At 47.2% G+C, this 115,343-nt stretch carries 103 protein-coding genes and 2 pseudogenes (2 of these 105 only partly in view); 49 read left to right on the top strand and 56 right to left on the bottom strand.

Translation table 11 applies throughout. From position 1 onward, the window contains the following. From tssH to MKA69_RS14370, 12 genes are all read right to left on the bottom strand, one after another. Positions 1 to 2,430 carry the 5' portion of a type VI secretion system ATPase TssH gene (gene tssH, locus MKA69_RS14425; protein WP_305848356.1) on the bottom strand. The gene continues 180 nt to the left of window position 1, outside the view, so only the first 2,430 of its 2,610 coding nucleotides appear in the window; it begins with the start codon at positions 2,428 to 2,430; its stop codon lies off the left edge, out of view. A 25-nt stretch (positions 2,431 to 2,455) separates the two neighbouring features. Beyond that, a complete protein-coding gene (icmH, locus tag MKA69_RS14420) occupies positions 2,456 to 3,229 on the bottom strand; it encodes a type IVB secretion system protein IcmH/DotU (protein WP_000083403.1) in 774 nt (257 codons plus the stop codon). 2 nt (positions 3,230 to 3,231) lie between these two features. After that, positions 3,232 to 4,566, bottom strand: coding sequence for a type VI secretion system baseplate subunit TssK (gene tssK, locus MKA69_RS14415; protein WP_055027905.1), 1,335 nt, complete (start codon positions 4,564 to 4,566; stop codon positions 3,232 to 3,234). A 6-nt stretch (positions 4,567 to 4,572) separates the two neighbouring features. After that, complete coding sequence (gene tssJ, locus MKA69_RS14410) at positions 4,573 to 5,049, bottom strand: type VI secretion system lipoprotein TssJ (protein WP_055029344.1); 477 nt, start codon at positions 5,047 to 5,049, stop codon at positions 4,573 to 4,575. Positions 5,050 to 5,051: 2 nt separating this feature from the next. Next, positions 5,052 to 6,539: a type VI secretion system-associated FHA domain protein TagH gene (gene tagH / locus MKA69_RS14405; protein WP_305848355.1), complete on the bottom strand. Its 1,488-nt coding sequence runs from the start codon at positions 6,537 to 6,539 to the stop codon at positions 5,052 to 5,054. Between the two features lie 2 nt (positions 6,540 to 6,541). Then, a complete protein-coding gene (gene tssG / locus MKA69_RS14400) occupies positions 6,542 to 7,558 on the bottom strand; it encodes a type VI secretion system baseplate subunit TssG (protein ID WP_055033770.1) in 1,017 nt (338 codons plus the stop codon). Beyond that, positions 7,522 to 9,291, bottom strand: a complete 1,770-nt coding sequence (tssF, locus tag MKA69_RS14395; protein ID WP_305848354.1) for a type VI secretion system baseplate subunit TssF — start codon at positions 9,289 to 9,291, stop codon at positions 7,522 to 7,524. The genes tssG and tssF overlap by 37 nt, the downstream gene beginning before the upstream one ends. 5 nt (positions 9,292 to 9,296) lie before the next feature. After that, positions 9,297 to 9,734 (bottom strand): type VI secretion system baseplate subunit TssE, encoded by a 438-nt coding sequence (gene tssE / locus MKA69_RS14390; protein WP_000220997.1) that lies wholly within the window; start codon positions 9,732 to 9,734, stop codon positions 9,297 to 9,299. Positions 9,735 to 9,736: 2 nt separating this feature from the next. Beyond that, a complete protein-coding gene (tssC, locus tag MKA69_RS14385) occupies positions 9,737 to 11,212 on the bottom strand; it encodes a type VI secretion system contractile sheath large subunit (RefSeq protein ID WP_055044706.1) in 1,476 nt (491 codons plus the stop codon). Positions 11,213 to 11,249: 37 nt separating this feature from the next. Continuing rightward, complete coding sequence (gene tssB, locus MKA69_RS14380) at positions 11,250 to 11,756, bottom strand: type VI secretion system contractile sheath small subunit (RefSeq protein WP_000031393.1); 507 nt, start codon at positions 11,754 to 11,756, stop codon at positions 11,250 to 11,252. Between the two features lie 427 nt (positions 11,757 to 12,183). Continuing rightward, complete coding sequence (locus MKA69_RS14375) at positions 12,184 to 13,104, bottom strand: sel1 repeat family protein (protein ID WP_305848634.1); 921 nt, start codon at positions 13,102 to 13,104, stop codon at positions 12,184 to 12,186. Positions 13,105 to 13,171: 67 nt separating this feature from the next. Then, positions 13,172 to 13,456, bottom strand: coding sequence for a type VI secretion system PAAR protein (locus MKA69_RS14370; RefSeq protein WP_000526399.1), 285 nt, complete (start codon positions 13,454 to 13,456; stop codon positions 13,172 to 13,174). Positions 13,457 to 14,049: 593 nt separating this feature from the next. Between MKA69_RS14370 and MKA69_RS14365 the strand changes: the two genes are divergently transcribed. Then, positions 14,050 to 15,729 carry an RluA family pseudouridine synthase gene (locus MKA69_RS14365; protein WP_305848353.1) on the top strand — a complete coding sequence of 560 codons (1,680 nt, stop codon included), beginning with the start codon at positions 14,050 to 14,052 and terminating at the stop codon, positions 15,727 to 15,729. Positions 15,730 to 15,815: 86 nt separating this feature from the next. On the opposite strand, the gene MKA69_RS14360 is transcribed toward MKA69_RS14365, so the two are convergent. Continuing rightward, positions 15,816 to 17,585: a SulP family inorganic anion transporter gene (locus tag MKA69_RS14360; RefSeq protein WP_371131865.1), complete on the bottom strand. Its 1,770-nt coding sequence runs from the start codon at positions 17,583 to 17,585 to the stop codon at positions 15,816 to 15,818. 174 nt (positions 17,586 to 17,759) lie between these two features. Between MKA69_RS14360 and MKA69_RS14355 the strand changes: the two genes are divergently transcribed. The 5 genes and pseudogenes from MKA69_RS14355 (at position 17,760) to MKA69_RS18230 (ending at position 21,873) form a co-directional block, all read left to right on the top strand. Then, positions 17,760 to 18,398: an HAD family phosphatase gene (locus tag MKA69_RS14355; protein ID WP_000395664.1), complete on the top strand. Its 639-nt coding sequence runs from the start codon at positions 17,760 to 17,762 to the stop codon at positions 18,396 to 18,398. A 156-nt stretch (positions 18,399 to 18,554) separates the two neighbouring features. Further along, on the top strand, positions 18,555 to 20,111 hold the full coding sequence (locus tag MKA69_RS14350) for an EAL domain-containing protein (protein ID WP_305848351.1): 1,557 nt from the start codon (positions 18,555 to 18,557) through the stop codon (positions 20,109 to 20,111). A gap of 95 nt (positions 20,112 to 20,206) precedes the next feature. Next, positions 20,207 to 20,584, top strand: coding sequence for a rhodanese-like domain-containing protein (locus tag MKA69_RS14345; RefSeq protein WP_095468679.1), 378 nt, complete (start codon positions 20,207 to 20,209; stop codon positions 20,582 to 20,584). A 188-nt stretch (positions 20,585 to 20,772) separates the two neighbouring features. Beyond that, positions 20,773 to 21,432, top strand: a pseudogene (locus MKA69_RS18235) (methyl-accepting chemotaxis protein); the annotation flags it as partial. Then, entirely contained in the window at positions 21,424 to 21,873 is a 450-nt protein-coding gene (locus tag MKA69_RS18230) for a CZB domain-containing protein (RefSeq protein WP_371131882.1), read from the top strand. The pseudogene MKA69_RS18235 and the gene MKA69_RS18230, both read left to right, overlap by 9 nt. Here MKA69_RS18230 and MKA69_RS14335 read toward each other — a convergent pair. Together MKA69_RS14335 and pncB are read right to left on the bottom strand one after the other, a co-directional pair. Then, a complete protein-coding gene (locus tag MKA69_RS14335) occupies positions 21,851 to 22,900 on the bottom strand; it encodes an oxidoreductase (RefSeq protein WP_305848349.1) in 1,050 nt (349 codons plus the stop codon). The two genes, MKA69_RS18230 and MKA69_RS14335, sit on opposite strands and share 23 nt — an antisense overlap. A 39-nt stretch (positions 22,901 to 22,939) precedes the next feature. After that, entirely contained in the window at positions 22,940 to 24,247 is a 1,308-nt protein-coding gene (gene pncB / locus MKA69_RS14330) for a nicotinate phosphoribosyltransferase (RefSeq protein ID WP_001097411.1), read from the bottom strand. A 283-nt stretch (positions 24,248 to 24,530) separates the two neighbouring features. Between pncB and MKA69_RS14325 the strand changes: the two genes are divergently transcribed. Further along, a complete protein-coding gene (locus tag MKA69_RS14325) occupies positions 24,531 to 25,247 on the top strand; it encodes an NUDIX hydrolase (RefSeq protein ID WP_000637377.1) in 717 nt (238 codons plus the stop codon). 145 nt (positions 25,248 to 25,392) lie between these two features. Continuing rightward, positions 25,393 to 26,022: a triacylglycerol lipase gene (locus MKA69_RS14320; RefSeq protein WP_001028274.1), complete on the top strand. Its 630-nt coding sequence runs from the start codon at positions 25,393 to 25,395 to the stop codon at positions 26,020 to 26,022. Between the two features lie 166 nt (positions 26,023 to 26,188). On the opposite strand, the gene MKA69_RS14315 is transcribed toward MKA69_RS14320, so the two are convergent. Both MKA69_RS14315 and MKA69_RS14310 read right to left on the bottom strand, forming a co-directional pair. Then, positions 26,189 to 26,485 carry a DUF134 domain-containing protein gene (locus MKA69_RS14315; RefSeq protein WP_305848348.1) on the bottom strand — a complete coding sequence of 99 codons (297 nt, stop codon included), beginning with the start codon at positions 26,483 to 26,485 and terminating at the stop codon, positions 26,189 to 26,191. Positions 26,486 to 26,604: 119 nt separating this feature from the next. Beyond that, positions 26,605 to 27,696, bottom strand: coding sequence for a YdcF family protein (locus tag MKA69_RS14310; protein WP_305848347.1), 1,092 nt, complete (start codon positions 27,694 to 27,696; stop codon positions 26,605 to 26,607). Between the two features lie 319 nt (positions 27,697 to 28,015). Between MKA69_RS14310 and MKA69_RS14305 the strand changes: the two genes are divergently transcribed. Further along, entirely contained in the window at positions 28,016 to 28,894 is an 879-nt protein-coding gene (locus MKA69_RS14305; RefSeq protein WP_305848346.1) for a DMT family transporter, read from the top strand. A gap of 279 nt (positions 28,895 to 29,173) precedes the next feature. Then, positions 29,174 to 30,472, top strand: coding sequence for a dicarboxylate/amino acid:cation symporter (locus MKA69_RS14300; protein WP_001093090.1), 1,299 nt, complete (start codon positions 29,174 to 29,176; stop codon positions 30,470 to 30,472). 88 nt (positions 30,473 to 30,560) lie between these two features. Here MKA69_RS14300 and MKA69_RS14295 read toward each other — a convergent pair whose 3' ends face one another. Next, positions 30,561 to 31,028 carry a YjiG family protein gene (locus MKA69_RS14295; protein ID WP_000005593.1) on the bottom strand — a complete coding sequence of 156 codons (468 nt, stop codon included), beginning with the start codon at positions 31,026 to 31,028 and terminating at the stop codon, positions 30,561 to 30,563. Continuing rightward, positions 31,025 to 31,753: a nucleoside recognition domain-containing protein gene (locus MKA69_RS14290; RefSeq protein ID WP_000083668.1), complete on the bottom strand. Its 729-nt coding sequence runs from the start codon at positions 31,751 to 31,753 to the stop codon at positions 31,025 to 31,027. The genes MKA69_RS14295 and MKA69_RS14290 overlap by 4 nt, the downstream gene beginning before the upstream one ends. A gap of 471 nt (positions 31,754 to 32,224) precedes the next feature. Here MKA69_RS14290 and nhaD point away from each other — a divergent pair, with 471 nt between their 5' ends. Then, positions 32,225 to 33,658: a sodium:proton antiporter NhaD gene (gene nhaD / locus MKA69_RS14285; RefSeq protein WP_055044715.1), complete on the top strand. Its 1,434-nt coding sequence runs from the start codon at positions 32,225 to 32,227 to the stop codon at positions 33,656 to 33,658. Here nhaD and MKA69_RS14280 read toward each other — a convergent pair. Beyond that, a complete protein-coding gene (locus tag MKA69_RS14280) occupies positions 33,655 to 34,332 on the bottom strand; it encodes a response regulator (RefSeq protein WP_055027910.1) in 678 nt (225 codons plus the stop codon). The genes nhaD and MKA69_RS14280 overlap by 4 nt on opposite strands. Before the next feature lie 2 nt (positions 34,333 to 34,334). After that, positions 34,335 to 35,897 carry a sensor histidine kinase gene (locus tag MKA69_RS14275; RefSeq protein WP_305848345.1) on the bottom strand — a complete coding sequence of 521 codons (1,563 nt, stop codon included), beginning with the start codon at positions 35,895 to 35,897 and terminating at the stop codon, positions 34,335 to 34,337. 267 nt (positions 35,898 to 36,164) lie between these two features. Here MKA69_RS14275 and MKA69_RS14270 point away from each other — a divergent pair, with 267 nt between their 5' ends. Continuing rightward, entirely contained in the window at positions 36,165 to 37,571 is a 1,407-nt protein-coding gene (locus tag MKA69_RS14270; protein ID WP_305848344.1) for a DASS family sodium-coupled anion symporter, read from the top strand. A 62-nt stretch (positions 37,572 to 37,633) separates the two neighbouring features. Here the strand turns inward: MKA69_RS14270 and MKA69_RS14265 are convergent, their stop codons facing one another. Genes MKA69_RS14265 through MKA69_RS14255 form a run of 3 tightly spaced genes read right to left on the bottom strand, consistent with a single transcriptional unit; the run spans position 37,634 to position 39,878 of the window. After that, complete coding sequence (locus tag MKA69_RS14265; protein ID WP_055064134.1) at positions 37,634 to 38,035, bottom strand: hypothetical protein; 402 nt, start codon at positions 38,033 to 38,035, stop codon at positions 37,634 to 37,636. 10 nt (positions 38,036 to 38,045) lie between these two features. Then, positions 38,046 to 38,519 carry a methylated-DNA--[protein]-cysteine S-methyltransferase gene (locus MKA69_RS14260; protein ID WP_305848343.1) on the bottom strand — a complete coding sequence of 158 codons (474 nt, stop codon included), beginning with the start codon at positions 38,517 to 38,519 and terminating at the stop codon, positions 38,046 to 38,048. Then, positions 38,520 to 39,878 (bottom strand): DNA-3-methyladenine glycosylase 2 family protein, encoded by a 1,359-nt coding sequence (locus tag MKA69_RS14255; RefSeq protein ID WP_305848342.1) that lies wholly within the window; start codon positions 39,876 to 39,878, stop codon positions 38,520 to 38,522. Positions 39,879 to 40,147: 269 nt separating this feature from the next. Here MKA69_RS14255 and MKA69_RS14250 point away from each other — a divergent pair, with 269 nt between their 5' ends. Next, a complete protein-coding gene (locus tag MKA69_RS14250) occupies positions 40,148 to 40,585 on the top strand; it encodes a DoxX family protein (protein WP_258463225.1) in 438 nt (145 codons plus the stop codon). A gap of 93 nt (positions 40,586 to 40,678) precedes the next feature. Here the strand turns inward: MKA69_RS14250 and MKA69_RS14245 are convergent, their stop codons facing one another. Next, positions 40,679 to 41,557 carry a LysR family transcriptional regulator gene (locus MKA69_RS14245; RefSeq protein WP_000382704.1) on the bottom strand — a complete coding sequence of 293 codons (879 nt, stop codon included), beginning with the start codon at positions 41,555 to 41,557 and terminating at the stop codon, positions 40,679 to 40,681. A 150-nt stretch (positions 41,558 to 41,707) separates the two neighbouring features. Here MKA69_RS14245 and MKA69_RS14240 point away from each other — a divergent pair, with 150 nt between their 5' ends. Both MKA69_RS14240 and MKA69_RS14235 read left to right on the top strand, forming a co-directional pair. Next, positions 41,708 to 42,067, top strand: a complete 360-nt coding sequence (locus tag MKA69_RS14240) for a DUF413 domain-containing protein (protein ID WP_009355603.1) — start codon at positions 41,708 to 41,710, stop codon at positions 42,065 to 42,067. Between the two features lie 83 nt (positions 42,068 to 42,150). Continuing rightward, positions 42,151 to 44,142, top strand: coding sequence for a flavohemoglobin expression-modulating QEGLA motif protein (locus MKA69_RS14235; RefSeq protein WP_305848341.1), 1,992 nt, complete (start codon positions 42,151 to 42,153; stop codon positions 44,140 to 44,142). A 67-nt stretch (positions 44,143 to 44,209) separates the two neighbouring features. Here the strand turns inward: MKA69_RS14235 and MKA69_RS14230 are convergent, their stop codons facing one another. Beyond that, positions 44,210 to 44,461: a DUF3081 domain-containing protein gene (locus tag MKA69_RS14230; protein ID WP_000787142.1), complete on the bottom strand. Its 252-nt coding sequence runs from the start codon at positions 44,459 to 44,461 to the stop codon at positions 44,210 to 44,212. Positions 44,462 to 44,826: 365 nt separating this feature from the next. Here MKA69_RS14230 and nagB point away from each other — a divergent pair, with 365 nt between their 5' ends. Then, a complete protein-coding gene (gene nagB, locus MKA69_RS14225) occupies positions 44,827 to 45,627 on the top strand; it encodes a glucosamine-6-phosphate deaminase (protein WP_001237047.1) in 801 nt (266 codons plus the stop codon). An 85-nt stretch (positions 45,628 to 45,712) separates the two neighbouring features. Here nagB and MKA69_RS14220 read toward each other — a convergent pair whose 3' ends face one another. Both MKA69_RS14220 and MKA69_RS14215 read right to left on the bottom strand, forming a co-directional pair. Beyond that, the gene (locus tag MKA69_RS14220; RefSeq protein ID WP_001021270.1) at positions 45,713 to 46,861 is read right to left on the bottom strand and encodes a tetratricopeptide repeat protein; all 1,149 of its coding nucleotides are present in this window, start codon (positions 46,859 to 46,861) and stop codon (positions 45,713 to 45,715) included. A gap of 176 nt (positions 46,862 to 47,037) precedes the next feature. Then, positions 47,038 to 47,964: a LysR family transcriptional regulator gene (locus tag MKA69_RS14215; RefSeq protein ID WP_305848340.1), complete on the bottom strand. Its 927-nt coding sequence runs from the start codon at positions 47,962 to 47,964 to the stop codon at positions 47,038 to 47,040. Positions 47,965 to 48,283: 319 nt separating this feature from the next. Here MKA69_RS14215 and MKA69_RS14210 point away from each other — a divergent pair, with 319 nt between their 5' ends. From MKA69_RS14210 to MKA69_RS14200, 3 genes are all read left to right on the top strand, one after another. Continuing rightward, on the top strand, positions 48,284 to 49,921 hold the full coding sequence (locus MKA69_RS14210; protein ID WP_305848339.1) for an alpha,alpha-phosphotrehalase: 1,638 nt from the start codon (positions 48,284 to 48,286) through the stop codon (positions 49,919 to 49,921). Positions 49,922 to 49,970: 49 nt separating this feature from the next. Then, positions 49,971 to 51,749, top strand: a complete 1,779-nt coding sequence (locus tag MKA69_RS14205) for an alpha-amylase family protein (RefSeq protein WP_305848338.1) — start codon at positions 49,971 to 49,973, stop codon at positions 51,747 to 51,749. Between the two features lie 136 nt (positions 51,750 to 51,885). Then, on the top strand, positions 51,886 to 54,204 hold the full coding sequence (locus MKA69_RS14200) for an amylo-alpha-1,6-glucosidase (protein WP_305848337.1): 2,319 nt from the start codon (positions 51,886 to 51,888) through the stop codon (positions 54,202 to 54,204). 215 nt (positions 54,205 to 54,419) lie between these two features. Here the strand turns inward: MKA69_RS14200 and MKA69_RS14195 are convergent, their stop codons facing one another. From MKA69_RS14195 to MKA69_RS14185, 3 genes are all read right to left on the bottom strand, one after another. Beyond that, positions 54,420 to 55,256 carry an alpha/beta hydrolase gene (locus MKA69_RS14195; protein WP_305848336.1) on the bottom strand — a complete coding sequence of 279 codons (837 nt, stop codon included), beginning with the start codon at positions 55,254 to 55,256 and terminating at the stop codon, positions 54,420 to 54,422. Between the two features lie 81 nt (positions 55,257 to 55,337). Then, entirely contained in the window at positions 55,338 to 56,183 is an 846-nt protein-coding gene (locus tag MKA69_RS14190; RefSeq protein WP_305848335.1) for a MalM family protein, read from the bottom strand. 62 nt (positions 56,184 to 56,245) lie between these two features. Beyond that, positions 56,246 to 57,532 carry a carbohydrate porin gene (locus tag MKA69_RS14185; RefSeq protein WP_055044726.1) on the bottom strand — a complete coding sequence of 429 codons (1,287 nt, stop codon included), beginning with the start codon at positions 57,530 to 57,532 and terminating at the stop codon, positions 56,246 to 56,248. A gap of 430 nt (positions 57,533 to 57,962) precedes the next feature. Here MKA69_RS14185 and glgX point away from each other — a divergent pair, with 430 nt between their 5' ends. From glgX to MKA69_RS14165, 4 genes are all read left to right on the top strand, one after another. After that, positions 57,963 to 59,933, top strand: a complete 1,971-nt coding sequence (gene glgX, locus MKA69_RS14180; protein ID WP_305848334.1) for a glycogen debranching protein GlgX — start codon at positions 57,963 to 57,965, stop codon at positions 59,931 to 59,933. Between the two features lie 358 nt (positions 59,934 to 60,291). Further along, positions 60,292 to 61,506, top strand: a complete 1,215-nt coding sequence (locus MKA69_RS14175) for an NRAMP family divalent metal transporter (protein ID WP_055033788.1) — start codon at positions 60,292 to 60,294, stop codon at positions 61,504 to 61,506. Positions 61,507 to 61,585: 79 nt separating this feature from the next. Further along, positions 61,586 to 61,837: a DUF2999 family protein gene (locus MKA69_RS14170; protein ID WP_001068182.1), complete on the top strand. Its 252-nt coding sequence runs from the start codon at positions 61,586 to 61,588 to the stop codon at positions 61,835 to 61,837. Between the two features lie 336 nt (positions 61,838 to 62,173). Then, complete coding sequence (locus MKA69_RS14165; RefSeq protein WP_000007668.1) at positions 62,174 to 63,805, top strand: methyl-accepting chemotaxis protein; 1,632 nt, start codon at positions 62,174 to 62,176, stop codon at positions 63,803 to 63,805. Between the two features lie 128 nt (positions 63,806 to 63,933). Here MKA69_RS14165 and MKA69_RS14160 read toward each other — a convergent pair whose 3' ends face one another. The 3 genes and pseudogenes from MKA69_RS14160 to MKA69_RS14150 all read right to left on the bottom strand — a co-directional run bounded on the left by MKA69_RS14160 (position 63,934) and on the right by MKA69_RS14150 (position 67,920). Next, the gene (locus MKA69_RS14160; protein WP_055029318.1) at positions 63,934 to 64,341 is read right to left on the bottom strand and encodes a hypothetical protein; all 408 of its coding nucleotides are present in this window, start codon (positions 64,339 to 64,341) and stop codon (positions 63,934 to 63,936) included. A gap of 322 nt (positions 64,342 to 64,663) precedes the next feature. Then, a pseudogene (locus tag MKA69_RS14155) lies at positions 64,664 to 65,932 on the bottom strand (ABC transporter substrate-binding protein); the annotation flags it as partial. A gap of 8 nt (positions 65,933 to 65,940) precedes the next feature. Then, positions 65,941 to 67,920: a methyl-accepting chemotaxis protein gene (locus MKA69_RS14150; protein ID WP_055064123.1), complete on the bottom strand. Its 1,980-nt coding sequence runs from the start codon at positions 67,918 to 67,920 to the stop codon at positions 65,941 to 65,943. Between the two features lie 262 nt (positions 67,921 to 68,182). On the opposite strand from MKA69_RS14150, the gene MKA69_RS14145 reads away from it, so the two are divergent. Continuing rightward, entirely contained in the window at positions 68,183 to 68,431 is a 249-nt protein-coding gene (locus MKA69_RS14145) for a DUF3297 family protein (protein ID WP_001000415.1), read from the top strand. Positions 68,432 to 68,547: 116 nt separating this feature from the next. Here MKA69_RS14145 and MKA69_RS14140 read toward each other — a convergent pair whose 3' ends face one another. Both MKA69_RS14140 and grxC read right to left on the bottom strand, forming a co-directional pair. Next, a complete protein-coding gene (locus MKA69_RS14140; protein ID WP_000700842.1) occupies positions 68,548 to 69,018 on the bottom strand; it encodes a YkgB family protein in 471 nt (156 codons plus the stop codon). Between the two features lie 40 nt (positions 69,019 to 69,058). Continuing rightward, positions 69,059 to 69,328 carry a glutaredoxin 3 gene (gene grxC, locus MKA69_RS14135; RefSeq protein WP_000912306.1) on the bottom strand — a complete coding sequence of 90 codons (270 nt, stop codon included), beginning with the start codon at positions 69,326 to 69,328 and terminating at the stop codon, positions 69,059 to 69,061. A gap of 114 nt (positions 69,329 to 69,442) precedes the next feature. On the opposite strand from grxC, the gene MKA69_RS14130 reads away from it, so the two are divergent. Beyond that, the gene (locus MKA69_RS14130) at positions 69,443 to 70,294 is read left to right on the top strand and encodes an AraC family transcriptional regulator (protein WP_134818122.1); all 852 of its coding nucleotides are present in this window, start codon (positions 69,443 to 69,445) and stop codon (positions 70,292 to 70,294) included. Between the two features lie 47 nt (positions 70,295 to 70,341). Here MKA69_RS14130 and MKA69_RS14125 read toward each other — a convergent pair whose 3' ends face one another. From MKA69_RS14125 to MKA69_RS14110, 4 genes are all read right to left on the bottom strand, one after another. Continuing rightward, positions 70,342 to 71,634 carry a DEAD/DEAH box helicase gene (locus MKA69_RS14125; protein WP_305848333.1) on the bottom strand — a complete coding sequence of 431 codons (1,293 nt, stop codon included), beginning with the start codon at positions 71,632 to 71,634 and terminating at the stop codon, positions 70,342 to 70,344. A 119-nt stretch (positions 71,635 to 71,753) separates the two neighbouring features. Then, on the bottom strand, positions 71,754 to 72,944 hold the full coding sequence (uxuA, locus tag MKA69_RS14120; protein WP_000438600.1) for a mannonate dehydratase: 1,191 nt from the start codon (positions 72,942 to 72,944) through the stop codon (positions 71,754 to 71,756). Positions 72,945 to 73,071: 127 nt separating this feature from the next. Further along, positions 73,072 to 73,863: an FCD domain-containing protein gene (locus MKA69_RS14115; RefSeq protein ID WP_001914843.1), complete on the bottom strand. Its 792-nt coding sequence runs from the start codon at positions 73,861 to 73,863 to the stop codon at positions 73,072 to 73,074. A 107-nt stretch (positions 73,864 to 73,970) separates the two neighbouring features. Continuing rightward, complete coding sequence (locus MKA69_RS14110) at positions 73,971 to 74,954, bottom strand: TRAP transporter substrate-binding protein (RefSeq protein WP_095456411.1); 984 nt, start codon at positions 74,952 to 74,954, stop codon at positions 73,971 to 73,973. 323 nt (positions 74,955 to 75,277) lie between these two features. On the opposite strand from MKA69_RS14110, the gene MKA69_RS14105 reads away from it, so the two are divergent. The 7 genes from MKA69_RS14105 to MKA69_RS14075 all read left to right on the top strand — a co-directional run bounded on the left by MKA69_RS14105 (position 75,278) and on the right by MKA69_RS14075 (position 82,230). Then, positions 75,278 to 75,793, top strand: a complete 516-nt coding sequence (locus MKA69_RS14105; RefSeq protein WP_170937932.1) for a TRAP transporter small permease — start codon at positions 75,278 to 75,280, stop codon at positions 75,791 to 75,793. Positions 75,794 to 75,804: 11 nt separating this feature from the next. Further along, complete coding sequence (locus tag MKA69_RS14100; protein WP_000455168.1) at positions 75,805 to 77,106, top strand: TRAP transporter large permease; 1,302 nt, start codon at positions 75,805 to 75,807, stop codon at positions 77,104 to 77,106. Positions 77,107 to 77,156: 50 nt separating this feature from the next. Beyond that, positions 77,157 to 78,620 carry a fructuronate reductase gene (locus MKA69_RS14095; protein WP_305848332.1) on the top strand — a complete coding sequence of 488 codons (1,464 nt, stop codon included), beginning with the start codon at positions 77,157 to 77,159 and terminating at the stop codon, positions 78,618 to 78,620. 12 nt (positions 78,621 to 78,632) lie between these two features. Beyond that, a complete protein-coding gene (uxaC, locus tag MKA69_RS14090; RefSeq protein ID WP_305848331.1) occupies positions 78,633 to 80,045 on the top strand; it encodes a glucuronate isomerase in 1,413 nt (470 codons plus the stop codon). Between the two features lie 3 nt (positions 80,046 to 80,048). Next, positions 80,049 to 81,014 carry a sugar kinase gene (locus tag MKA69_RS14085; protein WP_305848330.1) on the top strand — a complete coding sequence of 322 codons (966 nt, stop codon included), beginning with the start codon at positions 80,049 to 80,051 and terminating at the stop codon, positions 81,012 to 81,014. A gap of 9 nt (positions 81,015 to 81,023) precedes the next feature. Beyond that, a complete protein-coding gene (locus MKA69_RS14080; protein ID WP_305848329.1) occupies positions 81,024 to 81,650 on the top strand; it encodes a bifunctional 4-hydroxy-2-oxoglutarate aldolase/2-dehydro-3-deoxy-phosphogluconate aldolase in 627 nt (208 codons plus the stop codon). Positions 81,651 to 81,720: 70 nt separating this feature from the next. After that, complete coding sequence (locus MKA69_RS14075; protein ID WP_305848328.1) at positions 81,721 to 82,230, top strand: YgjV family protein; 510 nt, start codon at positions 81,721 to 81,723, stop codon at positions 82,228 to 82,230. Between the two features lie 31 nt (positions 82,231 to 82,261). On the opposite strand, the gene ctlX is transcribed toward MKA69_RS14075, so the two are convergent. Continuing rightward, on the bottom strand, positions 82,262 to 83,230 hold the full coding sequence (gene ctlX, locus MKA69_RS14070) for a citrulline utilization hydrolase CtlX (RefSeq protein WP_305848327.1): 969 nt from the start codon (positions 83,228 to 83,230) through the stop codon (positions 82,262 to 82,264). Positions 83,231 to 83,601: 371 nt separating this feature from the next. Between ctlX and vcaM the strand changes: the two genes are divergently transcribed. Together vcaM and MKA69_RS14060 are read left to right on the top strand one after the other, a co-directional pair. Continuing rightward, positions 83,602 to 85,461, top strand: a complete 1,860-nt coding sequence (vcaM, locus tag MKA69_RS14065; protein ID WP_305848326.1) for a multidrug efflux ABC transporter VcaM — start codon at positions 83,602 to 83,604, stop codon at positions 85,459 to 85,461. Between the two features lie 151 nt (positions 85,462 to 85,612). Continuing rightward, positions 85,613 to 86,317 (top strand): DUF445 domain-containing protein, encoded by a 705-nt coding sequence (locus MKA69_RS14060; RefSeq protein ID WP_305848325.1) that lies wholly within the window; start codon positions 85,613 to 85,615, stop codon positions 86,315 to 86,317. A 74-nt stretch (positions 86,318 to 86,391) separates the two neighbouring features. Here MKA69_RS14060 and MKA69_RS14055 read toward each other — a convergent pair whose 3' ends face one another. Then, positions 86,392 to 87,435, bottom strand: a complete 1,044-nt coding sequence (locus tag MKA69_RS14055; protein WP_000129732.1) for an alkene reductase — start codon at positions 87,433 to 87,435, stop codon at positions 86,392 to 86,394. A gap of 149 nt (positions 87,436 to 87,584) precedes the next feature. Here MKA69_RS14055 and MKA69_RS14050 point away from each other — a divergent pair, with 149 nt between their 5' ends. Next, complete coding sequence (locus MKA69_RS14050; protein ID WP_114793778.1) at positions 87,585 to 88,160, top strand: TetR/AcrR family transcriptional regulator; 576 nt, start codon at positions 87,585 to 87,587, stop codon at positions 88,158 to 88,160. Positions 88,161 to 88,231: 71 nt separating this feature from the next. Here the strand turns inward: MKA69_RS14050 and MKA69_RS14045 are convergent, their stop codons facing one another. Beyond that, entirely contained in the window at positions 88,232 to 88,861 is a 630-nt protein-coding gene (locus MKA69_RS14045) for a LysE family translocator (RefSeq protein ID WP_000568039.1), read from the bottom strand. Between the two features lie 203 nt (positions 88,862 to 89,064). Here MKA69_RS14045 and MKA69_RS14040 point away from each other — a divergent pair, with 203 nt between their 5' ends. From MKA69_RS14040 to MKA69_RS14030, 3 genes are all read left to right on the top strand, one after another. Next, entirely contained in the window at positions 89,065 to 89,895 is an 831-nt protein-coding gene (locus MKA69_RS14040; protein ID WP_305848324.1) for an AraC family transcriptional regulator, read from the top strand. Positions 89,896 to 90,024: 129 nt separating this feature from the next. Next, on the top strand, positions 90,025 to 90,744 hold the full coding sequence (locus MKA69_RS14035; protein ID WP_055033805.1) for an AzlC family ABC transporter permease: 720 nt from the start codon (positions 90,025 to 90,027) through the stop codon (positions 90,742 to 90,744). Next, entirely contained in the window at positions 90,741 to 91,058 is a 318-nt protein-coding gene (locus MKA69_RS14030) for an AzlD domain-containing protein (protein WP_000605627.1), read from the top strand. Before MKA69_RS14035 ends, MKA69_RS14030 begins: the two co-directional genes overlap by 4 nt. Before the next feature lie 43 nt (positions 91,059 to 91,101). Here the strand turns inward: MKA69_RS14030 and MKA69_RS14025 are convergent, their stop codons facing one another. Both MKA69_RS14025 and MKA69_RS14020 read right to left on the bottom strand, forming a co-directional pair. Then, positions 91,102 to 91,716, bottom strand: coding sequence for a fumarylacetoacetate hydrolase family protein (locus MKA69_RS14025; RefSeq protein ID WP_055032172.1), 615 nt, complete (start codon positions 91,714 to 91,716; stop codon positions 91,102 to 91,104). 113 nt (positions 91,717 to 91,829) lie between these two features. Next, positions 91,830 to 92,288: a MarR family winged helix-turn-helix transcriptional regulator gene (locus MKA69_RS14020; protein ID WP_055032171.1), complete on the bottom strand. Its 459-nt coding sequence runs from the start codon at positions 92,286 to 92,288 to the stop codon at positions 91,830 to 91,832. Positions 92,289 to 92,398: 110 nt separating this feature from the next. Between MKA69_RS14020 and MKA69_RS14015 the strand changes: the two genes are divergently transcribed. The 4 genes from MKA69_RS14015 to MKA69_RS14000 all read left to right on the top strand — a co-directional run bounded on the left by MKA69_RS14015 (position 92,399) and on the right by MKA69_RS14000 (position 95,790). Further along, positions 92,399 to 92,821 carry an organic hydroperoxide resistance protein gene (locus MKA69_RS14015; protein WP_000104639.1) on the top strand — a complete coding sequence of 141 codons (423 nt, stop codon included), beginning with the start codon at positions 92,399 to 92,401 and terminating at the stop codon, positions 92,819 to 92,821. Positions 92,822 to 93,077: 256 nt separating this feature from the next. Continuing rightward, the gene (locus MKA69_RS14010) at positions 93,078 to 94,073 is read left to right on the top strand and encodes a porin (protein ID WP_305848323.1); all 996 of its coding nucleotides are present in this window, start codon (positions 93,078 to 93,080) and stop codon (positions 94,071 to 94,073) included. Between the two features lie 195 nt (positions 94,074 to 94,268). Continuing rightward, positions 94,269 to 95,126 carry a DMT family transporter gene (locus MKA69_RS14005; RefSeq protein WP_305848322.1) on the top strand — a complete coding sequence of 286 codons (858 nt, stop codon included), beginning with the start codon at positions 94,269 to 94,271 and terminating at the stop codon, positions 95,124 to 95,126. Between the two features lie 46 nt (positions 95,127 to 95,172). Continuing rightward, positions 95,173 to 95,790 (top strand): glutaredoxin domain-containing protein, encoded by a 618-nt coding sequence (locus MKA69_RS14000; protein ID WP_055027936.1) that lies wholly within the window; start codon positions 95,173 to 95,175, stop codon positions 95,788 to 95,790. A gap of 116 nt (positions 95,791 to 95,906) precedes the next feature. Here MKA69_RS14000 and MKA69_RS13995 read toward each other — a convergent pair whose 3' ends face one another. From MKA69_RS13995 to MKA69_RS13985, 3 genes are all read right to left on the bottom strand, one after another. Then, positions 95,907 to 96,041, bottom strand: a complete 135-nt coding sequence (locus tag MKA69_RS13995; RefSeq protein ID WP_001058398.1) for a hypothetical protein — start codon at positions 96,039 to 96,041, stop codon at positions 95,907 to 95,909. 104 nt (positions 96,042 to 96,145) lie between these two features. Continuing rightward, entirely contained in the window at positions 96,146 to 96,496 is a 351-nt protein-coding gene (locus MKA69_RS13990; protein WP_001187741.1) for a hypothetical protein, read from the bottom strand. A gap of 129 nt (positions 96,497 to 96,625) precedes the next feature. Then, complete coding sequence (locus tag MKA69_RS13985; RefSeq protein WP_000993848.1) at positions 96,626 to 97,837, bottom strand: multidrug effflux MFS transporter; 1,212 nt, start codon at positions 97,835 to 97,837, stop codon at positions 96,626 to 96,628. A gap of 89 nt (positions 97,838 to 97,926) precedes the next feature. Here MKA69_RS13985 and MKA69_RS13980 point away from each other — a divergent pair, with 89 nt between their 5' ends. Further along, the gene (locus MKA69_RS13980; RefSeq protein WP_000383978.1) at positions 97,927 to 98,814 is read left to right on the top strand and encodes a LysR family transcriptional regulator; all 888 of its coding nucleotides are present in this window, start codon (positions 97,927 to 97,929) and stop codon (positions 98,812 to 98,814) included. 232 nt (positions 98,815 to 99,046) lie between these two features. Then, positions 99,047 to 100,888, top strand: coding sequence for a bifunctional diguanylate cyclase/phosphodiesterase (locus MKA69_RS13975; RefSeq protein WP_305848321.1), 1,842 nt, complete (start codon positions 99,047 to 99,049; stop codon positions 100,886 to 100,888). 52 nt (positions 100,889 to 100,940) lie between these two features. Here MKA69_RS13975 and shyA read toward each other — a convergent pair whose 3' ends face one another. Then, positions 100,941 to 102,188 carry a peptidoglycan DD-metalloendopeptidase ShyA gene (gene shyA, locus MKA69_RS13970; protein WP_055029295.1) on the bottom strand — a complete coding sequence of 416 codons (1,248 nt, stop codon included), beginning with the start codon at positions 102,186 to 102,188 and terminating at the stop codon, positions 100,941 to 100,943. Between the two features lie 232 nt (positions 102,189 to 102,420). After that, complete coding sequence (locus MKA69_RS13965) at positions 102,421 to 102,720, bottom strand: isoamylase early set domain-containing protein (protein ID WP_305848320.1); 300 nt, start codon at positions 102,718 to 102,720, stop codon at positions 102,421 to 102,423. 340 nt (positions 102,721 to 103,060) lie between these two features. Here MKA69_RS13965 and MKA69_RS13960 point away from each other — a divergent pair, with 340 nt between their 5' ends. The 4 genes from MKA69_RS13960 (at position 103,061) to MKA69_RS13945 (ending at position 108,345) form a co-directional block, all read left to right on the top strand. Beyond that, positions 103,061 to 104,737, top strand: a complete 1,677-nt coding sequence (locus MKA69_RS13960) for a SulP family inorganic anion transporter (RefSeq protein WP_000457410.1) — start codon at positions 103,061 to 103,063, stop codon at positions 104,735 to 104,737. Positions 104,738 to 105,104: 367 nt separating this feature from the next. Further along, complete coding sequence (locus MKA69_RS13955) at positions 105,105 to 106,481, top strand: YjiH family protein (RefSeq protein ID WP_001153662.1); 1,377 nt, start codon at positions 105,105 to 105,107, stop codon at positions 106,479 to 106,481. Positions 106,482 to 106,780: 299 nt separating this feature from the next. Further along, positions 106,781 to 107,248 (top strand): oxidoreductase, encoded by a 468-nt coding sequence (locus MKA69_RS13950; RefSeq protein WP_032470212.1) that lies wholly within the window; start codon positions 106,781 to 106,783, stop codon positions 107,246 to 107,248. Then, positions 107,245 to 108,345, top strand: a complete 1,101-nt coding sequence (locus tag MKA69_RS13945; protein WP_158119136.1) for a GGDEF domain-containing protein — start codon at positions 107,245 to 107,247, stop codon at positions 108,343 to 108,345. Before MKA69_RS13950 ends, MKA69_RS13945 begins: the two co-directional genes overlap by 4 nt. Positions 108,346 to 108,393: 48 nt before the next feature. Here the strand turns inward: MKA69_RS13945 and pstB are convergent, their stop codons facing one another. The 4 genes from pstB to MKA69_RS13925 all read right to left on the bottom strand — a co-directional run bounded on the left by pstB (position 108,394) and on the right by MKA69_RS13925 (position 111,867). Next, positions 108,394 to 109,149 carry a phosphate ABC transporter ATP-binding protein PstB gene (gene pstB / locus MKA69_RS13940; RefSeq protein ID WP_000858875.1) on the bottom strand — a complete coding sequence of 252 codons (756 nt, stop codon included), beginning with the start codon at positions 109,147 to 109,149 and terminating at the stop codon, positions 108,394 to 108,396. A gap of 28 nt (positions 109,150 to 109,177) precedes the next feature. Beyond that, positions 109,178 to 110,041: a phosphate ABC transporter permease PstA gene (pstA, locus tag MKA69_RS13935; RefSeq protein WP_055031288.1), complete on the bottom strand. Its 864-nt coding sequence runs from the start codon at positions 110,039 to 110,041 to the stop codon at positions 109,178 to 109,180. Positions 110,042 to 110,046: 5 nt separating this feature from the next. Continuing rightward, complete coding sequence (pstC, locus tag MKA69_RS13930; protein ID WP_305848319.1) at positions 110,047 to 110,967, bottom strand: phosphate ABC transporter permease subunit PstC; 921 nt, start codon at positions 110,965 to 110,967, stop codon at positions 110,047 to 110,049. Positions 110,968 to 111,045: 78 nt separating this feature from the next. Beyond that, positions 111,046 to 111,867 carry a phosphate ABC transporter substrate-binding protein gene (locus MKA69_RS13925; protein ID WP_305848318.1) on the bottom strand — a complete coding sequence of 274 codons (822 nt, stop codon included), beginning with the start codon at positions 111,865 to 111,867 and terminating at the stop codon, positions 111,046 to 111,048. Between the two features lie 370 nt (positions 111,868 to 112,237). On the opposite strand from MKA69_RS13925, the gene MKA69_RS13920 reads away from it, so the two are divergent. Continuing rightward, positions 112,238 to 113,881 (top strand): methyl-accepting chemotaxis protein, encoded by a 1,644-nt coding sequence (locus tag MKA69_RS13920; RefSeq protein WP_305848317.1) that lies wholly within the window; start codon positions 112,238 to 112,240, stop codon positions 113,879 to 113,881. Positions 113,882 to 113,966: 85 nt separating this feature from the next. Here the strand turns inward: MKA69_RS13920 and MKA69_RS13915 are convergent, their stop codons facing one another. Both MKA69_RS13915 and MKA69_RS13910 read right to left on the bottom strand, forming a co-directional pair. Then, the gene (locus MKA69_RS13915) at positions 113,967 to 114,530 is read right to left on the bottom strand and encodes a DUF1566 domain-containing protein (protein ID WP_055027942.1); all 564 of its coding nucleotides are present in this window, start codon (positions 114,528 to 114,530) and stop codon (positions 113,967 to 113,969) included. Then, on the bottom strand, positions 114,527 to 115,343 hold the 3' portion of the coding sequence (locus tag MKA69_RS13910) for a DUF1566 domain-containing protein (RefSeq protein ID WP_305848316.1). 623 nt of this gene lie beyond the right edge of the window; only the last 817 of its 1,440 coding nucleotides appear in the window; the start codon falls outside the window, past its right edge; it ends in the stop codon at positions 114,527 to 114,529. The genes MKA69_RS13915 and MKA69_RS13910 overlap by 4 nt, the downstream gene beginning before the upstream one ends.

The following is a 115,343-nucleotide window of genomic DNA, read 5'->3' as shown; positions in this document are numbered from 1 at the left end:
TTCAATCAAACTCTCTTCAATCACCACTTCGGCGTTGTAACGCGTCTTGAACAGTTTTTCGAGGCGAGTCAGTTTGCCACGTACAATCTGTGCCAACACTTCTTTACCCAATGGCAGATAGGGAATCACTTCCATACGCGCCAACAGTGCGGGTTTAAAGAAAGCGGCCAATTCTGGATAGAGTGCTTCATCGAGCTTGGCAGGTTCATCGGCATAATCGACTATGGTTTGGTAGCCTAAGTTCGACGTGAGGAAGAACACGATGTTTTGGCAGTCGATGACTCGACCTTCACCATCAGCGATTTCCCCTTTATCAAAGCCTTGGTAGAAGATATTTAAAACTTCTGGATGAGCTTTTTCTACCTCATCGAGTAGAACCACGGAGTAAGGCATCTTACGGATAGCCTCCGTCAGCACACCGCCTTCACCGTAGCCAACATAACCCGGAGGAGAACCAATCAAGCGTGAAACAGTGTGTTTCTCTTGGTATTCAGACATGTTGATGGTGGTGAGAAACTGCTTACCACCGTAGAGTTGTTGCGCCAGTTGCACCACGGTTTCCGTTTTACCCACACCGCTTGGCCCAACCAATAGAAACGCGCCTTTTGGACGCCCAGGACGACGCAAATCCGCACGCGCAGTCAATAGATGGCGATGTATTCGTTCGATCGCCGTCTCTTGCCCTTTAATGGCTTGACCTAAAATCTCCGTCAAATGAGTTATTTTATGCAGCTCATCGGTGTTCATTTGATCCACTGGAACACCCGTCCAATCGGCGATGACTTCAGCAATCTGGTCTGCATCGACTTGGGGGTGCATCAGGCGCTGTTCATGTGCAATCGCTTCAAGGGCCTGATACTGCTCTTGCAGTGCCGTACGCACTACAGATAAATGGTCAGGATCTTGCGCTTCGCTTTGGCTCAGCTCCATAAGCTCCGCTCGCAGCGCAATGATCGATTCGACCAAGCCTTTTTGCTGTTGCCAACTTTCCGTCAATGCGGCTTTTTCCGCTTCATCGGTCAACTCTTGATTACGCAAAACATCAAGACGCTCACTATCGACCTCTTGCCCTAGGAATTGCGCGCGCTGCAACATGTCAATTTCTAACTGACGTTGATGGCACAAGGTTTCCAATAGCGCTAAACGTTTAGGCGGGGTAGTCATGTTGATCGCGATACGCGCGCAAGCGGTATCCAACACATCAATCGCCTTGTCTGGCAGTTGACGGCCAGAGATATAGCGAGCCGAAAGCTCAGCAGCCGCTTTTAGGGCATCATCCGTGATCAGCACATTGTGCGCCTGTTCATACACGCTATTGAGGCCGCGCAGAATATCCACCGCTTGTTCAATGGTCGGCTCATCGAGTTTGACCAACTGGAAACGGCGCGTTAAGGCAGGATCTTTCTCAAAATATTTTTTGTATTCTTTCCAAGTGGTTGCCGCGACCGTGCTCAATTCTCCACGGGCTAATGCCGGTTTAAGCAAGTTAGCGGCATCACTGCCCCCTTCTTGGTTGCCTGAACCAATTAAGGTGTGTGCTTCATCAATAAACAAAATGATGGGCTTAGGTGACTGTTTGATCGCATCAATCACCCCTTTTAGGCGTTTTTCGAACTCCCCTTTCACCGATGCTCCCGCTTGTAAACGGCCAAGGTCTAGCGCATAAAGTTCAACATTTTGCAGTTGTGTCGGCACTTTTCCGGCAACAACCCGCAGCGCCAAACCTTCAATCATGGCACTTTTACCGACACCGGCTTCACCCACAACTATCGGGTTGTTTTTGCGGCGGCGGCACAAAATGTCGATCATGAGGTTAAGTTCATTTTCACGGCACAATACGGGGTCCAGTTCACCGTTACGCGCTTGTTCAGTCACATTGGTGCAAAAACGTCCTAGAGGTGTTTCCGCAGCCGCTTGCAGTGGGTTCGCGAGAGTTTTCTCGCTCTGCTCAACGGCGGTTTCGGCAGAATCACTCAAAATCATCACAAAGTGTTTTTTTAAGTTTTCGCGGTTGATGCCTTCAAACAGGCTGATCAATTTAAACGAAAGGTAACGATCCGCGCGCGTTAATGCGGCCAAGAAAATTGCGCCTGAACGCAGCTCATTTTGGTTAAGCTCTGTGCTCGAAAGCAGCCAAGCCTCTTGTAATAATTCAACAAGCAGGGGCGAAAACGCGGGATACGTATCGAGTACTTGTTCACGACTGTAGGTCGATGCGATCGCTTGTTTGACTTGATCAATGTCTAGCCCGGCTTGCTTGAGCACAAGGCGCACATCCGATAGAGGGTTATCCAGTAACACATCCAGATAATGTTCGAGAGTGACTTCCGGATGCTGGCGTTCAATACAGAGCGATGCGGCTTGCTCCAGTGCTAATTTGCTTTGTGCATTCAGTTTTGCAATAAGAGTGGGTAATTCAATACGGATCACAACGTACCACCTAGCCTAATTATGTTTAAAGTATTTGATTGAGTTGATTGAGCACATCACTGGATTTGCTGTGCAGTAGATAGCTGTAACCAAGAAACAGACCGATCCAGAGCACGATAAAGCCAGCAAAAACTGACCAAACTGGCATCTGCCGGCTTAAGGTGTATTTCGCTCGTACCACATGGTCGGTTGGGCGCGTGAAATCTTGCGGTTCACTCTCCTCAAAACTGCTGAGCAAATGATGCAAACGGTTGATCACTTTTTCGCGCTCCGCCTGTCCTCCTTCCATGACTCGGTATTTCCCTTCAAAGCCTAAAATTAGGCATTGATAGATAAAGGCTAGCAACGCTTGGTAACGATGGGGTTCACCTTCGAGACGGCTTAAAATGGTGAAGACTTTCTCGCCGCCCCAAGTCTCATTATGAAAGCGGGACAACATAGAGTGTTCCGCCCACACACTGGATGCGCCCCATTCCGTTCCCATCACAGACTCATCCAAAAACGCACACAGGATGTAGCGATAGGCCATTAAGATCGCATGTTCGTAGCCTTGTTCGGTCAGTTCGATTTCAATCGCTTTAATTTCTTCAATCGTTTGGCGATAGATCTGTTCAATGTTGTCGCATTCGGTCAGCGAACGAACTCGTAGTGAAAGACCAAACAGGGGCGTTGCTGCATCAATCAACACATTTGGATTATCACCACGCAGCTGAAACCAGTAGTCTTGGTCGTGATTGATTTTTTCCACATCGTCAAACAACAAACTGGCTAGTGGTGTCTCTTTTTTACTCTGTGACATGATTAGCTCCTGATGGCCCAGAATTGCAGCTCAAGGTCATCAAAAGCTGCAGCAACATGGAACGCGAAACCGCTAGAGTGCGTTAACATCGCCCACGCGGCGCTGGTTTTATCCAATTGGTAGTAGGTATAACCAGCATGGTATGGCAACTGACGCGGCGCGACAGGTAATGGTGTAAGTGGAATACCCGGCAACTGCAGTGAGATAAGCTCGCGAATTTTCTCCACCGAAGCCACTTTGGTTTGCTGAGTAAACAGACGACGCAGTTCATCCAGTGGCATGCGTGCTTTCACGGCAATAATAAATTCAGCGCTGTCCATCAACTGTGGATCATGAATTGGTGCGACCATCAAACCGTACTTACGTTTATCAAGCTGAATCGAAACAGCCCGCGGCTCTAGCACTACGCTCAAGCTCTGGCGCAGACTGTGGATCAAAGGCTGAAATGACTGGCTTGGTAAGTCATGGTTATAACTAGGTAGACTCGGCGGTAGACGGCTTTCATCAGTAAAAGTAGCAAGTTCACCACACACCGAAGAGAGACATTCAAATAAACGTTCTGGAGCCAAACTGCGTAGCTCGGCGAGATGTTTCATTTGCGGTTGTAGGCGGTTTAATGCTTGCAACAGCATAAAATCAGACACGTCGGCCACCCCACCTTGCGCTGGGGAACTGATTCGCTGTGCGATGTTTTTTGCTCGCTCACGCATCAGCCCTGACATCTCATTAATAAAGCGGTGCAGTGCAGAAATACCCACCACATTGAGGTGGCAAGGAATAAAGTCGGGATCGAGCACGACACTGCCATCAGGACGTTTTTCTAAGATACGACCGATCGCAATCGAAGCAAATGAGCTGCGGTCTTCACGCTCAAGCATGAGTTGCAAGCGCACTGGAGACACATCAATCGTTGTAGTATCGCCTTGCACACTGTGCACATCACGCACCTCAAGACGACGGCTAATGTAACGTCCTGTGCCACGTTCTTCAGGCCAGTTAATCTCCATCAGGGATTCACTGCGTAGTGGTACCGCCAGATAAACAATCTGATTGGCCAATGACGCATCGGTCACTTCGAGCGCATCAGGTAGATGATCTTCTTGCGGAATACGGAAAGCCGTACCATCGGGCATCACCCCTACTGCGCGCTCAATTGCGATGCGGCCAAAAGAGAGGTATTCAGGGTTAAGTGATAACTCGGAAATACCATATAAATAACGACTCACGGTGCTCAGGCGTTCATCCAGGCAGTACTCCGTATATCTCTGCTGTTGCTGAAAATGCTGGGGTTTAATGAACAGCCCTTCATTCCAGATCACTCGGTTACGCGCAAACATCGTTTGTTATTCCACCTTATCCAATTTCACATCGTAGTCTTTGAATAGCATCAGCAAGTGATACTCTCGTCCTTTGTTAAGCACCTTGACCGCTTTCTTCCATTCGCTGAGCTCTGGCTCGGCAAAATGCGCCATAACTCCGATGTAGTTCGTTTCTTCATCCACTTCAAAAGCGTTCACAAACTTGAACTGTCCGGGCGTCAACACGTAGTCGTAGTTTTTAACAAAGTTACTGCGCAGCGCTTTTTTATAATCTGTTTTGAGCTGGTCGTAGTCGGATGACATAAACATTGAGTCATCTTTTAGCTCAAAGACTTGAATTTCAATCGGTGACGCTTCTCCCCAAATGTTGGGGTTCACCCCTTCATCACTTACAAGACTGAAGGTCACTTTAGTTGGCTCTTTCGCAGGCTCGTACTGTTCCGACGAACTGCAAGCGGTCAATACCATCAACGAAAACAGCATCCACAGCACTTTGTTCACGGTTATAGCTCCAGTTGCTTCTCGCGAATCTTGCGATCGTAGGCTTGCTCAAAAATCTCCCAGAACAGTTTTTCAAATCCACGCTGACGGTTAGAGGTCAACTCTTGGTAATAGCTGCAATACATATTCCAAGCCCATGCATCTGTTGAAGTTTGCGTAGCATCCGAATTACGTTTGTAATGATGAAAACGGCGCAGCATCACTTGTGGAGAGAAAGCATTGAGGATTTGGCTTAACGCTTCGGACGTCGCAAACTGCATGGCTTCGTTATGGTCACGTACCGTTTTTAGGCTTTCCGCAATCGCAGCGGGCGCAGAAAGATGCACTACACTTTTCTCTGCATCATATAGCGTGCGTATTGTTTCTTCGTAAGAGAGGCCTAAACGCAGTGGGTTATCTTCAATCGGTTGTAGGTTGCGATTCAAAGTACCGAAACGACTTTCGCTGACCTGTTGGTGCAAATCGAGCAAACCTCGAACACACGCTTGCAAAGATTCGCCTAATTCTTGCGACAACAAATGCATGCGCTCCATATCATGCTCATCGCTCAAATCAACCCCCAGACCATCTAAAATTGGGCCGGTAACGAGGTGGTTGACTTGGCTAGTCGGCGAGGTATGCAAGTGAGAATACGCGTTCTTTTCCTGCTGCGGCTGGAAACTTTTCGCGACTTCCTCTTCTAACAAATCCAGTACTTTTTCATCCATTGTGAAGCCCTCTGATACGTTGCTTGCGCTAGTGTTATAGTGTGAAACGGTGGGATTAGAGGAAGCCACATTGGGTGCTTCCACTTTGGTTTGTTTTGAAAATGTGGCTTTCGCAAAACCAAGAATTTTCTTCAGACGGATCGATGACGTCATTTCATATTCACTGTCCGCCTGAGGCGTAAAATCGGCGTTTTGCAGTACCAAATTGTCCTGCGGAACCAAACTAGGTTGCTCCGGTGAGGCAGGTTTATGGGCTGATTCATCCAAAAGTGAGGTAGCACTGCTGGAGGTTCCCATCAAAGTGTCGAGTGCCTGTAACGGATCGGTATTGGGCGATACGTCGGTTTTTTCTGGTTCAATATCCAAGGTTAAATCAGCGAGCAAATCTTCTTGTTGTGATGAAAACAGCGTATCGAGTGAGCCATATTGATCCTCCACTTCCAGCGCATTACCAAACAACACCCGTAACCGATAAGGCCCAACACTGATTTCATCTTTATGAGTAAGACGTGCTAACTTTTCCCGCCCCAACGGCATGTCCGCCCCATTGACGTAGGTTTCGCCACAGTTGTCTTTTAAGCAGTATGCACCATCGACCATCATGACTTCACAGTGCACCGGCTTTACGCTGCCTTGCGCATCCACTAAACGCCATTGTGCTGCAGGCGAAGCACCAATCACGCCGCCGGCGGATGTCCAAGTATGCTGAGCCGACAAGCCCGATTCTAGGTGTTGAGCATTGGTGACTAAGAGGGTCAACGAAGGAAGCGTCACTGAGTTCATGGTTATTGCCTTACTTGAATTAAAACGTGTTTATTGGCTGCATCTTGGCCAAGAAACGAGGTCCAGCCGAGGGCGATATTCTGTTCAGAATCCAGACAAAACACCGGAGCTTCACTCTCATCCATCGTCAGCTCAAGGTCATACGCCATCTGCTCACGTAAGATAAACTCGACTAACTTACAAAGCGGTTGATACTCTTTGCCGGATGGCAAAAAATCCGCAAATCGACTGCGCGATAACTGCTTAATACAGATGATGAATTTTCCGCAGCAATCCACGACCGATTCGCCAATCACCGTATCAACACCTAAGCGCGCATTCTGATGACCCAGTGCCAGTTGCTGGCTACGGTCAATCAACACTCGACGTCTTACCCACTGGCGAATGGAGACATCCGGTAAATCAAAGCAATGTGCGATAATGCCGGCAACCACTTGCGGAGAGCGACTGCGCCCAGCCAACGTGCCAGCATAAGCCAGCATCTTGCACCAGTTGATCGGCGTTTCACCGCGCAGATCTGGGTCACCCAATCCCACTAGCGCAAACAGTTGTGCTGAGAACACATCCTGCGCGCCGGGCTGAAAACGCACGTAGTAACGGTATTTACGCCAAACTCGATAAACTAAATTAATCAATCGATTATTGAAAAAATCGAGAAATGGTTGCTTGTGTCCGCCCGGTTCTTCTGTCACCAACTGTTCAATAATGAATCCGGGTAAAGGGGATTGTGCCCCCGACAAACCAAAAAAGTTGGTGAGCATGACCCAACGCTCATCTTCACGAGCTTCTAACGCCATCACATCACTAGGCGAAAATCCAAGGCTTGGGTTGGCACTAAACACCAAACGGCACTCACGCTCCCACTCTTCCGACTCTGGATTCAGATCAGCCAACTTTTGCAATAGCTCAACCAGTTGATAGAAGTTGTATTCCCTAACATTCCCCGGCAAGCTCATCGCAGAGGCTTGCGCTGGATCTGAATTCAGATCAATGGCTGCATTCCGCTCTGTGTGCCCCATGAGTACTTCTCTTGATTGCTGATGTTGACCACGACCAATTCGTGGAATGAGTTAATGCTGGCGTAAAGCGCAAAGAAATGGCTGAGTACCGTACCAAACAAAAACAGATCGCCTTCGGACCCAAAGCCTGCTTGATCCACGTACAAGGTCGATTGCAAACCTCGTACAGGCAAACCGCGAAGGATTTTATCCATCGGTTTCGATTCGATTTTGACAATACCATCAAGACGCATCCGCGCGACTCGCTCTGCTTGTCTATCCACCAAGGCTCGAAAATCGTAGGCACGCAGCACGCAGCTCAGAGCATCCTTAGATAACAGAGAGAGATAATTGAGCGAGAGGTTCGAGATCAACGTCCACAATAAACTGCCATCGAGCACGGGACGCAACGACTGTGATGGCACCGTAATATTTTTAAATGTGGCAAAAGGGGGTGAACTATCTGTTGCCACACAAATATCTCCCACCCCCAGTTCCAATGGCAGCAAGCGATTGGTGCAGGTGAGTTTGATCGAGACGGCTTCATCTACGCCGATGGACAGCGTTTCATCACCGCGCACAAAAGAGATAAAGGAATCAAACCCATCCCCCCGGATGCTCTCTTTCACTCGTGTGCGGTAGTACAGAGCCTGACGATGACGAACTCGTTCGACCTCATGTTGGAAACTCTCGAAAGAGGAATAAACCCGCTTCTCACCGCGGATCCGTTTCCCTTCTGATTGGGTGTCTTGCCAGCCAACTACTTGATCCACGCTAAAAATTTCATAATGGGCAGGATAGCGACTGGACGGGACGATTCGATACTCTGAACGACGTCCAGTCAAATCAATCGGGTCAGCATCATGCTCAAACAAATTAATGACTGGCGTACAGTAGAGTTGAAAATTATCCTGACGAACTCGCGTATCCGCGGGCAGTGTTTTTGAAAAATAGATACGTAAGGTGAAATCACCACTCACCGCTTTCGGTAAAGCTTTGGCAAAGCCTTTCACATCAAAGAAATGAAATGCCTCAGGAAACGACAGGTACTCTTGTAAGATTCGATAGCCGTCATAGACATTTTTTGGATAAGGCAGCAGTGCTTGATCGCTAGAAAAACCGACGGTAGAAAACGCATCAGCAGGCAGTGCGAATTCGACACCCTGCACTTCAATGGTCATTTTTTGTAGATAATGGTGTAACCAAAGATAGACGGTCTGCGAGCTGTATTTATCACCACCCAAGTAAAAACGCAGTGTATCGAGCTTAGCGTCACCGACTGTCATATCACCCAACATGCGCAGAGAGATCTGAATAGTGGTCGCTTCGCGAGTATGCTCAGCATGAACACCTTGACACTGCATCGGGTACAACACTACATCACGGCAAGTATTGAAATGACACGCTGTGCCAAATACGGGCTTACTATCCAATTGAGTATTGCGTGGAATGACTTGCTTTTCGCTGACACTTTTATCAGGTTCAAACGCCACCACACTCATACTCGGGATAGGGCGCAGATAATTTGGCCACAACATGTTAATGATGGAGTGAGTGAGTTCAGGGAACTCATCCTCCACCTTTTCGCGCAAACGCGCGGTAAGAAATGCAAAACCTTCCAAAAGACGCTCAACGTCAGGATCGGTCGTACGGCCATGAAGAAAACGCGAAAGCTGAGGGTGAATTTCGGTAAATTCTTTCCCCTGCTCTTTTAAAAAAGCGAGCTCTTCCCTGAAATACTTGTCTTGCGTCATAGAGGTTAAAACACTCGATATTTTCTGCTTTGATCCAATAACAGACTGAACTGGACTTTTTCGTGCAACGCTTCGCTATTGATGGTCGCGGTAATATGAAACCTTAAAGTCAGCGGGTTAAAGCTATCTTGATCTGCTCGTACAAGAACGCGCGTCAAACGCGGCTCATAACGCTCAAGACAGTGTTGAATGGCCAACTTAATCCGGACAGAAAGATCTAAGGTTTCCAAGGTTGCATCGTTAAAATCCACCAACCCGAGGTGGGGAGCGCTTTGTGCACCACCAATTCGAGTATTCAGGATGTTAGAGACATTCCGTTTGATCGATTCGAGCACATCCCATGCATCTGGCCCACGGGTCAGCGACATAGGTTTAGCGTTGGCTTCCAAACGTTCGAAAAAGCCAACACCAAATGCACTCTCTTCAGGTGCGATGTACGTCATAATCAGGCTTGATCAAGACGTCCAACTAAGGACAACTCAAAGTTCGCACCCATGTACTTAAAGTGAGGACGAACCGAGAGCGACACCTGATACCAACCTGGATTGCCTTCCACATCCATCACTTCAATGCGCGCGGCACGAAGTGGACGACGGCTACGTACGTCTGCGGGTGGGTTCTCTTGATCAGCAACGTATTGTTTGATCCATGAGTTCAGTTCACGCTCAAGATCTTGACGCTCTTTCCAAGCACCGATCTGCTCACGTTGCAGAACTTTCACATAGTGCGCCAAACGGTTGATGATCATCATGTACGGCAACTGGGTACCCAACTTGTAGTTGGTTTCCGCTTCTTTGCCTTCCTTGGTATTCGGGAAAATCTTAGGTTTTTGAATGGAGTTTGCAGAGAAGAAGGCCGCGTTATCACTGCCTTTGCGCATGGTTAGAGCAATAAAACCTTCTTCCGCCAGTTCAAACTCTTTACGGTCAGTGATCAGGACTTCGGTTGGGATCTTGCTTTGCAGTGCTCCCATAGATTCAAAGACATGTACTGGAAGATCTTCTACCGCACCACCGCTTTGTGGACCAATGATGTTTGGACACCAGCGGTATTTTGCAAAACTGTCAGTAAGACGAGTGGCAAAAGCAAACGCAGTATTGCCCCACAGGTAGTGCTCATGCGATGCACTCACATTTTCCGCATAGTTAAATGATTTAACTGGATTTTCGATAGGATCGTAAGGAACACGCAGTAGGAAGCGAGGCGCGGTTAGGCCGAGATAACGAGCATCTTCAGACTCACGTAATGAACGCCACTTGGTGTATTTTGGACTTTCAAAGGTAGATTTCAAATCTTTGACATTCGGCAGTTCTTCAAATGAATCAATACCGAAAAATTCAGGTCCAACACTAGAGATAAATGGAGCATGCGCCATCGCACCAAGAGCACCCATGTACTGTAGCAATTTCATATCTGGTGTCGAAGGCGTGAAGGCGTAATTACCGATAATCGCACCGACAGGCTCACCACCAAATTGGCCATAACCTGATGAATAAACATGTTTATAGAGACCGGACTGTGCAGTTTCTGGTGCAAACTCGAAATCTTCCAGCAATTCTTCTTTCGTAACGTGAAGGATTTCGACTTTGTTGTTTTCACGAAAATCGGTACGATCAATGAAAAGTTTCAAACCACGCCACGAAGATTCCATCGCTTGGAATTCGGAATGGTGAAGAATTTCATCCATTTGTGCACTGATTTTTTTGTCTAACTCAACCAACATCTGGTCGACTAGAGATTTGTTAACAGGCTCGGCAGAGTGCTGTGAACCAATCAGATTTTCGATAAACGCAGCGACACCTTTTTTCGCGATGTCATAACCCTCTTCGCTAGGAGCGATGCGAGTTTGCGCCATAATTTCATCAAGAAGGCTGCTTTGGGCAAGCTGTGGCCTTTCCAATACTGTTTCAGTAGTAGACATCATTAAGTTCCTAATGAGTAATTAATTGGATTATTGCTTACGCTTGTGGTTCTTCTTGGCCACTGAGTAGATTCAGCTCTGCCAACAGTTTCTCTCTCGACTCATCAGAGTTGAGTAGAGATTGCAAACGATCGCGAAACGCTGGGATATTACCGAGAGGTCCTTTAAGAGCGACCAACGCTTCACGCAGCTCAATTAATTTTTTCAATTCAGGAACTTGTGTTGCCACAGCATCGGGAGCGAAATCGCCTAGAGATTTGAAATTCAGTTCTACCGGAAGATCTGCATTTTCATCATCACTGAGCTTATTTTTCACCGTCGTTGTGATTTTCAACTCGCTCTCACGCATTACAGCTTCAAAGTTATTCTTGTCGACTGTCACTGTGGCACGTTCTTCCAATGGGGTTTGCTCCGCATGCCCTTTGAAATCCCCAACCACCAGAGTTTTGAGTGGAAGCTCAACCTCAGCCTGTGCATCCCCCGTCGCTGGAATATATTTAATATTAATCCGCTCTTTGGGAGCTACACTTCCTTCTTTAGACATATTACGTCTCCAATACCTATGCCAAACGTTGTCAATGAAACAGCGGTTTAAAGTAACGTTCAAACCACCAAGAATCTTGAACTCTCCCTAGTCATTGCTAAGGTTGCTCATTTCAATCTATGAAATTGAGCCAATATCCTCTGTGACGTGGTGGAATGTAATATTCCACCCTAAGCCATACGCTCACAGGGTATTTTGATTGATTTGTTAACTTTGACATTAATATGCAAAACTATCATCAATGGCGCTTTGCCATTATGTGTCAGTTATCTGATCTCGATATTTATTGTCATTATTCAATGTCAGCTAATTATGAGATGGCATTCTATTCAAGGAGACAAAAAAGGTAATATAAAAAACCTCAAAGCGTGATCTCTTCCCAGAAAATGACGCCTATAATCATACTCAAATTATATTTTCCATTTCATTAATAATCCCAATACGCATCATGATTAAAAAATGGCTGGTAATTTTCGAGTTGCAACTCTATTTCACTCGCTTCAATTTTTTCTTGTTCGGATAACTGAAGAGAAATATCAACCATCTGCTTTTGACTATGTTGATAGAGATTGGAAAGACGATCAGGACCTGCAGTTTCTAGATACAACCCGAAATACGCTTTAGCTTGCTTAATATCACTCTCGATAAATCGGTAAAGATCACTTTGACCGCTTAAGATATTTCCCATTGCTACTAAAGCTGTCAGATCACCATGTTGTACCGCTTGTTGACGCCAATAATAAGCATCATTATATTTCCCTTTGCTTTCAAGATCTTGAATGTAATTTCGTATCGCAGGTATGTACCCTGTCTGCGCAGCCTGCAAATAGGTTTTACGCGCTTCTGTTGCTCGACTGCCCGGCATCGGGTAACTTCCCTTTCCTTGCTCTATCTGCTGAGCCTTGAGCATGAGTGCGGCTGGATGCTCCAACTCAGTCGCCATCATTAAATAATGTTGAGCAAGCGTTGGATCACTATATTGATAGTAAAGTGCTAGCTCATAAGCCGCTTGACTTGGTTCCTTTCCTCCCAAATCAATCACTGCATCATGATAACGTTGCTGCCATATACGGCGTTCAGCGGTTCTGAGCCACTCCCCCTCTTGATACAGTACTTTCATTGCCTGACGACTACCGCCTTGCGCTGCCAGTAACAAATAGTGCCGGCTTTCTGGTGGCGTGCGAATGGTGGTGCGATAATTGGCGACTTCCATAGCATAGAGGTAGGCAGCATTAGGCTCTCCGAGGTCTGCCGCATACTTTAGATACTGACGCGCAGCTAAATTTTTAAATTGTGCGCGTAGCAAGCGCCCTTTCTCAAACGCTTGCTGAGCAGAGAATTGCTGCATATCGTAGATTTTTTCTTCACTCAAACTACTGAATGTTGCTAGTAAGCCTACTAAACAAATCAACACGTTACCCAATATTGACACTACTCGCCCCCTGCAATACTCCACCGCAATCAACGGCGTCTCCCGATCTTGCTGCTGGCTTACCATCAATCATGACGCTGCCAGATCCTGCCGCAATCGTACGACCATGTGCCGGATGTTTCGGCTTATCATGAGGCGCTAACGGATCACCAACCCGAGCGGCTGGAATGCCATCGTAGCGAACTGTTCCTGAACCAGCCGTGATCGGCGTAGGAGGAAAACCATCGTGATCTGTACCAATATGCCCGACTACGATTCCGTTACCCATATTTGATCCTCTATTTAATTTATAAAGTTTCAAGCAATTAATGTTCCACACTTTGTTACGAAAGCACGTCGATAAGCCACCCACTTCTGGGTAATATTTTGCCCAGAGATACATAATACAGACCATGTTGGGCAAAAAATTGCCCAAAAACACCCAATGTCATGACCGTGTCAAAAAACAAAAAAATATTACAGGCTTGAGATATCTATTCCGATTTAACTTATATTAATAATTAAACTAGTAAATATAAATTACTATCCTAAATACTATAATTTAGATATTTCTAAATATTAGCTCTCTATAAAAATAGACCATTTTTATAAGTACCCACTTTAATAATAAACTTTTTGCCACATTTACAACTCATTCTTACATTGTAATTAATTATGTATTTGGCCAAACTCATAATGGCCATTATTTAATCGAATTCCAATCATTTAATGATTTATTATGAAGCTAGGCTCGTAATCATTCTTCTAAAAGAGAAGGGGGAAATTACGTTGAGATGAATAGGTGAAACCGAAACATTGCCTGACAAATAATGCCTAAGCGAGTAAAATACGCTTTGGCTTGAATCCACCTTGTTGCTTGTTATGTCTGCGTTACCCCACTGCTTTACTCACTTTGAGTCATCAATAGCTAAGATCGCACTACCAGAACGTTTTACTTATCCATTTTGTTATCAACCTCATCCATTGTGTGAAGTAGCAGCCCATGAGCTACAACAACATTTACTGACCCAAAACCAGTGGTATCACCCATTTGGCTTAACCGATTCCGATCCACAAGCCCATGGCAAAATGTTTGGCGTTTTAGTAGTACAGCATCTCTCTGGGCAATTAGGCTATTTATCGGCATTTTCTGGTCAATTAGCTGAGCGGAATGAATTACCCGGTTTTGTCCCTCCAGTCTTTGATCGTTTTGCTGATGAGCGCTTTTTCCGTATCGATGGCGATGAAATTGCGGCAATCAATCAGCAAGTTCGTGAGCAAGAAGCGGATCCACAGCTGACGCGCCTCGCTCGTCTTCTCGAAGAAGATCGCGGCCTAGCGGCACAAGCATTAGAGCAACATCGTTTATTGATGGTAGAGCAACGCCACTATCGTAAACAACAGCGTGAGCATGCAAAGGAATTGCCGGAATCTGAACGGACAACACTGTTCGCAACCCTTGCCGAAGCGAGCGTATTACAAAAACGGCAATTACATCAGCTCAAACAGGATTGGGAACAGCGTATCACCAATACGCAAACGCAATTAGACAGTAAACTGGCGGCCATCATGCAGTTGAAGCAACAACGCAAACAGCGGTCAGCGGCGCTACAAACCAAACTGTTTTCAGCCTATCGATTTCTCAATATAAGTGGAGTTGAGAAAAATCTTGTCGATCTATTTTCCGTCACTAAAAATCCGTTGCCTCCTGCGGGTTCGGGAGAGTGCGCAGCGCCTAAACTGCTGCACTATGCGTTTAAGCATCAACTCAAACCCATTGCGTTAGCCGAGTTTTGGTGGGGACGTTCCCCTAAGTCAGAAATTCGGCAACATAAAAAGTTTTATCCTGCTTGCCAAAGTAAATGTCAGCCAATCTTGGCACACATGCTGCGTGGGATGGAGTTAGAAGAAAATCCATTACTCAGCAATCCAGCCGAAGGTCAAGAGATCGACATTGTGTATCAGGATGACGCCATCGTAGTGGTCAACAAACCCTCGGAGTTTCTCTCTGTGCCAGGAGTACATGTGCATGATTCTGTGCTGAGTCGCTTACAAGCACAATTTCGCGATGCCGAAGGGGTCTTCGCCCTACACCGTCTCGATATGTCGACTTCTGGGCTTTTGGTCTTTGCATTGACTCGGCGTGCCAATAAACATCTGCAAAAACAGTTTATTACTCGTGCAGTACAAAAACGATATGTCGCACTGTTGGAAGGAACGCTGGATGCAGATCGAGGTGAAATTCAATTACCTTTATGTGGCGATCTTGATGATAGACCGAGACAAAAAGTATGCCTCCAACAAGGCAAACCGGCCCTCACACATTGGGAAGTGATCCGCATTGAACAAGGTCGAACCCGAGTTTATCTCTACCCACATACTGGTCGAACCCACCAGCTGCGGGTTCATTGCGCGCATCAACTTGGGTTAGATTGCCCGATTGTGGGTGATGATTTGTATGGTCAACAAGCACAACGTTTGCATTTGCATGCTGAGCAGTTGTGTTTTACCCACCCTTACACCAAACAACTTATGACTTTCCAAGTAAACCCAGATTTTTAAGCCTTCACCACTTACACCTTGGGTGGGGAAAGAGTAGGGAAAAGGAAAGGGGCTCACACAGAGCCCCTTTAAAACCAACCTTTGAATTACGCGACTTCCGGCGCAGTCGGAGTGAGCAGTACGCTGATGTCTGGCTCTTTTTGTACCGCAGGAACATGGCCTTCCTCCATCGCACTTAAGTAACAACCACTCAGCTTAATCGCTAAATACATATCCGCACGCAATACCACTCCACCTTCAGAACTATTAATTCCAGTTAACTCACACCAGTGGCGCAAACTCCGCTTTCGCCCTGCAAGGATTAAGCGAATACCGCGTTTTTTAAGTATGCCATGCAAATCTGCCAGCATCGCCATCACGCTAAGATCTAAGTGAGTAAAACAGGCCACCGCATCGATAACGACACAACCGACTTGCGTTCCTTCTCGTTCCGTTTGATCAAGGATGCGTCGTTTGAAATAAGGGGCATTGAAGTAAGTCAACGGTGAATTGAAACGGAAAATCACCATGCCGGGAATGGGTTTGGCTTTCTCTGAGCCATCTAAGGTACGCAGGGTTCCTTCATCATCAAGTCCCATCATTTGATCGGTGGGGCGCATGATCACTTTGAGAAATTGGAACAATCCCAATAGCACTGCCAGCGTAATGCCCGGAATAACCCCAACCACTAACACCGAAATGAACGTGATCAGTGCCAGATAAAAAGCATCTTTATCGCGCTTTCTGAGATTCCAGATCCCTTTGAAATCCAGTAAAGAAAGCGATGCGATCACCAATACCACCCCCAACGCTGCAACCGGAATGAACTGGAGTGGTTGATAAGCAAAAACAGCGACTAACGCAATCATCAAGGCGGCAATCACAGAAACCAGCTGTGATTTACCTCCATTGGCATCATTCACTGCAGTACGAGAATCCGCACCGCTGATCGCAAAACCTTGCGAGAAAGCCGCGGCGACATTCGCCACGCCAAGTGCACGAAACTCTTTATCTGCGTCAATATCGTAACCATTTTTAGCGGCAAAACTGCGCGCGGTCAGCATCATACTCACAAAACTCACCATGGCTAAGTTCAGTGCAGGCATAACCAACTCACGGCTTATCCCTAAGTCAAAAGCTGGAGCTTGAAATTCAGGTAAACCACCTTGAATCACCCCCACCACTTGTACCCCGACACTCTCTAAATCCAGTCCCCAAACCAACAACGCCGCAACCATAATGGCAAACATCGCCGCCGGCCAGCGAGGTTGCCAGCGTTTGATAACAAGGTAAGTCGTCAACGTCAGAATACTCAAACCCAAGGTTTGCCAATGTAATGAATACAGTAGATCGGGAGCCTCAATAATCCGCTCAAGTAAGTAACGTTTCTCATATTTCAAACCGAGGACTTTGGCAAACTGACCAACAATGATGGTCAGGGCAACACCATTTAAAAGCCCAAGCAAGATCGGGCGAGAAAGAAAATCAGCGAAAATACCCAGTTTTAGTCGGCTAGCAAGAATGCACCAAAACCCGGTCATGGCCGTCATCGTCATCACCAACTGCCAATGTTTGGTCGTATCTCCGGCAGCAAGAGGGGTCACCACTGCTGCGATAACCGCACAGGTAGCGGCATCTGGCCCGACGATCAATTGGCGTGATGTACCCATTAAGGCATAAACCAGCATCGGCAAAACACAAGAGTAAAGACCCACAATCGCTGGCACACCCGTCAACTGCGCATAAGCAATTGCAACAGGTAACGCCACCGCGACCACGGAAAATGCGGCGCGAACATCATCCGTAACCCATCCCCGTTCATAATCTTTAAATTGGTAGAGTCCGGGGAACCACTGCCGTATCCATGCTGATTTCAATTCTCTCACCTGTTAGGCATAAAATTGTCATTGTTTTGCAACATAGTTTAGCGGAAATTGTTGTAACTCTCCCGCTAATTTGCTGATTTAAAATGCTCTCTTCGATGAGGGGTTCTCAGTCATCCATAAAGTATGGGACAATACCCGCTCACTTTTTTGACGTAGGTGGAAATGATGGAATTTCAAGCTGCCATTTTTGATATGGATGGGCTACTGCTCGATACCGAACGAGTGTGCATGCGCGTGTTTCAAGAAGCCTGCGCTGCTTGTGAATTGCCTTTTTATCAAGAGGTGTATTTATCCGTGATCGGTTGTAATGCCAAAACGATCAACGGTATTCTCAGCCAAGCCTATGGTGATGATTTACCGAGATTACATCACGAGTGGCGCCAACGATATAACGCGGTGGTCATGCATGAAGCCATTCCCCATAAAGAAGGCGTGTTGGCATTACTCGACTGGCTAAAAGCCCGTTCTATCCCCCTCGCCGTTGCGACTTCGACTCAAAAAGAGGTCGCGCAAGTCAAATTGCAACTCGCGGGTTTAGATACTTATTTTGATATCGTCACCACGGGCTGTGAAGTGGCACAGGGTAAGCCTCACCCAGAAATCTACCTGCTCGCCGCGCAACGCTTAGGGGTGAAACCTGAACACTGCCTAGCGTTTGAAGATTCCAACAACGGCATCAAAGCAGCCGTTGCTGCGCAAATGCGTGCGTTTCAAATTCCAGATTTAGTGAAACCCAGTGCCGAGGTTATTGCCTTGGGGCATCCCATTTGTCGCAGTTTAAATGAGGTGATCGAACTGCTGTAACTTATACGACGCCGTGACAAGACGCGGCGTGATTCTCTCGTTGTTCCGGTCATCGCAAAACAACCTCATCATCATAAACAAGACACATCCATGCGTTGCTTTGCATTTCATTGTGTTACATAGTTCATGTCTTATTCGCCACGATGATACATCGCCATGGCTAAAGGAAAGACTGTGATTTCAAAAATACCCACAAGGATTGCGCTCGCGATTCTCAGTGCGCCGTGCGTTGTTTTTTTACTGACTCAACAACTTTGGGTACCCTATGTTGCCCAATACTTACTAAATCAGAAATTCTCTCAGATTAATCAATATCTTGACCAACGAAGCTTTGCCTTAGACAGCATGATCCAAAAACAAGCTCAGTCGGTTTCCTTCCGTTGTGATATCGAGGATATTCGTCTGATCCGTGACCCACAGTTTTACAACCGGTTCGTCCGTTTGATCGGCGTTGAGAATGCGCAAGGCGTCGGTTGCTCAACGATTGGTTATCCTATTCAATTTCCTCATCCGATCGACCAAACGCACATCAGTCATCATTCTGAAGCCTCATTACCTGCTGGATTCCACCTCTCTGCGACCCCGAAAAGCCAGACAGCCTCTAGAGAACTCTTAGTTCAATATATAGAGCCAAGGGGGCGAATGTTTTGGGTCATTGATGGCAGTTGGGCGCAAGAGCAGTTGCGACAAACCTGTACCGACTGTTTTTATTTACAATTCAGATTTTTAGACCCGATGCTCAGTGAATTGGCGATCCAGCGCGGCAACCCCGCTCTCGCCCATCAACCTGACCATATTTCCGTCCATCGCATTGCGGGGGTGGCACCATTCCATAGCGAACAAACATTGATTGCCGGTGAAGCTTTACACGACTTTGCTCGCCAAGAGACTCTTGTTTGGGGCATCCCCATCACTTTGCTATTGGGGCTGCTGCTAGCAAGTAGCTACCTTATTTTGCGGAACTATCGGAATTCGATTGAAGGCTTGATCGAAAAAGGGCTACGTGATGAAGAGTTTGTTCCTTACTACCAACCTATTGTCGATTCCAGAACCCAAGAAGTTGTCGGTTATGAAGTGCTATTACGCTGGAAAAAGGGCCATCAATTGGTTCCGCCCGGAATGTTTATTTCCACAGCTGAAAACTCAGGTTTGATTGTTCGAATCACTAACCAGCTGATGCATCAAGTCTATCGAGATTTAGTGCGCATCCCCGCATCGCGCTGGGTCAGTATTAATGTCGTGGCCGATCACCTTGAACAACATCATCTGTCGCATTTACTGGAACAACTCCAGTGGCCATACAGCGAACGGCTCAAATTTGAATTGACTGAGCGAGTACCTATCAAAACCATGACCCAAGCTCAAGAAGAAGTGTTTTATCTTCTGAAAAAGGGCTACCAATTTAAAATTGATGACTTTGGTACTGGTTACGGCGGATTCGCTTACTTACAAAACCTACAGATCAGCAGTATCAAAATAGACAAAATGTTTGTCGATACTATCGATACCAGTGATGTAAAAATCAGTGTTCTAGATTCCATCATCGCCTCGGCTAAACAAGGAAATATTGAAGTGATCGCAGAAGGCGTTGAAGGGAAACACCAAGTCGATTACTTAGCAGAGCGCGGCGTGTACTGGATTCAAGGCTATTTTTATGCCAAGCCAATGCCAATCAATGAAGCGCTGGCTTTTCATGTTGCTACGCCAGACTGAGCCAAGAACACCGCGGACAAACAATAAATCACTTGATTCTGTAAGGGTTCTCATAGCAAATTAGGCACTCCATTTTGGGATAAGGAGTTCCTGACATGCAACAAAACTGGCTTAAAGCAATCGTCGCACTGTTTACCGCTTGGATGAGTACAGGAGCACACGCTTCTGAACGCGCCGATATCGCCTGGCAAATGATACGGGAAGGCGCGTTATTAGTTGACGTCCGCACCGTTGAAGAATATGCCCAAGGCCACCTTGACAATGCTTTAAACTGGCCACTCAGCGAAGTAGAAACGGCGTTTCAATCCATCGCAAAAGATCGGCCGATTGTGGTTTATTGTCGCAGCGGTAATCGTTCAGGGATGGCTCAAAAATACTTAATAGGCCAAGGTTACACACAAGTACACAATGGCGGTGGCTATGATGAAATGCAACGCGCCATTCGCCTAGTCGATGCCAAACCCGACCAATAATTCACCACGTTGAGCCGATGAGAAACCCTCATTCAAGAAGCGCTACGACCAAGGAATAATAGCCACCACAGCGATTTGCGCGCTATCCTTGCATTGCGCAGCGCTAGGCTCAACTAAAAACAATAAAAGTCATTATTTTAGAATTGCGGTTACTTTGCCCACTCGGCTCACCGCTTTTAGGGGACACTATGCTGCTATTTAATAAAGCCCTCGTGCATGAGCGAGACACTCTTAAACAACAACTTGAGCAGATCACTCAAGCCCATCAACAAGAACTCGCCCGCTTACAAGCCATCATCCAACAAAAAGACTCTGAGATTCGCCAGATCAACCAAGATGCGTTGCTGATGAGCACCTTAGCCTCCAACCAATTGACGGGGGGAAAACTGTTGGATGTGATTCGAAATGGGCTTGCTGAAAACACCCAAAATTTAGTGGCAGAAAATCAAACGCTTCAAGAGTTTGGGCAACTCTTTAATCAAACTCACCACGCACTGGAGCAGCTTTCACAACGTACGCTTGAAATCGACCGTCAAGCTAAACAGAACATGCAAGCCGCCAACCAACTCGATCAAACCGCGTCCTCTATCGGTAATTTGGTTCACACTATTCAAGAAATCTCCTCACAAACGAATTTACTGGCGCTCAATGCTGCGATTGAAGCCGCTCGTGCCGGTGAGAGTGGGCGTGGATTTGCCGTTGTGGCTGATGAGGTTCGTTCCTTAGCGGCTAAGGCACAGCAAGCCAGTGAAAAAATCCATGAGCTTGTCAGCCAAGTGGTGTCTCAAACCTCCGATATCAAAAACTCCACTGTCGATAACCAGACCATCACTCAAGATATGGAAGTCACCGCCAATCAGATTAAATCGGTCGTTTCTGAAGTGTTATCGCGCTCCAAACATATGCAGTTTGTGATTGGAATGTCGACCGCGACGATGTTCCTCAATACCGTCAAATTGGATCATGCGGTTTGGAAGCATCAGGTCTATAAACATCTTGATGAAGGAAACAAGGAAGGGCATGTTGTGACACATCATGAATGCCGCTTAGGACGTTGGTACTTTGAAGGTGAAGGCGCAAAACTCTACAGCCATCTTCCCAGTTTTTCCAGCTTAGATAAGCCGCATAAACAAGTGCATGATGCGGGGCAACAAGCCTTGAAAGCGTATGCTTCAGGTAACATCCCTTCCATCATCAACCACTTGTCGATGATGGAGAATGCCAGCTTTGATGTGACCAGTGTGATTGACCGCTTACTGGGTGAAATTATTCACCATCTTGAGCAATAGCCATTCGTAAACCTTGCGCGCTACTCTCTAAGGCCAACTCAATCAGTTGGATGGAGCGTAGCGCCGATTCCGCACTCACTGGATTGGCCTTGCCATCACGAATCGCCGCCACAACTTGTTGAAAGTAGTGTTGATATCCACCTTGCTCAGTCGGAATAACCTCACTTCCTTCCGCGTGATAGAACACCCCAAACTGCTCTGGCGTTTCTTGCGCCCATTCAGGAGTACAAGGCACAACACCAGCTTTCAAACGATCTTCTTGTGGATCTAATCCATATTTCACGAACTTACCTAAGCTACCGAGCACTTGATAACGCACGTTGGGTTCAGGGCTATACAAGTTGGCATGCAGCCGCACTACCTGTTGTGGGTAGTACAGTTGCAGATCAAAATAATCAATCGTAGTCGCCTCTGGCCTCATAATTCGGCAATCCGCCGATAACGACTGCGGAAGGCCAAACAACGCTAAGGCTTGATCGAGTAGGTGTGGTGCTAAATCGAACAAAATGCCGCCGCCTTCTTGAGCTTGCTCACGCCAACGTTGACGAACGATAGGGCGATAACGATCAAAATGTGATTCAAACAGTTTAATCTCGCCAAGTCGGCCGTCCTCAATCAGTGTCTTGATGGTCAGAAAATCCCCATCCCAACGTCGATTATGAAACACACTCAATACTAAGTTTTTCTGTTGCGCTAATTCGATGAGGATTTTGCCTTGCTCAATACGTGTAACAAAAGGCTTTTCCACAATCACGTGTTTACCCTGTTCTAACGCCAGTTTAGCAAGAGAGAAATGCACATCATTCGGTGCGGTAATGATCACCAACTCAATATCACTTTCTGTGATCAGACGTTCAGCGGTATCAAAGTACGCGACCTGAGGATGCGCTTGTTGTACCGTTTGCTGCTGGCTAGAGCTGATCGCAGCCAGCGTCAGCGAATCTAATGCCTCAATAAACGGTAAGTGGAAGGTTTTTGCGGAATATCCATAACCAATAACGCCGACCTTTAATGCTCTCTCTTGCATAGCAAACAACCTTTCGTTAAACGCAGAGTGGGAAATAGATCATGCCGCCGAAATATAATGTCGGGGTGACCGCTTTTGCTGACGAAGCTCTTGGATAAGGGCATCAACATCCAGTTCAATATTGAAACGACGCTTCAAGTTTGCCAAAAAGATCGGGTCTTCACACATCGCTTTTTCTGGCTGATCACTAATTTTGGCAACAGGGCGACCTTGGCACTCTGCCAATTTGATAACGATAGACAAGGGACGATACTCAACCCCTGCTGTGTTGCGCCATTGTGCCAAGTCATTGGTTAAAAAGGTGCCAATTCCAAATGAAATGTTCACCCGTCCGGCAAAGTACTCACACAGATCCAGCGCCTGCTCAAAATCCAAACCGTCAGAGAAAATAAACAGTTTCTTCATGGGGTCTATCCCCAACTGCTGATAATGAGCAATCATCTTGTCTCCCCAGCGGAATGGGCAGCCGGAATCATGTCGCACACCATCGTAAGCATTCGCTAAATGGCGGTTAAAATCATTCAAAAAAGCATCAATGGTTAAGGTATCTGTTGGGGCAATCGCCAACATACCGTCAAATGCAGCCAACCAACGCTCTAAGGCCACTTGCTGTGAATCACGTTCATTGACTAGGGCTTGATGACCCATAAACCACTCATGGGCAATGGTACCAATCGGTTTGAGATCAAACTCGCGAGCAAAATGGTAATTACTGGTCCCCAACATCCATTGCGGAATTTCTTGCTTCAAGCACGCCAATACGTCGCGCTGTACTTGGCTGGAAAAACGGCGACGCGTTCCCATTTCAGTCAGTGAAAAGTTGGTGATGCCGCGACGAGCAATCTCTGCTTTTAGATGGTTAAGTTTGTTGTGTAACACACTGATCGGCAATGTTTCTGGCACATCTGCCCAACGCTGGCGACTACGAACTTCCGAGACAATCGCCATCACGAGAGTTTCATACAAAATCGTATCGCGCCAACTGCCACGAATACCAATTCGCAACTGTTGTTTGCCTGCCTGCTTAAGAATGCCCATTTCCACTTGCTCTTGCGGTGTAAAACGGAAATAACGCAGCGATTGCAAGAAAGTCGGTTTGAGGTGCGGCGCATGTTGCGTCAGGTAGTGAATATCCGCATCGGAAAAACGTAATGACCCGAGCTGAGTGATTTCTTGGCGTATTTCATCAAGCAGTGTACTGACATCTTCATCACTACGCACAATCAATTCATAACGGACCGAAACATCCGGATAAAAGTGATGTATCGCCTGCATCATATTGATTTTGTAGGCATCGAGGTCAAGCAGACTACGAATGATGTGGGGAGAAAACAGGCGCGTGTTCATGGTAGCCTTCCTTCAGTTCACTTCTGATGTTAGTAACATTTTGTTGCTAACTTTTGCTGGCACGATAATCGAGCCACCTATGTTTGTCAACTTTTGTGACAAACCCATGTTCATAACATGGATTAGCATGTTATACCGTCAACTAAGCTAGGCAGCTCACTTTATAATGAGTCGATTAGCTGGTAGGTTTTCTGCACAATAAGTTTGTCACATTCCGTTATTTACATTTGACCCTTACCTTTCAGTTACCTAGAATAGCCGCATCTCACTTTAGGAAAGTTGTATGATTGTCACCATCGATATGATCTGCTTGCGTCTTGCTCCCACGGGCATTGAGACTTTATTAGTCAAACGCAGCAATCCCAATCGACCAGACTGTGGCCTGTGGGCAATCCCAGGCGGTTGGGTATTCGATGAGGATCTGAGTGGACAAGGAGGAGAGCCGGCGGATAAAGATTTTGACTCGGCACGCCGCCGCATTTGCCGGCAAAAAATCCATACCTACCCGAACTTTATTAGTGACCCTTTAGTGGATGGCAACCCTAAGCGCGATCCCAGTGGTTGGAGCATCAGTATTTCTCACTACGCCTTGCTTAATCACTCCAACGTCAAACAGATTGAAGATGCCGGAATGGATAAAAGCCGTGTTGATTGGTTTGCACTGGAGAGTATTTTGCAAGGCAAACAGCCCTTAGCGTTTGATCATGTGGCACAAATTCAACACGCATGGAAGAAGTTGCGCGCAGCAGTGGAGTACACCTCCGTGGTGCTATTTTCACTTGAACACGAGTTTCTGGTGGCGGACATTATTGACGCGTACGCCAAATTCGGGGTTGAAATGAACCGGATGACGGTTAAGCGCCGGCTGATTGATACAGGTGTGATTGCCAGCACGCAGCGCATGGCAGCTTCAAGCAAAGGTAAAGGTGGTAAGCCTGCAACGGTTTATCGACTCGCGAGTAATGAGGTGACATACTTTCAAACCTGTTTACGTAGCTAACTCTGCACTTTTCCCTTTACCACCGCGGATAGAAAGCCTAAATCACCGTGCATTCTCCGGTTCTTTTTCATCACTCTTTTTATTCCTCCTCAAGCGTGCTTAGATAGAACCCTCTAGCCCGTAGCGATCGGAGAACCCGTTAGTGATGAACATTGTCATTTTGCATGGTTTGTACATGCATGGTTTAGTGATGCAACCTCTTGCCCAGCGTCTCAATAAACTTGGGTACCAGACGAAAGTGCTCAGCTACAACACCCTCTCTATTGATGATGAAAAGGTGTTTCAGGCGATAGATGATGCCTTAAATCCAGATCAGGTTAACGTACTGGTTGGCCATAGTCTGGGTGGGCTGATGATCAAACATTATTTACGTTCTCGCCACCCACCTCTGAATATGATCTCCCATGTGATTACCTTGGGTTCTCCCCTTAAAGGGGCGTCAATTGTTGGCAAAATTCAACAAATGGGCTTAGGCGCGATGTTAGGTAACGCCAATCTATATGGCCTAGAGCTTCACCAAGACCATTGGGAACTCCCGCAATTACTCGGCAGTATTGCCGGAACCTTACCTTTAGGCTTTCGCCCCTTATTGCTCGGTGGTTCACCCTTGTGCGATGGTACAGTGACGGTGGCAGAAACCCAGATCAGCGGAATGACCGATCATCTTCTTCTGCATCAAAGCCATACCGGTTTGGTGTATAGCCATCAAGCCGCTCACCAAATCGATCATTTCATTCGCCACCATCAGTTCGACCATAAAAAAATCCCCGAATGAGATGATAAGCCTCAATTCGGGGAGAGCCAGGTGAATATAGTTTGGCAAAAGAACCACTTTCAATATCGTAGAAGGAGAAAGTGGTTGGTCACAGCGGTTCTGTGACACCCAATTTACTCGTCATCTGGCCATAACACAGGCGGGTTGTCTCGATTAATGTGATAGCTTAATCCGATGAGTCATTTTCAACAGACTCAATGAACAGTGCCTTTTGCTTTAGCAAGCACTCCACTACTTTAAAACGAGCAGCTTTGACTAAGTTGGCTAATGTTTGCCTTGATACTTGCATCTGCACTGCGGCTTGTTGCTGTTGTAAACCGAGTTGGTCAACCAGCCTTAGGGCTTCAAGCTCATCCGGAGCTAACGTAACACTATCCAGTTCACTTAAAGGGATTCCGTTAGGCTTAAAAAAAGAGGCTTGCGGGCGGCAACCAATTCGGCGCGGGATTTTAGGGCGAACCACTGTACAGCTCCTATCAACGTAGACCGAGGTATTGAACGAGAAATGAGTCAAAAACTCAACTCATCCGCACCGTTTTCATCCAATAAAAAGGCCGCTCGGTGCGGCCATAGTGTATGTGATCAACGAGATTCAAGCGGATAAGAACGGTAACTCCACATTCCATACGTTCTGAGTGCATCACGGTAAATGCCCAACAGCTCTCCACTGGATGCCGTTTCTAATTCACTCAGTGGTTTATCTGGGTAAGACACCGTATCGAAAGTAATTCCTCTTGGCCCTGTTTGCCAACTGGCGATCTCAAACAGCGTTTGTCCACGGCGCACATGACTCGCTGAGCTAATAATCGTCGCGTACTTAATGCCATGACGAGCTAACGCGTAACTACTGAACAGCGCATTGTCTACCGTGCTGGTCGCGTAATTTTCCTCAATAATGCGTGTCGCACTGACACCATGCTCCACCAACCAATCAGCCATCAACTTTCCTTCTGTTTTGTGGTTTTGCGGAACACCTCCCGTCAAAATAATCACGGCATCAGGGTTGGCTTTTGCCATAGCCAGCGTCGTTTCCAAACGTTTAATTAGGATCTCATGCATAGAGCCATCAGGGTTGAGTGCATAACCCAAAGTCACAATGGCACCGTCTTGCCCCAGTTTTTGTGTGGCTTCAGCTTTCAGAGGCGTGGCGATAATCCGATCAACCGTTTCAATGATGCGTTGCAGATCAGCAGCTCGGCCAAGATTCAACGACTCCACGGCTTTCATGTGTTGTTGGTATGCGACTTCGTTACCTTTGAATTTTTGCCACACCGCAAGGTAGCTGTGTATATCAACATTATCAGGAGCCACACTCAACGCTTGGTTAAACAACTCGATCGCTTGATCAACATTCTTATTATAAATTTGCGCATTAGCTGCCGAGATCAGCAAGTCAGTACGATACGGCTCCAGTTGATAAGCCTCTAACAGCCGTTGGGTGACTATCTCCATATTGCTTGGCATTTTTGCGGTAAAACCGGCATGGGAGACTCGCGCCGGAGACTTAAAGGCTATCAATGCTTCTTGCAAAAGTTGATCAACCACTTGCCGCTGAGTGACAAACTGACTGTATTCAACACTCGGCTGCACCACCTTCTCCTTCGCGATGGCCGAGTAAGGTAAGGAGAAAGCCATAACGCTGGTGATAGCGAGAGTGAGTAGCGATTTATTCATGATGAAGATTCCTTATTTGGAGCAGCAAAAAATCAATCTATGAAGTACCCCCCTAACAAACCGTGATTCGGTTCGCAGAGTGGGTATCGCTAGTGGATAGAAAAATGGAACAGTGGCAGCAACCTCACTTTCTGGCTAGCTTAGCCGACCAACGCCACCATACCCTGCCACTCTCTCTTCTCAGAAACGATAAAAAGAGGAAGATTAATGGATTAACATCCACTTTCTCGCCACTTCCGGAACTCTATTTTATTTGTCGATTGCATATTTTGACTTTGTGGTTGAGATTACATGCTCTCAATCGGAAAAGGGGATAGGTATGTCGTTCGTGCACTTGCTGCAACTTTTGGGTTTGGCTGCCATATGGGGAGGATCATTTCTTTTTATGCGCATTGCCGCACACAGTTTTGGCCCCGCTTATCTGATTGAAGCCCGCGTCGGTTTTGCAGCACTCAGTTTGCTTTTGGTTTCCCTACTGTTGAAAAAGTCGCTCCCAGTGCGCCAACATTGGCGGCATTTCATGATATTAGGTTTGGTCAACACGGCCGTTCCATTTTTATTTTTTGCTTATGCCGCACTCACGCTGAATGTATCCACGTTATCCATTCTCAATTCAACGGCCCCCATCTGGGGAGCGGTAATTGGCTTTTTTTGGCATGGAACACCATTGACGCGCAAAGCCTTAACCGGGCTGGTTTGCGGTGTGATGGGCGTTGCGGTTATTGTAGGTTGGGATGTGGCAGCCATCGGTCAACAGGCCACGCTCCCCGTCATTTGTGCAGCGCTCGCCGCCGGCAGTTACGGCTTAGCCACCAATTACACCAAACATGCGCCGCAAATTACCGCTTTTGAAAATGCGCATGGCAGCATGTGGGCAGCCTGCTTGTGGGTGGCTCCGCTGATGTGGTTTATCCCGTTACGCGCCCAACCTTCGAGTTTGGAATGGGGAGCGGTCGTGCTATTGGGGGTCATCTGTACTGGCTTGGCGTATTTAATCTATTTCCGCTTAGTCAAAGCGATTGGGGCGGCATCAACGTTATCGGTGACCTTTTTGATCCCGGTGTTTGGCATTCTCTGGGGGTATTGGATCCTTGATGAGCCTATCGGCCTAAATACCTTCTTTGGCACCCTACTCGTTCTCACCGGAACGATGTTGGTCACCGGTTTTTCTCTGCGAAAAGCCCTACTTCCGCATTAATTTCAAACGCATTCACCTTAGAATATTCAGCCATTTTCACTCGATGAGAATGGCTTTTTTTGTTGCATATCCAAACTTATATGTTGCATTTGATGCAAAAGACAACATTTAAGGCTAAAACTTTGTTACCAAAAGTGAGCATCAGCCGCAGTTTAAGTGATAACGATCACAATGAAGTGGCATGATTTGCTTTTTATTTTCGAGTTTTTCTTTACCCCTGCTAACCTCCCGCTCGCTTTGCAATGATGTCAGAGCGAAAAACTATAAGGAGTGTTCTGGATGAATACCAAAAAACCGTTATCGCTCACCGCCAAGGTTATTCTTGGTATGGTAGCCGGTATTTTGACTGGATTTGCGATTCGCGCCCTGTTTGCAGGAAATGGATTTGTAGACGCATATATCGTTAATGGACTGTTTGATGTTGGCGGAAAAATTTTTATCGCCAGTTTGAAAATGTTAGTCGTACCACTGGTGTTTGTTTCCCTAGTCTGTGGTACCAGCTCACTGAAAGATCTCTCAACCTTGGGACGCATGGGTAGCAAGACTTTAGGCTTCTACCTTGCGACAACCGCCATTGCGATCACGTTAGCCCTAACCATGGGTAGCCTATTCCAACCCGGAGCCGGCGCTGATCTCACTGCCGCCAGCAATTTTACCTCGGCGGAAGCTCCATCACTGGGCAAAGTGATTGTGGATATGTTCCCAACCAATCCGATCAGTGCAATGGCGCAAGGCAATACCTTGCAGATCATCATCTTTGCTGTGTTGTTTGGTGTGGCTATCAGTGCCGCAGGCAAGCCGGGTGAACGCATTGCCCAAGTGTTCAGTGATCTCAATGAAGTGATCATGAAGTTGGTTGCGATGCTGATGCACCTAGCGCCATACGGTGTATTTTTCCTGATGGCAAAACTGTTCACCGGTCTTGGCCTTGGTGCCATTTTGAATCTGGCCGAATACTTCGTGGTGCTGGCAGGTACGTTATTACTGCATGCTTTTATCACTTACGGTTTGATGCTGAAAACCTTCGCAGGTCTAAACCCGTTGGTGTTCTTCCGTAAAATGGAAGATGCCATCATGTTTGCGTTTTCCACCGCATCATCCAATGCCACCATTCCCATCACCATGGAAACGGTGAAAAACCGTTTGGGTGTTGATAACAAAGTCGCCTCTTTCACCGTACCACTTGGGGCGACTGTCAACATGGATGGCACGGCGATCATGCAAGGTGTCGCGACGGCGTTTATCGCCCAAGCCTTTAATATCGACCTCACCATGACCGATTACTTGATGGTGATCCTGACGGCGACGCTCGCCTCTGTCGGTACAGCTGGCGTTCCTGGGGTCGGCTTAGTCATGCTAGCGATGGTACTGAACCAAGTGGGTCTACCACTGGAAGGGATTGCACTGATTATGGGTGTCGACCGCCTACTCGATATGATCCGCACCGCGGTTAACATTACTGGGGATGCGTGCGTATCTTGTATTGTGGCGAAATCAGAAAACGCATTTGATGAAGCTCGTTTCTCAGACCCCAAAGCAGGTGAGAAAGAAGAAGCGGTACATCTATCACAAGCGTAAACAATCACCGCCATTAAAAGCAGTGGTTTAGGGATGAAAAGAAAAGGCCTCGCATTTTGCGAGGCCTTTTGCATAACAATGTCCTGAATTACAAAAACAGGTTCATCACCCACATTGCCCCAAAGGCATTCAATACTGAAATACCGATCATCACTGGGATGTAGCGACCTTCCGTACCAATTGGGCCAAGAATACGGCCGATGTACTGCACTTGTGATCCCATCAAATAGATGGCAGGAGCCAAAATCGCAATATGAGTACCGTTCAAAATGCCTTGGTCAAACAGCGTGATGACCACGCCGACCGCACCACCCATCGACATCCATGCACCAATCAGTACCGCCGCCGCTTCACCTGGCAAACCAAAAATCGCCATCACAGGTGAAAATACCGTACCCATAAGATCCAACGCACCGGTAATTTGCAATGCTTTGATGATCACGAACGCCATCAACACATTTGGCACCGTTGAAGTCGTGGCAATCACCCAACCTTTCTTCGCCCCTTCGACGAAGATATCAGTCACCATTGGCTTTTTCGCTTTCACTTCACTCATTTTACCGCTTCCTCTTGTTGTGCTTCTGGGTTAGATGATTCTTTACCTTCGGTCAGATTTAGGTAGATGCGGAAAAGGTTGGCACCGACAATTTTGAAGATAAACATCACGGCAACCGCAAGACCAATTGAAGAGGTCACCGCGGCTGAACCATCAGCGAGCGTGAGCGTAAAGAGCACCGCACCAGAAGAGAAAAAGTTCACGATAGTTGCCCCAGCCGAGAACTGGAACATGGTAAACACATCCGCCTCGCGCTTAGTCATGTGACCTTCGTCTTTGAGCTGACGAGTCATCGCGGCACCAGCATCGGTACTTTGTAGCGAAGCAATTAATGCTAAACCCGTGTTGCCCGGAACACCCATGATTGGGCGCAGCAAAGGAGTCAGCAGTTTACGGGCTGCATCTAATGCGCCGTAATGTTCAAGCACATTGATCATGCCAAGCGCAAACATCACCGTAGGGATGAGGGTCAGTGCGAAAAGGAAACCATCACGCGCACCGCTACCACCTTGACCACGCAAAGAGGTGGTGGCCACTTGCAGGCCATCGGCCGTTTCACTCACGTTGTAAGCGACCTTACCAAATGCACCGTTTAACGTGGTGAAATCAAATACACCGTACCACTGGTTGGACTGCAGTAAACCAGAGAAAAAGACCACAGCAAACGCTAACGCTACGTAGCATCCCCAAGTGACTTTTCGCTCCAGCGTTGTCGATTGACTCATAATAACCTCTATGAAGTTGGAACAGATTGGACGCCATGGTGCACTTATTTCGTGCTAGAGGTGATGATCAAGGTCAATGAGAAGATGAAACTAATCTCACAATGAAAAATAAAATATTATTTTGTGAAATGGCGCATAAAAAGCATAGTCAATTAATTCACCTCACAAAGAAACACGTAAAAAACGCTTCACTGCACGAATGAAACACAACAACTTCATAGCGTGTAGTGAGTCGCACATGCGGAAAATTTGATTAATAAACAACCATTTCTAAGCTGTGTCACAACTTCCTACTTCGCATAGAGCTACTCTTTTTATTAACTTTCCCCCATCACCCCAACAACTTGAAGTGGCAGGTTACGGCCAGTGCTTTCATGCTCAGCTATAGCGTCCGCTATCAACTGAGGTAACGCTGTGCCGCACACCCCAAATAGCTTCCAGTCAGCCGGAAATCTCAGAAGGAGCTTTGTTATGACGGGTCGGATAGCACTACTTAGTTTGATACTTTTTTCGCCACACAGTTTTGCCTCAACGACCAGTGACACCACCTTAGATTTAACGCACTCCAATGTGGGTTATGCCGCACTGCTTATTTTTGCGGTTGCTTACACCTTGGTGATGTTCGAGGAGTACCTCAAACTGCGTAAATCCAAGCCCGTGCTGCTCGCGGCGGGGCTCATTTGGGCGATGATAGGTTATGTTTATCAGCAAACCGGAGCGACAGAAGTGGCCCGAGAAGCGTTAGAGCATAATTTGCTGGAATACGCTGAGCTGTTGCTGTTTTTATTAGTCGCGATGACTTACATCAGTGCGATGGAGGAACGCCGTTTATTCGATGCCCTTAAAGCGTGGATGATTAATAAAGGCTTTAACTTTCACACTCTGTTTTGGATAACCGGCTGGCTTGCGTTTTTCATTTCACCGATTGCCGATAACCTCACCACGGCTCTATTGATGTGTGCCGTAGTACTCAAAGTCGGCGGGGATAACCAACGTTTTGTCAGTTTAGCCTGCATCAACATTGTCGTGGCGGCCAATGCTGGCGGTGCGTTCAGCCCATTTGGGGACATCACAACCTTGATGGTTTGGCAAGCTGGCCATGTGAGCTTTCTTGAGTTTATGGATCTGTTCATTCCCTCGTTGGCTAACTTTCTAGTGCCAGCGTTTATCATGTCGCTGTTTATTCCCAATCAAGCGCCTGCCGGCGCGCAAGAGGTGGTTGAACTCAAACGAGGAGCCCGACGGATTGTCTTGCTGTTTATCTGTACCATCCTATCTGCCGTCAGCTTCCACGGATTTTTCCACTTCCCCCCCGTGATGGGGATGATGATGGGGCTCGCTTATTTACAGCTCTTTGGATTCTATTTAACCAAAACTCTCGCACGCTCACTGGCGAAGAAAACCGCGCAAGCGATGGCGAAAAAAGATGAAGCCGCACTCAAACGAATTGGCTCTGTAGTGCCATTTGACGTATTTAAAAGTATTTCTCATGCAGAATGGGATACGCTGCTATTTTTCTACGGTGTAGTGATGTGTGTCGGTGGTTTAAGTCTGCTTGGCTATTTAGGCTTGGTATCACAAATCATCTACACCGAATGGAACCCTATCTGGGCGAACGTGCTTGTTGGGTTACTTTCCTCGGTCGTGGATAACATTCCGGTGATGTTTGCCGTCTTGTCTATGCAGCCGGAGATGTCTGTCGGTAACTGGCTATTGGTCACCCTCACCGCTGGCATTGGTGGTAGCTTACTCTCCATTGGCTCCGCCGCGGGAGTCGCTCTGATGGGGGCGGCACACGGGAAATATACCTTTGTCAGTCACTTGAAATGGACACCGGTTATCTTACTGGGTTATGTGATCAGCATTGTGCTGCACTTACTGATCAACAATCACCTTTTTACTTAACGACCGATTTCATTGAGATGAGGGCGACGATAAACCCGAGTCGGTCGCCCGACTTTGCCATGCTCTAGATAAGCGAGAATGTCCCCAGCTTCAACGGCGCTATCAAGGTAACGTCGCGCGGTGCTTTTACTTATGCCAAGCTGTAAAGCCATAGAATCTGCCGTATGCTCCACATGTGGATGGGGGAAATGTTCTAACATCTGCTCAAGGGTAAAATCATCAATGGTTGAATTCGGTTTTCCTCGCTGCGGATGAAAGAGCGCATCCAGATCCTGCTGACGTACCGCCTTAGGTGATGCATCGAGCCGATGAAGACGATGAAATCGCTGCAAGCTCTCACTCAATCTCCGGTAATCGACTGGTTTGACTAAATAATCAAAAGCCCCGAACCGATACGCTTGCTGCGCCGTTTCCAGATCACAAGCAGCCGTTACCAAAATGCATTCTGGTCGAGGTTGCACATCAATCAATCTTCTCACCAGCTCAATGCCGAGCCCATCGGGCAGATAGTTATCTACAATCAGTAAATCGGGCTTAGCCCACGCCACCATCTGTTGTGCATCCGCTAACGTAGAGACCATAGCCAGCACCTTAAATCGACCATCTTGTTGTACAAACTGGGCATGTAATCCGCCAATTTGCGGATCATCTTCAACGATAATCACACTCAGCATCATCACTCCTTTGCAAAATAAAGGCTAAATGTCGTTTCTTGTTCATCACTGTCCAACTCTAAATGCCCTTGAGCACGGTGAACTAACGACTGGGCCAAATACAAACCCAATCCATGTTCGCCCTCATCTTGTTTACTGGTAACACCGGGGCGACACAGTTCGTCTAAAGGCTGGGTAATCATCGGGCCATTATTGCTAACCCGCAGACAAAGTTCATGTTCATTCTGGTGTAAGAATACCCGAACCCAAGGGGATGGCATGCCGCGCACGGCCTCTAAGCTGTTATCAATCAGGTTACCGATCACGGTGCAGAAGGATTCTTCGCTCATGCCCAATGAGGAAACACTCTCAACATCTTGGTAATCCAACGGAATATGCCATTCTTGGGCTTTACTCCATTTGCCCATCAAGATTGCAGCCAGTTGTGGCCATGTATGAAGATGATGCAAAGCATCCAACTGAACTTGATTCAGATGACTCTGCTGCAAAACATAGTGCAAGGCTTGATCATACTGCTGTAATTGCAGTAACCCCGCGAGCGTGGAGAGTTTATTGCGATACTCATGCCGTGCAATCCTGACACTGTCGACGTAGTGATCCACTTGCTGTAGTCGTTCGGCTAAGGCTTGGATCTCACTGTGTGCACGCAAACTGTACACGGCTCCCGCAGAGCCTTGTTTCCCCAGCAAAGGGACGCGGCTCACCACCAGTGACTGACCATTCAAACAGACCAGACGGTCAATGTATTTATCACATTGCGCCTGCTCGGTAACCCCTTGTAACCACTGTGCAATTAAGCCTTGCTGTTCAGGTTCTGCACCAATCAACTGCTTGGCAGAGTCGTTGATGAGGTAGATTTCACCTTGCTGATTGAGTGCCACTAAGCCCTCATGAGTGGCTTGAATCACCCCTTCATAAGTGATGAGTGATTGCGCCAATTGCCAAGGCTCGCGATCTTGCATTTGCCGACGCACTAACTTTGCAAAAGCACTCGAAATCAGCGTCGCCAGCAGTAACGTGAGCCCACCCATCAACAATAACGGTTGCAGTTTCTCATTTTGCCAAACGGCTACCGTATCTAGCAAATAACCCACTTTGATCATGCCAATCACGGCACCATTTGCAGCTCGAATCGGCGCAATATAGCGCAGTGATGGCCCCATCGAACCCACACTGTAAGAAAGGTAGGATTTGCCTTCCTCCAAGGCGGGACGAATATCATCGCCCACCACGGGTAAGCCAATGCGTGCTGCAATCGGGTGAGCTAACCGAATCCCGCCCCGATCGCTGACGGTAATAAAATCGGCATCGGTTGCGCTTTGTAACGACGCAACTAATTGACTCACTTGCTGCGCATCCCCGACTTCTACCGCTTGGATTAAATCCGGAAACTTAGCTAGCTGCACCGCCTGCACTTGGGCTCTGAGTGCGATTTGATGAGTCAGTAAACGCTGAATTTTATCGGCACTGAACCCCCACCACACGGCAGCACCTGCGGCAAAGGCTGCGCAAAATAATACGGTTAACTGTTGAGTGAACGTTCGGGGGATCATTCGGCTAGGCATGTTTGTCGTCCTCGGCACAATTAGGCCAAGCATACGGTAATGCGCCTGAGAAAAAGCAGCGAAAGCCCAAAAACATGATTGAGATCGCGCTGATGAATTTTATGAATTTAATGGTTTTAACCGCTTTAATCTCAGCGGTCTTGCAAGGCGCTTTTGCACTCACCCTCAAGGCTTAAAGGCCGCAGAAACAGGCACGGTAAAACTTGATTTGACTCAGCATTTCTTCCTCCACTCCGGCTAAGTTAGTAAAAAACATTGGAGGTGTATATGTTCGCATCAAGTAACCTAAAGCTACTCGCCCTACTCGTATTTGGTGGATTTTTGTGGTTTATGCCCGTTCCCGAAGGGCTTGAACCGAAAGCATGGCAAATGATGATCGTGTTTATTACCACGGTTCTCAGTTTAATTCTCGCTCCGTTACCCCTAGGAGCCATGGCACTGATGGGACTGTGCGCCACGGTGCTCCTTGGGATTTTGCCGATCAAAGCAGCACTGTCTGGCTTCTCCGACCCCACCATTTGGATGATCGCCGCCGCCTTTTTTATTTCACGAGGCTTTATCAGTACCGGTTTTGGCCGCCGAGTCGGTTACTGGTTTATCTCCAAACTCGGCCACAACTCGCTTGGGTTAGCTTACGGCTTAGTGTTAACTGATTTGCTGTTCGCTCCCGCAACACCCAGCACCACCGCTCGCTGTGGGGGCATTATTGCGCCACTGTTTCGTTCGGTTGCCGCCGCCTACGATTCCGACCCCGAAAAAGGAACGCAAAACCGTATCGGCGCCTTTCTAGTGCAATGTATTTTCCAATGCAATGCGATCACCTGTGCCATGTTCTTAACGTCAATGGCGGGCAATCCTCTCGCCGCAAAATTTGCTGCCGAGCAAGGCGTCACTATCACTTGGGGCGGCTGGGCTTTAGCCGCGATTGTCCCAGGGTTAATTTGCTTATTCGTGATCCCATTGGCTATGTATACCTTTTTCCCACCCGAGCTGAAGAAAACGCCTGAAATGCGCACCATCGCGAGCAAGAACCTCGCCGATATGGGAAAAATGAGTCGTGATGAATGGATGGTGTGCATCACTTTCCTTGGCATGGTAACGCTTTGGGTTTTAGGGCCGACACTGGGCATCCATGCAACCGTGACTGCGTTGATGGGTATGTTGTTCTTATTGTTAACTAAAGCCATCACGTGGGAGGCCGTATTAGGCGAGAAAGAAGCTTGGCACACCATCACTTGGTTTGCTGTATTAGTGATGATGGCGGGTGAACTGAACAAGCTCGGATTTATCTCATGGTTTGGTGGCATGATTGGCGAGTCACTTGCCGGTTACGGTTGGATGGCGACATTAGGCATTTTGCTTCTGGTCTATTTCTACAGTCACTACCTTATGGCAAGTGCGATGGCACATATCAGTGCGATGTATTCTGCCTTCCTTGCTATTGCGATTGCGGCCGGCGCACCGGCCATGCTCGCGGCGATTGTGCTCGGTATTTTCAGTAACTTGTATATGTCCACCACACACTACTCTTCTGGGCCTGCACCGATTTTGTTTGGTGCCGGTTTTCATAGCCTCAAGCAGTGGTGGAAGATTGGTTTTGTGTTCACGCTTATCGTCATCCCGATTTTCTTCTTCATCGGCGGAGCATGGTGGAAAGTGATCGGCTTGTGGTAACGCGTTATAGGTAGGTGAATGTAGGGATTGATCTATCATGCCTAAGCCCGCGTTGAGCGGGCTTATTTTGTTTCAGACGATTGAGCGTTTTGAGGTTCTGCGTTGACTTTGATCCAATTATTGCTGAGATGGAACATGGCGCAAGCATTGCACGTCAGCACTTCGCCACCACCATGAATGGTCATTAATAAGTCATCTCGTTTTTCTTTAGAATTATTACGAACTTGGATCCGTAATGTACTTCCTTCCACAGAAAAAGGACGCTCCCATTTTTGCTGGGAAGAATGGATATACACCACCCCTTGGCGAAACTCCAACATGTCTTGATTGTGTGGATTATCGAACAAGCCATTGAAGGCTAAGGTCTCTCGATTAACAAAGTTTTCCAACTTTTCTTGGAAACACCCCCCAAGTAGCACCACGCTCACCATGAGGAAGACTCGTTGTAATTTCACCCAGTTCATAAAGTTATCCTTACTTTCGCTGCTCCAATTCCAGCAGAAAGGCTTTACGCTCTAAACCGCCAGCATAGCCGGTCAGTTTGCCACTTTTGCCAACGACTCGATGACAAGGAACAATGATCGAAATTGGGTTTTTACCATTCGCCAACCCAACCGCTCTCACCGCCTTAGGATTACCGATCGCTTCTGCCAACTGCTGATAACTCCAGCTTTCTCCATAAGGAATCTTGCATAGTGCGTGCCAAACCGATTGCTGAAACGCTGTACCATTTGCAGCAAGAGGCAACTCAAATTGAGTACGCTGACCTGAAAAATACTCATCCAATTGCTGTATCGCGTTGTTAAGTATAGGACATTCTTCCGTATAGGTGCCTAAATGCTCAGGTTGAGTGGTTTGGGTGGCAAACCATACGCCAAGCAATCCATCTTGATTGGCTTGTAATGTCACGCGTCCAAGAACAGATTCATAGCAAGTAAAGTGGGTCATTTAATGGCTCCAACAGTGGAAAGTGGCATAGCTACCCCAAGGGGCAACGGATTCAGGCGTTAACTGCGGAAATGGTACCCGTGCTTTTTTGACCACTAAGTCACCAATTAAAAAACGGTCACTCTGCGATTCACCACGCAACAAAGCGTAATCGACGGTCCATGGTCCAATTCCACTGAGTGATAACCAGTGCGAGGGAGAATCGACAGGGTGTTGAACAACATACTCGGCCAAACGTTTTAGCGTCTGTTTGCGGCGTTCCGGCATCCGTAAAAAGCTTAAATCATGTGCTTGAACTTGGTGAGGCGTCGGAAAATAGCGAGCAGCCCCTTCCCCGCCAGTCAATTGAGACACCAATACGTTGAGTTGCCCAATCGCCGCTTTCACCGAAACTTGCTGCCCCAGTACCGCACGAGCGCCCGCCTCCCACGCATTCCAAACACCGGGAATGCGGATCCCTGAACGCAGCACTAACCCAGGTGCAACCTGCTCAAGCTGCGATTCTATCGTAATCAGATCGGCATCCAGATCAAACATTCGCCGCAACCGCGCAACCAAATGGCGCAAATCACTCAAATGCTCCATTTCGAACTCAATCTGTAAGTGGGATTCTTCTCGGCTTGCTTTAAACCAGCCTTTACCTTCACCCAATACAAAATGACGTTGGTAACTTTGTTCATCAACACGCTCTATACCGTCAATCGCCCGCAGGCGATAAAAATCCAACATATGCATCCAGTCAAAGGGACCACGAAACCCTAAGGTGAGTTGGTTACGTGACGGTAAGTTGGCCCGTTCACGCCGAACTTGCGTTGGCGTTAAACGGAATAGCTTTTGAAAAGCATCATTAAAACGTCGAGTACTTTGAAACCCACTGGCATAAGCCACTTCGGTCACGGACATTCGGCTCGAATGCAGCAGCTGCTTGGCAAACATCAATTGTTGGATCTGGGCGTATTGTTTAGGTGGCATCCCTAAATGGCGCTGAAATAACTGCCGTAAATAGCGATCACTGATCCCTAATCGAGAAGCTAACGCATCCAAATTTCTCTGTAATTCTCCTTGTTCGATCAGCTTCAAAGCCCGTAAAAACGTGGTTTCTGCCCCTTTCCAAGCCCACGAATGCGGCGCACTTTCTGGACGACAACGCAAGCAAGGTCGGTACCCCGCCGAAACCGCCTGAGCTTGGGTGGTGAAATACTCTACATTCTCTTCTTTCGGGAGATTGGCGGGACATATCGGGCGACAAAAAATGCCCGTGGTTTTCACTGCCACAAAGAAGCGCCCATCAAAACGCGGATCGCGACTCATCCTAGCTCTTTGATATTCTTCGGTATTACACGAATTCGACAATGCCATGGTGCGCTCTCCCTGTGCTTTCTTATTCAAAGTCTACGGGCTTTTGCTGACTACGCTAGCCATTTTCGGAACTCAATGCCGAGATCTGCCCCAAAAGTTCCTTCAAAAATTTTGAACAAGAACATCGGCACCCCCTGATTATATTGCCAACAATCATCCAATAAACTTCATTCCATCAACCATACAGACCATTTCGGTCATTCAAAAATTTCAACCCAATTGCTCGTTAGCCACTGTTCGTTGAATGGGCAACACTATAGGATTTAATCATGCGTACTGTATTGAAAACCGTTTTAACTTCACCAAATTCTTGGGCTCCACTGGCGTTGCGTCTTCCTTTAGCCATCATTTTTATGGCGCACGGTGCACAGAAATTGTTTGGCTGGTTTGGTGGTTATGGCTTAGAAGGCACTGGGCAATGGATGGCATCCATTGGTTTAGAACCTGGCGTTGCTATGGCTTTCTTAGCGGGGAGTGGCGAGTTCTTCGGTGGTTTGGCGATTTTGCTAGGCCTATTGACTCGCCCAGCCGCCTTAGTACTGTCAGTGACGATGCTCGTCGCCATCTTCAGTGTGCATTTCAGCAGCGGCTTATTCTTGGCTAATGGCGGTTACGAATTTGGCTTGGCGCTTCTTGCGGGCTCAGTTTCGCTACTTATCTCAGGTGCAGGCCGTTTAAGCGTGGATAACTGGCTAGCACAACGTTAATCGCCTCTTCCTAAGCATGAAAAAGAGGGAATCGTCACTACCGATTCCCTCTTTTTCTTTCAAACTGCACCGCAATGATTAAAAACATCGGCTCTAGATAGACTTATCCAGCGTTCGTATCGTTAACAGCGGGTCGAGCGTCTTCATTAACTTCTCAACTTGAACAATCGCTTCTATCGATGAGCTATTTTTGCGATAGCTCAAATACAAAGGACGTTGCCACTCATTGACCTCAGACACTTGATACAACTGCCCTGATTCAAGCATAGGTTGCACCATGGTTTGCGGTAAGTAAGCACTTCCTCCTTTCTCAAGAATGAAATCGAGCGCAATTCTCGCGGTCGAGGTTCTCAAAAAGGGCGCAGGCGCTTTAGGGTGGCGATCTGTATGTTCTGAGGCAAAGCGTGCGCCCCAATCAACATAGACATAGCGATTTTCAAATACACTATCCGCATCATCAGGACGAGTGGAAACCAGAACCAGAACCAAATCAGCCACTTTTTTACACTGCAGTTCTTCTGCCTTAATCGGATCCAGTGCAAAGGCCATATCTAAGGTTCGTTCAAGCAAGCCGCGATTCAGCTGCTCTCGCCCCATCACTTCCGCCAAAAATCCGTACCCTTCAAACGTGTCGGTGATCCGGCTTAAACAATGCTGTAAATACGCATCCCAAATGTTTGGCGTACCGCCCAACGTGAGCTGCAACGCTTTACCGCTTTCCAGCGATAATTCAAATTTCGCCTGTTGTAGCGTCGCTACCATGACTTCGGCATACCCTACCAAACGCTCGCCAGCGGAGGTTAATTTGATGTTGTTTCGATCACGGGTGAACAACTGAGCATCGAAATGATTTTCGAGCTGTTTAATGCGCGCACTCACCGCTGCCTGAGTTAAATACAGATTTTCAGCAGCACGACCAAAGTGGCGTACTTTGGCCAGTTCAAGAAAGGTGCGAAAGACTTTTACGTCCATATAGTTTCCTCTGATGTTACCCGTGAAGATTAACAAGTAAGAAGTATTATGACGATAAAAAATTTTTGTTTTTCTTTTCCGAAGATTACGCCTAACTTTCGCCGTAACCCACGGTTACACGGTGGTTGAACATATTCACACGAGGTTGACATGTCTGAGACAGCATTTCGTCAAGGAAAAAAACGTTTTTTCGATACTAAGAAGTTCCCAAGAGGCTTTGCTAAGTCTGGAGATTTTACTCTGGCAGAAGAGAATATCCTAACTCTGTATGGCGACACTATGCTCAGTTTGGAGAGTGGTGAGTTACAGCCCGAAAATGCAGAGGAAGCGCATTTTTTGAAAGCGCTGGAAAACCCAGAGTTGGCAGAAAGCAAGTTAGAAAAAGCTTGGTTGAAATACACCCGTTTGGCGCGTGGTCGTAAGCGTTTCCATACGCTTAATGGCCGCAACAAGCCGGATGGCGTTGAAGATTATACCGATGACGAGCCAAGCTTGACTGAGGAAGATTAATCCCTCCTGCGGGCTACATGACTCGTTTGTAGCCCATCTGGCATGGATGGACGTGATTTTTTACGTCCCTTTTTGGGGGAAAGATGCCCAACTCAGTTTCTACTATTTATTCTCTTGAAGAGATGTTATCGCTCATACAGCGAGAGCAGCCTTTTGCGGGAGAACTCGAATCCGCTGGCTGTTTCATTAAGATCGAAAATTATCTTCCTGTGGTGTGTACCGCCATCCATGCAGGAAGCCGTTTGCGTGATGATCTGCTCAAGCAGTGTCAACTCAGTAAAACTGAACGCAATCTTGAAGAAGCGCCATACACAGATCAATTTATTGCCTCTCAGCCCATCACTTTATGTGGTCTGGATTCCCGCTTCGAGTACGATTTAAACCGCGCCAAAACCCTCAGTACCCGTTATAAATCGGCATGGACTCGTCCGTTGAGTGATAAACAGCGTAGCGAAAGCCATCGTAAACACAGTGCGTTTTACCAACTCTACGAAGCCCTGATCCGCAAACTTGAAGCCATGCATGGCATGGTGATTGTGTTCGATATGTACGCTTACAACTATAAGCAGTTGGGTGAGAAACCCACTCCTGTCTTCAACGTAGGTACGGCACAAATTGACATGCAACGTTGGGGTTCAGTGGTAAAACGTTTCTGTGCAGAACTGAGCAAAATACAACTTCCCCATATCGAAAACAAAACCGAAATCAACGCCGTATTCGAAGGGCGCGGCTATCTGATCGCTCATACTAACGCCCATTTTGACCGCACTTTGGTATTACCTACTGAAGTGAAAAAAGTCTTTATGGAAGAAGATACCGGCACAGTTTACCCCTTGGTATTGAACGCACTATGCAGTGGCCTCAAAGGTGCACTCAGTCAAACCAGCGCGTATTTTCAGCGCCGACATAATCGTCGCCGGATCAGCAAAGCCAAAATGCTTGGTTCATCCATTGAGCCTGCGATTTTGAGTATTGATGATGCGCTGTCCAAACTGACACGTAAAGTTGAAACGCTCAAATACGTCAATCCAACCAATATTAATATTGAACAAAAGCGTTTTGAGTCAGCCCCTAGCCGCTACAAACCCGAATTTCGCTACAAACAGCTGCCGATCAACGCCAATGAATTTAAACAGCAGCTGTATCAACTGCCGATAGAGACCATTTCCGATCCTGATTTAAAGCAGCTGTACAGCTCCATGGTGGATAAGCTGAGCGAAAAGATCGACCTACTGACGAGCATCGGTCAAGAGTCTTTCTTGTATAACTCGCTGCGCTTTTATGGTCGACCGAATCGCACAGCAATAGAAAATGCTAAGTTTCTGCTGTATGCCAAAACGCTCCCCGAAGATAAAGGTCAACTGTATAACGCAGATCAAGCCGCTGAAATCATGCTGAAAAAGGCGCAGGAATGGGGGATGCACTGCCATATCACTCCAACAGCCTCGCTGGCCGCACGCGCGATGGTGAGCGGTAAAAAACCACCGACTTTGTATCTCAACAGCAAAGTGATGTATTCACATGCCGAGATACAACGCCTTATCCAGCATGAAATTGGTGTGCACTTAGCTACCACGTTCAATGGTCGGATGCAGCCTCTGCGAGTGTTTTCGATTGGCCTACCAGGAGCAACGGAATCACAAGAAGGCTTGGCCATTTTAGCGGAGTACAAAGCGGGTTATATGTCACATGAGCGACTCAAAACCTTAGCTACGCGAGTTTTGGCGGTGGATTCGATGCTCAAAGAGCACAACTTCTACCAAACCTTCAGTTATCTTACTGAAGAGTATGGTGTGGATCGCGATACCGCGTTTGTGACGACCACACGAGTCTATCGTGGTGGGGGTTTTACTAAAGATCACCTCTATCTTGAGGGGTTTATCAACACCTTGCAGCAAGCGCAAAAACGCAGCCTAGATAATCTATTGGTTGGTAAATGCAGCTATCAATATCTCGATTTGATTGATGAATTGGTAGAACGTGGGTGGTTAATCAAACCACAATTTCGATTTGATGATTTAGGCAGTGAGCCAGAACCCACTCTCAAATACTTGATTGAGTCTCTGCGCCACTAAATTCATTTGCCGCCTAGCATTGTCTAAAGCCCTGAGCTCATTGATCAGGGCTTTGTTTTTGAGGCCGTTATTTGGCTAATAAATTAATTTTTTTCAAAAAGCTATCACGCAAGTGTTCTTGCTCATACGCCAAATGATAGGTGTTATGAAAACCGATTTTTAGCTCAACACCATTACCACGCATAAAAATGTTATAGCCATCGTAATCGGCATACGCTTCAATCCCCTCATAAATTTTGCCAAATTCTGTGGGAGAGCCATTTTCCATAACCATCTCATAAGCAGACAACACTTTGCTCGGTTCTAGTTCATTTTTCATGATCTTGTTCCTCGACATTTGCTCTTATTCAGTATTGATAGTGAAACGCTCACTTGCCAGTTTGTTGTCTGCGTTAGCTCAAATTTCCACTTAATTTTGTCCATAAATTTTTTGTCGCTTTGCTTTCTCTTCACAGACAGAATAAGGTGTTTAACTGTACAGGTTGCTGAATATACCCTCAGCCTAGGTCTACAGCCTGCTCGTTTTTAGCAACACTATAATTTTTTGACCTAAAACAATAGCAGTCTTGAACCACTTATTTTATAATGAAAATTAACATATACCCATACTACTTGTTTATAGCTAAGCAGCGTCAGGTAGGAAGGGGATAACAGACATCATAAATATACATCTAGGGGCAATACATGAGACTTATCCCACTGAAAGCAGCCGCACAAGTTGGTAAATGGGCAGCAGCACACATTGTTAAACGTATCAACGAGTTTCAACCAACCGCTGAGCGTCCTTTTGTTTTGGGTCTGCCAACCGGTGGTACTCCACTTGCCACTTACAAAGCACTGATTGAACTGCACAAAGCAGGCGAAGTGAGTTTCAAACACGTTGTGACTTTCAATATGGATGAGTATGTTGGCCTAGCGGCAGATCACCCAGAATCTTACCGTTCATTCATGTACAACAACTTCTTCAACCACATTGATATTCAAGAAGAGAACATCAACCTGCTAAACGGCAATACAGATGACCACGAAGCAGAGTGCAAACGTTACGAAGATAAAATCAAATCCTACGGTAAAATCAACCTATTCATGGGTGGTGTAGGTAACGATGGTCATATCGCATTTAACGAACCTGCATCATCTCTATCTTCACGTACTCGTATCAAAACGCTGACCGAAGATACTCGTATCGCGAACTCTCGTTTCTTCGATGGAGACATCAACCAAGTACCTAAGTATGCTCTGACTATCGGTGTAGGCACTCTGTTGGATGCTCAAGAGATCATGATCCTTGTGACTGGTCATAACAAAGCACTAGCACTGCAAGCCGCGGTTGAAGGCAGCGTAAACCACCTATGGACAGTATCAGCACTGCAACTGCACCCTAAAGCAGTGATCGTGTGTGATGAACCATCAACTCAAGAACTGAAAGTGAAAACCGTTAAATACTTCACTGAGCTTGAAGCGAAAAATATTGTAGGTTTCTAAGTGCAACATCATGTTTAGCCTACAAAAACGCCCCGAAAATCGGGGCGTTTTTTATTGGCGTTCATCAGTCCAAAACTGCTCTTAACTATCTTTTATCCATTGTATTTTGAGAAAAATCTAACCGATCACTCTGCGCATCCTGCGAAAAATCGCTCAACGGCGAAGGCTCCACAAACTCGATGAGTGAATCCGCGTCATGCTCAGCGGAAGCATCAAGCACTTCTCCCTTTGTTGGAATCGGAATTTCTCGTTTATACAATTTATTCAGCGCTCGGATCATTGAATGCTTAGTCACCGTCGCGGCCGCCAGTTTACGTTGCAACGGTTTCGCCAATGCTTGCAAACCGACGATCGATTCAACACCAATCTTTCCACCAACCCAATCTCGTAAGTTTTTAGCGGGTTCATAACCCATTGAAGCAGAAAGAAATAACCAGATATACGCAATCGCATTACCGTGTGCACCACGATCAATCCATGCTTCTCCAGCATGGAACATCGCTTCGGCATGACCTTTTTCTGAAGCTCGTTCAAGCCAGTAGCACGCCATTGGAAAGTCACTCGCCTCTCCCACACCATGCAACAAGTTCAGTCCAAATCGCATCATGCCTTCAGGGCTTCCCATATGGGCGGCCTTACTATACCAAAACGTGGAATCCGCAGGCGTCGGCGCGATGTTATCTTTCGAGACACACCATCCCCCCATAAATATAATCGCATCCACAAAATTTGCTTCTGCGGCATCTTGGATGAGACCGATCCCTTTCGAAACGTTAACTTCAATACCTCGCCCATACAGCCAAGCAACACCCGTTTCGAATTTGGCGGCTAAATCCCCTTCCATTCCACGAACACAAGCTTGCCAAAACTTGGCTTTCTCCTTGGCAATCACGTCTTCACGAATTCGCTGACAAACACGCACAATGCCATACATCGCAGGAATATTGTCAAGATGTGCGGCTTTCTCATACCAAAACAAGGCTTCTTTCAAGCTATTACGTTCTGCCTCTTTGGCTAAAAACAAAATCGTCGGGATATGTCCCGATTCAGCCTTAAACAAACGTTCTTTGCGTTCTTGCTCTCGGTTACGCTCCAAGGCTTTACGATACGCCTCTTCTCTCGCTCTGCGTTCTGCTTCTAGTCGCTTACGTCGTACGGATAACACTATCATCCAGACAAAAATCAGGATCAGTGTTAACCCAGTAGCGCCAATCGCAATTCCGATAATATTCATAGTTTCTCTAACTGAGTGATCGCATTAACCACTACTTCTCAATAGTGGACAAAACTAAAAGATGAGTTGAATTGTACTGTACATCCAACGCAGAAACTATGTGCGATAAAAAATGGGTGGAGATCCTCCACCCATTTTTGCTTCTTCAAATCACTGTTCGATTTAGATTCATAGAGTTAAACCGACTCACTTAACTCACACGATTTCTTCAAAAAATCAATCATGCGCGATACTTTGTCATTATCGCCAAGCTGTGAAGTGCAATAAATACCTACGTTACCGACTTGCTTGGCGTTAATAACAAGCGCCTTCGCACCATGTGCTTCCATCCACTGGCACAACTTACTACTGTACGGCATGACCGCATCCGTACAACGGAGGATATCTAAACTCGCGGCTAATGAATCGACATGATAAATCTGTCGCCCCACATCTTGTGCAAAGACGGTATCCATTTTTGAAATGTGCTGTTCTGCAAGGACGGAACGATGACGTGGATGATCGGGGGTGACTCGTATGACAGGATAAGCCGCTTGTGCGACATCAAGCTCGGTTTGAGTCTTCCCAGAGAGTAATGGATGCCCAGAACGGACATAAATAGCCTCTTTATCTTGCAATAATGGGATAAATTTCACCTTATATCGCTCACTCAACCCGTACACTTCATGCCCAATAAATAAATCAATTTCACTTTGTACTAAATGGTGCATGAGCGCTAAATTATTCCCAAACTCTAAGTGAATTGAGCTTGCTTCTACATCTTGTAGATAGTGGTTCAAAGCATCACGCACAAACAGTTCCCACCAAGCATCTCCCGTACCCAGCTTCAATTTTCCTTTTTCCCTTTGCTGCATATCCTGCAAACGATGCAATAAATGATTATGTTGTTCTTGCTGCTCTTGGACATGTTCTTTGAGTAGTTGACCGTACTCAGTTAACTCAACACCTTTAGAACGACGATGAAATAGGGTAAAACCAATATCACTTTCTAACTTTTTAATCGCAGCCGTTAAAGAAGGTTGGGTGATATGTAGCCTTTCTGCAGCTTGTTTTATGTTCCCTAGATGAGCAACCATCAAAAAATACTGGTAGTGCTTATGCATGAATCAATCACCTTGTTTTGCTTCAGTTCACATTTCTCTATCCAAAGCTCACTAGCAATAAGCGACGCTTTAAGCCTACTCATATTATGAGCATGACAAACAATGCATTTAGGCAAACACGCATAGCTAATGACACTGTAGCTTTCCGTAGGAAAGAGAGAGTCCATTCTTTCTACGTAAGATAATCATACTCAACACAGAGGGAGCCTTACAAACACATGATATAGCCATTTCCTATATCATGCAGAGAAAAATCAATTTTTTACTTTCTCTTACTCTCGCTATAGTTCAGGCATTCACTTCGTAACGGAGAAAAGATATGCATAAACAATGGTGGCACGATGCCGTTGTATACCAAATTTACCCACGTAGCTTTTGCGATTCTAATCATGATGGTATCGGTGACCTACCTGGCATTATTAGTAAGCTGGATTACCTATCAACTCTTGGTGTCAACGTTTTGTGGTTATCACCTGTTTATCGTTCACCGATGGACGATAACGGCTATGATATTTCCGACTATCAAGCGATTGCTGAAGAGTTTGGCGATATGCACGATATGGAGCGTTTACTCACCGAAGCTCGCGCACGCAATATCAAGGTCGTGATGGATTTGGTTGTCAATCATACGTCTGATGAACACCCTTGGTTTCAGGCTGCTCGTACCAGCAAAGACAGTCCTTTCAGAGATTTTTATATTTGGCGTAATGCACAACCAGACGGTAGCCCACCGAATGATATGCAATCCATCTTTGGGGGCAGTGCTTGGCAGTGGGATCCGCAAACCCAACAATACTACTTCCATCTTTTCTCTGCGCGCCAACCAGATCTGAACTGGGAAAATCCCCGTGTACAACAGGAAGTACACCAGATGATGAACTGGTGGATAGATAAAGGTATTGGTGGATTCAGACTGGATGTAATTGATTTAATTGGTAAGGAAATTGATCGTGGCATTACGGGTAATGGGCCTCGCTTACACACTCTATTACAAGAGATGAACCACGCGACTTTCGGAGATAAAAACCTACTGACGGTCGGAGAGACTTGGGGAGCCACACCAGAAATCGCGAAATTATACAGCGATCCCGCACGTCATGAACTTTCTATGGTCTTCCAATTTGAACATATTACTTTGACATGGGAGGACGGGGAAAAATGGCGTCCAATTCCTCTCGATCTGCGCCAATTCAAGCAAGTGCTCACTAAATGGCAAATCGAACTTGCCGACCAAGGATGGAATTCTCTGTTTTGGAATAACCATGACTTACCTCGTGCAGTGTCTAAATACGGAGATACAGGGCAATATCGAGTCGAATCCGCGAAGATGCTTGCCACTACGCTCCATTTTCTTAAAGGCACACCTTACATTTATCAAGGAGAAGAAATTGGCATGACCAATGTCGCCTTTGATAGTCTGGATCAGTACCGCGATATCGAGACGTTGAACTTTTATAAAGTGAAAACGCAATCTGGAATATCACATGACGCGATGATGGCTGCAATTCACGAAAATAGTCGTGACAATGCGCGAACGCCAATGCAGTGGGATAACAGTGAAAATGCAGGATTCACTTCAGCTCGTCCTTGGCTTGATGTGAATCCCAACTATATGCAAATTAATGTGGAACAAGCGTTAACCGATCAAAACTCTATTTTCTATCATTACCAACACCTGATCGCCTTACGTAAAAAGCTCCCTGTGATCGTGTATGGCACTTTCACCCCCGTCGCCGCAGAACATGAATCTATCTTTGCTTATTGGCGTGAATATCAGGGAGAACGCATTCTGGTCGTCAGTAATTTCAGTCATGCTGAACAAACAATCTCTCAGTTGCCAATCGCAGGCGATGCTCACCATGAGGTGTTGATCTCAAACTACGAGTTTCGGCAATCTTGGTCTGATACGTTAACGTTAAGACCTTATGAATCCTTTGCTATTCGTTTCACCCACTAATCTCATTCGCCCGGCACTTGTCGGGTGATTTGCAGGCATGAGTCAAACCATGAAACAAAAAAAAGCGATTTATCAGGTATTCACTCGACTTTTCGGGAATAAAAAGCAGAATTTCGTCCGCTGGGGCACACTCGAAGAAAATGGTGTGGGAAAATTCAGCGATTTTACCGATACCGCTCTAGCCGAAATTCGCAATCTAGGAATTACCCATATTTGGTATACCGGCGTTCTTCACCATGCTCTCGTCAGAGATTACTCGGCCTATGGTATCCATCATGACCACCCAGCCGTTGTGAAAGGACGAGCTGGTTCACCTTACGCAATCAAAGATTATTATTCGGTCAATCCAGATTTAGCCGACGATCCAGCTCATCGTCTGGATGAGTTCATTTCATTAATTAACCGTACTCACCAACATGGTATGAAAGTTATTATCGATATCGTTCCTAACCATGTTGCCCGTAACTACCGGAGCCAAAATAACCCATTGGGTACCTGTGATTTCGGCGCTAACGACAACTCAGATGTTGAATACCACCGAGATAACAATTTTTATTACCTTCCTAACCAACCTTTTGAACGCCCTGATTACCCAAACGATTATCAACCATTAGGTGAAAATGCCTTAATGGGTTGTCCGTCATATCAAGAAAATCCAGCAAAATGGACGGGGAATGGGGCACGTAAAGCCAAGCCTGCTTTCGATGACTGGTATGAAACCGTAAAAATTAATTATGGTGTACGCCCAGATGGCACAAAGGACTTTCCTTCTCTCCCCGCGGGTTACGAACGATTCACTTACCGCGAGCATCATGCATTCTGGCAGAACCAAGAGCTCCCCGACTCTTGGCATAAATTTCGTGATATTGCCCTCTTTTGGCTTTCTCACGGAGTGGACGGGTTTCGCTTCGATATGGCAGAAATGGTTCCCATCGAGTTTTGGAGTTACCTAAATTCCACCATCAAAATACACAACCCAGAAGCCATTTTGGTTGCAGAAGTGTACCAACCTGAACGTTACCGCGATTATCTACATTTAGGGAAAATGGATTATCTGTACGACAAAGTAGATCTATACGACAGCTTAAAAGGCATTATTCAAGGCAAAGAATCCACTCAAGAAATTAGTCGTATCCAACAAAAAATGAGTGATATTGAGCACCATATGCTGCATTTCGTTGAAAACCATGACGAACAGCGCTTAGCCGCACCTGAATTTGCTGGCAATCCCGAATGGGGTAAACCTGCCATGTTAGTCAGCGTTTTGATTAGTAGTGCACCGAGTATGGTGTATTTCGGTCAAGAGGTCGGTGAAGATGGATCAGAAGATGCAGGCTTTGGCAGACCTTCCCGCACATCTATCTTCGATTATATTGGTGTCCCTGAACATCAAAAATGGATGAATAACGGACTCTTCGACGGAGAGCAACTGTCCGATAGGCAAAGAGATTTACGCGCATTTTACGCTCGCTTACTGAACTTTTCGCTGCAACATCCAGCTCTATGCGGACAATATTGGGATCTCTATTCTGCTAATGCGCATTCTTTAGGTAGCCAAGCTCATGCTTTTGCACGCAGCTGTAGCTCTGAGCTGATTATTGTCCTTAGCCATTTTCAAGCCAATACCACTCGTGATCTTAATTTGACACTTCCGGCTGAATTGATCCGTTATTGTTCACTACCCGATGGTACTTACACCTTAGTGGATGACATCGGTCTTGGAGAGCCTGTGCTTTTGCAAATTACTCAAGGCATTGGGCAAATATGCTGCACATTAAAACCCTTTGCAGCACATGCTTATTTACTTGAAAAAAAGCACGCCAACTGAACCTTTATCGACTGATTCTCTATACAGGGTGCCGTTTTCGGTACCCTTTTTAGGATAATGATTTATGAATACCCATCGAACCGAATCTCTAACTCATTCTCTCCAGACAAATATTGCTCAGCCTATGGAACAATCCATGAGTTCATCTCCCTGTCTGGCACCCACTTTTGCTCTCTCCCAAGCCGAGCTTTTTGACTTTTTGGCGATTTCAAGCCAAGAGGCTTTGGCTTACGTGATGACAGATAATATCGATGGATATTATGCAGGCTCCACCTATCAATCGAGTAGCACCAATAAGTACCACCATAAGAAAAATGGCTATCTTGGCGATTACTCTGCCACCATCGCAGAGCACCGTTGTGATAAATCACAAGCGCTTACCGCGCGTTTTCTACCTTATGGTGTTGAGCATCATTATGCTTTTGGCTCAGACTGTTTTTCTCTCATACAAGGCAAGCGGCTCGCCTGCATTACGCTTAACGCCAAACAACCTGCTTTGATGACTTTAAAACCCGAACTGAATCTTCCCCTCAATCAATGTATTGTCCATCTCAGTGACACCGCTTGGGTATATGACATTCCGGCTGCATATCGTACAGAAGGTGACCCTTGTTATTTAGCGATTAGCGCCAGCCAAAGTGTGACATTATGTGAAAACCACTCTCCGGCTAGACTGACCATCACAACCAACGCAAAAACAACCGCGTTACACATTTACTTCTCATTCACTCACACACTGGAAGAAGCCGTTGAACAGGCAGCCACAGCGGTTCAGCAACAGGCGTTTGAGCAAAATAAAAGGACTATTTATCAATTTCTGACTCAAAACATGCTGTGGTGTAACCACCACGAATACAACAAAGCTTTGATGTGGGCCAGATTCTCGGGCCATTCGATGATTAATCAGGAATTCGGTTACTCCGGTATTTGGGCTGGCCTCCCTTGGTTTAAAGATGGCTGGGGAAGAGATACTTTTATTGCTCTACCGGGAATCTGTTTGGTGAACGGCGACTTCGCTACGGCTAAATCGATTATTGAGGACTTTGCTCGTCTTCAGGAAACTCGCCCAGATTCGGTACATTATGGACGAATCCCAAATCGAGTCAGCAGTGACTCGCAGATCATTTACAACACGACTGATGGCACTCCTTGGATGATTCGCGAGCTCCTAGAATATCTCAACTACAGTGGTGATACGGCTTTTGCCTCCAAACTGTATCCCGTCTTACAACACTTTATCTCCGGTGTAGAACGTCACTATTTAGCCGATGATGGATGCATGTTACATAGAGACCCAGATACCTGGATGGATGCAAAAATAGAAGGCCAGATCCCTTGGTCTCCACGAGGGCCAAAAGCCAACGACATACAAGCTCTTTGGTATGAAAGTCTCCAAGTAGGAGTCACACTTGCCCAACTATTAGGGGATGCGACCTCCGCCGACCATTGGCAATGTATGGCTCAAAAGGTTAAACAGAGTTTTACAGAGAAGTTTTGGGACAGTTCGAAACTACGCCTAGCCGATCGTTTAGATCACACCGATCATCCGGATTGGACTATCCGCCCGAATCAATTAATGACGATCACGATTCCACAACAACAACCGCTATTCACAGAAGAATACGCAGCAGCCATACTCACCCAAGCGACGGAAAATCTACTTTTCCCATGGGGGATTTGCTCTTTAAATCAGCATCATCCTGAGTTTCATCCTTACCATGACAACCGAAGCGAATACCATAAAGATGCCGCTTATCATAATGGGACAATCTGGGGGTGGAATGCAGGTTTTACGATCTCGGCTTTGACACGTTTCAACCAAACCGAATTGGCGTATCAGTTAACAAAGCAATTAACCCATCAGGTGTTGCATCAAGGGCATCGTGGCACGATGAGTGAAAACCTTGATGCTTATCAGATATCTACAGAAAAGCTCGTAGAATCGGGAACCTATTCTCAGGCTTGGTCTGTTTCGGAATTCGCCCGTAACGCTCAGCAAGACTATTTGGGCTATCGGCCACAAATGCTCCAGCAAACTCTAACCTTGACACCTCGATTTCCTAATGAATGGAACGAGGTATCTGCGCGAGTTCCGTTCGGAAGCAGTCATCACTTAGATATCATTTGGCATCGTCAGGGAATCGATCAACATATTGAGATCATACCAAGCCAGTCTTTTCCCGAACTAAAACTGCATCTCAATCTCTTGGTTACAGACAATCAGCATTGGCATATTGAGACAAATTTAGGTGGGAAAATGTCCATTCGTTACTCTAAGCAGCAATACGACAGCCATCCAAAGATGCAAGCGGCACTTGTCACCATGCCAAGTTGGATTCCATACCCACTGACGTTTTGTCAGCCAGACTGGACTCTTACCCACTCGGCCCTACAAGAACAGAACTTCTTGTTAAACAAACGGCGGAGAGAGAATCTCTCAACCGCCCACGATTAACTCGCTCGGCACTCACGTTTGTATAACCCAAGGATTTGGAGTTGCAGATGGATGGTAAGTGAGTGATCGATTTTTATGCTACCAATTAGCATAGTCGTAGGCTGGTTTTTCAAGAGAGCCAAGGATGGCTCTCACCATACTTATTAACATATCGGCAAAGCGATGATCGGGTGAACGGACGTAACCAAGGCTGTTACTGTTTCAAGTAAAAGAGATCACCTATTCTTCATTACCCAACGTATAAAGCTAGGAAAACGTCGCGCCCACGCGAGTTCATTATGCGTGTCATGAGGGAACTCCTCATACCGTAAATCAATCTCTTTTTTCTGACGCAAAGCATCTGCAATTTCACGACTCCCCTTTAAATAAATCTCAGGAAAATCACTACGCTCAGGATCACTGGTTTCATTCCCCCCCATATCCATATAAACCTTAAGTGGCGACGAAAGAGCAAGACTTTCTGCCATCTCCATACAGGCTTTTTGGTTAAACCAAAATGCTGGAGAGAAAACACCAACCGTAGAAAAAATATCGGGGCGACGTAATCCTGCATAAAGACTAAATAGTCCCCCCATCGAACTTCCGGCCATCATACAATGTTGCCGTTCGGGGCGTGTCCGATAGTGCTCATCGATATAAGGCTTCAACGTATCAATAATGAAGCTCAGATATAACGCACCCTCTCCCCCCATATGTTGTAAGTCTTTCCAGCGGCTAGGAAGGAAAAACTCTTCATCCATTTTCCAAGGCGAGTATTCGTTAAAGCGACATCGTCCCGTAAACTCTTGCCCACAATCTATAGCGACCAAAATAATACCGGGTATCACGCCCTCTCTTTGCAAAAGGCTTAATGCTTCTCCTGCTCGCCAACTTTTACCGTATGTCGCGTGATGATCAAAAAAAACATTTTGTCCATCATGCATATACAACACAGGATAATTCTGATTACTGTCAAAATAGCCCATGGGCAAAAAGAGCCTGATCTGCCGTTTTCGCTCTAACTGTGGCATAGGAAAATCCGTCAAAGTGACATAATGCACCGTTTGATACATAGTAACTCATCCTTTTTGATGATAAAAAATGGAGCATCAACGGCTCCATTTCTTCAAATATCAAACCTTTACAGGCTGATTTTATTTTCTCATGTTGACCGCTTTCACAAAAGCTTCCTGAGCTCCGTCAACACCTAATGCTTTCGCTTCATCTAAAAGACTCAGTGCTTTAGGAATGTCTCCAGCACTGACCGCTTTTTCAATCGCTGACAGATAAAAGGCTTGTGACTCTGGTTGAACATTCAACGGAGCAACCACTGCAGGAGCGGACTGAGGTTTTACTTTTTGCGGCTCAGCACGGAATGGTCGCCTCTTCTTGGTTTCAACACTCAACAATAACTCTCCGCCCAACTGTTTGATATAAGTTGGATCCGTGACCATCGGCATCGCTTCACCCATCTCTTTTGCTCGAACTTTGGCTGGATGATCAATGGTTATACTTTTCCCTAAGGTGTTTGCCGAGGTATAGATAACCAAGTAAGGCGTTTTCTCAGTATCCACTTGGAAACGAGCGATATAACGTGTACGAGTAAAAGCATCAGAAGGGAGAATGCTGAATCGATCGGCTGAATAATGTTCAGCGACTTGGAAGTCGTCCGTCAGTAGTAAAACTTCCGGAACAAACACCGAGTCATTGATAAAGAAACTGGATAATGTCACTACGGCACTTTGTGAGCGCTCATTAAAGCGGTATGCCGCAAAGTGGCTATTGCCATTCGGGAACGAGCCGATAGGAGAAGAAAGATCAATATCAAAACGAAACGCTTCATTTTCTTGAAGTTCTACATAAGGGTATTGAGAAGACGCACTGCAACACACCTGTGAATCAGCCGGAGGAGTCACGATCGTAGACTCTACTTGTTGTGCAGCACAGCCCGTCAGTAAGGAACCCAAGAAAAAGGCAAAGAAGGTATTTATTTTTGTCATTATCATCTCTCTGTTGTAGTGCAAAAAGGCAGCCACTTGGCTGCCTTTCGTATTTTAGACGCTTAGAACCAAATTTCAGTGTGAACACCGATCACGGTTTCGTCTTTGCTGTTGTTAATGCCAAGTTGTGATGCACTGGCTTTATCATCGGCAGAGATATAGCTTACATAAGGTTTAATTTGTGGACGACCAAAGTAATCAGCATTGACGGTAAATGCCGCAGCTAATTCTAGGTTGTAAACATCGCTCTCCACACTGTCACCTGTACGTCCCCAGTATCCTTCAGCGCCTTCTTCATGCGCATAAGAACCGGTCATTTCAATACGTAGGTTGTCGTTCACTTTATAAGATGGACGAACTGCTACGATATAGCGTTTTAGATCTTTCGCACCAAAGAGTTCATCCAGTGCGCCGAAATATGTGATTTCTGAACCCATTTGCCAGTTTTCGGAAATATTCAACACACCATAGGAGGTTAAAAACAGTGATTCTTGTTGATCATTACCACCAGACCAACCACCAAAGTTCACGCCGCGGTTTTGCGCAACGCCTTTGCCATAAGCAATCGCTGTTTGCGTCCAACCATCTAAACCATAGTAGCTAGAGTTCAGAGTCATTGCCGCACCGAAACCATCTTCAGAGCTGCTGTCTTGATTCGCTTGTTCCATATATTTGAAATCGAAGTCCAAGCTACCAAAACCTACATCAACACCGTAGTAATACAGATCGTATGACGTCAGTGTTTTACGCTCAGCGCCACGAGTCACCTCACCGGCATCAGGGTCGGCAACCACTACTGCAAAACCAGAAGTGTGACCTGCAAGTTTAGTTTGAATACCCGCACCAACACCGGAAGATTGCTTCCAAAACTCACCCGACAGCAGTCCAGCAGCACGATTGAGGAAGCGTTGACCACCCCAAATAGAAGTATCTTCACCTAAATAAGATAAACCGCCAATTTCAACAAAGGTTTCTTTTATTTCAAACTGCGCTTCATCATTTTTCTTTTGGCTACCTGAAGAAGAGTAAGCGTAAGAGTTCCCGTTACCATACTCAGAACGCACATTAAAGTTAGACCAAACACCATTTTGATGTTCAGTATGTTTCTTCAACACAAATTCAACTTGGTTGGTACTTTTGCCATGCGTTCCTGCCGTTTTGTAATCTGGCTTGCCAAATTCTGTATCTACGGTTTCACCGTCAACAGTACGGAAATTCATCGATGCATAGCCGTGTACTTCCCAGCCATCTTTAATAACATCGGTAGCATTTTTAGCATCTTCAGCGAAAGCAGAACCAGCTGCGAGCGTTGCAGCCACTGCGGCAGCAATTACACTTACTTTTTTCATCGTTAACTCCATTTAGGGTTTTTATTTTGGATTCTTCTCCCTCTTTTTTGTCGAGCCCCCAAAGGCAGAAAGTTGGCAGCATAAAAGAGAGGTAAGATGGGAACGAGTCCCCAGTTGTTTCAACTGTGGTGAGATTACGTGAGGTGGAAAAAAGCGACTTCCTCCACCCCATTTTTATTTGGGGGGGAGGAGAAAGGATGAGAAAAATTACAGTATGTTGTTTTTAAAACTCAGATCACGTTATTTGGGGGGAGTAGGTTAGCCACTTTCTAAATAAACCAATACAAAGTGTCTAAACGATCACTATTCAGCCCAATTTCTACGTTCAATATGAAAGAAAATTACAGATAAATATTTGTGACCGCGCGCTTGACCTGAGACAGCCAAAGCCTTTTACTTAATAACGTGGTGCGCTAAACAACGATTAAAAATGAAAATGAACCGATCAACGCCTTTCCCATTGGGAGCAACGCTCGATGACGAGGGTTGTAACTTCGCAATATATACTCCTGCCAATAAAGATATTTTATTGGCTCTTTTTCATGCTGATGGAAGTTATGAAACTCATCAGCTTGAGCAGGAATATGCAGGGATTAAATACACTTATATCCCTGGTGTTCACTCAGGACAAAAGTATGGGTATTTAATTCAACTTAATGATGAGTTGCATTATATTGCTGACCCTTACGCTCGTGCATTAGATAGTTCGCTGCACTACGTACCGCCCTTTGATAGCCATAAGAGCTTTGACCTGCCGAAATGTATCGCCACCAGTGTGCAATTTGATTGGCAAAGCGTACCTAAACCGCGTATCGCACGCGATGAAATGGTGCTATTTGAAACCCATGTTAAAGGTTTAACACGACTCAACCCAGAGGTTGAGCCCCCTCTGCGCGGCAAATATTTAGGTTTAGTTAGTCAGCCGATGTTGGATTTTTATCGCCAACAAAATATCAATACACTTCAACTACTGCCGATTGCCGCCTGCATGCATGAGCCTCATCTGCTGGAAAGTGACAAAGTCAATTACTGGGGATACAACCCTTACCTATTTATGGCTCCCGACCCACGTTATGCCAACACAGATGCAGTACATGAGCTCAAAACGACGATTCGAGAGCTGCACCGCCATGGTATTCAAGTCATTCTGGATGTGGTTTACAACCATACGGCTGAAGGCGGTGCAAATGGGCCGGTATTTAACTTAAAAGCCCTCGACCCGAATTATTATTTGCACCACGGTGAGCACTACGCTAATTACACTGGATGCGGAAATACGGTGGATCTTTCCAACCAAGCAGCACTCAATTTAGTCATGGACACTCTGCGCTGTTGGGTAACGGAATATCAGATTGACGGTTTTCGTTTTGATTTAGCCGCCACCCTCGGCCGTCGTGGCGATGAGTTCAGCAAAGAAGCGGCGTTTTTCAAAGCGGTTGCACAAGATCCAGTACTGCGTGAGGTCAAACTGATCGCTGAACCTTGGGATATTGGTCCTAACGGTTATCAAGTGGGTAATTTTCCTTTTGGCTGGAACGAAACCAACGACAAACTGCGCGACATCACCCGCAGCTTCTGGCGTGGCGATCTTGGCTTTTTGAAAGAGTTTGCCACTCGCCTTATGGGATCACGTGATTTGTACAGCGCCGCCAACTGGCCATACAAACTGACCGTTAACTACATCACCTATCATGATGGGTTTACGCTGCAAGACTTAGTCTCCTACAAGCACAAGCACAACGAAGCAAACGGCGAACAAAATCGAGATGGTCATGGTGATAACCGCTCTGACAACTACGGTTTTGAAGGTGAAACCGACAGTATTGTGATCCGCGCGACTCGTGAACGCCAGAAACGCAACTTCATGGCAAGTTTACTGTTTGCATTTGGTATTCCACATATTCTCACTGCCGATGTGCTCTCTCATACTCAGAAAGGCAACAATAATGCCTACTGCCAAGATAACGATATCAGTTGGTTAAACTGGGACAATAACGAAACCAAACAAGATTTTCGTGAATGGTTAGCCGATATGGTAGCGGCTAGACAAACTTATATGGTGCCATTTATCCGAGCTTTCAGTGGCGAAAGCCGTAACAACAACCGAATAGCTTGGCGTCGTGTTGATGGAAAAACCATGGATATGGATGATTGGAATCGTCTTTCCTCTGTTGCCTTGCACATCGGTATCGGCAGTGACGGCCCTGAGATGCTCTATTTGATTAACCAGACCAATGCGCCAGCACGCTTTATCTTACCGAAAGACCGGCAACAAGACTGGTATGTGATTTGTGACACCAACATGCGCCATGCACAACCAGGTCACGCAGAAGGTGAAATACTGCAACTCCCGGTTTCCATGTCGATTTTGTACTATCAACCGAAAAAGAAGGGCGGGTGAACACCGCATTAACACTCAAAAACTGAATTTCCTTGCTCGTAAAAGTGGCCGCATTCGCGTGCCACTTTCAGCGATACCCCTGCATCTGGAATATGCAAGCTCCATTCAAGAAGCACAAAACAACCCTATTCCACAGCGCCTATGGCTAACCAAACAAGTCTTTCGATAACAACCACACTGAGTTTATTGTTTTTAATGATTGACATCCCCCCCCTTACTCTCTAATATTCGCGCCCAGCAAAAACGGAGCCGTAACGGCTCGAATTTTCAAGAGCTTAACCGCTCTTCACTAGCTGATCCCGGTCAGTTGTCTTTTCGTTTTTATAAAGAAAGAGACAACAAGAAATCGAGATTCAGCATGACCACCAAAGCACACACTCATCTCAAGACTGACTGGCAATCGAAAGCCATTTTAAGCGTCGCGTTCCTGATGGCGACCACTTCTGTCGGTCCAGGTTTTCTAACCCAAACAGCAGTATTTACCAACATCTACAAAGTTGACATGGCATTTCCGGTGTTTGCCTCTATGTTCATCACTTTTGGTATCGTGATGAATCTGTGGCGAATTGTGGGGGTCGCAGGCTTACGCATCCAAGATATCGCCAATAAAATTGCCCCAGGAGCCGGTTATTTTATCGGGATATTACTGGCGCTCGGCGCCGTTGCCTTTAACTTCGGCAATGTCAGCGGAGCTGCGCTAGGCATCAATGTGCTGACTGGCGTTGATACCACTTGGGGCGCCTTATTTACTGGTGTTGTTGGGTGTTTACTGTTTGTGGTTCATAACGCCTCAAAGCGCATGGATCAGATGGCGCGTTACTTAGGCCTATTCATGATTGTATTGATTGCCTACGTCGCCATGACTAGCCTGCCTCCGATGGGAGAAACACTGACGGCCGCGGTCATGCCGACCGATATGGGTAGCCTATTGCTTCCGACCCTAACTATTGTTGGAGGGGCAGTCGGTGGTTACTACACGGGTGCACAACGCTTGGTTGACGTGGGTCTACAGGGTGAGAATCATATTGAGCACATCAAAAAAGCGGCTTGGGCGGGCATTTCCATTGCGGTGGTGATCCGAATCCTACTGTTCATGGCGATTTTCGGTGTCATTGCCACCGGAGCTGTGCTCGATAGCGCCAATCCGGCTGCCGATGCCTTTCGTCAGGGTGCCGGAGAAATGGGTTATTTCATCTTTGGTCTAGTACTCTTCGTGGCCTCTATTACTTCCGTCGTCGGCAACTCTTATATGGCGATTTCTCTCATCAAAACCTTGTTTCCTATAGTTGCGCGCAACGAGAAAGCATGGTGTGTCGGCTTTATCATTCTGACCAGCGTCGGAACCGTCATGATGAATATGCCAATTCTGCTGCTCATGTTGGCAGGACTGGTTAACAGTATTATTCTTCCTGTAGTGCTTGGGTTCGTGCTTGCGGCAACTCGTCGGAAAGACATTGTCGGTGACTACAAGCACCCCATTTACCTGACCGCCATTGGAGCATTGATTGTGGTCGTGATGGCTGTCTCTAGCTTCAGTAACATCCAGAACTTTATCGGAAAATTCATCGGTTAATGTTTCCGAAGCACGCTAATCAGCGGACGATATGGTATTTTGCTGAGCCGATAATTCAAAGACGAAGAGAGGAAAACTCATGAACCCAATTCTAGCCATGTTGAAAGAAAACAATATCAGCACTGAGCAGATCCATGCGCTGTTTCAAACCCTTACCCAAAACCCGTTGGCAGCAATGGCAACGTTGGCACAACTGGGTTTACCACAAGAGAAACTGCAAATGTTACTCGCGCAAGTCATGCAGAATCCGGCGTTGATCAAACAAGCTGTTGAAGAACTTGGGCTCGATTTTGCTCAAGTTGAAGCGGCTAAAGCCAAGCTGCAACAATAAGCGGCACCTTTCACCATAAGGCTATGGGGGCTATCACGGCATCCATAGCCTTTTTTCTTGGCACCCATTTCGCCCCGTCGACTCGGTGTTACTCTCCTATCCTTCAAAAGTGTTAATTCAGGTTTACACTTTGGTGCCATGAAAAGTTGGCAGCCACCCGATAGAAAAGCACGATGAGTAGCACATAATTTCATGTTATTAATGCAATTGGTGTTATACTCACCGCCAATTTTTCAGTCAGGATGATTAACGTCTCTCGGCTGAACCGCAACTTGGACAGCGCATTTAACATACGGAAGTGACCAACCCGCGTTACCACGAGGTCACACACTCTCTATGTCTTTCTTCAAAAATTTAGCGATAGGCAAAAAAATCGCGGTCGCGTTTGGCGTGATTGCATTGATCAACTTAGCTTTTGGTGGCTACCTTTACCGCTCCCTTCATACCATTAAAAGCGATGTGCTCAATCTGACTGACGATACTATGCCTTCGATGATGCTCGTCAACGGTATTAAGTACAACATGTCATCCGTACGCCGAGCGCAAATCAGCCTACTCTCTTCCACCGATGAGGCCGAAATCGCTGATGATATCCGTTGGATGAACGATCATTACCAACAGATCGCCCAAGATCTCGACCGTTATGAACGCAGTATCTGGACCGATTATGAACGCAATATTTTCATGCCAGTGAAAACACTATGGCAAGAATACCTGCGTCAGCTAGGCTCGTTTAACAGCGATATCCAACAACAAGAAAAAATCAAAGCACAGCAAGATCTGCAACGTTCTCTGCCGACCTTTGAGAAATTGGAAAGCGCAATTGATGATCTGCTCAAACTCAACCTCTCTTATGTAGACGAAAACCGCAGTGAGTTGACGGTATTGATTGATAACATTAGCCAATTCTCAGTCACCAGTATTGTTTCCCTGCTTGGCTTTATGTGTGTGGTCACTTGGCTATTAACCAATCTGATCTGCCGTCCTCTGTTGCAAGTGGTAGGTCAAGCTCATGCTATTGCAGAAGGCAATTTGGCACACCGCTTAGATCGAACCACGATTGGCAATGATGAGTTGGGCGAACTCGCCGATGCGTGCAGCAAAATGCAAGATAACCTGCGCGTGATGGTTGAAGAGATTATTACCGGTGCCACACAGCTATCTCACGCAGTAGATGAAGTGAGTGCTGTATCTGAGCAAACTTCACAGGGGATGCAGATCCAACAAGAAGAAGTGATGCAAATTGCCACCGCAATGGCAGAAATGAAATCCACCGTTGCTGAAGTGGCTCGTAATACTGAAGTGGCTTCGGATGCATCACGTGACAGCAGCCAACACGCGAATGTCGGCTCACAGCAAATGCACACAGTGAATGACTCGATCCAACAAGTGAATCAAGAGATCAATCGTGCGGAACAGCGGGTTCTAGAACTGGAAAGTCAAGCACAGCAAATCAACATGGTCGTTGACGTGATCAGTAACATTGCTGATCAAACCAACCTTCTTGCACTCAACGCTGCGATTGAAGCTGCGCGTGCAGGCGAGCAAGGCCGTGGTTTTGCGGTTGTAGCCGATGAAGTTCGTGCGTTAGCAGGCAAAACTCAGCAATCGACGGGTGACATTGTAGAAATCATCCAGAGCTTGCAAAGCTGTGCAGAAAAAGCACGCCAAGCGACCGCCAACAGCAGCTCATTGATCAACCACTGTGTTCAACAAAGCCAAGAGACTCAGCAAGCCATCGAACAAATTCGCCAACAGAGCGGCCAAATTGCGGATATGACCATTCAAATCGCGAGCGCCTGTGGTGAGCAAGATTCGGTGAGCGAAGAGTTAAGTCGCAATATTGAACGCATTAACGAATCAGCCAAACAAGTGGCTCAGGGATCATCAAGCGCCGCACAATCTTGTGTTGAGCTAAGCCAACTCGCTAGCCAACTGCAAAATACGGTACGACGCTTCCGTTTGTAATCCTACGCAACATCATTAACTCAACAGGGGGCGACTCAAACATCGCCCCCGTTTTTTGAAGGCTGAGTCTTCTGCCGTTCGCTCAGCATTTGGCAGGAACGCTTAGCGTGCCTCTCCAAACCCAGTGTTCAGTTCCACTCACACTCAATGGAACTTATCGGGGCAGAACTTTCATCAAAACAGACGTAAGCGGATTTCGCTTGGTTAGCATCAAAGGTGATGTATCCCGCTTTCACCTCTTCTTTTCTAAACGAGAGCTGGCTAGCTTGAACTTCTCGCCCATTGATGAATGTCGCTTTAAGGCGTTTCGTCAGCCATACCGCCACTTTTTCCTGACGCTGAGAAAGCGTTAGCGTAATTTCTGCACAGCGTAGTGGAGGATTAGCCAAGAGCGTGGTGCTCCCTTCTTTTTCCACCACTTGATAGCCGCGATCCACATCCTGCAGTTGATGAATGGTCACTTCACACACTGGCGTGCTCCACGCCCCCAATGACACCATACTCAAACCCATTACTGCGAGTTTTCTCCACACCATCGTCTTCCTCCATCAAAATCGTGTAGGAAGACTAACCTTATGTGTTCGCAAACGCTGTCAAAAAATAGTGAATTCCTGTTCAGCAAAACTGAACATGAGTCTGGTTTACCAACCACTGAAGACAGTAAAAAAGTGGCATAACAACAAAGCGGCTTTAGGATGCCGCTTTGTTGTTCACAGGATGATTTGCTAAAAACTGCCTAGCGACTTACTCCGCAGGTGCTGGGGTATCCACTTCAGGGGTGGGCTCGGCCACGATCGTAGGTACCACCTCAGTTCCCGAAGCGGAACCCACGGGAGAACTATTCACCACCGGTAGTGCATCAGCACATTGACACTCTTGCCCTTTCGTTTTCCGTGTTTGGTGAGGCGCATACCAACTTTGTAAACCTTGCTCTAAACGTTCTGCGGCAACTTTAGGCGTCATCTTACCCAGTAACACGGCTTGGCTCACTTCCGCGAGTTCATCTCCAAGCTTGGGTTGGCCACGTGACAAAATTTGTGTGGCAACGCGAATAGTGGAATCACACTGATCACGCCATTCCATCATTTCTCGTGCAGCTGGGTTAGTGACCTCAAAGAAATGGTTAGACAGCGAGAAAAATCCCGGTAGCGAGTTGGTATACAGTTCAGCAAACTCCGGGGTAGTTAACCATTGTAAAAATGCCATTGCCGCTTGCGGATTTTTACTGGCCGGGTTCATCCCCATTCCGATATCGGTATGATCGGTAAAAAAGCAGCCCTCCCCTTGTTTGGCAACGGGTGGACGCATAACGCCGAAATCGACCTTATCGGTAAAGGGCGCGATTTCCCACGACCCCGCGACATAAAACGCCGCTTTACCCGAAGTAAACAGCTCATTGCTGGTACCATAATCCCGATTTTCAGCCCCATCACCAAGGTATGCCCGCCAACGCGCAAGCTCTTCGAACACTTTCACATACTGCGGATCATCTAAGCGCTCCTGTCCATTGATCAGAGCCAATCGGCCATCTTCACCTTTCCAGTAATTAGGCCCTATATTTTGGAAGCCCAATTCCGAGGATACCCAACTTTCTGAACCACTCATCGATAACGGAACATAGCGACCATCGGCTTTCACTTTATCCAATACTGTAAAAAATTGTTCACGGGTTTGAGGCACACTAAGCCCTAACTCATTGAAAATTTTCTTGTTGTAGAAGAAACCATGTATGACCGAGGCCATAGGTACGCAGAAGGTCTGCGCTCCTGAATCAGTTTGCCAAGGCGCTTGTGCAAAGCTGGGGAAATTTTCCATCCCCGCCATTTCGGTCAATTCCGTTAAGTAACCGGCCTTAAACAACGCCAATGAATCATCAAATGGGCGACATGTAATTAAATCTCCCGCGGTGCCGCCTTTTAAGTTTTCCCACAACATCGGGCTGTAGTTCACATTCGGTACTGGGTGAAATTTCACGGTAATACCGGGGTGCTTTGCCTCAAAAGCAGGAATAATTTTCTGTTCCCACAAGGTTTTATCATCCGCACGCCAGCTTTCAATCACTAACTCACTCGCCAACAATTGGCTACACCATAGGAGACTCAGAGCTCCAATCCACTTGTTTCTCATAAGCCCCCCTAGACTTTGAAATGTGCGATTAATTGCTGCTGTTTGGCAGCCAGATCCGCCAAAACTTCACTGCTATTGGCCGATTCACGCGCTTCACGTTCAGTTTCATGTGCGACTTCCGCAATCCCCGTCACGTGGTGAGCCACACTTTGACTGACTAAAATTTGCTCCTGAGCGGCATGCGCTACCTGATCAGCCATTTCCTTAATCGCCGTCATGCGATCCGCGATCGATTGCAAAGCCACATCCATTTCACGAGTTTGATCCACACACACCCGCGTTTGATCTTGGCTGCGTCCCATCACCTCAACCACTTGCTTGCTCGATTGCTGCAAATTTTCAATCATATGTTGAATCTCTTCGGTCGAGGTTTGAGTGCGTGTTGCAAGCGCACGCACTTCGTCCGCAACCACAGCAAAACCTCGCCCAGCATCGCCCGCACGTGCCGCTTCAATTGCGGCGTTGAGAGCCAACAGGTTGGTCTGCTCAGCAATACCGCGGATCACATCCAAAATGCTGCCGATGTTATTGCTAAACTCACCCAATTTATGGGTAATGGCGACGGCCGCTTCCATATCATGCGCCAGTTGCTCCGTGATTCGTCGTGTCGTGGCCACTTTTTGACGGCTTTCTTTCGCTTCATTATCGACGCGATCCACTTCATCTTTGGTTCCATCGGTTGAGCGAGCCACTTCCGTTGCACTCACTTCAAGCTCAGTAATCGCGGCGGCGACTTGATCTGTCTGGCTTTTTTGCTCTTGAACCCGAGCCATTGCCCGTTCACTGATTTCCGCAGAGCGGCTCGCTTCATTCACCAGATGGCGAGAACCCGCATTGATCTGAGAGAGAAGTTCGCCGGTTTTATCGGCCAAAATATCAATCGAACGTGAAAGCGCGCCAAATTCACATCGGGTTTGATAGTTGATGCGCCGAGTCATATCGCCTTGCGCCATGTAGGCCAATTCATGGTTAATTTTTTGCAGCGGCTTTTGAATGCTGCGAGCCGTGGTATAACCAATCACTAACGCTACCGCAGCGGAAACAGCGGACACGACCATGATCCAAAAATTTGCGCTGCTCACCGCAGCATCGGCAAGCACGCGGCTTTGCTGAGCAACCGCCGCAGCCGATTTAGCCATCTCATCCAGTTTAGCCAAGCTATTGGCTAAACTGGTGTCAACTTGTTGGTTCTGAGTAAGCAGAGCATTTTCCAATTGTTGGGCTTTGCGCATCGTGGCCAAAAGACCTTGTTTGCCTAAAGCCAACTCTTGTAAGCGGTTGAGATTGGCAACATAACGCGCTTTCACATCCTCAGGCACTAATATTCTTTCGAGGCGTTTACGCGCCATTTCGATATCTTTGCTGAGCACTTTTTCCAGTGCATTTAAATCTGTTTTTGCATCCGCACGGCGAATGTTTTTCAAATCACGCGCGATACCAGAGGTGATCAGTTCGGCTTTATTGCGCATCGAACGCTTACTGGCACTCTGTTGCAGTAGCAGATCGGCCGCCCATTGATAGGTGTCTTCCAGCCGAATAAACGCAATTTCTAGCTCATGACGCTGTACCAGAGCGTTCACCCATTCACTATGTTTGGATAACACCTGATCCGCTTCGGTATAAAATTGGTTTGTCGCCTGTAAAACCTCTTGGAATTGTTTCTGGCTCTCACCTGCCTGAGTAAATTGATCCATATTCTGACTCAGCTGATGAAAACGTGCTTGTTGTGCTTGGAATTGGCTTGAGAGTTGGGGCAGTTCCGCAGCATCTTCACTGGTTCTAAACTCCAAAACCCAGCGATTACTCTCTTGTAAGGTTTCTTTCAACCCAGCCACCGCCATCACTAAAGGCGTCGCTCGATCAGAAACCTCAGATAACCCATCATTAATACCGCGAATTTTCAACGTACTAATGGCACCCAGCAGGATCAACAACAGGAGCATCAATACGAAGCCAGCGATAATTCGCTGTACGATAGATAAACCCATGAATGTATCCTCATTGACGAATAAAAAGATAAATTAAACATAGACAGGAACATTCAATGCTGCGAATGGCATATAAAGATTTGTGATATAAGATTCTCTCTGACACGCAATTTCCCACCGTCTATTGCATGGAAAAATCAGGCTAGCCTCTCGCTGATAGCCAAAAAATACTGCGTTTAAAAAACCGCATTAACGGCATCACTTGAACCATAGACAGGCTCTGTCTACAATGGCGCACTTTTATCGATTCAGGTCATCAACAATGAACGACACTACCGCAAAACCAACGCTACCCGATCGTCTATCTGGTAACTCTCGCAGCCCATTTTTCATTAAAGAGTGCTTCGAACACCAAATTGGTATTCGTTTTAATGGTAAAGAGCGTACTGATGTAGAAGAGTACTGCATTAGCGAAGGCTGGATTAAAATTCCGTCACCAAAAGCGAAAGACCGCTACGGAAATCCAATGCTGATCCAATTAAAAGGCACGGTAGAAGCATACTACGCGTAAGTGTTTACTCTTACGCTAAGGCTTAATTTTATTGCTTTGTGTTGTGAAAACATCCATAAAAAAATCCGCCACTTGAGGCGGATTTTTTTATTAACCAACGTGATTGGTTTATCAGATTATTCATCACGCAATAACGCTTTTGCCAGTAGTGATAGCGCAGCAAACAGCAAAACAATGTCTTTGAGTAGAAACTGCCCAGGGACAACCGAAATAGCAGGAAAACCACCTAAACTTGGCTCTGCAATAGGCGCACTTAACAAGAAGCTACTGGTGATAGCAAACGTTAATGAAGCACTCGTCGCACCAAATATCGCAATGATGCGATGGACAGGAGCCAGTAATAAAGCAATGGCCGTAGCAACTTCAACCAAACCAATCAAGTTTGAAGCGCCTTGCAAGCTAAACACACTGTATAACCAACTGGTCAGTGGACTTGAGGCCACCAATCCCTCAATCGCGCCTGCTTCATAGCTGGTAAACTTCATCATGCCAATCCAAGCCAACACAATAACAATCGAGTAACGCACACCATTTTCGGCAACTTTATCGAGTAAATAGACCCACGCGGGTTGACGGTTAATTTTCATTTGTTTGTCCTTTTAAAAAACGAATTGATTTATTGCTGAATTATTGAGCGTTAACTTGTTGAGTTAACACCTGTTTAAACTGGCCATTTTTAATCGCAGCCATCAGATCATCGTGTCCACCGATGTGGATATCGCCGACAAAAATCTGCGGAACTGTTCTGCGCAAACTGCGGTTGACCATCTCACGTAATAGAATCTGGCTGTCACTCACTTCAATTTCGTGGTAGCTCAAGCCCATGCTGGTCAACGTTTGTTTTGCTGCTTTGCAATAAGGGCAGTAGCTTTTGGTGTAAATTTCAATTTTCAACATGGTGGTTACCTCGTCGTACTGTGTATGGTGCTACTTTAATACTTGCCAATAACACTATCTATGCACAATAATCTCGAATTAATACATCGATCGTACAATCAAAAGGGAATTGAAATGGAAGTGATGAGTGATATTCTCCGCGCAATACGCGTATCGGGTAGTGTGTATTTTTGCAGTCAGGTTGATGCCCCTTGGACAAAAATCTTTCATGATGCAGAGCAAGCAAGCTTTCACATGATTCGGCGAGGTAGCTGTTGGGCCAGTGTGGATGGCAATATTGAGCGGATGGAAGCAGGGGATTTAATTTTTCTTGGCCCCGGACAAGAGCATGTGCTTTCTAGTCAATCACCGGTGCTAGGCCAACCCGATATGGAGGAGTCGACGCTACTGTTGTGTGGATCATTTCGTTTTACACGTACCGCAACAACGCCATTACTAAGTGTATTTCCGCGCGTTACGATTGTACGAGACCAAGATTTTGCCAAGTATCCTTGGCTGCGTAGTACCTTTGATCAACTCAGCGCAGAATATCTTTCACAAGGCCCGGGGTCAGAGTTGATTGTAAATAAGCTAACCGAGATTATTTTGGTCGAGTTGATCCGCATTAATTTTGGGCGAGAGCAAAACAGCCCGTTTTTAGAAGCTTTGAACGACAAACGCATTTCACGCGCACTACAACTGTTGCACGAGCACCCACAACAAAGTTGGACGCTCGAATCCCTTGCCAACCAAATTGGTATGTCACGTGCCGCTTTTGCTAACCGCTTTTCAGCGTTGGTTGGTCGCCCAATGTTTGAGTATTTGACTCACCTACGAATGCAAAAAGCGCAGGAGTTATTGCAAGAATCCTTACAGCCGATTGCGGATATCGCCGAGCAAGTCGGTTATGAGTCAGAGCGAGCTTTCACCCTGACGTTTAAAAAGCATATCGGCACAACCCCAAAACGATTCAGGGCACAAAACTAATCAAAAGCAGAGAAACCAAGAAGAATCAGGTTCATTCCCTAAGCACTCTATCTTGATTTCGTCGCCTTACCCTGAAACTGCTTAACGCTCTTTTTATTCTGTGTGCGACGGTTGGCCTGTTTATCACGCGGAGCACGTTTGCTTTCACCTGTTGATGGCTGATCGGTCACTGGGAAACCTTCTAGATTCTGCACGGACAAATCACGTTGCGTCAGGGTACGAATGGCATTCAGTGCATCCATTTCTCCGTGACACACTAACGAGAGTGCAATGCCTTGCTGCCCCGCCCTGGCGGTGCGGCCAACACGGTGCACGTACGTTTCCGCATGCATCGGCAACTCAAAGTTGATCACCACCGGAAGCTGTTCAATATGAATGCCGCGCGCGAGCAGATCGGTGGCAATCAACACTTGGGTTGTGCCGTCTTTAAACTCTGCCAGTGCAGCTTCACGCTGCGCTTGGCTTTTATCACCATGCAGCGCAGTGGCCACTATGCCCGCTTTGTTGAGTTTTTTGGTTAAGCTATCAGCATTCTCTTTTGCGCCGATAAATACCAGCACTTGTGGCCATTGGTGCTGTTTTAAAAGTGCCACCAAGGCTTGCGTTTTACTGCCTTTGTTCACCAAATACAGCGTTTCTTGCACCGCTTGGTTAATGCTGTTTTCAGGGTTAACAGAGACTTGGGTTGGCGCACGCATCAATTGCTGCGCTTTAAGTTTCAAATCATCAGAGAAGGTCGCAGAACACATCACGGTTTGGCGCACACTGGCGGTTTGGCTTGCGAGCGCTTGCACTTGCGGCCAAAAGCCCATGTCGAGCAGACGATCGGCTTCGTCTAACACCAGCGTCGTTACGCGGTTCAAGCTCAACCCACTTTGGGTGAGATCGAACAAACGTCCCGTTGTTGCCACCAGGATATTCGGGTTCTCGGCCAACGCATTTTGCTGCTCAACCTTATCTACCCCACCACACAAGCAGAGCGTGTTCAGCCCTAACGGTGTACCAACGTGAGTGAGCACTTCGCTCACCTGCATGGCTAATTCACGCGTGGGTACCAACACTAATGCTTGCTGCTCAGGGCTAGTTTTTAAACGTTCAAGCAGAGGTAGACCGTAAGCCAACGTTTTACCACTTCCCGTATTCGCCAACGCCAACACATCTTTGCCCGTTAACATGGCAGGGATCACCAAAGTTTGAATGGCTGTGGGTTGGGTGATCGCTTTAGGCAGAGCTTGGATTAGATCGGCGCTTAACGCGAGAGAGGAAAATGACATGGGTTGGGTACCTGAATATTCAAAAAACAATTTGGGGCGAATTATCGCAGGCGTGGACTTTACCACAAGCCTATTTGGGAAGTGTCACTCTTTTGCGCTCAAGCGTATGGCCAAGCGTTAAAAAGAAAAACGCAGAGCCGAAGCTCCGCGTTTATGAGGTTGCGCTTTATGTCACTCGCACCAGATTAGATTTTAGTAAAAAAAGCGCGCTTGAGGGCCATTTCAAGGCCACGCACTTCGGCTAACCCTTTCAAGCGGCCGATCGCCGAGTAACCCGGATTGGTCTTTTTCTTCAGGTCATCCAGCATTTGATGGCCATGATCAGGACGCATCGGGATCAAACGATGATCGCCTACTTCAGCACGGCGGTGTTCTTCATCCAGAATCGCCATCACTACGTTGTACATATCCACATCGCCATCAAGGTGAGCCGCCTCATGGAATGTCATCGGATTGCTCTCTTCACGTTTGGTTGAACGTAAATGCGTGAAGTAGATACGCTCGCCGTGCTTTTTGATCATCTTGACCAGATCGTTATCACCACGCACACCATACGAGCCAGTACACATGGTTAAGCCGTTCATTTTGCTTGGCACATTTTCGGTCAGCCAATCAATGTCTTCAATCGTTGAGACAATACGCGGCAGGCCAAGAATCGGGCGCGGTGGATCATCAGGATGTACCGCCAGTTTCAAGCCATAAGATTCACAAATCGGCATCAGTTGTGAGAGGAAATACGCCATGTGCTCACGCAACTTATCTTTGTTAATACCGGCATAGCGATCAAGCTGGGCTTGGAACTCTTCTAAGGTGTAACCTTCTTCCGCACCTGGTAAACCCGCAATAATGTTGTTGGTGAGCTGCTGAATCTGCGCTTCACTCATGTTGTTGAAGTATTCCAAGGCTTGCGCTTGTTCTGCTTCGGTATAATCCGCTGCCGCCCCTGGACGTTTGAGAATATGCAGCTCAAACGCAGCAAACGCGATTTGGTCAAAACGCAGCGCTTTTGAACCATCGGGCATTTCGAATTCCAGATCGGTACGCGTCCAATCCAGCACAGGCATGAAGTTGTAGCAAACCGTATCAATGCCGCATTCCGCTAGGTTACGCAGAGTTTGTTTGTAGTTTTCGATCCACTGTTGGTAGTTGCCGGTTTGAGTTTTAATTTCTTCATGTACAGGCACACTTTCCACGACAGACCAAGTCAGCCCTTTCGCTTCAATGATCGCTTTACGTTTTAAAATCTCTTCTTTTGACCACACTTCCCCGTTCGGGATGTGATGCAACGCATTCACGATGCCCGTTGCGCCCGCTTGACGAATATCGTCTAAAGAAACGGGATCATTCGGGCCGTACCAACGCCAAGTTTGTTCCATGACACTCACCTTTTTTAAAACGCACTTATCCCGCTCGAAAATTTCAAGCTCAGTGCGTAACGACTTCTTATTATGCGGTTGCAAGAACAACCGCGCTGATCAGTGCCAGCTTACGCTGGCAAGGTGGTTATCTTTTTTCAGCACCCAGTAGAACCACTGGGTTTGAGCTGAATAAGTAACCATCAAAGTTAGGATCGTCGACGTCGGACAACGCCAGCAGGCGCTGCTTTACGTTTTCAAGGTGTTGCCACATGGCACTTTTGGCCGCGATAGGATCTTTACGCTGCAAAGCGGCAAGAATTTTGGCGTGATCGTCAAGCCACTCTTCACGATAGTCTTGACTGCTGATGTGAGAATGCAGTTTTTTCCACATCGGGCTTTTTTCGCGTCGTTCCCATGATTGTCTCAACATATCCACCAGCACAGAGTTTTGGGTTGCCTCTGCAATGCACATATGAAACCTTTCATCACCGTGACACTCTTGCGCGCCACTCACCAGTTCATCACGTTCTAGTTTGAGTGCGGCACGCATCTTCACGATGTCTCCCGGCGTGACTTGCGTTGCGGCAAATTCAGCAATATTGCTTTCGAGCAACTGTCGCGCTTGGAGCATTTCGAACGGGCCAGCATCATCGCTGATCACATTCTCACGAGCGTTATTTTTCGATGGAATATTAATGACATAGACACCCGAGCCTTTTTTCACTTCGACTAAGTTTTCCAGTTCCAACATGATGATGGCTTCACGCACTACGGTACGGCTGATGTCTAAACGTTCAGCAATATCGCGCTCAGGCGGAAGTCTATCCCCCACTTTATAGTGGCCGTTGATCAACTCTTTTCTTAGTACTAAACCAATCTCTTGATACGGTCTTTTCGGTTCAAAAGGCATCATGATGCTATTGTCACTGTATTTCATCTCACTACTCACGCCATCATAATGACCAATAATAATTGGTCAACCTATATGTACCAGTATGTGGTAACACCTTGTTTTAATTTTGCAATTACGACGATTTTAATACATTACTGAACGGCTTTAATCCGCTCAACAATTTGATTTAATTCAGGATTTGTCTTTTCAATTTCTTGATACATTGGTTGAACGGCTTCCACGAAGGCTGCTTTATTCGGTTCAACAAACGTTACGCCCATTTTTTCTGCTTTGGTACGCTCTTTGGCTTCCGATTCTGCCCACAGTTTCTTCATATATTCGGAAGAATCCGCAGCAGCTTTCATTAACGCTTTTTGCTGCTCTGGAGTGAGCTTGTCGTAAGTCTTAGTCGAAATCACCAGGACATCTGGCACCATGGTGTGTTCATCTAAGCTGAAGAATTTGGACACTTCACTGTGGCGGCTCAAACTAAACGATGGAATGTTGTTTTCAGCGGCATCCACGACGCCTTGTTGCAGCGCGGTGTAAAGCTCACCGTAAGCAAGCGGCGTTGGGTTCCCCCCCAGAGCCTTCACCATCGCAATGGCCGATGGACTTGGCTGAACACGGACTTTCAACCCTTTCAAATCCGCAGGCGTATTGATTGGTTTACTGGTATAGAAGCTACGCGCCCCCGCATCGTAATAGGTCACGCCAATAAAGCCGCTGCTTGCTGATGAATCTAGGATTTCACGACCGACTTCGCCATCCGTCACTTTGTAGTAATGCTCTTTATCACGGAACAAGTAAGGTAAGTTGAAAGCAGAGTAAGCCGGTGAGAAAGCCTCTAACTCAGCCGCATTGCTTTTCACCATATCCAGCGCGCCATTTTGCATCAGCTCCATCGACTCACGCTGTGTGCCTAGCTGCGCATCAGGGTAGATACGGATACGCACTTCGCCGCCCGTCAATTCATTCACTTCTTTTGCCATGTAATCCATCGCTTTGTGTACCGCGTGGTCACGAGGGTGGTTATGGCTCAGTTTTAATGTAGTCGCCGCATACGCAGAAGCGGTGGCACCGAAAGTCATGGCAGCACCGACCAAGGCACTTAATAGAGTCTTACGCGTCATCATGAATCTTGTCTCCGTGGATTGGTTATCCAATGTGTAGGGTAATTGTTCTTCTCTTAATGAAAATTGTTGTTTCGATGGGCATGTTGGCCTTCAAAAAAGTCAGCGTCAAAACAAAAGATCAAATTGATTGACCAGAATCACACTAATAACCCTTAAATTGGTCAACCAATTCATTTGTGAAGCCGCTCACGTGACAACCAAATCGGCTAACTTATAATCCGCTCAGAAATAATACCTAGCTTTTGCGCCCCTACACAAACACGAACCATCCACTGGTAAACCAATTGTTATTAAGTGCACGTGTTTATTTTAAGGAAATGAAAATGAATAAATTGGTCACATACATAAACAGAGGACTGGCAGCCTTTACCATTTCTCTCTCCACCTTTCTGGTCTTCTGTGTGGTTTGGCAAGTGCTGTCTCGTTATGTACTCGGTAAACCGAGTACCGTCACCGATGAGCTGGCGCGTTATCTGTTTATGTGGGTCGCATTGATTGGTGCCGCCTATACCACTGGGCTAAAACGCCATCTTGCGATTGATCTGTTGACCATGAAACTGACGGGGAAACGCAAGCTGATCAACGAAATCGTCATTCAAATCGCCATCGCCCTCTTCTCTTATGTGGTGTTGGTTCACGGCGGAACCCAATTAGCCTTAAAAACCTTAGCCACCGGCCAGCTAACGCCTGCACTGGGTTTAGAGATGGGTTACATCTATTTCTGTTTACCAATCAGCGGAGCATTGATGATTTTCTACTCAGCCCTTTTCACTTATGAGCGTGTTAAACAACTCATTTCCGGTGAAGCCTTAATCACCCAATCACCACTTAACTCATAGAGGGTTTCATCATGGAATGGCAATTAATTCTTACCCTGTTTGGTAGCTTCGCCGTTTTACTCGCAATTGGTGTACCGGTTTCGTTTGCGATCGGTTTGTCATCGTTAGCCACCATTTTGATGGGCTTGCCGCTTGAACCCGCCATTGCGGTAGTCGCACAGCGCATGGCGGCGGGTTTAGATAACTTCGCCCTGCTAGCCATCCCGTTCTTTATTCTGGCAGGCAACATCATGAACCAAGGCGGTATTGCTCTGCGCCTAATTAACTTCGCCAAAGTCTTAGGCGGCCGACTACCAGGCTCACTCGCCCACGTTAACGTGATGGCAAACATGATGTTTGGTTCGATTTCAGGCTCAGCGGTTGCTTCTGCCGCTGCCGTGGGTGGCACGATGTCTCCGCTGCAAAAGAAAGATGGTTACGATGAAAACTTCTCTGCCGCGGTGAACATCACCTCTTGTCCATCAGGTTTGTTAATTCCCCCCAGCAATACCTTGATTGTGTTCTCGCTGGTTTCTGGCGGTACTTCGATCGCGGCGCTGTTTTTAGCAGGCTACATCCCGGGTATTTTGATGGGGCTGAGCATCATGGTGGTGGCAGGCATTATCGCCAAACGCCGTGGTTACCCTGTGGCAGCGCGCCCAACGCTCGCGATGGTGTGGGATACCTTCCTCAAAGCAGCACCTTCACTCGCGCTAATCATCGTGATCATGGGCGGCATTATCGGCGGAATTTTCACCGCAACGGAAGCGTCTGCGATTGCGGTGGTGTACACCTTTGTACTCGCGGTTTTGGTATACCGTGAAGTCACATGGCGCGACCTGCCCAAAATCGTTCTTGAATCGGCGGTCACCACATCCATCGTGCTGCTGTTGGTCGGTGCCTCTATGGGGATGTCTTGGGCGATGGCCAATGCGGATATTCCTTACATGATCGCCGATGCTCTGCTCGCGATTTCCGATAACCCAATGATGATCTTGCTTATCATCAACATCATCCTGTTGATTGTCGGCATCTTCATGGATATGACGCCAGCGGTGCTGATCTTCACGCCAATCTTCCTGCCTATCGCACTCGATATGGGCATCGACCCTGTGCACTTTGGCATCATGATGACCTTCAACTTAGCGATTGGTATCTGTACTCCGCCAGTTGGCAGTGCGCTATTCATTGGTTGTTCGGTAGCCAATGTCGCGATCGATAAAGTGATTAAGCCTTTGCTGCCTTTCTACGCGGCGCTGATCTTGGCGCTGATGGCGGTGACCTTTATTCCTGAACTCAGCCTGTTCTTACCAAAGCTAGTTCTTGGCTACTAACTCTTTCAATGAATCATCCCGCAGAGCTTCTGCGGGAGAAGGGAAATAAAATGAAAAACATTGCAAACTCTACCCTGAATGCTGCTGTTTCGCTGCCTGATTACAACCGTTCAGCCCTCAAAAGCCGCATTGTTCACCTTGGTTTTGGTGCTTTCCACCGCGCTCACCAAGCCCTATTCACCCATGAAATGCTCAGCAAAACAGGCTCTGATTGGGGTATTTGTGAGATCAACTTATTTGGTGGTGAAGACTTGATTCAATCACTGCGCGCGCAAGATCACCTCTACACCGTCGCAGAAAAAGGTGCGCAATCGACTGAAGTTAAAGTGATTGGTTCGGTGACCGAATCTCTCCATCCCACTATGGATGGAATTGCAGCAGTGCTGGAAAAAATGGCCGAGCCGCAGGTGGCGATCGTTTCCATGACGATTACCGAAAAAGGTTACTGCGCCGATCCGGCCACCGGTACGTTGGATAAAAACAATCCGCTGGTGATTGCCGATCTGGCGAATCCCAGCGAGCCCAAATCAGCCCTCGGCTACATTGTTCAAGCACTGAAACTGCGCCGCGATCGTGGTTTGAAACCTTTCACTGTGATGTCTTGCGATAACGTGCAAGAGAATGGCCATGTCGCCAAAGCCGCGATTCTCGAATTTGCTCAACTGCTTGACCCAAACTTGCGCGATTGGATTGAAACCCATGTGACTTTCCCATGCACTATGGTTGACCGTATTGTGCCGGCAGCAACAGAAGAGACTTTGACAGAAATCGCGCAACTGCTTGGTTGTGAAGACCCATGTGGCATCGCTTGCGAACCTTTCCGCCAATGGGTTATCGAGGATAACTTCGTCGCAGGTCGCCCAGATTGGAATGTGACTGGCGCAGAATTTGTCGCTGATGTTGTGCCTTATGAAGAGATGAAACTGCGCATGCTCAACGGCAGCCACTCGTTCTTAGCTTACTTGGGCTACTTGGGTGGCTACGCACACATTTCAGACACCATGACAGATGAAGGCTACCGCAAAGCCGCTTTCGATATGATGATGAAAGCGCAAGCGCCCTCCCTCACCATGCCCGAAGGCACGGATTTAGCTGGCTACGCTAAGCTGCTCATCGACCGTTTCACCAACCCAAGCCTGAAACACAAAACGTGGCAGATTGCGATGGATGGCAGCCAGAAAATCCCACAACGCATGGGCGGCAGCTTACGCTTCCACCTCGCACAAGGTTCTGATTTTTCATGGTTGGCCACCGCGATTGCCGGTTGGATGCGTTACGTGGCTGGCGTTGATGAACAAGGCAACGAGATTGACGTTCGCGACCCGATGGCCGCGACTCTGCGCCAAATTTGCGATGAACATGGCTTAAACGTTTCAGTGGTACCAGCCCTACTCAGTGTCGAAGCGATTTTCCCTGCTGAATTAGGCCAAAACACCAAAGTAATTGAAGCGGTCAGCCACGCTTATCAATCTCTACTGGCTCACGGTGCACGCGCCACTGTGGCAGCGCTGTAAGAGGAAAGCAGCATGAAGACTTTTTTGTGTGACGATTTTTTACTCTCCAATGAAACGGCGCGCCGCTTGTACCACGAGCATGCATCGCATCAACCGATTTATGACTACCACTGCCACCTTAATCCGGCAGAAGTGGCGCAAGATCGTCAGTTTGAGAATTTAAGCCAAATTTGGTTGGCGGGCGATCACTACAAATGGCGCGGCATGCGTTCTGCAGGTATTGAAGAGCGTTTGATCACCGGCAATGCAAGCGATTACGACAAATATATGGCGTGGGCGAAAACCGTACCGCAAACCTTAGGCAATCCGCTGTATCACTGGACTCACCTTGAACTGCGCCGTCCATTTGGGATTAAGGATACATTGTTAAGCCCGAAAACGGCCGATCACATCTGGCACCACTGCAATGAACTGCTGGCAACACCGGAATTCAGCGCTCGTGGCATTATGCAGCATATGAATGTAGTGATGGCAGGTACTACGGATGATCCGATTGATTCACTCGAACACCATAAAGCGATCGCCGCCGATGACTCATTCAATGTGCAAGTGCTGCCTAGCTGGCGTCCGGACAAAGCGTTCAAAATTGAGTTAGCGGGCTTTGCTGATTATCTCAGCCAACTCGGTGCCGAGGCAGATATTGAAATTCACCGTTTCGGCGATTTACTCAATGCCTTAGATAAACGCTTGGCGCACTTCGATACGCACGGCTGTCGTGCAGCCGATCACGGGATTGAGGTGGTGCGTTACGCCCCAATCCCAACCGAACAGGATCTGGATGCGTTGTTAGCTCGCCGTTTAAAGGGCGAAGTGCTTTCTGAGCTTGAATGTGCACAATTCTCCACTGCGGTTCAGGTTTGGCTTGGCAAACGTTATGCGCAATTGGGTTGGGTGATGCAGTTGCACATTGGCGCGCAGCGCAACAACAACACACGCATGTTCCAATTGCTGGGCGCGGATGCAGGTTTCGATTCGATTGGCGATCGCCCATTTGCCTTTGAGCTGGCGCATCTACTGGATGAAATGGATCAAACCAATGAGTTGCCTCGCACGATTTTGTACTGCTTGAATCCGCGTGATAACGAAATGATGGCGACCATGATCGGCAACTTCCAAGGGGGCGGTATTGCGGGCAAAGTGCAGTTTGGTTCCGGTTGGTGGTTCAACGATCAGAAAGACGGCATGCAGCGTCAAATGGAGCAGCTTTCTCAACTTGGCTTACTGAACCAATTTGTCGGCATGCTGACTGATTCGCGCAGCTTCCTATCGTACACACGCCACGAATATTTCCGCCGTATCCTATGTGATATGGTCGGCCGTTGGGCCGAAAATGGTGAAGTACCGAACGATCTCTCCCTGCTTGGCCCAATGATTGAAAACATCTGCTTTGGTAACGCTAAACGCTATTTTGAAGAGAGGGCGTAACCCATGAAACATATCGCCATTATGGGCGAATGTATGATTGAGCTGAACGGTAAACCGTTCGGCGCAATGCATCAAACATTTGGTGGTGACACGTTAAACGCCGCGGTTTATCTGCGCCGCGGCTGTGAAGCCAATACTAACCCAGACGACATTAAAGTTTCTTACGTGACCGCACTCGGTACCGACCCCATTAGCTCTGGCATGCTGTCGCGCTGGCAAGAAGAAGGCGTTGCAACAGAACTCGTGCTGCGCGACCCCACTCGCACGCCCGGTTTGTACCTGATCCAACTTGATGATCAAGGTGAACGCACTTTCTTATATTGGCGCAACCAATCTGCGGCGCGTTACTTACTGCAACACCCCGATTTTGGACAGATTAACCAGGCGTTAAATCAGGTCGATATGGTGTTTCTCAGCGGAATCACTCTGGCGATTTTGCCTGATGAAGATCGTATTGCCCTGCTCAACCTGTTGGTTGAACTCAAAGCCAAAGGGGTTGAAATCGCGTTTGATAGTAACTTCCGCCCCGCTCTGTGGCCGCAAGATGACCACCATACAGTGAAAGAAATCTACCAAGTCATGTACCAACTGACGGATGTAGCGCTCGTCACCTTTGATGACGAGCTGTTGATTTGGGGGGATAGCACTCCAGAGCAGACCATTCAACGCCTCACCGCACTTGGCGTGCAAAAATGCATCGTCAAATTAGGGGCTGAGGGCTGCTTGATTCAAGATTCCTCGGCTTCTACTTTCGCTCCACAAGCAGTACCAACCCAACCGGTAGTGCAGGTAGTGGATACCACTTCCGCGGGTGACTCCTTCAACGGTGGATTCCTCTCGGCCTACTTAGCGGGCGCCGATTTAGCCACCGCATGCCAACGTGGTAACGCACTGGCCGGCACTGTGATTCAGCATCGCGGAGCCATTATTCCCAAAGCATTCACACAATCGGCGCTTGGCGTCGCTTAAGGAACCAACATGTCTAGTATTAAACAACAACTGAAAGCTCTGAAAGTGATCCCAGTGATCGCCATCGACAACGCCGAAGACATCATCCCACTGGGTAAAGTGCTGGTGGAAAATGGCCTGCCTGCTGCCGAAATCACCTTTCGCTCAGAAGCGGCGGTCGAAGCCATTCGTCTGCTGCGCCAAGCACAACCGGACATGCTGATCGGCGCAGGCACGGTGCTCAATCGTGAACAAGCGATTGCCGCCAAAGAAGCAGGCGCGACCTTTATTGTCTCCCCTGGCTTTAACCCTAATACCGTCAAAGCGTGTCAGGAGATCGGCATTGATATCGTACCGGGCGTGAATAACCCGAGCACGGTTGAAGCAGCACTGGAAATGGGCTTAACCACGTTGAAGTTTTTCCCTGCCGAAGCCTCTGGCGGGATCAACATGGTGAAATCCCTGCTCGCGCCATATACCGATATTGAGCTGATGCCCACTGGAGGTATTAGTTCTGCCAACATCAAAGATTACTTAGCGATCCCACGCGTGTTAGCGTGCGGCGGTACTTGGATGGTGGATAAAAAGCTGATTGAAGCTGGAAACTGGGAAGAACTGGCTCGGTTGACTCGTGAAGCCGTTGCGTTAGTCAACTAACCCTCTGACTGAGCTTAACCATCTTGACGCCCCTCACTTTGAGGGGCGCTTTCACTAAAGAGGCACAACAATGGACAACGCGTTAGCGCAAGGCATAGGTGGTATTGCGTTTCTGGTCGGTGTGATGGCCTTTTGGCAAAAAGACGATATACGCTTTCGTTATCAGATGGTCGCATTTTGCTTCATCATGGGCGTTCATTTTGCCTTGCTAGGTGCAACCGTTGCCGCCATCGGTGTGGTGATCAATGGCATGCGCAGTTTTGCTTCGATCAAAACACAATCACGCAGAGTCATGTGGTTTTTTATCGCGTTGATGTGGCTGATGACGCTGCCCAACATCACCCACTTTTTCGAGTTTATGACTGTGTTTGGATCGTCAGTGGCAACTTGGGCACTATTTTCTAAACGAGGGGTCACCCTACGCAGTCTGATTCTATTTAACTCGCTGTGTTGGGTTAGCCACAATATCTGGCTTGGTTCCATCGGCGGGACACTGGTGGAAAGCACCTTTATTGTGACGAACCTGATGACCATTTATCGGTTAACTCAAGCATCGAAAAACCCGCAGCTTCATAGTTAAACCACTCTGCTCTGAATGTAAGGAAACAGGTTTATCCTTTGGGTAAGAACAGCTCGGCCAACATGCAGCGCACACTGCCGCCACCAATGGTTTCTATGATAGGCACAGAAAATGGCAGCAACTTACCGTGGGTGGCAAGTTGGTTGAGTTGAGCGGGTGTAAATGCCTCATAAGCCGATTGCGACATGGCGATCACTTTCTGCCCGTCACAAGTTTCTAATTGCAAAATATTGCCGCAGAAGCGGTTCATTTGCTCAATCGAAATCGAAATAACCTGTTTATCTTTAGCCAACGATTTTACGACAAATCGGCGCTCATATTCGGGGATCGCTTCATCGCAAATAACGCAGAAATGCTCACCTATCGCCATCATCACATTGGTGTGATAAATCGGCGAGCCAGACGGCAATCGAGTTTGGAACGACACCACGCGCGAATAGCCGATCTGTTCGGCATACACTTCCAACACTTCACGATCGCAGCGCTGTGAAAGCCCCGCATAAATGGTGCGATTGGGGTGATCCATTACCATCACTCCAGTACTTTCTAAAAAAGCGTGCTGCTCAGTAAACGCCAGCAAAGAGTGCTGTTTTTTCACAGCAAAGCCTTGCTTTTGTAAGGTATCAATCAAAGCTTCAGGGCGTACTTCCAAACGGCGGTTGGCGCACGCCATTGGGAACAAAAATAGCTCGCCCGCCTCAGTGGTACTAAACCAGTTATTCGGGAACACCGCATCCGGCGTTGCACCTTGGCCTAGGGGGTAATCAAATATCACAACGTCAACACCCGCTTGGCGAAGACCGTTTACCATGGCGTTAAACTCGCTCATAGCGCGCTGCAAAATGGTTTCAGCGCTGAGTGCCAACGGGTTTTGAAAGGCATTATCTTGCGCAGTTTGCGCATTAAAGCCGAACTCTTTTGGCGGCACCATAACGACAGCGCGAGCCGTTTGCGCAGCAGAGCGCGGAATCAACATATTGGGTTGTAGATGAACATTCATAATAGGCACTCATCACCGATTTCACCCCAAAAGTGTAAACAGAATGTTAACTAAAGATTTGCTGATTTTGATGAATTTCAATCGATAAATTTTATCTTTTTACTGAAAAAATGGCTCATCGCAGTCAAATTTGCTGGCGTTATGGATGACATCGGCTGGATTCGCTTAGAAATAACACGCCAAGCGGATTGGCTCGCACAACCGAAACCAAACGACTTGGTGTGGTAGCTTCAACTCGCAAGGGTATAACTTCAAGTCACCAATGGATAACGCTATACTGCTTCCGTTTTAACAGAAAATCACATTTTGGCGGACGCTCGCACGCGTGCTCTCTCCCTCACTGCCGCCCTATCACAGCAAGGATCTTGTTCATGTTTAAGCTATTTGAAGGTTTCACCGACCCTTTTCCCAAAGGTGAACCCCAACGCCCACCCAACACTTTGTGGGCTTTTTGTCGCCACTACACTCGCGGCTTTGAAAAACCATTGATCGTGATGGCGTTACTCAGCACGGCGATCGCGATTATCGAGGTCTCTCTGTTTGGCTTTATGGGCCAACTGGTGGACTGGCTTTCCACTAGCCACCCAGAAACCTTTTTGGCGGAGAATCAAAGCACATTGATTGGACTGGGTTTGCTGGTACTGATTGGTATGCCGATGCTCATCGCCCTCTATTCGTTGCTGATCCATCAAACACTCCTCGGTAATTACCCGATGTCGATCCGTTGGTTGGCACACCGCTATCTGCTCAAGCAAAGCGTGTCGTTTTATCAAGACGAATTTGCAGGGCGCATCTCAACCAAAGTGATGCAAACGGCGCTCGCGGTACGTGAAACCGTGATGAAAAGTCTCGATGTGTTTGTGTATGTGATGGTTTATTTCACCGCGATTGTAGTGATTTTGGCGCAGGCCGATTGGCGCTTAATGATCCCTATGCTGATTTGGCTGGCGATTTACGTTGCGGTGCAAATGTATTACGTGCCTAAGCTGAAAAAAGTGGCTTCCGAGCAAGCCGATGCCCGCTCACTGATGAGTGGCCGTATCGTCGATAGCTACACTAACATTATGACTGTAAAGCTGTTTTCGCACAGTCAACGTGAAACGCAATACGCCGAAGAAGGCATGCAAGATTTTCTGGGCACCGTCCATCGCCAAATGCGTTTGGTGACCGGTTTTAATATTTGGGTTGAAATGGCCAACTACTTATTGGTGTTTACCATTGCTGCCCTATCGATTTATCTGTGGACCACCAGCGCCATCAGCGTCGGTGCCATTGCAGTTGCAGTCAGTTTATCCTTGCGTATCAACGGCATGTCTAAATGGATCATGTGGGAAGTCAGCGCCCTGTTTGAAAACATCGGTACCGTTGTGGATGGCATGACCATGCTGGGCAAACCCATCACCGTCACCGATAAACCTGACGCTAAACCCTTGGTGGTTAAACATGGTGGCATTACCTTTGATGATGTGAGCTTCCACTACGGTGAAAACAAAGGCGTGATCAACCATCTCAATCTCAACATCAAGCCGGGTGAAAAAGTCGGTTTAGTGGGACGTTCGGGAGCCGGTAAATCGACCTTGGTGAACCTGTTACTGCGTTTTCATGATGTAGAGAGCGGCCGGATTCTCATTGATGGTCAACCCATTTCAGAAGTGACCCAAGAATCGCTACGCAGCAAAATCGGCATGGTGACACAAGATACGTCACTGCTGCACCGCTCCATTCGCGACAACATTTTGTACGGCAATCCGAACGCCACCGAGGAGCAGCTGTTGAAAGCAACGGCGCAAGCCCACGCTCATGAGTTCATCCTCGGTTTGACCGATCCGCATGGCAACAGTGGTTACGATGCACAGGTCGGTGAACGTGGCGTCAAACTCTCTGGTGGACAACGTCAGCGGATTGCGATCTCTCGCGTACTGCTGAAAGATGCGCCACTGTTGGTGCTGGATGAAGCAACTTCCGCGCTCGATTCTGAAGTGGAAGCCGCGATTCAAGAGAGCCTCAATGAGCTGATGCAGGGCAAAACTGTGATTGCAATTGCCCACCGTCTGTCGACCATCGCAGCGATGGATCGCCTGATCGTGCTCGATAAAGGCCAAATTGTTGAGCAAGGTACTCACCAAGAGTTGATTGCGCAAAACGGCATTTATGCTCACCTGTGGGCGCATCAAACCGGTGGTTTTATCGGCTGTGATGAAGACGAAGTAGAAGAAGCCATACTGGCATAATTCCAATCAACACTGAATAAGCCCGCGACCATTCGCGGGCTTTCCTCTTTCTGGGCTTTTGACTTAGAATTTCGCTACTTTTTCCATGCATTAACCGAAAAGCACTTGGCCGCTATGCCAAGGTAAGACTTTGAGTAACTTAGAGAACACTATGAATAAAAGCCTTATTACCAATGTAGTGGCGCTGGCCCTGATGGGTGTCGGCTATTTCCTGCCTAACCACTATGCCTTTTATGCGGGGCTGTTTGCCTTTTCTGGCGCGATCACCAACTGGCTCGCCATCCATATGCTGTTTGAAAAAGTGCCGGGACTGTATGGCTCCGGCGTGATTCCCGCACGTTTTGAAGATTTCAAAGCCGCCATCAAAAATCTGATGATGGAGCAGTTTTTTACCGATGCCAATATCGACCGCTTCCTCAATAAAGAGATGAATGGCGCGTTGAACCTTGATTTGCAACCGGTGATCGCCAAAGTCGATTTCAACCCGACCTTTGATTCGCTTGTCGAAGTGATAAGCCAATCCTCCTTCGGTGGCATGCTGGCGATGTTTGGCGGCGCGACCGCGCTTGAGCCACTGAAACAGCCCTTTGTGGAGAAGATGCAAACGGCGCTTGTCGATATGAGCCAAAGCGAGTCGGTACGTGAAGCCCTAAAAGGGCAACTCGAATCCCCCGCGATGCTGGATGAAATCAAAGCCAATATCGAAGGCATCATCGATCAGCGCTTAAATGAGCTGACTCCGCAACTGGTCAAAGAGATCGTGCAGAAGATGATCAAAGAGCATCTAGGCTGGCTGGTGATTTGGGGCGGTGTGTTTGGTGGCGTGATTGGCCTTGTTTCCGCGGCTTTGGTTTAAACATCCGCACTGTAAACCTAAAAAATCAGCCCCAATAATGGGGCTGATTTTATCAATACAGGAAAAACACCGAGTTAGTAAAGCTCCGTTAACATCGAATCTTGGTACGCTTTTAGCTCTTCACCCTTTTGAACACGGGCGATGTAATCTGGGTTAGCGATAAATGGACGACCAATCGCGAGCAGATCAAACTCATTATTTTCAATCGCAGTCGCACCCGTTTCTGCGCTAAAACCACCGACACCCATCAGCGTTTTTGAGTAGTGCTGACGCAAGTAAGTCGACACTCGACCACCTAAGAAATCAAAGGTCACACTGTCATCAAACATCCCTTCATGCAGATAGGCCAAATTGCGTTTTTCCAACTCAGGCAGTAAATAATCAAACACTTCACGATCACGCGGGTCCGCTTTGATGTTGAAATACGCCCCCGGAGACACACGCAGCGCGGTGCGCTCTGCGCCAATACGTGCGATCACCGCATCCACCACTTCCAAAGCAAAACGCGCCATATTGGCCGGCGTTTCACCGTACTCATCGCTGCGTTGGTTCGAATCAAAATGCAGGAACTGGTCAATGAGATAGCCGTTCGCGCCATGAATCTCGACTCCATCAAAACCCGCCAAGCGTGCATTTTCCGCCGCTTGTGCGTAATCGGCCACCAGTTGCTTGATCTCCGCTTGGCTCGCCGCTTTCGGTACTGTGTACTGCAATTCACGGCGGCGTGGCACACTGCCTTCGACACCGAGAGCTGAAGGCGCTAGAACGTATTCACCCGCAAAAAAGGCAGGGTGAGCTACGCGTCCGGTATGCCATAACTGAGCGAAAATCTTACCGCCGTTGGCATGCACGGCGTCCGTTACTTTTTTCCAACCGGCAATTTGCGCCTGCGTAAACAGCCCCGGAGTGTTCGGGTAGCCTTGAGCATCGGGGCGAATAATGGTGGCTTCGGAAATGATCAGCCCAGCATCGGCACGGCGTGCGTAATACGCCACCATGGCATCGGTCGGCACCAAATCATCATCAGCCATGCAGCGCGTCAGTGGCGCCATCGCAATTCGGTTGTTTAAAGTAATCACATCATTGAGCGCGTATGGCTGAAAAAGAATATCGGTCATTTGAGTTGTCCTGTGGTTGTCTGTTGCGCTTATGCTAGATCATTCTTGAACAATCGTTCAAGAACTTTTTTGAATGAACGTTCAAGATACTTTGTCATCGACTCGGTTTAGCGCTAGAATCGCGCCATGTTCGATGAAGAGATTGTGTTGTGCGAGTAGCTGAATTTGACCGAGAGCAGGTGTTGCGATCCGCGATGGATGAATTTATGTCCAAAGGATTCAACAAAACCAGTATGCAAGATTTAAAACGCGTGACCGGTTTACACCCCGGCTCGATTTACTGCGCGTTTGAAAATAAGCGCGGTTTGCTGATTGCCGCCCTTGAGCAATACACCAAACAACGCGTCTCGGAATTTAATGCGATTTTCGCCGCACATCCCACCATCTTAGCGGGATTAAAGCAGTACATGGCGATGGTGGTGGATGAGTGTGAACGCGATGAGATCAAAGATTGCTTGCTGCAAAAAGCACTCAATGAACTCTCTTGTCAGGATGAAGAAGTCGAAACGCTGATCCGCGCAACCGTCGGTACTTGGAAGCAAGGCATGCTTGCGCAATTACAAGAAGCACAGCAGCGCGGCGAGATAAACCCAGACAGTGACTGCGTGCTACTCACCGAATATTTGGTGATGGGCATTTATGGTTTGCGCTCGTTTGCCCACACTCGGCCGGAAAAGGGCTTACTCAAAAAGCTCGCCGATAAACTGTTGGACGCGATTCGCTGATCCGCCAGTGTTGGTAATTCCTACAAAAAAGCCACAGATGCGGTCTGTGGCTTTTCACTTTTTTGGCGATATCACACAAAATCGCTGAGCATCCAGAGCGCCAGCAGCAAAAACACCGCGCCCATCACTTTGTGCTGGTAAGTGCGAAAACGCTGATTGTCGACCAGCGAGCGACCAAACACGCCAATCAAAGCCACCAACAGCAGATTAAACAGCAAGCCGCACACATTCAGCACCATACCCAGTGCGAACATCTGTTCGGCGGAGCTGGCCGCGATATTGGTTGAAACAAACTGCGGCAAAAACAGCACAAAGAACACCAAGGCTTTTGGGTTCAGCAAATTGCTCACTAAAGCGCGTTGGTAAAAGGTTTTTGCTACCGCTTGTGCCTCATCCAAGGTGGGCGCTTGCGCTGCATCGGCACGCAGGCAATCCCACGCCATTTTGAGCAGGTATGCTCCCCCCAACAAATGCAGCACATTGAGCGCCAACGGGTTCATCGCAATCAGTGCAGAAACCCCGAGCGCCGCGAGTAAGGTTAAAATCATCCCTGATGTGGCATTGCCCAAGCTGGCAAACAAACCGACTCGGCGTCCGTAGCTCATACTAGAGCTCGCAATCAGCAGCATATCTGGCCCAGGGATCAGCAACAGCGCCAATACCGCGGTGAGATAAACCGGTAATACCGAAACATCAATCATGTTGAAAATCTTGTTAAAGCTGGAAAGCGGCGGATTTTATAGGAGACATACCGCCATTTCCATATGAAAGATAATCCAAATAAACTCATTTCTAGCCAGAGATAAAATAGTGTGGATTTCGATTAGTACAGAAGCGCAATTTTGTACAAAAACTTTCCTGCACTTTGCAGTAGACTCATTAGGGAAAAGCACAAGGAAGCGTGATGAGCGACTCAGCAGGCAAAATTAAAGAACAAGCAAAATTTCAGATTGCCGAAGAATTTGGCGGCCTTGAGCTGCTTGATGCGCAATACGAAACACAGAATTTTTCTCGCCACAGCCATGAAGGGTATACCGTGGGTGTGATTGAGCGCGGTGCACAATCTTTCTACCGCACCGGCGGCAACCATATTGCGCCGCAAGACAGCATTATTTTGGTCAACGCCGATGAAGTGCATACCGGACACTCCGCCGTCGAAGGTGGTTGGGCGTATAAAGCCATGTACCCGCTGCCCGAGCAATTTGCCACGGTCGCCAAAGAGATCGGTGCCAATACCGGCGCGCCTTATTTTCCACAAGCGGTGGTGTATGATCCCGAGCTCGCGAGCCAACTGCGCTTAGTGTTTGAAACCCTTGAGAAATCGACTAACCGCTTGCTACGTGAAACCCTGATTTACGCCAGCTTAGTCAAACTGATGACACGCCACGGCCGCACAGCACCACAGGCCGATCAACCGCTATCTGCACTACGCCCATTATTGCTAGTTAAAGAGTTTCTGGATGATTTTCCGCAGGCCGATGTTTCACTCGAAGAGCTGGCACAACTGGCGGGATTAAGTCCTTTTCATCTGGTGCGGACGTTTCAAAAACAGTTTGGTTTGCCACCCCACGCTTATCAAATCCAAGCCCGCTTGCGCCTCGCGAAAACCCTGTTAAAGCAAGGCGTGAGTATCTCGGAAACTGCGCAAGAGTGTGGCTTTCACGATCAAAGCCATCTGCATCGTCACTTTAAAAAAGCACTCGGCATCACGCCAAAACAATACGCCAAACCTTAAGCAAGCCGCGCAAGATTATCCAAGATGACCCGCTTATCCCTATGCTTTGATAACCCCGAACGGAACCCAAACAACATGGAGTTTCCGCTAGGAAAGGTATATGGTTTTCTTCTATGAGTTGGAAAGAGTATGAATAGCCAAGTGTTAACGATTGATGATTCTCCCACCCCCGCACAACTTTTTTGGCAAGGTACAGTCGCCATGCTGCCGTTAAGCATTGCAGTTTTGCCTTGGGGTTTACTGGCCGGTTCGTTCGCCATTGAGGCCGGTCTTTCGGTAGTCGAAAGCCAAGCCCTTTCCGCCGTGTTATATGCAGGTGCAGCGCAACTGGTCGCCATTGGTATGTTTAAAACTGGAGCCGGTCTTATCACCTTGCTGCTCGCGACCTTCTTCATCACTTCGCGCCATTTTCTGTACAGCGTATCGATGCGCAGCAAAGTTAGCCCACTGCCCTTGCGTTGGCGACTTACTTTGGGCTTTCTACTCACCGATGAATTGTTCGCGATCTGCGGTTCACAAACCGACAAGCAGTTTAATCGCTGGTATGCATTAGGTGCAGGGCTAAGTTTTTACCTGATTTGGAATTTGGCCAGTTTGGTTGGGATTGTCGCGGGACGCTATCTGCCCGATCTCAATCAGTGGGGGTTAGAATTCGCGGTCGCAGCCACTTTTATCGCGATTGTGATCCCGAATATCAAAAGCTGGCCAGTGCTGATTTCGGTACTCACCGCATTGGTGTTATCTGTGACGCTCACGGTAGCGGGCATTGAAGGTAGCTTAATGTTCGCCAGTATTGGCGCCATGTTCGCCGGCTATGGTGCTGAACGTTTATTAGGAGCTCGCTCATGATCATGCTTTCGATATTCGCCATGACGGCACTGGTGTTTCTCAGCCGTTATCTGTTTCTTGAGCCTAAGCTGCCACTACGCCTCAGCCCAGCCTTGCAACGCTTGCTCAGCTACTCAGGGCCTGCTGTGTTGACCGCGATTTGGGCTCCGATTGTGTTTATGCCTGAAAAAAACTTGTGGCTAGAATGGAATAACCCCTATCTTCTCGCCGCACTGCTTGCTGGATTATTGGCTTGGGTGAGCAAAAACGTTTTACTCACCACAGTCGTGAGTATGGGATCTTTCCTGCTGCTGAAATTAGTCGTTTTTGCGTAACGTTTGACCTACCGATGATCGCGACACAAAAAAGAATGGCTGGCTACTCAGCCAACCATTCCACTTCAATCAAGGTATGTTCACCACATTTAAGGCGGCCGACAAAGCGGTCGCCGACATGCACTTCCCCTACGCCTTGCGGGGTGCCTGTCATCACCACATCACCATCTTCCAGAGTCAGGTAGCTTTTTAGCTCTTGTAGCACAGCCTCTGGCGAGTGCAGCATCTGATTCACATGTCCTTTTTGCACACGTACGCAGTTGATCAGCAGTTCCAAATTAAGATCGGCGGCATCCAGCCCGTCAAGTGCCACAAATCGGCTCAAGACTGCTGCACCATCAAACGCTTTAGCACGCTCCCAAGGTAAGCCTTTGGATTTGAGATAACTCTGCATTTGGCGTTTGGTCAAATCTAACCCGATCCCCACGCCCACATACTGCCCTTTTTCGATCAAGAAACAGATCTCTGCTTCATAATGCAAAGGCTCTTGATGAAAAGCACGTAGATGACTGGTGACTGCAGACGAGGGTTTATGAAACAGCACCATTTGTTCAGGAATAGTATTTTGCAGTTCCTGAATATGTTCAACATAGTTACGCCCGATACACAGCACTTTACCGACGGATAGGTTTCGGTTGGCAAATTGGATATGACTCATCTCTCTTCCTTGACCAGACACAAAGCCGCGATTCTAAACTAACCGCTGAGAAACTACGCAGAAATGAATCACACAATTGTGGAAAATGCGCACGGCAGCCCATCTCTCACCAATTACTCATTCAAAGTGTGCAGAATCTTCTCACACAACGCTTTTAGCGTAATCAGCTCCTCTAAGCTGAGATCAAATTTGCACAGCATTTCATTTGGTACTAAACGGGCTTGCTGCTGTAAATCAAATCCGGCTTGAGTCAAAAACAGCTCGCGCACTCGCTCATCACTGCTGCCACGTCGCCGCTCCACAATCCCTTTCGCTTCCAACCGTTTCAGTAGCGGAGTCAGCGTGCCGGAGTCCAAACGCAACTTAGCACCGAGATCTTTCACATTCATCCCGTTTTGTTGCCACAGCACCAACAGCACCAAATATTGCGAATAGGTGATGTCCAACCGTTCAAGCAGTGGACGATAAGCGCGGATCACGGCATTCGCTGCACTGTAAAGGGGAAAACAGATCTGATTTTCCAACAATAGTGGGTCACCAGCAGGAAGTTGACAGCTTGGGGACGTCGTCATGGTTTAGCCTCAAAAAATAAATTGCACACAATATACTTGCAAACAACAAAAGACTCGATATAAGATTGCAAGCAATTAAATTGCACACAACTTAAATTAAGGCATAAAACATGAGTACGATTTATCAAACTTCCGCGACCGCTTCTGCAGGGCGCAATGGCTTAGTCAGTACCGAAGATAAACTGCTTGAGCTCAATCTCAGCTACCCAAAAGAGATGGGTGGGAGCGGCACAGCAACCAACCCAGAGCAACTGTTTGCAGCCGGTTATGCGGCCTGCTTTTCTAATGCCATTTTGCACGTCGCTCGTGAAGCCAAAGTCGCGTTAAAAGAAGCGCCTGTGACTGCCACTGTCGGTATTGGTCCAAATGGTCAAGGCGGCTTTGCACTGAGTGTATCCCTAGCGGCACACATCGCATTAGAAGAGGACCAAGCTAAGCAATTAGTCACTATCGCCCACCAAGTTTGCCCCTATTCCAATGCCGTGCGAGGCAATATTGATGTGCAAGTCAGCGTCAATGGCTTAGCCCTGTAATTTCGATTCCCCATCACTCACCACGGTGAAGCCCCTTACTCACCCCCAGATCAAACTTGGAGGATCATCAGGAGTTTCGGGCTTCGCTGTGCGTCTAGGGCTCTGTCATGCTTTTGCCTTGTCTTTATCATCCCTAAGCCATAAAAACTCAATCAAAACGTCACCAAATAGAAACGCATTATTCATTTTTAATCAGTACCTTAGCGGCATCAAACGTCGGGCAGTTAAGCCCATCCATTAAAATAGGGTAAGTAAAATGAAAAAGGCAGCAGTTGCTCTCGCCATCGTTTCCGCACTGGTATCAGGTTCTACTTTAGCCGCAACCGTTTATGATGCAGAAGGCACCTCACTCAAAGTTGGCGGGCGTCTGGAATTCCGTGGTGACTTCAATGGTGACGACAAAGGCAAAGAGATTGAAGGCACCATGCTCAACAAGAGCCGTGTGCGTCTGAATGTGGCCGGTGAAACGGATATTGGCGCAGGCATGAAAGGTTTCGGTTTCTGGGAAGCAGAACAAGGCGTGAAATCGTCTGCAGGTGCTTCAACAGAACAAGAAACCACGTTCAAACAGCGCTATATGTACGTTGGTATGAAAGGCGATTTTGGTAGCCTTTCTTTTGGCCGTCAAAACACCGCGGGTGTACAGATTTCTGATATGTCAGACATCGGCACGTTCACCGGCGATCAAAAAGCGTTCATCAGCGCAGGTAACGAACAAATCAACAACACCATTGCTTACGGTTATGACTTCGAAAGCTTCAAGCTAAAAGCAAGCTACATTGCGGATGATGAGAAAAATGCCGACGGCTTTGGTATTTCCGGTATTTATTCAGCTTCTTTTGGTTTGGATCTCGGCTTAGGCTATGCCGCTAACGACCTTGGTACGGATAACGGTTCAGCAGATCAAATTATTGCCGGTTTAGGTTACACCATGGGTGATCTCTACTTTGGTGCCACTTACACCACTGGCGACAAAGATGACAAAGCCGATACTCAGTTTACGGGTATCGAAGCCTCTGCACAGTACAAAATTACCAAGCAGTTCCGTCTGATTGCGGCTTACCAAACCCAAGAAGAAGAAACCAAAAATGTCACCAAAGACAAATCGGATTTCTTCGAGCTCACTGGCCGTTACGATTTCACGAAAAACTTCCGTTCTTACATCGCTTACAAAGCGAATGGTTTGGATGACAAAGACGCCGGCTACAAAGTCGAAGACACTATCCGTCTTGGCTTACGCTACGATTTCTAATCTCACCCATCACTCCTGAATTTGTCCTTATTTGGCCAAGCGTTTGCTTGGCCTTTTTTGTTTGAAAGTTTCGAACATCATCAGCAACCGTAGCGATTGGTTTTCTCAACATTACCACGTATGATTCAGCCAACTTTTTGACTACCTCTTTGATTCATGAGTATAAAACACCACCCACTCCAAGGTGCACTTTGGATGCTGACAGCCGGCTTATCTTTCGCTGTCGTGAACAGTATTGCCCAATACGCCAGTATCGAATTTGGTCTACCTTCTACCACCGTAGCCTTAGTGCAGTACGCGATTGCGATTGTGGTTATCCTGCCTTATCTCAAAACCCTTGGCATTCGTCAGTCACTGCGTACTCAGCGCTTTGGTGCACATTTGTTGCGCGTGTTTTTAGCAGTAATCGGTATTCAACTCTGGTTGTGGGCGCTGGCTTACCCAGTTCCCATCTGGCAAGGTATTGCATTGCTAATGACTTCGCCCCTGTTTGCCACCATCGGCTCTGGCTTATGGCTACGTGAGAAAGTCGGCATGGCACGTTGGCTCGCGACTGTCACAGGATTCATCGGTGCGATGATCATCTTGGGGCCTTGGGCGGACAATTTTAATCTCGCCTCTCTACTGCCGGTGGGAGCAGCCTTCTTCTGGGCATGTTACTCGCTGATGGTGAAAAAGCTTTCCGCTCATGATTCGCCTTCGACCATGGTGGTTTACCTGCTGCTGCTGATCACCCCCTTCAATCTGCTCCTTGCGCTCCCCGACTGGCAGATGCCAAGCGGCCAAATGCTGTGGGGATTACTGATTGGCGCAGGGGTCATGACAGCACTAGCTCAATGGGCGATTGCCAAAGCCTACGCGGTTGCTGATGCATCTTTTGTACAACCGTTTGATCACGCAAAACTCCCTTTCAACGTCTTGGCCGGATGGCTAGTCTTTGGTTGGGTTCCTCCAGGACGCTTATGGCTTGGAGCGGCGATCATTGTGCTTTCTGTGGCATTTATTACTCAATGGGAAACAAAAAAATCACGGCGCGAAAGAAAAATTGTCTAGAACCTTTCCTATCTTTTAATGAAAAGATTTGTATGAGGAATACCTGATGACCACGCCAATTAAAGTCACACTCTATCGCTGGGCTGGCAGTTTTGGCCCATTTAAAGTGAACATTCCCTGTGGCGAATGCACGCTGACGAAAGATATTTTAGCCGATACCTTTGCCAACGAACTGGCCGGCGTCCCCATTGAACTGGAAATCAAAGATTGGCTTTCATATTGGTGGGAACCCTTAAAGCTCGGTGCATGGCACGCCCCTATCGTCGTCGTTGCTGGTAAAGTCATCAGCCAAGGTGAAGCCCTCAACCGAGGAGTACTAGTACAATCGATCATCAAAGAGTGGACAAAGCAGGACACGCTGCAAGGCAATATTGTCTTTGGGAAAGCCACCTGCCCTTACTGTGTGAAAGCCAAGCAGTTGCTGGATAATGCCGGTATTGACTATCGCTATCACGATGTGGTCAAAGAGAGCGCCGCACTGTATCGCATGATCCCTGAAGTGAAAGCGATCATCGGTGAAAAAACTCCCGTCACGGTTCCACAAATCTGGTTGAATGGACAGTATATTGGGGGCTGTGACTCATTGGAAAAATGGCTGAAAGAGAACCCACAACGCGTACCGGATAATGTGGTGGAGATTGAAACCACACGCGTTGCACAATAACTCCGCCAACGCACCACCTGATGGCGAGCGGGTTGCGTTGCGTGTCGAGATTCTAAAGCATAAAAACATCGGCCCACTCATTGAGTGGGCCGATGTTTTCTTAGATGAGATCAGACTTATTGGCTGAGCTTTTGACGAATTCTTTGTAGAAAAGAGCGCTTTTTCGTTTTGCTTTTGCCAACCTGAGCTTGATGCATCGCTTGTTTAGCAATCAGTTGCCCAAGGTAAACCGAACCGAGTTCATTATTCATAACGCACGCCTCTATGTTGCTGAATGACAATTTTCGCTCAATATAACAGCAAAAACCAACAAAACAAGATATAGATCACAATTTTTGCGTAATTAAATTACACATTAACTACGTTTGGGTTGTTTGTACGTTTTTCCAGCCGCTTGGTAGATATCTTTCTGTTTGATATCGAAGAAGCCATCAAAAAACCAAGCAACAAATTTCACCACATCATCACCTTCGTTCATGATGTGCTCGACATATTCTTGCTCTTCGCCCTGTTCATCCACTTCAGTCGTCACATGGTAAATACGTTGTTCACCTTCCACTTCTGCTAAAGCAAACTGGCCAGAGAGTGACTGTGCCGCTTCTGCAATCGCTTCATCTTCGCTATTTTTCAGTAGCGTTAATGCTGCCGGTAACGTGGTTTGCTCACATAAAAGTTTAATTAAGGCTTCAAATTGACTCTGTTGCATGATGATCCCCGTAGAGAGTGCTTTCCCGTAAAAATAAGCGCCGATTATATACACTTCTCACGGCAAGCGGCAGTGGAACCTGCATTTCCCTGCCCTACGGCCGATTGAACAGAGTTTTCACACCCGCTCTCATGCCTGCGTTTGTACTGCGCTCTCTGGTACGTGGGCTTTTTTCGTTGCGATCAACACACTCAACATCGTGATACCGACCAGAATATAAAACACACCCATTGCATGTTGGTTAGTCACCCAATGCTCAATCAAAAAACCACCTAATAAACCCGCAATCGCCATTTGAATGGAACCCGACAGCGCAGAAACGGCCCCCGCTTGTGATTTATGAGGTGATAACAAAAGCGTGGTTGCCAGCGGAAAAGAGATGCCCTGCGCGATACTCAGCCAAGTAAATGCCCAAATGAGATTAAAAACAGAAAACTCGGTAAGCAATAACCACAGCCCAGAAAACACCATCAAGCTAATTGAACAGGCAAGTAACTGGCGCGAGGAAAACCGGGAGGTCAACATATTCACTAACAGGCTTCCTACCAGTAAACCGGCTGAAGGTATGATTAAGGTAGAGCCATAATCCGCCGCCGTCATTCCGAGCTGTTTTTGCAACAAGAAGGGAAGAATCGACAATGTCACTAAACTGGCTAAATAGCTCAGCCAGTTATAACTGGCACTGCTGGTGACTTGGTGATTGGTCAGTAGTTTCGCATAATTCATCACAATGCCACGCCACTGAACACGCCGCTTCGGGTAAGGCAACGTTTCCGGCAAAATCATAACACCGAGCGTAAAAATGGCCCCGATATAAATTAGCACAAACATAAACACGGACTGCCAACTCAAATGATAGGCCATCCAGCCCCCGAGCACTGGCGCAATAATCGGCATGATCGACGCAGTAATCGACAAATAGGAGAGTGCTTTAGTGAGATGGAAACCATCATAGCTGTCGCGTAATACGCTACGCCCAAGCACAGAAGCACTTCCCGCCCCCAACCCTTGCAGTAAACGACCAAACTCAAGCGCCTGAAAATGATCTGACATCATCACACACACGATCGTGCCAATAAGGTAAATACCTTGACCGAGCAAGAAAGTGGGACGTCGGCCTACCGCATCAGAAAGGGCGCCATAAAACAGCTGCGAGCCACCAAAACCCAGCAAAAACAGCGTGACAAGCATCTGCGCACTCGCTTGATCCACCTGTAAATCACGGCTAATCAGAGGCAGTGAGGGTAAATAAATGCTCACGCCCACTTGGCCAGTCGCGATGATCATCATCGCAAGTAGCATTGGGGTGCGGCGAAAACGAGAGGAAGTTTGTGCGTTCATGGCGGAGAGTCTATATTGGCAACTCTCATTTGATAATCTCGCAAATTGGAAATAAATTAGTTCCAATAAAGAATGAATAAGGTCATGGGATGGATTGGTTACAGAGCGCAAAAACTTACATCAAAGTCGTTGAGGAAGGCAGCTTCAATGGAGCGGCGCGCAAACTCAACACCACCAGTTCAGCTGTTAGTAAGCGCATTCATTGGCTTGAAGAGCGCATTGGTGTACAGCTGCTTAAGCGTACCACACGCTCCGTCACTCAAACGGAAGCCGGTGCACTCTTCTATCAGCGGGCAAAAGCCCAGTTAGAAAGCTGGCAATCAGTAGTGGATGAAACACGCTCGGTCAATCAGACCCCAGCTGGGCTACTTCGAATTGGCGCAACACTGGCCGTCGGTTCAAAGTTCTTGATGCAATATCTTGATGAGTTTTTGCAACGCTACCCCGATATCCGCATTCAGCTCATCACCACCACTCCGGGACAGTTACCAGAGCTGCATCTTGATCTCTTCATTAGCCGCGAAATTGATCAACTCAATTCACTCAGCTTTAAAGCAACCCCATTGTTTGAGTATCAAGCGGGCTTTTATGCCTCTCCCCACTATCTTGCTAAGCAAGGAACACCGCAAACTTTACAAGAGTTAACTGAGCATAATGTTCTGTGCTGGGGGGAAAATACTTTTCGAGAAGTAAAAACCTCGCAAGGTAAGCGTATTACGCTCACAGGTAACTTTGCCACCACCAACCCAGAAGCCTTATTCTACGCAGGAAAAGCCGGAATGGGCATCATTGTCACGGGACATATCATGATCAAAGAGGAACTCAAACAGGGTACGCTGGTACGCATTTTGCCCGATGTCACCATAGATCAAACCACTGTGTTCGCGTATTACCCTAAATTGGAGTATCAGCACACTCGAACTCAACTGTTCCTCGATCATTTAAAACAAAAATTAGCCCAAGCCAAATCATCTTAGTTAACTTATCTATCAATTAAATATTGGGAATTTCAATTCGCAATCAGAATTTTTTGTTTTTTTTTGCTCGACTAAACGGTTGAATTCAAAAAGCAAGCTCAAGTAACGCCCTATCCTCTGCCTCGAACGGCTGGAAAATCACCGCGATCTCAACAATAGTAACTACATGCATATAAGAGTATCTCGCGGTGATGAGATTCATTTTGTCAGAAACGGCTAGAGAGATCAGAGTATGACTAACAGTCCATTGGTAGCAGAAAAACTGAGTCTGGACGCCATACATCATTTCAACATGCTTTGTGGCCCAGAGTTGCTCTCGCAAGTGACCCAGTTCCTACATAAAACCTTTAATAGCCACAGCTCAATGGTCATTGAGTTGGATAAAATGCGTTATAAAGCTCACAACTTGTGCTGTGCCAGTATTGAACCAAGCAGCCTAGAACAGCATTACGAGCTCCAAGGCACTCCTTGTGAACAGGTAGGGTTACAGCAACAACCTTACTGCATTTTCACAAACAAAGTGGCGGAGCTCTTTCCATCGGACACCTATCTGGTAGAAAACAGTATTGAAGCCTATTTGGGGATCCCGATTTATTTTTCGAGTGGTGAAAACTACGGCGTTCTGATCTCGACGTTTACTCGTCCACTCGACGATTTTGCCAACCTCGTTTTAATCCACCAGATCTTGGCACAGATGATTGCCCATGATTTGGAATGCAAACAGATGGCGGCGAGGTCCCAAAGTTTGGTCAATCAACTACGCCATGAAATTTCTCACGACAACTTAACCGGACTAATGAACCGCAATGATTTGGCCGAGAAACTCGATGCTTTGATCCAACGTGGACAACATCATTTCACTTTGGCGTTTCTTGATATTGATGAGTTCCGTTCAATCAACGACTTATACGGACATTTTCTCGGTGACGCGGTACTCAAATTTGTTGCCAACGCGATAGAACAAGCCTTACCTGAGGAGCACCACGCGTTTAGAATCGCCGCGGATGAGTTCGCGTTTCTGACCACCGATCATGAACCGATGAAAATCTGCCAAACCATCCTCAATAAGCTTTCACAAGACTATGTTGATCAAGATCGTCGAATTAAAGTCAGCGTCAGCATTGGTATTGCCAAATACAGTGGAGAAAGGCTCACCGCTGATCAACTCCTGTTCAATGCCAGCCTAGCGTTGGAAGAGTGCAAACGTAACCACAACACGCATATCCGATTTTATGACACGTTGCTAAGCAACCAGTATTACCGACGCACACAAATTATCGATGCTCTGCGCAGCGAATTGAGTAAACCCATACATCAAACCGAGTTGTATGTGGTTGTGCAACCGATTGTGAAAAGAAACCAACAGACATGGGACTATTTTGAAATTCTGACGCGTTGGAAAAGCAGCTCACTTGGTTTTGTCACTCCCCTTGAGTTTATTGAGGCGGCAGAACAATCTGGCCTAATCATCGAGTTGGGTGAACGCATTTTGGAGCTCGCTTGCATCGCAAAAATGGAGTTAGAGCATGGACTAGAGCGAAAAGTGCACCTCAGCATCAACTGCTCTGCCGATGAACTGACCAACTCCAATCGCTATCTTGAACACTTATTAAAATCGATCCAAACCTATGGCTTCCAACCCACAGAATTCACCATAGAACTGACTGAAACCGTCCTACTTTCCAAAGCAGCCGAAGTATGCAGTGTGTTAACGGTATTGCGTGAACTTGGCTTTAGAATTGCCTTGGATGACTTTGGTACCGGTTATTCAAGCTTGAATTACATTCATAGCTACCCGATTGACTGCATCAAAATCGATGCCGCATTTGTGCGTAACTTACTCACCAACCAAACTTCCGAAAGCATCGTGTGGCTAATCATTCAGCTCGCGAACCAACTCAAGCTCGATCTAGTCGCTGAAGGGGTAGAGAACCAACAAGCCTTAGATAAACTCTACCAAATGGGCTGTGAGCAAATACAAGGCTATTACTTCAGCAAACCCGATTTACCCAGTGTCATGGTCGAACGACAGTTACCTTCAACCCCGCAAACTCCAGTCAACCCGAATCACTAATATGCAGAAACAACAAAGCCCCTGAAAGGGGCTTTGTTGTGAAAACTTGACGCTATTGCGCAGCAAGCATGCTTTCTTGACGAGCGAGCATCTGATCGAGCTCTTTGCGTTTCGCGATAAACTGTGCCATCTCTTTCTTCGGCACCGAACTCGCCATCGGAATATTCGCTTTCATCGCATTCACCGCACGACCACGTACGATTAACTCATAATGCAAATGAGGACCGGTCACACGACCTGTATTACCCGATAAACCAATGCGCTGCCCACGGGACACCTTTTGCCCTTTCTTGACTAAAATTTTGCTCAAGTGTAGGTAACGAGTCATGTAGGTGCTGCCATGTTGAATCACCACATAGTTACCCGCATACGGGTGGTTACGAGTCATCACCACCACACCATCACCCGAAGTGTACACAGGGGTACCAATCGGCATCGCAAAGTCGGTACCGTTGTGTGGTGCAACCCGTTTGGTTACCGGATGAAAACGTTTTGGATCGAAGTTTGACGAAATACGCCATTTACTATCGACCGGATAACGCTGGAAGGCGCGCTGTAAGCTATCACCATTCTTATCGTAGTACTGACCATCTTGGTGCAAGTACGCCGTGATCTCTTTACCACGATTAAAAATCTTGATCGCCTGAATTTCAGAGTTACCTGTGAGTTTTTCACCGACAAACTGACGTGACAGCACGACCTCAAAACGGTCACCACGACGCAAGTCACGACCAAAATTGATTTTATCTTTCAGCAGAGTCACGATTTGATCAACGTCTGCAGTGCCGAGACCCGCACGGTTTGCGGAGAGAGAAAAACTGCCATCCACTTCACCGATCAGCGGTTCAACTTTCCACGTACCGGGAATTTTTCGCTCTTCAAACTCATAGCTGCCATCGCTAAGGCGGGTGTATACCGCACGATCGACAAGGCTAAACTCAAGCTCCATCTTAGATAACGTATTATCACTGCCTTTCCAAAAACGCAGCACGTTGCCAGGTCTTAGCGTATCAAGAGCCAGATAGTTTAAATCCGTCTCCATGATCTTCATCAGTTCTGTGTAAGGAAACCCAAGCTGGCTAAAAATCGTACTTAGATTATCGCCCGGTTTGATTTCATACTCATAATCCGGATACCCCACTTTCACTACGTCTGTATGTTCAGCAGACGAAAATTGCACGACCGGAGAATCAGGCAGAGATAACTCAATACGCTGTTGCCGTATTGGACTGTTGAGCGAAGACGAGATCGCAGCCACAGCCAAAAGCGGCAAACCTACCAGTGTCGCTTTCTTTCGCATTGAAAGCTCAGAAAACCGCAAAACAATAGATTTATGTATCACCAATTTACCTGTGGAAAAAAGTCAGAACTCGGCCAAGAGTAAGGGTTTCAGCGCGGCTTGTCACCTACGCTTTCGTCAATTTAAAGCAAAAAGGCACGTATGTGCCTTTCAAAAATATAAGATTTAGTGTGTCAGCAGCAACTTAGTTCTTTGTGATTTTTTGAGCTTTCGCGCAAAAATGCTACCGAAATCACTGATAGGTGGTGAGCAAGCAGTTCTCTTCCCCAAAACCATTCGCGATGTACTGATCGGCATCGGGGTCATTTACCCATTGTTGCTGATCAAGCAAATAACGGAATTGAAATTCGCTATCTTTCGGCAAACGTGTTTTAAATTTGAAGGTGTTCGATTTAGCGACTTTTTTCATTGGCTCTGGCTGCCAACCTAAAAAATCCGCCACGATCGCCACTTCTGATGCTGCTTGCGGTGCATCGCATTCAAAAGTGACTTCCACTTCATCTTTTGTTTTAAGGAACTTCTTGTTAATCATGTCAAACTCCATCTTCGAACAAAAAACAACCAACTCAAGGCATGATAGGTAATTTATTCCCTATACTCAACCTAACTGTCATTCAATTAAACGCATAATCTCTACGTCGAGGGTAACCGGGGTTTTCCGCATGAAATCCCGATTAACGCAGCCAACCGAGATTAACCAGAAGGAAACCTGAGGTTAACGAAAGTTAATCACATGAAATTAAAAGATTAATTTTCTCAACACTTCGCCATTACCCCCTTTTATCTTGCGGGAAGTATCCCTTTACAGCCTATAAAATGAGCGTAGAATCCACGGCGTTTTCATTTCCCTATTTTTGTTAAGGTGATCAATTATGTTTGCCATCTATGAATCCTATAAAGCCGGTCAGTTGCAACCCAAACAGTGGGTCAACAATATTACAGCGGGGTTGATAGTTGGGGTGGTTGCTCTGCCGTTGGCGATGGCATTTGCTATTGCTTCCGGCGTAAAACCAGAACAAGGAATTTATACCGCTATCATCGCGGGGATCATTGTTTCCCTGTTTGGTGGTTCACGCGTACAAATCGCTGGCCCAACCGGCGCGTTTATTGTCATTCTTGCCGGCATTGTCGCTGAGCACGGTATTACCGGATTACAGATTGCGACCATTATGGCGGGCTTTATTCTGGTTATTCTTGGCTTAGCTCGCTTAGGCAGCATCATCCGTTATATTCCCGATCCGGTTATCGTGGGCTTTACCTCAGGCATTGGTGTGATCATTTGGGTCGGTCAGTGGCGCGATTTCTTCGGTTTACCTGAAATCAAAGGTGAACATTTCCACCAGAAATTGATCGCGATTTTCCACGCATTCCCACAATTCCACCTCACGACAACCTTGCTAGCACTCTTATCTCTGGCCTTGGTTATTTTCGGACCTAAAATTCCGAAGCTGTCCAAAATTCCGGGGCCATTGTTGGCGCTGGTTGTCGTAACCTCACTGCAATATGTGATTGGGTTTGAAGGGGTAAGAACTATTGGCTCTGCGTTTGGAGGTATCCCTCAAGGTTTACCAGAGTTTGCTTTACCGGATTTAAGCCTAAGTCAGATGATTCAGTTGATTGGTCCCGCTTTTGCCATTGCTATGCTGGGCGCAATCGAATCTTTACTTTCTGCGGTAGTCGCCGATGGTATGGCAGGCACGAAGCACAACTCTAACCAAGAGTTGGTCGGCCAAGGCATCGCCAACATTATTACACCGTTATTCGGTGGCATTGCGGCAACAGGCGCGATTGCACGTACAGCGACCAACATTCGTAACGGTGGTAACAGCCCGATTGCAGGGGTTATGCACGCACTGACGTTAGTGATCATTCTGCTGGTTTTAGCGCCTCTTGCCGTCAATATTCCTCTGGCCACCCTCAGTGCGATTCTGTTTGTCGTGGCGTGGAATATGAGTGAAGCCCCTCATTTCGTACAACTGGCTAAACGCGCACCACGTGCTGATGTTGCTATTCTCTTGCTCACTTTTGGTTTGACGGTCTTCGCTGATCTCGTGGTCGCGGTCAATATCGGGGTGATCATCGCGATGCTGCATTTCGTGAAACGTATGGCTTCAAGTGTCGAAGTCAAAGCGAACGGTTCACAAGATATGAGCTATGAACTCGCCCAACAAGGTAGAAGCGCATTGCCTCGTGAATTAGCGGTTTACGCATTAGAAGGTCCGTTCTTCTTTGCCGCTGCTGAGACTTTCGAACGAGTCATGAGTAGCATTCAGGAAACGCCACACATTCTGATCCTACGTTTAAAATGGGTGCCATTTATGGATATTACCGGCATTCAAACACTGGAAGAGATCATTCAAAGCTTCCACAAGCGTGGTATTAAAGTTCTGATTTCAGGGGCGAATCCACGCGTTTCACAGAAGTTGATTAAAGCCGGGATCGTCGATTTGGTGGGAAAAAACAATGTTTTCCCAGTTTTTGAAAGTGCGCTCCATGCGGCATTAACGGAAATTGACGCAACAGCCCCCGTTGACACTCACCACGGCTGAGTCAATCGCTAACACCCATCATTAATGCTTAAAACGCCCCCTGCATGCAGAGGGCGTTTTTTTTATCTTTATGCTTTCGAATCGCATATCTTCGCGGTTCAGCGTCTTCATCCTCGCCATTTCACCGATGACAAATTTAACAATAAACATACAAAAATCCGTCATTCTTTGAAACATCAGGAAATTAATTTGAATGCATACCCAAAATAATTGAATAGTATTGCGAATAGTGTGAAAAATAGCTATTCTTGCGCCCGCTGAATCAATCTGGATGATCAGTGAATTTTTATGCCTTGGAAGGGTGAAAAGACCGAACCGCGCGTCTGAAGGACGCAGTCGTCAATGCAGTAATGATAGAGATAAACCCATGCAAGATAACGCGCAAACCTTAGAGCCGCCAGTAAAGAGCCACTCTGCTAATCTGTGGATGTTCCTGATCCCTTCTTTGATCGGGCTTTTTCTGTTTATGGCGCCCATCAGTTACGATGGTTCCTTGACCATTCCTGTCGCCGTATTAGCCAAATCAGTACAGGCTTTATTGGGTGATTCTCTGGTCACCGTTGTCACGGTAATTATTGCGTTTATGTCTGTCGCGTCTTTAGCGACAAAATTATTCCAACCCAGTGGGATCACGAGCCGTCCTTTCCTAAACAGTTTGCTCAATCCTTCTTGGCTTTGGTTAACCGTACGTATTATTGGCGGTGCTGCAGTCATCATGACCTTCTTCCAAATCGGTCCGAAAGCGATCTGGGAAGAAAACACCGGCGGATTAGTGTTACAAGGTTTGCTACCGACGCTCTTCTCTGTGTTTATTTTTGCCGGCTTACTACTGCCATTGCTGCTTAACTTCGGTTTGTTAGAACTGTTTGGCAGCCTACTAAGCAAAGTAATGCGCCCTGTTTTCAACTTGCCTGGCCGCAGCGCAATTGACTGCATGGCATCTTGGCTTGGGGATGGTAGCGTGGGGATCCTGCTCACCAGTAAGCAATACGAAGAAAAGTTTTATACTCAGCGTGAAGCCGCGGTCGTGGGTACCACTTTCTCTGCGGTTTCAATTACCTTTAGCTTAGTGGTGATTGCTCAAGTGGAGCTGGAGCACCTGTTTTTGCCTTTCTATGGTGCGGTCTGTTTAGCGGGTTTCGTTGCTGCGGTAGTGATCCCTCGCCTGCCCCCGCTGTCATGGAAGAAAGATACCTACATCGATGGCACTAAGCCACACCCAGATGCTGATGCTATCCCTGAAGGGCATACCGCTTTTTCTTGGGGCATGGAACTGGCGTTAGCAAAAGCGGCAAAAGTCAGCTCAGTAAAATCGGTGATTGGTGAAGGTGTGCGTAATGCTGTCGATATGGTGTTTGGCGTACTGCCTGTGGTGATGGGGCTTGGTACGATTGCGCTCGTAATTGCGGAGTATACTTCGGTATTTTCTCTGTTAGGTCAGCCTTTCATTCCATTCTTAGAACTGCTGGGCGTACCTGAAGCAGTGGCGGCATCAAAAACGATTGTGGTCGGTTTTGCTGATATGTTTATCCCAGCCATCTTAGCAGCATCCATCGATAACGAGATGACACGCTTTGTGATTGCGGCGATGTCGGTTACTCAGCTTATCTACATGTCTGAAGTGGGTGCTCTGCTGCTGGGTAGCCGCATCCCAGTCAATATTGCCGAGCTGTTTGTTATCTTCATTTTGCGTACCCTTATCACTTTACCCGTCATTACTGCGGTAGCACATTTACTGTTCTAACCCGTCTCTTTATTAAGAAGCGCCGCTAACGCGGCGCTTTTCTTATTTTAAGTCTCAACATTGAGTCTTTTTATCATCAATTTTATTAATATCAGTGATTTTCATATCATCCAACTCCGCCTATAATTCAACCAAATAATGGTTGTTAACTCATCGTGTTGTCATAACTCCAACGCTCAACGTTGCTCACCCATCAGCAACTCAAGGTGAAATGGCACGCGACTAACATCACTCCCACTCTCCAAGCCTTGTATGGAGAAGCGTTGGGAGCTCTGTCAAACAGCACGGAATAAAGAATCATGAGATGGATGTGGCTGATATTGACCTTATTGTGCAGTTCTTTTGCTTATTCGTCGGACATATCGATACAGCTGGCAAATGACCCGCCTGAGGTTTTTTCACTCAAGCAGTTAAGCACAGATTTACCCAAGGTTTCTTTCTCAACTCAACTACCCTGGCTACAAGGTGAGCATCAATTCACTGGTTTCAGAGTGAGTGACCTTCTGAGTTATTTGCAACAAGATCAAGTCAGCTCAGTCACCTTTATCGCGCTCAATGACTATGCTGCAAATATCTCGATAGCCGACATTGAGCAATATGAACCGATTGTGGCTTACTACCTAGACGGAACAGAAATGAAGATTCGCAACAAAGGCCCCTTTTGGTTGGTGTACAACCTAGACAAAAATCCGAAGCTAAACAATCCGATTTACTATACTCATATGGTTTGGCAGATAAGTCATATTCTGATTCATAAGAAGCCATGAACACACAAACCCAGAAAACGCTGCATCCCCTGATTTTGCATGCTAAGACGCTATTGATCGTCATGTCGGCGATCCTAATTCTGGCTAATTTGTATTTACTGAATACTACGCGCGATCTGTCTAAGTCCTACTCTTCGCAAACCAATCAAGCGATTTGGTTTTTGTTTCAGCTCAACAAAGAGTTTACCGAAATGCTTGCGTTGTCTCCTTACTTGCTGGAGTCCAATAGCACACGCCAACAAGTCATGGTGAAATACGAGCTGACATGGAGTCGCTTTGATCTCATCCTTAGTAGCCCAGAAGCGGATGGCATCATCGGAATGTCTCACACTCGTGAATATTTCCAAGCGGCGTTCGCGCGTTTTAAACAGCTTGAGCCTTTACTGTTGGCAGCAAAAGATCCCGACAGCTTACAAACCTTTATGTTAGCGGCCGAGCAAGAATTCGATATTTTCATCCAGTTTATTAACCGTACTTTTGGGGTACAAAGCCCGATGTACACCGCGCAGAAAGAGCAGGTTAACTACCTTAGCCGCATCCAATTTATGCTGATGCTATTGATGTTTGGGTGTGTGGGGTTGGTGAGTTTTATTTTGCACAAAGAGGCCGAATTCCACCGTATTTTAGCCCTAACCGATCCATTAACCGGATTAGAAAACCGCACTGCGATGTTCAGCGAATTAGAACGCCATCGCCGCAGCGGAGGGTTCTCACTGTTTCTGCTCGACCTCAATGGCTTTAAACAGATTAATGATACTTATGGCCACCAGATGGGGGATGCGGTGCTCAAACAGGTCGCGTATCGTTTGAGTCATTCAATTCCTACGTTCGATTATCGTGTGTTTCGGATGGGGGGCGATGAATTTGCTTTGATCTTCAGTAGCATCAACACCACAGAGCAAATGATGATGCAGCGCATGATCAAACAATGCTTTGAACAAGAGTTTGAGTTAAATGGCTCTTTACGTGCCAAGCTCAACACGAGTATCGGAGTCAGCACTTACCCGCTCGATACCACCAACCTAAGTCAGCTGATCTTTTTAGCCGATAAAAACATGTATGAAATGAAATTCCTACAAAAAAGCCCCTCATCGTGAGGGGCAAAATTTACCATCGCTTATAGTTATAATTCCATCAAATAAGGCTTAACCGAAATCCCCGTTAACATAACCGCGAGTACGGTCGTCACGTGGATTACTGAAGATCACTTGGGTGTCATCGTGCTCCACCAACTCTCCCATCAAGAAGAAAGCGGTGCGGTCGGAAATACGGCGCGCTTGCTGCATCGAGTGTGTCACGATCACGATGGTGTAGTTCTTCTTCAGATCTTCCATCAATTCTTCAATTTTGTGGGTCGCAATCGGGTCAAGTGCCGAAGTCGGTTCATCCATCAAAATCACATCGGGTTCCATCGCAATGGTGCGCGCAATACACAGACGCTGCTGTTGGCCGCCCGATAAACCAAACGCGTGAGACTTGAGGCGATCTTTCACTTCATCCCACAATGCGGCACCGCGCAGTGAACGCTCAACCACTTCATCAAGATGCTTTTTGTCTTTAATCCCTTGCGCGCGCAAACCATACGCCACGTTTTCATAAATACTCATTGGGAATGGGTTTGGCTTTTGGAAAACCATGCCAACGCGGATGCGTAGGTCTGACACATCGATATTGCCATACACATCTTGGCCATCCATGGTCAGTTTACCTGTGATAGTCACCCCTTCGATCAGGTCATTCATTCGGTTCAGGCAACGTAGCAGGGTGGATTTACCACAACCTGATGGGCCAATCAGCGCCGTCACTTGACGGGTTGGGATCGGCAGATTGATCGATTTGAGGGCTTGGTTCTCACCGTAAAACAGGTCAAGATTTTCGATATTGAATTTGGTCGTTTTCATTGTGTTATCTCTAAATTCTGTCAATGACTTAGTACGTCGCAGTATTGAATCGTTTGGCGATGAGTTTGGTGACCATGTTGATCAGCAGCACCACCACAATCAGCACCGTGGCGGTGCCATACGCTTGATTCCATTCTTCAATGGTGAACAGTTCTGTGGTCAGTTTGTACAGGTGAACGGTTAGGGTACGACCAGAATCCAACAAAGAATCTGGGATACGTGCCACCATACCTGCCGTCAGAAATACCGGAGCCGATTCCCCGATAACACGACCAATACTCAGAATGACAGAAGTTAAAATCCCCGGCATTGCACTTGGCAAAATCAACCGACGAATGGTGTAAATTTTTGAAGCGCCGACACCGTAAGAACCTTCACGGTACGTTTGTGGTACCGACATTAACGCTTCTTCCGTGGTGCGGATAATCACTGGCAGGATCAAAATACTCAGGGTTAATGCACCGGAGAGAATTGAGAAGCCTAAGCCCAAAATTGCCACGAAGAAGGTCATCCCAAACAGACCGAAAATGATCGAGGGAATACCCGCCAGTGACTCAGTACAGAAACGGATAATTTTGACTAAACGGCTGCCCACTTTGGCATATTCCGTTAAGTAAATCGCCGTCATAATGCCGATTGGCGCTGCCACCGCAATGGAAGCCACCACCATGTAAATGGTGGAGATGATCATCGGGAAAATACCGTGCTCATCACCCGTGTGGGTATAGTTATCGCTAATAAATTTCCAGTTAACGTGCTGCAAACCGTTCGACAAGATGTACCAGATAATCCAGAACAGGAAACCCACCGTCAGTGCCGCAGAAATCCAGATAAAAGCACGCAGGATATTGTCTTTCAATACACGCGCTTGTTTGAGTTTTACGCGATCCATAGCCATTACCTCGCTTTCTCACGGTTCAAATACAACAATGCCGCGTTCAACATCATGATAAACACCAGTAACACCACACCCGTTGCGTAAAGCGCATTGGCATGCACGCCACTCGCGTATGACATTTCAATCGCAATGTTGGCCGTTAGGGTACGTGCTGAATCGAGCAGGCCTTCTGGCATCGCTGGTGCGTTACCCATCACCATAATGATCGCCATGGTTTCACCCAAAGCGCGGCCGATACCTAAGATCACGCCCGTCATGATCCCCGAACGAGCGGCAGGAACCAACAGTTTGAAAATGGTGTAAATACTTGATGCACCGAGAGCCAGGGAGCCTTCTTTGTAGGCACGAGGTACCGCGCGGATCGACGTTTCAGACACCGTAATCACCGTGGGTAGAATCATCACACCCAGTACGATAATCCCAGCCAGAATCGTGTTACCCGCAGGAACGATAAACACGTTTTGAATCAACGGAACGATGATCACCAAACCGAAGAAGCCGTACACCACAGAAGGGATACCAGCAAGCAGCTCAACCGCAGGACGAATCACATCGGCCACCCGTTTAGGAGCCACTTCGGCAATGAAAACCGCAGTGAGTACGCCAACCGGAACACCCACAATTACGGCACCAAAGGTTGAGACGACAGAAGCGACAATCATAGTCGCGACACCGTACAGCGCAGGGGGTAACCAGTCTTGTCCAAGTACAATGCCGGTTACGCCAGCCTCTTGGAAAGCAGGGATACTTTCACGAACAATGAAGTAAGCAATGATGCCAAGGGAAACAATCCCGATCACGGCACTGGTGAGAAACAAACCGTGAAAGATACGTTCTTTCCAGTCAACACGTCGTTGCTCACGCAGACTACGCATAGAGGTATTATCCATAAGCTTGTCACTATTTGTTGCGATGGTCATAAAATCACCTATCGAACTAAGGTCGATGTAAACAAAGTACCCGACCCAAATTGGGTCGGGAAAAGAGTGTGGAACAAATTAATTAACTGCGATGTAGCCTTTGTCAGCGACAATCTTCTGTGCGTCAGCAGACAGCATCCACTCTAGGAATTTTTTCGCTTCCGCAGATGGCTTGTCTTGTTTGTACAGAACGAGGAACGGACGAGAGACTTTGTAAGTACCGTTTTTCACGTTATCTACGCTCGCTTCAACACCGTTAACAGCCAATGCGTGAACTGAAGTATCAACAGTACCTAGCGAAATATAACCAATCGCATAAGGGTTAGAAGCGACCATAGTTTTCAGTGCGCCGTTGCCGTTTGCCACTTGAGCACGTTGAGAAATGGCTGATACTTCTTTATCTGCAATTTTCTTTTTCAGTTCCATGATGTCTTCGAAAGCACCACGAGTACCCGAAGCGGTATCACGAGTGATCGCAACGATTGGCTTATCTTCACCACCGACTTGTTTCCAGTTGGTGATTTCGCCTTTGTAGATTTCAGAAACTTGCTCAGCGGTTAAGCCTTTCACTGCATTGCTTGGGTGAACAACCACCGCGATACCGTCAAGCGCGATCGCTTCTTCAACCAGTGTTGCTTCTTTTTCAGAATCTTTCAGATTGCGCGACGACATACCGATGTCCGCGCTACCATTTTTTGCGGCTTTGATACCCGCAGAAGAACCTGGGCCTTGTACTTCAATGAAAACTTCAGGATTCTTTTTTGCGTAAGTTTCAGAAAACACTTCCATCAGCGGAGTAACACTGCTTGAGCCCACTGCTGAGATTGTCTCTTTCGCCATAACTGGAGTTACTGCAAGTGCGCCCATAAGAGCGATAGCACCGATTACTGTCTTTTTCATCACAAATTTCCTATAAGTGGCTTTGTTGCCGTTGTGTTTCACTTGAACGAGGCTCACTTTAGGCTGCGAATATGACAATTATGTTTCAGTTAATTGAACCCTCTATGACACCTCCTACTTATTGTTCATAAAATCCACACACATAGCGTTTTCACCCCAGTTTTTATCAGGCTTGAAACAAAAAATTAACCACGGAAATTAAATATTTCTTCTATCGACAAGCAGAGATTAAAAGCGTGATTTTAGTCAACTTTTTGTGGCAACTTAAGGTTTGCAAGCGATTGCAATCTCACCTCCGATGCTTATTATCGATGGGCATTTATTTCAAATAACGATAATTATTCTTAACATTTTTTAGAAGAGGATCACCATGCGCCAGTTACTCAGTGGCTTGTCCATCAAGCTGCAGGTTGTAGTACCGGTATTTTTCACTCTGTTGTTACTGATCATTGGCATTACCTTCAGTACCTCCAGCTTAAAAACCGCCTTCCACCAAGTTACCGTCTCCACCGAACAACTCATTACCGATAAAGATAATCTCACCACCTTGATTGATAACACATATGCGATGCGCATCAGCGCCATTTATAGCCTGTTCCGCCCCGCAGAAGTCACCGCCCTTCCTAATGTTCTCAAGCAAAAACAAACTGAAAACTTGGCGCTCTTGCGCAGCCTTGATGATAATCCCGAACTAAAAAATGAAGTCGCAGGGCTCGTACAAACGATGCAGCGTTATGTGGATTATTCGATTCAAACCATGATCCCGTTACTGAATATCGAGCATAGTGACCAAGAGAAAGACGAGCGGTTTACCGCTCAGTATGAACAGGCCACCGCCGAGTATCGCAAGGTGGGCAATGAGATGATTAAAGCCATCGATGTGTTATCCAATCGCTTAAATCAAGTGGCCATGAATACGATTGATGAAAGTGAACACGAGCACGATTCGGTGATGTCTCAATCCACATTTGCCTTAATCGGTATTTTACTGGTCGCCGCGCTAAGCAGTTGGCTACTGGCAGGCATCATCGTCACTCCGATTCGTCAGTTGCAACAAACTGTACGTGAAATCGCAAAAGGTAATTTACTGGTTAAAGCCCAAGAAGAGGGCAATAACGAAATCACCCTTCTGGCCCGTGATGTCAACGCCACGGTGACTCAACTGCGCCAAACGGTAGAGAGCTTAGTGCGCATCAGTACCGATGTTGCTTCTGCCTCAACCGAATTAGCGACGGTGATGACGCAAGCCAGTGTTAACTCCGATCAAGAAAAGCAAGAAGTCGAGCAAGTCGCTTCGGCCGTCAATCAGCTGCAAAGTACCGCGCAAAGTGTCACCGACCATGCGCACAGTGCGGATGGTGCAGCCCAACAAGCTAACCAGCTTGCCTCACAAAGTTTGCGCATGTTTGAAGAGAGCAATCGCGCCACAGCCAAAATGGCCGATCAGCTTACAGAAGCTGCGCAAGTGGTCAATCAACTCAAAGATCAGTCGGAGCGTATCGGTAACGTGACCGAAGTGATCCGCAGTATTTCAGAGCAAACCAACTTGCTCGCTTTGAATGCGGCGATTGAAGCGGCGCGCGCAGGAGAAAGTGGACGCGGCTTCGCCGTGGTCGCCGACGAAGTGCGCATGTTGGCTGCTCGCACCCAAACCTCAACGCAAGAGATCCAAACCATTATTGAAGAGCTGCAAAACCAGTCCAACACTGCCAACAGCAGTATGCACTCAAGCTTAAGCCTGCTTGAGCAAAACCAAGCGTTGGCGGCAAAAGTCAGTGCATCGCTGACCGAGATCAATCACGCGATCACCGCATTGGGGCAGATCAACGCTCAAGTCGCGACCGCCTCGGAAGAGCAAAGCCAAGTAACCAAAGACATCAACCGTAACCTAAGCAACATCTATGAGCTGGTTAGCCAAAATGTTACGGGTATCACCCAATCCGCTGCGGCAAGTCATGAGCTTTCTGATCTCGCTGAGCAGCAACACCAGCAGCTTCAGTATTTCCGCGTGTAAATAACTCGCTGCTCTTTATGACATAAAAAAGGTCTGGTTTACCCAGACCTTGTTACTTTTCAGCGTATCCGTTTCGCACTTGGGTTTATTCGTCTTCCGATACCAGTAGCATCCCCATTTCATAACCGTGAATCGAGTATGCGTAAAGTTCACCATTGATCGCATCCCATACCCAAGCTTGTTCACGCTCAATACGCATGGTGTTACTCCACAGATAACCCGATAAATTGCCAACTTCGGTCACTAAGCCAGAGGCAAATGCCGTTTCATTCGCCGCAGGTGCAAAGCAGGCGTGCTCGGTCAAACTGTTAAGCTCTTTGATGTTGGGCATACGCCACTGTTTTACCCCCGCAAACTGATGCAAACGGTGGCGACTATCGGGATGGTTGATCGCTTGCACTTCTTGCAGCGCCGCTTGCCAACGCAAGGGTTGCACCTGCCCCGTACAGCGCCCTTGCGCGGCATTCCACTCTTTGCCAAAGGTGCAGCGCATCCAAGTTAACCCAGTGTACAAATCTTTCACGGTGCCTTGAGTGCTGTACACATAGCGCAAATTGGGCGCACTGCGCGGAATATCACTGGCACACTCTTGCGCCATAACGGGCAGGCTCAATGTCAGCCACATCGTCACGATTGAGAACGTTCTCATTCTTCTACCTCCACAACATCCGCCACCATACGCACAGGCAGTACCAAGGAGGAGCCCGCATCGGCTGCCTGATCTTGGTTATAAACCTCGAGTATGCTTAACTCTCCCTTATTCAAGCCCAAGTGACTGATAATTTTATAGTTCTTCACACCTTCACTCAAAGAGAGTGCGTAATTGGTATGACTCAGTGCCGAAGTCCATGTATGCCCAGAGTAATCTTGGTTTTGGCTCTGCTGCGGGAAATACGCCACACTCAATGCCTGCGCGTCTTCGCCCATATCACCAAAATCAAACAGATTGAATAGCTCGGTATTCGTGGGTAAACGCCACTGGCGAATGCCACAACGCGCGGTTTGGTTCAAATGTTCAATGTATTGTGCGGTCGTACACAAAGCATCACCGACCCTGCTGCAACTCGCTTCGGCCAAATCGTCAGCATAAGGGCTAAAGCGGCCGGGAATTTCGAGGGCGAATAACCGTTCTTTGTCGTTGGTCGAGGCCGGATCCGCACTTTTCACTTCCCATACCAATCCGGTCACCTCATCACGCACACAAGACCACTCACTCGCACTCTCACTCAGCCGTTTCCCTGCCGCGTCTAGCTTACTGAACGTAAAGCCAGCTTTGCCCAATTGGGCATCACGACCGTATTCGGCATCCTGCTCCGGATAATCACTGTTGGGGACATAACCGACTACGCCCCCTTCTTCATAAAAGGTGATCAACCCTGTGTCATTTAACGGCACTTGGCGAGGCACTCGTTTCGCCAACTGCGCAACGTACTGCGTTAATTGCGCGTCATCCAAAGCGTTG

Source organism: Vibrio sp. AH4, assembly GCF_030710545.1.
Classification (GTDB): domain Bacteria; phylum Pseudomonadota; class Gammaproteobacteria; order Enterobacterales; family Vibrionaceae; genus Vibrio; species Vibrio metoecus.
Note: the sequence above shows the minus strand (reverse complement) of the source record. Positions and strands in the feature narration are given on the sequence as shown.

Excerpts from the sequence above, each read along its gene's own strand:
- MKA69_RS14105 (WP_170937932.1), top strand. The coding sequence starts at position 75,278 with ATGAATAAATTGGTCACATACATAAACAGAGGACTGGCAGCCTTTACC.
- nhaD (WP_055044715.1), top strand. The coding sequence starts at position 32,225 with ATGACGGGTCGGATAGCACTACTTAGTTTGATACTTTTTTCGCCACAC.
- MKA69_RS14205 (WP_305848338.1), top strand. The coding sequence starts at position 49,971 with ATGAAACAAAAAAAAGCGATTTATCAGGTATTCACTCGACTTTTCGGG.
- MKA69_RS14350 (WP_305848351.1), top strand. The coding sequence starts at position 18,555 with ATGGCTAAAGGAAAGACTGTGATTTCAAAAATACCCACAAGGATTGCG.
- MKA69_RS14045 (WP_000568039.1), bottom strand. The coding sequence starts at position 88,861 with ATGATTGATGTTTCGGTATTACCGGTTTATCTCACCGCGGTATTGGCG.
- MKA69_RS14365 (WP_305848353.1), top strand. The coding sequence starts at position 14,050 with ATGTCTGCGTTACCCCACTGCTTTACTCACTTTGAGTCATCAATAGCT.
- MKA69_RS14295 (WP_000005593.1), bottom strand. The coding sequence starts at position 31,028 with ATGAGTGAAGTGAAAGCGAAAAAGCCAATGGTGACTGATATCTTCGTC.
- tagH (WP_305848355.1), bottom strand. The coding sequence starts at position 6,539 with ATGAACTCAGTGACGCTTCCTTCGTTGACCCTCTTAGTCACCAATGCT.
- pstB (WP_000858875.1), bottom strand. The coding sequence starts at position 109,149 with ATGAAAACGACCAAATTCAATATCGAAAATCTTGACCTGTTTTACGGT.
- MKA69_RS14195 (WP_305848336.1), bottom strand. The coding sequence starts at position 55,256 with ATGTATCAAACGGTGCATTATGTCACTTTGACGGATTTTCCTATGCCA.
- MKA69_RS13985 (WP_000993848.1), bottom strand. The coding sequence starts at position 97,837 with ATGAACGCACAAACTTCCTCTCGTTTTCGCCGCACCCCAATGCTACTT.
- MKA69_RS14035 (WP_055033805.1), top strand. The coding sequence starts at position 90,025 with ATGAATAGCCAAGTGTTAACGATTGATGATTCTCCCACCCCCGCACAA.
- MKA69_RS14115 (WP_001914843.1), bottom strand. The coding sequence starts at position 73,863 with ATGAAATACAGTGACAATAGCATCATGATGCCTTTTGAACCGAAAAGA.
- MKA69_RS14300 (WP_001093090.1), top strand. The coding sequence starts at position 29,174 with ATGAATACCAAAAAACCGTTATCGCTCACCGCCAAGGTTATTCTTGGT.
- MKA69_RS14215 (WP_305848340.1), bottom strand. The coding sequence starts at position 47,964 with ATGCATAAGCACTACCAGTATTTTTTGATGGTTGCTCATCTAGGGAAC.
- MKA69_RS14275 (WP_305848345.1), bottom strand. The coding sequence starts at position 35,897 with ATGCCTAGCCGAATGATCCCCCGAACGTTCACTCAACAGTTAACCGTA.
- MKA69_RS14220 (WP_001021270.1), bottom strand. The coding sequence starts at position 46,861 with ATGAATATTATCGGAATTGCGATTGGCGCTACTGGGTTAACACTGATC.
- MKA69_RS14110 (WP_095456411.1), bottom strand. The coding sequence starts at position 74,954 with ATGATGACGCGTAAGACTCTATTAAGTGCCTTGGTCGGTGCTGCCATG.
- MKA69_RS14165 (WP_000007668.1), top strand. The coding sequence starts at position 62,174 with ATGTCTTTCTTCAAAAATTTAGCGATAGGCAAAAAAATCGCGGTCGCG.
- MKA69_RS14185 (WP_055044726.1), bottom strand. The coding sequence starts at position 57,532 with ATGAAAAAAGTAAGTGTAATTGCTGCCGCAGTGGCTGCAACGCTCGCA.
- MKA69_RS14305 (WP_305848346.1), top strand. The coding sequence starts at position 28,016 with ATGTCGTTCGTGCACTTGCTGCAACTTTTGGGTTTGGCTGCCATATGG.
- MKA69_RS18230 (WP_371131882.1), top strand. The coding sequence starts at position 21,424 with ATGGAAGTCACCGCCAATCAGATTAAATCGGTCGTTTCTGAAGTGTTA.
- MKA69_RS14015 (WP_000104639.1), top strand. The coding sequence starts at position 92,399 with ATGAGTACGATTTATCAAACTTCCGCGACCGCTTCTGCAGGGCGCAAT.
- MKA69_RS14030 (WP_000605627.1), top strand. The coding sequence starts at position 90,741 with ATGATCATGCTTTCGATATTCGCCATGACGGCACTGGTGTTTCTCAGC.
- MKA69_RS14310 (WP_305848347.1), bottom strand. The coding sequence starts at position 27,696 with ATGAATAAATCGCTACTCACTCTCGCTATCACCAGCGTTATGGCTTTC.
- tssF (WP_305848354.1), bottom strand. The coding sequence starts at position 9,291 with ATGACGCAAGACAAGTATTTCAGGGAAGAGCTCGCTTTTTTAAAAGAG.
- MKA69_RS14145 (WP_001000415.1), top strand. The coding sequence starts at position 68,183 with ATGAACGACACTACCGCAAAACCAACGCTACCCGATCGTCTATCTGGT.
- MKA69_RS14190 (WP_305848335.1), bottom strand. The coding sequence starts at position 56,183 with ATGACAAAAATAAATACCTTCTTTGCCTTTTTCTTGGGTTCCTTACTG.
- MKA69_RS14265 (WP_055064134.1), bottom strand. The coding sequence starts at position 38,035 with ATGAACTGGGTGAAATTACAACGAGTCTTCCTCATGGTGAGCGTGGTG.
- MKA69_RS14075 (WP_305848328.1), top strand. The coding sequence starts at position 81,721 with ATGGACAACGCGTTAGCGCAAGGCATAGGTGGTATTGCGTTTCTGGTC.
- MKA69_RS14370 (WP_000526399.1), bottom strand. The coding sequence starts at position 13,456 with ATGGGTAACGGAATCGTAGTCGGGCATATTGGTACAGATCACGATGGT.
- MKA69_RS14270 (WP_305848344.1), top strand. The coding sequence starts at position 36,165 with ATGTTCGCATCAAGTAACCTAAAGCTACTCGCCCTACTCGTATTTGGT.
- MKA69_RS14175 (WP_055033788.1), top strand. The coding sequence starts at position 60,292 with ATGACCACCAAAGCACACACTCATCTCAAGACTGACTGGCAATCGAAA.
- pstA (WP_055031288.1), bottom strand. The coding sequence starts at position 110,041 with ATGGATCGCGTAAAACTCAAACAAGCGCGTGTATTGAAAGACAATATC.
- tssB (WP_000031393.1), bottom strand. The coding sequence starts at position 11,756 with ATGTCTAAAGAAGGAAGTGTAGCTCCCAAAGAGCGGATTAATATTAAA.
- MKA69_RS13920 (WP_305848317.1), top strand. The coding sequence starts at position 112,238 with ATGCGCCAGTTACTCAGTGGCTTGTCCATCAAGCTGCAGGTTGTAGTA.
- MKA69_RS14290 (WP_000083668.1), bottom strand. The coding sequence starts at position 31,753 with ATGAGTCAATCGACAACGCTGGAGCGAAAAGTCACTTGGGGATGCTAC.
- MKA69_RS14200 (WP_305848337.1), top strand. The coding sequence starts at position 51,886 with ATGAGTTCATCTCCCTGTCTGGCACCCACTTTTGCTCTCTCCCAAGCC.
- MKA69_RS13990 (WP_001187741.1), bottom strand. The coding sequence starts at position 96,496 with ATGCAACAGAGTCAATTTGAAGCCTTAATTAAACTTTTATGTGAGCAA.
- MKA69_RS13955 (WP_001153662.1), top strand. The coding sequence starts at position 105,105 with ATGCAAGATAACGCGCAAACCTTAGAGCCGCCAGTAAAGAGCCACTCT.
- MKA69_RS14040 (WP_305848324.1), top strand. The coding sequence starts at position 89,065 with ATGAGCGACTCAGCAGGCAAAATTAAAGAACAAGCAAAATTTCAGATT.
- icmH (WP_000083403.1), bottom strand. The coding sequence starts at position 3,229 with ATGTCACAGAGTAAAAAAGAGACACCACTAGCCAGTTTGTTGTTTGAC.
- pncB (WP_001097411.1), bottom strand. The coding sequence starts at position 24,247 with ATGAACACGCGCCTGTTTTCTCCCCACATCATTCGTAGTCTGCTTGAC.
- uxuA (WP_000438600.1), bottom strand. The coding sequence starts at position 72,944 with ATGGAACAAACTTGGCGTTGGTACGGCCCGAATGATCCCGTTTCTTTA.
- MKA69_RS14250 (WP_258463225.1), top strand. The coding sequence starts at position 40,148 with ATGCGTACTGTATTGAAAACCGTTTTAACTTCACCAAATTCTTGGGCT.
- uxaC (WP_305848331.1), top strand. The coding sequence starts at position 78,633 with ATGAAGACTTTTTTGTGTGACGATTTTTTACTCTCCAATGAAACGGCG.
- MKA69_RS14025 (WP_055032172.1), bottom strand. The coding sequence starts at position 91,716 with ATGAGTCATATCCAATTTGCCAACCGAAACCTATCCGTCGGTAAAGTG.
- MKA69_RS14005 (WP_305848322.1), top strand. The coding sequence starts at position 94,269 with ATGCTGACAGCCGGCTTATCTTTCGCTGTCGTGAACAGTATTGCCCAA.
- tssK (WP_055027905.1), bottom strand. The coding sequence starts at position 4,566 with ATGTTTGCGCGTAACCGAGTGATCTGGAATGAAGGGCTGTTCATTAAA.
- MKA69_RS14335 (WP_305848349.1), bottom strand. The coding sequence starts at position 22,900 with ATGCAAGAGAGAGCATTAAAGGTCGGCGTTATTGGTTATGGATATTCC.
- tssE (WP_000220997.1), bottom strand. The coding sequence starts at position 9,734 with ATGACGTACATCGCACCTGAAGAGAGTGCATTTGGTGTTGGCTTTTTC.
- MKA69_RS14020 (WP_055032171.1), bottom strand. The coding sequence starts at position 92,288 with ATGACGACGTCCCCAAGCTGTCAACTTCCTGCTGGTGACCCACTATTG.
- MKA69_RS14140 (WP_000700842.1), bottom strand. The coding sequence starts at position 69,018 with ATGAAAATTAACCGTCAACCCGCGTGGGTCTATTTACTCGATAAAGTT.
- tssC (WP_055044706.1), bottom strand. The coding sequence starts at position 11,212 with ATGTCTACTACTGAAACAGTATTGGAAAGGCCACAGCTTGCCCAAAGC.
- MKA69_RS13965 (WP_305848320.1), bottom strand. The coding sequence starts at position 102,720 with ATGATTAACAAGAAGTTCCTTAAAACAAAAGATGAAGTGGAAGTCACT.
- MKA69_RS14260 (WP_305848343.1), bottom strand. The coding sequence starts at position 38,519 with ATGACCCACTTTACTTGCTATGAATCTGTTCTTGGACGCGTGACATTA.
- MKA69_RS14060 (WP_305848325.1), top strand. The coding sequence starts at position 85,613 with ATGAATAAAAGCCTTATTACCAATGTAGTGGCGCTGGCCCTGATGGGT.
- pstC (WP_305848319.1), bottom strand. The coding sequence starts at position 110,967 with ATGACCATCGCAACAAATAGTGACAAGCTTATGGATAATACCTCTATG.
- MKA69_RS14375 (WP_305848634.1), bottom strand. The coding sequence starts at position 13,104 with ATGCAGCAATTCTCTGCTCAGCAAGCGTTTGAGAAAGGGCGCTTGCTA.
- MKA69_RS14150 (WP_055064123.1), bottom strand. The coding sequence starts at position 67,920 with ATGGGTTTATCTATCGTACAGCGAATTATCGCTGGCTTCGTATTGATG.
- MKA69_RS14095 (WP_305848332.1), top strand. The coding sequence starts at position 77,157 with ATGAAAAACATTGCAAACTCTACCCTGAATGCTGCTGTTTCGCTGCCT.
- grxC (WP_000912306.1), bottom strand. The coding sequence starts at position 69,328 with ATGTTGAAAATTGAAATTTACACCAAAAGCTACTGCCCTTATTGCAAA.
- tssG (WP_055033770.1), bottom strand. The coding sequence starts at position 7,558 with ATGGGGCACACAGAGCGGAATGCAGCCATTGATCTGAATTCAGATCCA.
- MKA69_RS14240 (WP_009355603.1), top strand. The coding sequence starts at position 41,708 with ATGTCTGAGACAGCATTTCGTCAAGGAAAAAAACGTTTTTTCGATACT.
- MKA69_RS13925 (WP_305848318.1), bottom strand. The coding sequence starts at position 111,867 with ATGAAAAAGACAGTAATCGGTGCTATCGCTCTTATGGGCGCACTTGCA.
- MKA69_RS14345 (WP_095468679.1), top strand. The coding sequence starts at position 20,207 with ATGCAACAAAACTGGCTTAAAGCAATCGTCGCACTGTTTACCGCTTGG.
- MKA69_RS14160 (WP_055029318.1), bottom strand. The coding sequence starts at position 64,341 with ATGGTGTGGAGAAAACTCGCAGTAATGGGTTTGAGTATGGTGTCATTG.
- MKA69_RS13960 (WP_000457410.1), top strand. The coding sequence starts at position 103,061 with ATGTTTGCCATCTATGAATCCTATAAAGCCGGTCAGTTGCAACCCAAA.
- MKA69_RS14000 (WP_055027936.1), top strand. The coding sequence starts at position 95,173 with ATGACCACGCCAATTAAAGTCACACTCTATCGCTGGGCTGGCAGTTTT.
- MKA69_RS14080 (WP_305848329.1), top strand. The coding sequence starts at position 81,024 with ATGTCTAGTATTAAACAACAACTGAAAGCTCTGAAAGTGATCCCAGTG.
- MKA69_RS13950 (WP_032470212.1), top strand. The coding sequence starts at position 106,781 with ATGAGATGGATGTGGCTGATATTGACCTTATTGTGCAGTTCTTTTGCT.
- MKA69_RS14280 (WP_055027910.1), bottom strand. The coding sequence starts at position 34,332 with ATGCTGAGTGTGATTATCGTTGAAGATGATCCGCAAATTGGCGGATTA.
- MKA69_RS13995 (WP_001058398.1), bottom strand. The coding sequence starts at position 96,041 with ATGAATAATGAACTCGGTTCGGTTTACCTTGGGCAACTGATTGCTAAA.
- MKA69_RS14245 (WP_000382704.1), bottom strand. The coding sequence starts at position 41,557 with ATGGACGTAAAAGTCTTTCGCACCTTTCTTGAACTGGCCAAAGTACGC.
- MKA69_RS14320 (WP_001028274.1), top strand. The coding sequence starts at position 25,393 with ATGAACATTGTCATTTTGCATGGTTTGTACATGCATGGTTTAGTGATG.
- ctlX (WP_305848327.1), bottom strand. The coding sequence starts at position 83,230 with ATGAATGTTCATCTACAACCCAATATGTTGATTCCGCGCTCTGCTGCG.
- MKA69_RS14230 (WP_000787142.1), bottom strand. The coding sequence starts at position 44,461 with ATGAAAAATGAACTAGAACCGAGCAAAGTGTTGTCTGCTTATGAGATG.
- MKA69_RS14255 (WP_305848342.1), bottom strand. The coding sequence starts at position 39,878 with ATGGCATTGTCGAATTCGTGTAATACCGAAGAATATCAAAGAGCTAGG.
- vcaM (WP_305848326.1), top strand. The coding sequence starts at position 83,602 with ATGTTTAAGCTATTTGAAGGTTTCACCGACCCTTTTCCCAAAGGTGAA.
- MKA69_RS14100 (WP_000455168.1), top strand. The coding sequence starts at position 75,805 with ATGGAATGGCAATTAATTCTTACCCTGTTTGGTAGCTTCGCCGTTTTA.
- MKA69_RS14170 (WP_001068182.1), top strand. The coding sequence starts at position 61,586 with ATGAACCCAATTCTAGCCATGTTGAAAGAAAACAATATCAGCACTGAG.
- MKA69_RS13915 (WP_055027942.1), bottom strand. The coding sequence starts at position 114,530 with ATGAGAACGTTCTCAATCGTGACGATGTGGCTGACATTGAGCCTGCCC.
- nagB (WP_001237047.1), top strand. The coding sequence starts at position 44,827 with ATGAGACTTATCCCACTGAAAGCAGCCGCACAAGTTGGTAAATGGGCA.
- MKA69_RS13975 (WP_305848321.1), top strand. The coding sequence starts at position 99,047 with ATGACTAACAGTCCATTGGTAGCAGAAAAACTGAGTCTGGACGCCATA.
- MKA69_RS14130 (WP_134818122.1), top strand. The coding sequence starts at position 69,443 with ATGGAAGTGATGAGTGATATTCTCCGCGCAATACGCGTATCGGGTAGT.
- MKA69_RS14055 (WP_000129732.1), bottom strand. The coding sequence starts at position 87,435 with ATGACCGATATTCTTTTTCAGCCATACGCGCTCAATGATGTGATTACT.
- MKA69_RS14325 (WP_000637377.1), top strand. The coding sequence starts at position 24,531 with ATGATTGTCACCATCGATATGATCTGCTTGCGTCTTGCTCCCACGGGC.
- MKA69_RS14235 (WP_305848341.1), top strand. The coding sequence starts at position 42,151 with ATGCCCAACTCAGTTTCTACTATTTATTCTCTTGAAGAGATGTTATCG.
- MKA69_RS13945 (WP_158119136.1), top strand. The coding sequence starts at position 107,245 with ATGAACACACAAACCCAGAAAACGCTGCATCCCCTGATTTTGCATGCT.
- MKA69_RS13980 (WP_000383978.1), top strand. The coding sequence starts at position 97,927 with ATGGATTGGTTACAGAGCGCAAAAACTTACATCAAAGTCGTTGAGGAA.
- glgX (WP_305848334.1), top strand. The coding sequence starts at position 57,963 with ATGAAAATGAACCGATCAACGCCTTTCCCATTGGGAGCAACGCTCGAT.
- MKA69_RS14210 (WP_305848339.1), top strand. The coding sequence starts at position 48,284 with ATGCATAAACAATGGTGGCACGATGCCGTTGTATACCAAATTTACCCA.
- MKA69_RS14085 (WP_305848330.1), top strand. The coding sequence starts at position 80,049 with ATGAAACATATCGCCATTATGGGCGAATGTATGATTGAGCTGAACGGT.
- MKA69_RS14355 (WP_000395664.1), top strand. The coding sequence starts at position 17,760 with ATGGAATTTCAAGCTGCCATTTTTGATATGGATGGGCTACTGCTCGAT.
- MKA69_RS14010 (WP_305848323.1), top strand. The coding sequence starts at position 93,078 with ATGAAAAAGGCAGCAGTTGCTCTCGCCATCGTTTCCGCACTGGTATCA.
- shyA (WP_055029295.1), bottom strand. The coding sequence starts at position 102,188 with ATGCGAAAGAAAGCGACACTGGTAGGTTTGCCGCTTTTGGCTGTGGCT.